The organism is Janthinobacterium sp. FW305-128 (assembly GCF_020858135.1).
Classification (GTDB): domain Bacteria; phylum Pseudomonadota; class Gammaproteobacteria; order Burkholderiales; family Burkholderiaceae_D; genus Janthinobacterium.
Genome location: NZ_JACYMK010000002.1, coordinates 57,238 through 169,569 on the forward strand (window position 1 = coordinate 57,238; position 112,332 = coordinate 169,569).

The 112,332-nt window shown below is 64.5% G+C and carries 110 protein-coding genes and 1 pseudogene (2 of these 111 cut by a window edge); 66 read left to right on the forward strand and 45 right to left on the reverse strand.

Annotated elements, in window-relative coordinates; genetic code table 11:
- The 10 genes from IGS60_RS04970 to IGS60_RS05015 all read right to left on the reverse strand — a co-directional run.
- On the reverse strand, window positions 1-253 hold the 5' end (the start) of the coding sequence (locus IGS60_RS04970; protein ID WP_230502767.1) for a type II secretion system F family protein. It extends 620 nt beyond the left edge of the window; the window shows 253 of its 873 coding nt (coding positions 1-253); the start codon lies at window positions 251-253; the stop codon falls past the left edge of the window.
- On the reverse strand, window positions 250-2,040 hold the full coding sequence (locus tag IGS60_RS04975) for an ATPase, T2SS/T4P/T4SS family (protein ID WP_230502769.1): 1,791 nt from the start codon (window positions 2,038-2,040) through the stop codon (window positions 250-252). Before IGS60_RS04975 ends, IGS60_RS04970 begins: the two co-directional genes overlap by 4 nt.
- Before the next feature lie 8 nt (window positions 2,041-2,048).
- The gene (locus tag IGS60_RS04980; protein WP_230502771.1) at window positions 2,049-3,578 is read right to left on the reverse strand and encodes a type II and III secretion system protein family protein; all 1,530 of its coding nucleotides are present in this window, start codon (window positions 3,576-3,578) and stop codon (window positions 2,049-2,051) included.
- Window positions 3,579-3,649: 71 nt separating this feature from the next.
- Window positions 3,650-4,585, reverse strand: a complete 936-nt coding sequence (cpaB, locus tag IGS60_RS04985; RefSeq protein WP_070312485.1) for a Flp pilus assembly protein CpaB — start codon at window positions 4,583-4,585, stop codon at window positions 3,650-3,652.
- 5 nt (window positions 4,586-4,590) lie between these two features.
- Window positions 4,591-4,779, reverse strand: a complete 189-nt coding sequence (locus IGS60_RS04990) for a Flp family type IVb pilin (RefSeq protein ID WP_070291499.1) — start codon at window positions 4,777-4,779, stop codon at window positions 4,591-4,593.
- A complete protein-coding gene (locus tag IGS60_RS04995; RefSeq protein WP_139143145.1) occupies window positions 4,776-5,423 on the reverse strand; it encodes a hypothetical protein in 648 nt (215 codons plus the stop codon). The genes IGS60_RS04990 and IGS60_RS04995 overlap by 4 nt, the downstream gene beginning before the upstream one ends.
- Before the next feature lie 116 nt (window positions 5,424-5,539).
- The gene (locus IGS60_RS05000) at window positions 5,540-6,361 is read right to left on the reverse strand and encodes a hypothetical protein (RefSeq protein WP_230502773.1); all 822 of its coding nucleotides are present in this window, start codon (window positions 6,359-6,361) and stop codon (window positions 5,540-5,542) included.
- Complete coding sequence (locus IGS60_RS05005; protein WP_230502775.1) at window positions 6,358-7,260, reverse strand: hypothetical protein; 903 nt, start codon at window positions 7,258-7,260, stop codon at window positions 6,358-6,360. The genes IGS60_RS05000 and IGS60_RS05005 overlap by 4 nt, the downstream gene beginning before the upstream one ends.
- Complete coding sequence (locus IGS60_RS05010; protein WP_230502777.1) at window positions 7,257-8,672, reverse strand: pilus assembly protein TadG-related protein; 1,416 nt, start codon at window positions 8,670-8,672, stop codon at window positions 7,257-7,259. Before IGS60_RS05010 ends, IGS60_RS05005 begins: the two co-directional genes overlap by 4 nt.
- Window positions 8,673-8,716: 44 nt before the next feature.
- Window positions 8,717-9,016 carry a Flp family type IVb pilin gene (locus IGS60_RS05015; protein WP_230502779.1) on the reverse strand — a complete coding sequence of 100 codons (300 nt, stop codon included), beginning with the start codon at window positions 9,014-9,016 and terminating at the stop codon, window positions 8,717-8,719.
- Window positions 9,017-9,218: 202 nt separating this feature from the next.
- On the opposite strand from IGS60_RS05015, the gene IGS60_RS05020 reads away from it, so the two are divergent.
- Window positions 9,219-9,455 carry a hypothetical protein gene (locus IGS60_RS05020; RefSeq protein ID WP_070218524.1) on the forward strand — a complete coding sequence of 79 codons (237 nt, stop codon included), beginning with the start codon at window positions 9,219-9,221 and terminating at the stop codon, window positions 9,453-9,455.
- A gap of 308 nt (window positions 9,456-9,763) precedes the next feature.
- Complete coding sequence (locus IGS60_RS05025) at window positions 9,764-11,995, forward strand: NADP-dependent isocitrate dehydrogenase (RefSeq protein WP_070218577.1); 2,232 nt, start codon at window positions 9,764-9,766, stop codon at window positions 11,993-11,995.
- 108 nt (window positions 11,996-12,103) lie between these two features.
- On the opposite strand, the gene IGS60_RS05030 is transcribed toward IGS60_RS05025, so the two are convergent.
- The 6 genes from IGS60_RS05030 to IGS60_RS05055 all read right to left on the reverse strand — a co-directional run bounded on the left by IGS60_RS05030 (window position 12,104) and on the right by IGS60_RS05055 (window position 18,023).
- The gene (locus tag IGS60_RS05030; protein WP_070218523.1) at window positions 12,104-12,547 is read right to left on the reverse strand and encodes a DUF411 domain-containing protein; all 444 of its coding nucleotides are present in this window, start codon (window positions 12,545-12,547) and stop codon (window positions 12,104-12,106) included.
- 68 nt (window positions 12,548-12,615) lie between these two features.
- The gene (locus IGS60_RS05035) at window positions 12,616-13,002 is read right to left on the reverse strand and encodes a hypothetical protein (RefSeq protein WP_230502781.1); all 387 of its coding nucleotides are present in this window, start codon (window positions 13,000-13,002) and stop codon (window positions 12,616-12,618) included.
- Window positions 13,003-13,043: 41 nt separating this feature from the next.
- Entirely contained in the window at window positions 13,044-14,384 is a 1,341-nt protein-coding gene (locus tag IGS60_RS05040; protein ID WP_306798464.1) for a diguanylate cyclase, read from the reverse strand.
- 123 nt (window positions 14,385-14,507) lie between these two features.
- Entirely contained in the window at window positions 14,508-15,626 is a 1,119-nt protein-coding gene (locus tag IGS60_RS05045; RefSeq protein ID WP_230502783.1) for a sulfotransferase, read from the reverse strand.
- Between the two features lie 33 nt (window positions 15,627-15,659).
- Entirely contained in the window at window positions 15,660-16,289 is a 630-nt protein-coding gene (cysC, locus tag IGS60_RS05050) for an adenylyl-sulfate kinase (RefSeq protein ID WP_070218576.1), read from the reverse strand.
- 24 nt (window positions 16,290-16,313) lie between these two features.
- Window positions 16,314-18,023: a methyl-accepting chemotaxis protein gene (locus IGS60_RS05055; protein ID WP_175444826.1), complete on the reverse strand. Its 1,710-nt coding sequence runs from the start codon at window positions 18,021-18,023 to the stop codon at window positions 16,314-16,316.
- A gap of 423 nt (window positions 18,024-18,446) precedes the next feature.
- On the opposite strand from IGS60_RS05055, the gene IGS60_RS05060 reads away from it, so the two are divergent.
- Complete coding sequence (locus tag IGS60_RS05060) at window positions 18,447-20,051, forward strand: hypothetical protein (RefSeq protein WP_230502785.1); 1,605 nt, start codon at window positions 18,447-18,449, stop codon at window positions 20,049-20,051.
- 100 nt (window positions 20,052-20,151) lie between these two features.
- On the opposite strand, the gene IGS60_RS05065 is transcribed toward IGS60_RS05060, so the two are convergent.
- Window positions 20,152-21,516, reverse strand: coding sequence for an amino acid permease (locus IGS60_RS05065; protein WP_070291489.1), 1,365 nt, complete (start codon window positions 21,514-21,516; stop codon window positions 20,152-20,154).
- Between the two features lie 151 nt (window positions 21,517-21,667).
- Entirely contained in the window at window positions 21,668-22,108 is a 441-nt protein-coding gene (locus tag IGS60_RS05070; protein WP_070291488.1) for a thioesterase family protein, read from the reverse strand.
- Between the two features lie 142 nt (window positions 22,109-22,250).
- Here IGS60_RS05070 and IGS60_RS05075 point away from each other — a divergent pair, with 142 nt between their 5' ends.
- The 3 genes and pseudogenes from IGS60_RS05075 to IGS60_RS05085 form a co-directional block, all read left to right on the forward strand.
- Window positions 22,251-22,979: a GntR family transcriptional regulator gene (locus IGS60_RS05075; protein WP_230502787.1), complete on the forward strand. Its 729-nt coding sequence runs from the start codon at window positions 22,251-22,253 to the stop codon at window positions 22,977-22,979.
- The gene (locus IGS60_RS05080; RefSeq protein ID WP_083287408.1) at window positions 22,954-23,721 is read left to right on the forward strand and encodes an SDR family NAD(P)-dependent oxidoreductase; all 768 of its coding nucleotides are present in this window, start codon (window positions 22,954-22,956) and stop codon (window positions 23,719-23,721) included. Before IGS60_RS05075 ends, IGS60_RS05080 begins: the two co-directional genes overlap by 26 nt.
- Before the next feature lie 17 nt (window positions 23,722-23,738).
- Window positions 23,739-23,893 (forward strand): annotated as a pseudogene (locus tag IGS60_RS05085) (aspartate racemase); the annotation flags it as partial.
- Window positions 23,894-23,999: 106 nt separating this feature from the next.
- Here the strand turns inward: IGS60_RS05085 and IGS60_RS05090 are convergent.
- Window positions 24,000-24,482 carry a heme-degrading domain-containing protein gene (locus tag IGS60_RS05090; protein WP_230502789.1) on the reverse strand — a complete coding sequence of 161 codons (483 nt, stop codon included), beginning with the start codon at window positions 24,480-24,482 and terminating at the stop codon, window positions 24,000-24,002.
- A gap of 83 nt (window positions 24,483-24,565) precedes the next feature.
- Between IGS60_RS05090 and alkB the strand changes: the two genes are divergently transcribed.
- Window positions 24,566-25,228: a DNA oxidative demethylase AlkB gene (gene alkB / locus IGS60_RS05095; RefSeq protein WP_230502791.1), complete on the forward strand. Its 663-nt coding sequence runs from the start codon at window positions 24,566-24,568 to the stop codon at window positions 25,226-25,228.
- On the opposite strand, the gene IGS60_RS05100 is transcribed toward alkB, so the two are convergent.
- Genes IGS60_RS05100 through IGS60_RS05110 form a run of 3 tightly spaced genes read right to left on the reverse strand, consistent with a single transcriptional unit; the run spans window position 25,200 to window position 26,281 of the window.
- Window positions 25,200-25,631, reverse strand: a complete 432-nt coding sequence (locus IGS60_RS05100; protein WP_230502793.1) for a hypothetical protein — start codon at window positions 25,629-25,631, stop codon at window positions 25,200-25,202. The genes alkB and IGS60_RS05100 overlap by 29 nt on opposite strands.
- 38 nt (window positions 25,632-25,669) lie before the next feature.
- Window positions 25,670-25,927: a hypothetical protein gene (locus IGS60_RS05105; protein ID WP_230502795.1), complete on the reverse strand. Its 258-nt coding sequence runs from the start codon at window positions 25,925-25,927 to the stop codon at window positions 25,670-25,672.
- Between the two features lie 21 nt (window positions 25,928-25,948).
- Window positions 25,949-26,281, reverse strand: coding sequence for a winged helix-turn-helix domain-containing protein (locus IGS60_RS05110; RefSeq protein WP_230502797.1), 333 nt, complete (start codon window positions 26,279-26,281; stop codon window positions 25,949-25,951).
- Between the two features lie 127 nt (window positions 26,282-26,408).
- On the opposite strand from IGS60_RS05110, the gene folE2 reads away from it, so the two are divergent.
- From folE2 to IGS60_RS05140, 6 genes are all read left to right on the forward strand, one after another.
- A complete protein-coding gene (folE2, locus tag IGS60_RS05115; RefSeq protein ID WP_230502799.1) occupies window positions 26,409-27,320 on the forward strand; it encodes a GTP cyclohydrolase FolE2 in 912 nt (303 codons plus the stop codon).
- Window positions 27,321-27,353: 33 nt separating this feature from the next.
- Window positions 27,354-27,521: a hypothetical protein gene (locus tag IGS60_RS05120; RefSeq protein ID WP_230502801.1), complete on the forward strand. Its 168-nt coding sequence runs from the start codon at window positions 27,354-27,356 to the stop codon at window positions 27,519-27,521.
- 86 nt (window positions 27,522-27,607) lie between these two features.
- Window positions 27,608-28,426, forward strand: a complete 819-nt coding sequence (gene blaOXA, locus IGS60_RS05125; protein WP_230502802.1) for a class D beta-lactamase — start codon at window positions 27,608-27,610, stop codon at window positions 28,424-28,426.
- Complete coding sequence (locus IGS60_RS05130; protein WP_230502805.1) at window positions 28,423-28,818, forward strand: hypothetical protein; 396 nt, start codon at window positions 28,423-28,425, stop codon at window positions 28,816-28,818. Before blaOXA ends, IGS60_RS05130 begins: the two co-directional genes overlap by 4 nt.
- A 74-nt stretch (window positions 28,819-28,892) precedes the next feature.
- Complete coding sequence (locus IGS60_RS05135) at window positions 28,893-31,343, forward strand: transglycosylase domain-containing protein (protein WP_230502806.1); 2,451 nt, start codon at window positions 28,893-28,895, stop codon at window positions 31,341-31,343.
- Window positions 31,344-31,374: 31 nt separating this feature from the next.
- Complete coding sequence (locus IGS60_RS05140) at window positions 31,375-32,913, forward strand: cryptochrome/photolyase family protein (protein WP_230502808.1); 1,539 nt, start codon at window positions 31,375-31,377, stop codon at window positions 32,911-32,913.
- A gap of 135 nt (window positions 32,914-33,048) precedes the next feature.
- Here the strand turns inward: IGS60_RS05140 and IGS60_RS05145 are convergent, their stop codons facing one another.
- Window positions 33,049-33,309, reverse strand: coding sequence for a hypothetical protein (locus tag IGS60_RS05145; RefSeq protein ID WP_070312467.1), 261 nt, complete (start codon window positions 33,307-33,309; stop codon window positions 33,049-33,051).
- Window positions 33,310-33,669: 360 nt separating this feature from the next.
- Between IGS60_RS05145 and IGS60_RS05150 the strand changes: the two genes are divergently transcribed.
- Both IGS60_RS05150 and IGS60_RS05155 read left to right on the forward strand, forming a co-directional pair.
- Window positions 33,670-34,155 (forward strand): hypothetical protein, encoded by a 486-nt coding sequence (locus IGS60_RS05150; RefSeq protein ID WP_230502810.1) that lies wholly within the window; start codon window positions 33,670-33,672, stop codon window positions 34,153-34,155.
- A gap of 74 nt (window positions 34,156-34,229) precedes the next feature.
- Complete coding sequence (locus IGS60_RS05155; RefSeq protein ID WP_230502812.1) at window positions 34,230-34,526, forward strand: hypothetical protein; 297 nt, start codon at window positions 34,230-34,232, stop codon at window positions 34,524-34,526.
- 290 nt (window positions 34,527-34,816) lie between these two features.
- On the opposite strand, the gene IGS60_RS05160 is transcribed toward IGS60_RS05155, so the two are convergent.
- The 3 genes from IGS60_RS05160 to IGS60_RS05170 all read right to left on the reverse strand — a co-directional run bounded on the left by IGS60_RS05160 (window position 34,817) and on the right by IGS60_RS05170 (window position 36,450).
- Entirely contained in the window at window positions 34,817-35,344 is a 528-nt protein-coding gene (locus IGS60_RS05160; protein WP_230502814.1) for a hypothetical protein, read from the reverse strand.
- A gap of 124 nt (window positions 35,345-35,468) precedes the next feature.
- The gene (locus IGS60_RS05165) at window positions 35,469-35,756 is read right to left on the reverse strand and encodes a putative quinol monooxygenase (RefSeq protein WP_121669654.1); all 288 of its coding nucleotides are present in this window, start codon (window positions 35,754-35,756) and stop codon (window positions 35,469-35,471) included.
- A gap of 121 nt (window positions 35,757-35,877) precedes the next feature.
- Window positions 35,878-36,450: an FMN-dependent NADH-azoreductase gene (locus IGS60_RS05170; protein ID WP_230502816.1), complete on the reverse strand. Its 573-nt coding sequence runs from the start codon at window positions 36,448-36,450 to the stop codon at window positions 35,878-35,880.
- A 162-nt stretch (window positions 36,451-36,612) separates the two neighbouring features.
- Between IGS60_RS05170 and IGS60_RS05175 the strand changes: the two genes are divergently transcribed.
- Window positions 36,613-37,008 (forward strand): helix-turn-helix domain-containing protein, encoded by a 396-nt coding sequence (locus IGS60_RS05175; RefSeq protein ID WP_070218572.1) that lies wholly within the window; start codon window positions 36,613-36,615, stop codon window positions 37,006-37,008.
- Here IGS60_RS05175 and IGS60_RS05180 read toward each other — a convergent pair.
- Both IGS60_RS05180 and IGS60_RS05185 read right to left on the reverse strand, forming a co-directional pair.
- Entirely contained in the window at window positions 37,005-37,460 is a 456-nt protein-coding gene (locus IGS60_RS05180) for a GNAT family N-acetyltransferase (protein ID WP_230502818.1), read from the reverse strand. The genes IGS60_RS05175 and IGS60_RS05180 overlap by 4 nt on opposite strands.
- A gap of 129 nt (window positions 37,461-37,589) precedes the next feature.
- Window positions 37,590-39,065: an efflux transporter outer membrane subunit gene (locus IGS60_RS05185; protein ID WP_230502820.1), complete on the reverse strand. Its 1,476-nt coding sequence runs from the start codon at window positions 39,063-39,065 to the stop codon at window positions 37,590-37,592.
- Window positions 39,066-39,159: 94 nt separating this feature from the next.
- On the opposite strand from IGS60_RS05185, the gene IGS60_RS05190 reads away from it, so the two are divergent.
- The 3 genes from IGS60_RS05190 (at window position 39,160) to IGS60_RS05200 (ending at window position 44,020) form a co-directional block, all read left to right on the forward strand.
- A complete protein-coding gene (locus IGS60_RS05190) occupies window positions 39,160-39,780 on the forward strand; it encodes a TetR/AcrR family transcriptional regulator (RefSeq protein ID WP_230502821.1) in 621 nt (206 codons plus the stop codon).
- Between the two features lie 83 nt (window positions 39,781-39,863).
- Window positions 39,864-40,970, forward strand: coding sequence for an efflux RND transporter periplasmic adaptor subunit (locus IGS60_RS05195; protein ID WP_230502823.1), 1,107 nt, complete (start codon window positions 39,864-39,866; stop codon window positions 40,968-40,970).
- On the forward strand, window positions 40,967-44,020 hold the full coding sequence (locus tag IGS60_RS05200) for an efflux RND transporter permease subunit (protein WP_230502824.1): 3,054 nt from the start codon (window positions 40,967-40,969) through the stop codon (window positions 44,018-44,020). The genes IGS60_RS05195 and IGS60_RS05200 overlap by 4 nt, the downstream gene beginning before the upstream one ends.
- A 243-nt stretch (window positions 44,021-44,263) precedes the next feature.
- On the opposite strand, the gene IGS60_RS05205 is transcribed toward IGS60_RS05200, so the two are convergent.
- Complete coding sequence (locus IGS60_RS05205; protein ID WP_230502826.1) at window positions 44,264-45,301, reverse strand: AraC family transcriptional regulator; 1,038 nt, start codon at window positions 45,299-45,301, stop codon at window positions 44,264-44,266.
- Between the two features lie 226 nt (window positions 45,302-45,527).
- Between IGS60_RS05205 and IGS60_RS05210 the strand changes: the two genes are divergently transcribed.
- Window positions 45,528-47,540, forward strand: coding sequence for a glycoside hydrolase family 3 N-terminal domain-containing protein (locus IGS60_RS05210; RefSeq protein ID WP_230502828.1), 2,013 nt, complete (start codon window positions 45,528-45,530; stop codon window positions 47,538-47,540).
- Window positions 47,541-47,553: 13 nt separating this feature from the next.
- Here the strand turns inward: IGS60_RS05210 and IGS60_RS05215 are convergent, their stop codons facing one another.
- Complete coding sequence (locus IGS60_RS05215; RefSeq protein WP_230502830.1) at window positions 47,554-48,672, reverse strand: Gfo/Idh/MocA family protein; 1,119 nt, start codon at window positions 48,670-48,672, stop codon at window positions 47,554-47,556.
- Between the two features lie 34 nt (window positions 48,673-48,706).
- Window positions 48,707-49,900 (reverse strand): phytanoyl-CoA dioxygenase family protein, encoded by a 1,194-nt coding sequence (locus IGS60_RS05220; protein WP_230502832.1) that lies wholly within the window; start codon window positions 49,898-49,900, stop codon window positions 48,707-48,709.
- A 104-nt stretch (window positions 49,901-50,004) separates the two neighbouring features.
- On the opposite strand from IGS60_RS05220, the gene IGS60_RS05225 reads away from it, so the two are divergent.
- The 10 genes from IGS60_RS05225 to IGS60_RS05270 all read left to right on the forward strand — a co-directional run bounded on the left by IGS60_RS05225 (window position 50,005) and on the right by IGS60_RS05270 (window position 61,130).
- Window positions 50,005-51,054, forward strand: a complete 1,050-nt coding sequence (locus tag IGS60_RS05225; protein ID WP_230502834.1) for a LacI family DNA-binding transcriptional regulator — start codon at window positions 50,005-50,007, stop codon at window positions 51,052-51,054.
- A 65-nt stretch (window positions 51,055-51,119) separates the two neighbouring features.
- Complete coding sequence (locus IGS60_RS05230) at window positions 51,120-52,937, forward strand: DUF885 domain-containing protein (protein WP_230502836.1); 1,818 nt, start codon at window positions 51,120-51,122, stop codon at window positions 52,935-52,937.
- 66 nt (window positions 52,938-53,003) lie between these two features.
- Window positions 53,004-53,993, forward strand: a complete 990-nt coding sequence (locus IGS60_RS05235; RefSeq protein ID WP_230502838.1) for a DMT family transporter — start codon at window positions 53,004-53,006, stop codon at window positions 53,991-53,993.
- A gap of 86 nt (window positions 53,994-54,079) precedes the next feature.
- On the forward strand, window positions 54,080-54,535 hold the full coding sequence (gene hpaR, locus IGS60_RS05240) for a homoprotocatechuate degradation operon regulator HpaR (protein ID WP_227741981.1): 456 nt from the start codon (window positions 54,080-54,082) through the stop codon (window positions 54,533-54,535).
- Between the two features lie 324 nt (window positions 54,536-54,859).
- Window positions 54,860-56,026, forward strand: coding sequence for a porin (locus tag IGS60_RS05245; RefSeq protein WP_230502840.1), 1,167 nt, complete (start codon window positions 54,860-54,862; stop codon window positions 56,024-56,026).
- 28 nt (window positions 56,027-56,054) lie between these two features.
- The gene (locus IGS60_RS05250; RefSeq protein WP_230502843.1) at window positions 56,055-56,579 is read left to right on the forward strand and encodes a sorbitol dehydrogenase family protein; all 525 of its coding nucleotides are present in this window, start codon (window positions 56,055-56,057) and stop codon (window positions 56,577-56,579) included.
- Window positions 56,580-56,588: 9 nt separating this feature from the next.
- Window positions 56,589-58,199 (forward strand): GMC family oxidoreductase, encoded by a 1,611-nt coding sequence (locus tag IGS60_RS05255; RefSeq protein ID WP_230502844.1) that lies wholly within the window; start codon window positions 56,589-56,591, stop codon window positions 58,197-58,199.
- On the forward strand, window positions 58,196-59,605 hold the full coding sequence (locus tag IGS60_RS05260) for a cytochrome c (protein WP_230502846.1): 1,410 nt from the start codon (window positions 58,196-58,198) through the stop codon (window positions 59,603-59,605). Before IGS60_RS05255 ends, IGS60_RS05260 begins: the two co-directional genes overlap by 4 nt.
- A gap of 117 nt (window positions 59,606-59,722) precedes the next feature.
- Window positions 59,723-60,175, forward strand: coding sequence for an Rrf2 family transcriptional regulator (locus IGS60_RS05265; RefSeq protein WP_230502848.1), 453 nt, complete (start codon window positions 59,723-59,725; stop codon window positions 60,173-60,175).
- Entirely contained in the window at window positions 60,162-61,130 is a 969-nt protein-coding gene (locus IGS60_RS05270; RefSeq protein WP_230502850.1) for an NAD(P)/FAD-dependent oxidoreductase, read from the forward strand. The genes IGS60_RS05265 and IGS60_RS05270 overlap by 14 nt, the downstream gene beginning before the upstream one ends.
- Here IGS60_RS05270 and IGS60_RS05275 read toward each other — a convergent pair.
- A complete protein-coding gene (locus IGS60_RS05275; protein WP_230502852.1) occupies window positions 61,058-61,819 on the reverse strand; it encodes an SDR family oxidoreductase in 762 nt (253 codons plus the stop codon). The two genes, IGS60_RS05270 and IGS60_RS05275, sit on opposite strands and share 73 nt — an antisense overlap.
- A gap of 123 nt (window positions 61,820-61,942) precedes the next feature.
- Here IGS60_RS05275 and IGS60_RS05280 point away from each other — a divergent pair, with 123 nt between their 5' ends.
- Together IGS60_RS05280 and IGS60_RS05285 are read left to right on the forward strand one after the other, a co-directional pair.
- Complete coding sequence (locus tag IGS60_RS05280) at window positions 61,943-62,866, forward strand: LysR family transcriptional regulator (protein ID WP_230502854.1); 924 nt, start codon at window positions 61,943-61,945, stop codon at window positions 62,864-62,866.
- Window positions 62,867-62,882: 16 nt separating this feature from the next.
- On the forward strand, window positions 62,883-63,635 hold the full coding sequence (locus tag IGS60_RS05285; protein WP_230502856.1) for a DUF4303 domain-containing protein: 753 nt from the start codon (window positions 62,883-62,885) through the stop codon (window positions 63,633-63,635).
- A 3-nt stretch (window positions 63,636-63,638) separates the two neighbouring features.
- On the opposite strand, the gene IGS60_RS05290 is transcribed toward IGS60_RS05285, so the two are convergent.
- From IGS60_RS05290 to IGS60_RS05320, 7 genes are all read right to left on the reverse strand, one after another.
- Window positions 63,639-64,760 carry a metallophosphoesterase gene (locus tag IGS60_RS05290; RefSeq protein ID WP_230502858.1) on the reverse strand — a complete coding sequence of 374 codons (1,122 nt, stop codon included), beginning with the start codon at window positions 64,758-64,760 and terminating at the stop codon, window positions 63,639-63,641.
- 118 nt (window positions 64,761-64,878) lie between these two features.
- Entirely contained in the window at window positions 64,879-66,396 is a 1,518-nt protein-coding gene (locus IGS60_RS05295) for a response regulator (protein WP_230502860.1), read from the reverse strand.
- A complete protein-coding gene (locus IGS60_RS05300; protein ID WP_083293461.1) occupies window positions 66,383-68,206 on the reverse strand; it encodes an ATP-binding protein in 1,824 nt (607 codons plus the stop codon). The genes IGS60_RS05295 and IGS60_RS05300 overlap by 14 nt, the downstream gene beginning before the upstream one ends.
- Window positions 68,203-69,288, reverse strand: coding sequence for an ATP-binding SpoIIE family protein phosphatase (locus IGS60_RS05305; RefSeq protein WP_227741978.1), 1,086 nt, complete (start codon window positions 69,286-69,288; stop codon window positions 68,203-68,205). The genes IGS60_RS05300 and IGS60_RS05305 overlap by 4 nt, the downstream gene beginning before the upstream one ends.
- Entirely contained in the window at window positions 69,285-69,722 is a 438-nt protein-coding gene (locus IGS60_RS05310; RefSeq protein WP_070291456.1) for an ATP-binding protein, read from the reverse strand. The genes IGS60_RS05305 and IGS60_RS05310 overlap by 4 nt, the downstream gene beginning before the upstream one ends.
- Before the next feature lie 10 nt (window positions 69,723-69,732).
- Entirely contained in the window at window positions 69,733-70,095 is a 363-nt protein-coding gene (locus tag IGS60_RS05315; protein WP_034785745.1) for an STAS domain-containing protein, read from the reverse strand.
- A gap of 7 nt (window positions 70,096-70,102) precedes the next feature.
- Window positions 70,103-70,981, reverse strand: coding sequence for an STAS domain-containing protein (locus IGS60_RS05320; RefSeq protein ID WP_070291455.1), 879 nt, complete (start codon window positions 70,979-70,981; stop codon window positions 70,103-70,105).
- Window positions 70,982-71,208: 227 nt separating this feature from the next.
- On the opposite strand from IGS60_RS05320, the gene IGS60_RS05325 reads away from it, so the two are divergent.
- The 5 genes from IGS60_RS05325 (at window position 71,209) to IGS60_RS05345 (ending at window position 75,821) form a co-directional block, all read left to right on the forward strand.
- Window positions 71,209-71,622, forward strand: a complete 414-nt coding sequence (locus IGS60_RS05325; protein ID WP_230502862.1) for a hemerythrin domain-containing protein — start codon at window positions 71,209-71,211, stop codon at window positions 71,620-71,622.
- Window positions 71,623-71,656: 34 nt separating this feature from the next.
- Window positions 71,657-72,838, forward strand: coding sequence for an NO-inducible flavohemoprotein (gene hmpA, locus IGS60_RS05330; protein WP_230502864.1), 1,182 nt, complete (start codon window positions 71,657-71,659; stop codon window positions 72,836-72,838).
- 128 nt (window positions 72,839-72,966) lie between these two features.
- On the forward strand, window positions 72,967-73,275 hold the full coding sequence (locus IGS60_RS05335; protein ID WP_230502866.1) for a DUF485 domain-containing protein: 309 nt from the start codon (window positions 72,967-72,969) through the stop codon (window positions 73,273-73,275).
- Window positions 73,272-74,954 carry a cation acetate symporter gene (locus IGS60_RS05340; protein ID WP_230502868.1) on the forward strand — a complete coding sequence of 561 codons (1,683 nt, stop codon included), beginning with the start codon at window positions 73,272-73,274 and terminating at the stop codon, window positions 74,952-74,954. Before IGS60_RS05335 ends, IGS60_RS05340 begins: the two co-directional genes overlap by 4 nt.
- Before the next feature lie 216 nt (window positions 74,955-75,170).
- Entirely contained in the window at window positions 75,171-75,821 is a 651-nt protein-coding gene (locus IGS60_RS05345; protein ID WP_139143689.1) for a hypothetical protein, read from the forward strand.
- Window positions 75,822-75,913: 92 nt separating this feature from the next.
- On the opposite strand, the gene IGS60_RS05350 is transcribed toward IGS60_RS05345, so the two are convergent.
- Window positions 75,914-76,369 carry an Rrf2 family transcriptional regulator gene (locus IGS60_RS05350; RefSeq protein WP_230502870.1) on the reverse strand — a complete coding sequence of 152 codons (456 nt, stop codon included), beginning with the start codon at window positions 76,367-76,369 and terminating at the stop codon, window positions 75,914-75,916.
- 341 nt (window positions 76,370-76,710) lie between these two features.
- On the opposite strand from IGS60_RS05350, the gene ppc reads away from it, so the two are divergent.
- The 14 genes from ppc to IGS60_RS05420 all read left to right on the forward strand — a co-directional run bounded on the left by ppc (window position 76,711) and on the right by IGS60_RS05420 (window position 90,306).
- Entirely contained in the window at window positions 76,711-79,464 is a 2,754-nt protein-coding gene (gene ppc / locus IGS60_RS05355; RefSeq protein WP_230502872.1) for a phosphoenolpyruvate carboxylase, read from the forward strand.
- A 109-nt stretch (window positions 79,465-79,573) separates the two neighbouring features.
- Window positions 79,574-80,584: a type I glyceraldehyde-3-phosphate dehydrogenase gene (gap, locus tag IGS60_RS05360; protein ID WP_121669631.1), complete on the forward strand. Its 1,011-nt coding sequence runs from the start codon at window positions 79,574-79,576 to the stop codon at window positions 80,582-80,584.
- Between the two features lie 85 nt (window positions 80,585-80,669).
- Window positions 80,670-82,130: a pyruvate kinase gene (gene pyk / locus IGS60_RS05365; RefSeq protein ID WP_230502874.1), complete on the forward strand. Its 1,461-nt coding sequence runs from the start codon at window positions 80,670-80,672 to the stop codon at window positions 82,128-82,130.
- Between the two features lie 164 nt (window positions 82,131-82,294).
- Window positions 82,295-83,092, forward strand: a complete 798-nt coding sequence (locus IGS60_RS05370; protein WP_083287220.1) for a heparin lyase I family protein — start codon at window positions 82,295-82,297, stop codon at window positions 83,090-83,092.
- A 25-nt stretch (window positions 83,093-83,117) separates the two neighbouring features.
- Window positions 83,118-84,026: a heparin lyase I family protein gene (locus IGS60_RS05375; protein WP_230502876.1), complete on the forward strand. Its 909-nt coding sequence runs from the start codon at window positions 83,118-83,120 to the stop codon at window positions 84,024-84,026.
- Window positions 84,027-84,198: 172 nt separating this feature from the next.
- A complete protein-coding gene (locus IGS60_RS05380; protein WP_230502878.1) occupies window positions 84,199-84,372 on the forward strand; it encodes a hypothetical protein in 174 nt (57 codons plus the stop codon).
- A 60-nt stretch (window positions 84,373-84,432) separates the two neighbouring features.
- Entirely contained in the window at window positions 84,433-84,915 is a 483-nt protein-coding gene (locus tag IGS60_RS05385; RefSeq protein ID WP_230502880.1) for a DUF3617 family protein, read from the forward strand.
- 135 nt (window positions 84,916-85,050) lie between these two features.
- A complete protein-coding gene (locus tag IGS60_RS05390; protein WP_368858611.1) occupies window positions 85,051-85,557 on the forward strand; it encodes a sigma-70 family RNA polymerase sigma factor in 507 nt (168 codons plus the stop codon).
- Entirely contained in the window at window positions 85,554-86,531 is a 978-nt protein-coding gene (locus IGS60_RS05395; protein ID WP_230502882.1) for a FecR family protein, read from the forward strand. The genes IGS60_RS05390 and IGS60_RS05395 overlap by 4 nt, the downstream gene beginning before the upstream one ends.
- A gap of 220 nt (window positions 86,532-86,751) precedes the next feature.
- On the forward strand, window positions 86,752-87,399 hold the full coding sequence (locus IGS60_RS05400) for an STN domain-containing protein (protein WP_230502884.1): 648 nt from the start codon (window positions 86,752-86,754) through the stop codon (window positions 87,397-87,399).
- Window positions 87,354-89,210 (forward strand): TonB-dependent siderophore receptor, encoded by a 1,857-nt coding sequence (locus IGS60_RS05405; protein ID WP_230502885.1) that lies wholly within the window; start codon window positions 87,354-87,356, stop codon window positions 89,208-89,210. Before IGS60_RS05400 ends, IGS60_RS05405 begins: the two co-directional genes overlap by 46 nt.
- Before the next feature lie 75 nt (window positions 89,211-89,285).
- Window positions 89,286-89,654, forward strand: coding sequence for a hypothetical protein (locus IGS60_RS05410; protein ID WP_070291444.1), 369 nt, complete (start codon window positions 89,286-89,288; stop codon window positions 89,652-89,654).
- Window positions 89,651-90,043, forward strand: coding sequence for a hypothetical protein (locus tag IGS60_RS05415; protein ID WP_230502887.1), 393 nt, complete (start codon window positions 89,651-89,653; stop codon window positions 90,041-90,043). The genes IGS60_RS05410 and IGS60_RS05415 overlap by 4 nt, the downstream gene beginning before the upstream one ends.
- A gap of 44 nt (window positions 90,044-90,087) precedes the next feature.
- Complete coding sequence (locus IGS60_RS05420; RefSeq protein ID WP_230502889.1) at window positions 90,088-90,306, forward strand: hypothetical protein; 219 nt, start codon at window positions 90,088-90,090, stop codon at window positions 90,304-90,306.
- Between the two features lie 105 nt (window positions 90,307-90,411).
- Here IGS60_RS05420 and IGS60_RS05425 read toward each other — a convergent pair whose 3' ends face one another.
- Window positions 90,412-90,636, reverse strand: a complete 225-nt coding sequence (locus tag IGS60_RS05425) for a hypothetical protein (RefSeq protein ID WP_139143139.1) — start codon at window positions 90,634-90,636, stop codon at window positions 90,412-90,414.
- A gap of 27 nt (window positions 90,637-90,663) precedes the next feature.
- On the opposite strand from IGS60_RS05425, the gene IGS60_RS05430 reads away from it, so the two are divergent.
- The gene (locus IGS60_RS05430) at window positions 90,664-94,371 is read left to right on the forward strand and encodes a PAS domain S-box protein (RefSeq protein ID WP_230502891.1); all 3,708 of its coding nucleotides are present in this window, start codon (window positions 90,664-90,666) and stop codon (window positions 94,369-94,371) included.
- A gap of 13 nt (window positions 94,372-94,384) precedes the next feature.
- A complete protein-coding gene (locus tag IGS60_RS05435; protein ID WP_230502893.1) occupies window positions 94,385-95,380 on the forward strand; it encodes an HD domain-containing phosphohydrolase in 996 nt (331 codons plus the stop codon).
- A gap of 11 nt (window positions 95,381-95,391) precedes the next feature.
- On the opposite strand, the gene IGS60_RS05440 is transcribed toward IGS60_RS05435, so the two are convergent.
- From IGS60_RS05440 to IGS60_RS05455, 4 genes are all read right to left on the reverse strand, one after another.
- Window positions 95,392-96,033 (reverse strand): RES family NAD+ phosphorylase, encoded by a 642-nt coding sequence (locus IGS60_RS05440; protein WP_230502895.1) that lies wholly within the window; start codon window positions 96,031-96,033, stop codon window positions 95,392-95,394.
- A 45-nt stretch (window positions 96,034-96,078) separates the two neighbouring features.
- Window positions 96,079-96,723, reverse strand: coding sequence for a hypothetical protein (locus tag IGS60_RS05445; protein WP_227741975.1), 645 nt, complete (start codon window positions 96,721-96,723; stop codon window positions 96,079-96,081).
- A gap of 108 nt (window positions 96,724-96,831) precedes the next feature.
- Entirely contained in the window at window positions 96,832-98,715 is a 1,884-nt protein-coding gene (locus IGS60_RS05450) for a triacylglycerol lipase (protein WP_230502897.1), read from the reverse strand.
- 1 nt (window position 98,716) lies between these two features.
- Window positions 98,717-99,493: a YdiY family protein gene (locus IGS60_RS05455; protein ID WP_070218454.1), complete on the reverse strand. Its 777-nt coding sequence runs from the start codon at window positions 99,491-99,493 to the stop codon at window positions 98,717-98,719.
- Between the two features lie 238 nt (window positions 99,494-99,731).
- On the opposite strand from IGS60_RS05455, the gene IGS60_RS05460 reads away from it, so the two are divergent.
- From IGS60_RS05460 to hmgA, 13 genes are all read left to right on the forward strand, one after another.
- Window positions 99,732-100,115, forward strand: coding sequence for a hypothetical protein (locus IGS60_RS05460; RefSeq protein ID WP_230502899.1), 384 nt, complete (start codon window positions 99,732-99,734; stop codon window positions 100,113-100,115).
- 97 nt (window positions 100,116-100,212) lie between these two features.
- Window positions 100,213-100,899 (forward strand): winged helix-turn-helix domain-containing protein, encoded by a 687-nt coding sequence (locus IGS60_RS05465; protein WP_230502901.1) that lies wholly within the window; start codon window positions 100,213-100,215, stop codon window positions 100,897-100,899.
- A complete protein-coding gene (locus IGS60_RS05470) occupies window positions 100,892-102,256 on the forward strand; it encodes a HAMP domain-containing sensor histidine kinase (protein WP_230502905.1) in 1,365 nt (454 codons plus the stop codon). Before IGS60_RS05465 ends, IGS60_RS05470 begins: the two co-directional genes overlap by 8 nt.
- Window positions 102,257-102,477: 221 nt before the next feature.
- Window positions 102,478-103,560, forward strand: coding sequence for an acyltransferase (locus IGS60_RS05475; RefSeq protein ID WP_230502907.1), 1,083 nt, complete (start codon window positions 102,478-102,480; stop codon window positions 103,558-103,560).
- A 178-nt stretch (window positions 103,561-103,738) separates the two neighbouring features.
- Window positions 103,739-104,641 (forward strand): DUF535 family protein, encoded by a 903-nt coding sequence (locus tag IGS60_RS05480; RefSeq protein ID WP_230502909.1) that lies wholly within the window; start codon window positions 103,739-103,741, stop codon window positions 104,639-104,641.
- Window positions 104,642-104,753: 112 nt separating this feature from the next.
- On the forward strand, window positions 104,754-105,728 hold the full coding sequence (hemB, locus tag IGS60_RS05485) for a porphobilinogen synthase (protein ID WP_035819309.1): 975 nt from the start codon (window positions 104,754-104,756) through the stop codon (window positions 105,726-105,728).
- A gap of 107 nt (window positions 105,729-105,835) precedes the next feature.
- Window positions 105,836-107,179: an MBL fold metallo-hydrolase gene (locus tag IGS60_RS05490; protein ID WP_230502911.1), complete on the forward strand. Its 1,344-nt coding sequence runs from the start codon at window positions 105,836-105,838 to the stop codon at window positions 107,177-107,179.
- A gap of 56 nt (window positions 107,180-107,235) precedes the next feature.
- Complete coding sequence (msrA, locus tag IGS60_RS05495; RefSeq protein ID WP_230502913.1) at window positions 107,236-107,745, forward strand: peptide-methionine (S)-S-oxide reductase MsrA; 510 nt, start codon at window positions 107,236-107,238, stop codon at window positions 107,743-107,745.
- An 18-nt stretch (window positions 107,746-107,763) separates the two neighbouring features.
- Window positions 107,764-108,582 carry a helix-turn-helix transcriptional regulator gene (locus tag IGS60_RS05500; protein WP_230502915.1) on the forward strand — a complete coding sequence of 273 codons (819 nt, stop codon included), beginning with the start codon at window positions 107,764-107,766 and terminating at the stop codon, window positions 108,580-108,582.
- A 175-nt stretch (window positions 108,583-108,757) separates the two neighbouring features.
- Window positions 108,758-110,110 carry an MFS transporter gene (locus IGS60_RS05505; RefSeq protein WP_230502917.1) on the forward strand — a complete coding sequence of 451 codons (1,353 nt, stop codon included), beginning with the start codon at window positions 108,758-108,760 and terminating at the stop codon, window positions 110,108-110,110.
- A gap of 12 nt (window positions 110,111-110,122) precedes the next feature.
- On the forward strand, window positions 110,123-111,802 hold the full coding sequence (locus IGS60_RS05510) for an FAD-dependent oxidoreductase (protein ID WP_230502919.1): 1,680 nt from the start codon (window positions 110,123-110,125) through the stop codon (window positions 111,800-111,802).
- Window positions 111,803-111,814: 12 nt separating this feature from the next.
- Complete coding sequence (locus IGS60_RS05515) at window positions 111,815-112,000, forward strand: hypothetical protein (protein WP_230502921.1); 186 nt, start codon at window positions 111,815-111,817, stop codon at window positions 111,998-112,000.
- A protein-coding gene (gene hmgA, locus IGS60_RS05520; RefSeq protein WP_230502923.1) for a homogentisate 1,2-dioxygenase crosses the window boundary here: on the forward strand, window positions 111,997-112,332 show its beginning. It continues 969 nt past the right edge of the window; only the first 336 of its 1,305 coding nucleotides appear in the window; the start codon lies at window positions 111,997-111,999; its stop codon lies off the right edge, out of view. The genes IGS60_RS05515 and hmgA overlap by 4 nt, the downstream gene beginning before the upstream one ends.

Sequence of the window (112,332 nt, forward strand, 5' to 3'; positions counted from 1 at the left end):
TGCCGCTGGCCAGCCCGGCGATGATGGCGCCCAGGGTCATGGTGGCCGCGTGGGCCAGGAAGATGCGCGCGGGATCGACGAACAGGAAGAATTCGCGCACCTGGAAACGCGTGCGTTCCGTGAAGTGGGCGCGGTAGCGCAGCATGGTGGCGATACCGATGTCGATCACCAGCCAGGCGAGGATGGCCGCCGCCAGGGCGGCGATGGCGGTGATGAACAGCAGCATGTGGGCGGCGTTCATGGCGCTGTTCATGTCGCCTCCCGCTGGCGGAAGATCGTCGTGTCGAGCGGCTGGCCCTGGCTGCGCAAGGCTTCGTAAAAGCCCGGCAGCAGGTCGCAGCCGCTGAAATAGCCGCGTACGGTAGCGCCTTCGCCTTCGCCTTCGCCAGCGCCGCCGTAGCCGAGGTGGACGAAATGGAACAGTTCCTGCATCTGGAACTTGCCGCTTTCCATGCCCGTGATTTCCGTGATGCTGCTGACCAGGCGCGTGCCGCAGGCAAAGCGCGTCTGCTGCACGATCAGGTGGATGGCGGAGGCGACCTGGTCGCGGATGGCGGACAGGGGCAATTCCATACCGGCCATCAAGACCATGGTTTCCAGGCGCGCCAGGGCGTCGCGCGGGCTGTTGGCGTGCAGGGTGGTCAGCGAACCGTCGTGGCCCGTGTTCATCGCCTGCAGCATGTCGAGCGCCTCGCCGCCCCGGCATTCGCCGACGACGATGCGGTCGGGGCGCATGCGCAGGGTGTTGCGCACCAGTTCGCGGATGGAAACGGCGCCCTTGCCCTCGACATTGGCGGGGCGCGCCTCCAGGCTGACCCAGTGTTCATGGTGCAGTTGCAGCTCGGCCGCGTCTTCCACCGTGATGATGCGCTCGCCCGCGGGAATGAAGTTGGACAGGATGTTGAGCAAGGTCGTCTTGCCGGAACCGGTGCCGCCCGAGACGACGATATTCTTGCGCGCCGCCACGCACACTTGCAGGAAAGCGGCCATGTCGGCGCTGAGGGCGCCCAGTTGCACGAGATTGTCCGCCGTCATCTTGTATCTGGCGAACTTGCGGATCGTCAATGCCGGGCCTTTCAGGGCCAGCGGCGCGATGATGGCATTGACGCGCGAGCCATCCTTCAGGCGCGCGTCGACCATGGGAGAGGATTCATCGATGCGCCTGCCCAGCGGCGCGACGATACGCTCGATGACGCCCAGCACGGCCCGTTCGCTGGTAAACGTCAGCGGATGCCTTTCCAGCTTGCCGTCGCGCTCGATATAAATCCGGTCGAACTGGTTGACCATGATTTCCGTGACGCCTGCATCGTCGAGCAATTCCTCCAGCGGCCCCAGGCCCACGGCTTCGTCGAGCACTTGCCTGGCCAGCAGTTCATAGTCGAGTTCCTCGGGGATCTCGGCCCGCTGCGCCCGCATGATGTCGTGGATGTAGCGCCGCGCTTCCGCGCGCAATTGCTCATCGCTCATTTTCGATACGTCGTGGCGGCGCAAATCCATGGTTTCGAGCAAGATCGCGTGCAGGCGCTGGCGCCATTCGAATTCCAGCTGCTGGCGTGCCTGCGGCGCCAGGATGATGGCAAAGTCCTCTTCCGGCGCGGCGCCGTCGCCCGCTTGCCGCTGCATGTGCTGCTGCATTTTTTCCGCCGCCAGGCGCGAGGCATGGATTTCCGCCGTGGCGCGCTGGTTGCGCGTGGCGGCGCTGCTCGAGCGCGAGTGGAAAGCGGCCGCCTGCACGGGCCGTGCCGTGCCGGCCAGTTCCTGCACCTGCAGCTTGTAGGGGCCGATGGCGATCACGTCGCCCGGCGCCAGCGGGCCATGCTGGCTGCGGATGCGCACGCCGTTGACGCTGGTGCCCGCATAAGAGCCCATGTCTTCCAGCAACACGCCGGAAGGCGTCCTGAGCAGGCGCGCGTGTTCCTTGCCGATGCGCCAGCTGTCGAGCCAGATGTCGTTGCTGGTCTTGCTGCCGACCATGCAATCGTCGGGCACGCTCATTTGCCTGGCGCTGCCGTCGGGGTGGAGGATGTCGACCTGGAACATGATGGCCTTCATTGCGCCGGCACGGACGGCGGCGCCTGGTTGAAGCGGGCCGCATCCGCGCCGGGCTGCAAGGCGTCGCTGAGGTGGGGCGGCTGGCCCAGCTGCTGCTCCAGCCGTTGCGTGGCGCTGCGCACCCGGTCCGCCAGGCCGGCGCTGCGGCTGTCGACGATGCTGGGCGTGACGAATACCACCAGCTCCGTTTCCTTGTTCTGGTAGCGCTTCGAGCGGAACAGACTGCCCAGGATGGGGATGTCGCCCAGCAGGGGCACTTTGTCGACGTCGCTGCTGCTATTGCGTTGCAGCAGTCCGGCAAGGACGATGGTTTCGCCCTGCCGCACATTGAACTCCGTACGCGTGCGCCGCGTCAGCAAGGCCGGGCCGCTGCTGGTGGACAGCGAGGCGTCGATGGAACTGACTTCCGACTCGATGACGGCGCGGATGACGCCATTGCTGCCCACCTTGGGTTCGATGTCGAGCTTGATGCCGTAGGGCTTGAACTGTACCGTCACGCCGTTGACGGAGGCGACGGAATACGGAATCTCGCCGCCGGCCAGGAAGCTGGCCTTGTAGCCGCTGCGCGTCGACAATTGGGGCTCGGCAAGGATGCTGGCAGTGCCATTTTGTTGTAGTGCAAGTAACTGCGCGTTCAGCCCCAGGTTGATGGCGCTGAGGATGGTGAGGTTCGAGGGCAGGGGCACGAAACCGCCGTTGCCGCCATTCGGCACGGTGATCGGCGGCGCATTGGCCTCGCCCGTGCGCACGTTGATCGCATAGCGGCCCGCATCGCCGCGGCTGGACGGCGCCCAGATGCCGCCGATGGCCGCGCCGCCCGTGGCGCTCCATTTCAGGCCCAGCTCGCGCAGTTCCGTGCGGGGGAACTCGACCACCTTGACGTCCATCATGACCATCTGTTCCCAGCCGATGGGGCTGGTGAAATTGACGATTTGCGGATAGCGTCTGGCCAGTTCCGCCACCTTGTCGCGGTCCGCGTCGGACAATTCATCGCCTTCGACGACGACCTTGTCGCCCACCACGCTGGCCTTCGCTTTCGGGATGGCCGACAAAAAGCTGGCGATATCGCGCGCATAGCGGCGCATGTCGAGCGGCAGCACCGTGACTTTTACGCGCTGGTAGCGGCCATCCTGGTGCCAGACGAACAGCGAGGAGTTGCCGGCGCCGTTGGCGAAAATGATGACATCCCTGTCGTCGAGCGCGTTGGCGGTGATGACCTGGCCATTGCCCACGGCAATGCGTGCCACGCCCGGCGTGGGGAAGACGCGTGATTCGCCCAGGTACAGCTCCAGTTCGGGCTCCGCTTCGGCATCGTCCTGTTTGGCGATGGGCTGGTAGCGCGCTGCCGCGCTGCTGGGATTGGCGGTCTTTGGCATGCCGCCGGCCTTGGCCGCGAGCGGCGCCTTGCCTTCGATCACGCCCTGGGACGCCGTTTGGGCGCGGGCGCAGGCCGGTGCCGCCAGGCTCGCGCCCAGCACGAGCGTTACGCAAAGGGCTGGCAGCAGGGTGAGGAAGTAGCGTTTCATGGGACTGTGTCCATACAAAGGGCGTGCGGTGGCTTGCGCGCTGGCGCAAGGCAGGCTGTCGCCGGTACGCCTCAGGGCGGCGCGGCGGCAGCGTTGATGAGCGGAATGGGCGGTGGGGCGGCCACTGGCGCCGGCGGCATCGCCACTGGCGGATCGGTACCGCTGCGATGCCCCTGCAGGCGCAGGGCGTCGGGCGGCGCCGGCATGCCGCTGCCGCCATACAGCACGGGGATGCCGCGCCGCTGCGGCAGGGGAAGGCTATCCGGCCGGGTGTCGAACAGCAACGACAGGTCATAGTCTTGCTGGCCGGGCGCGGCCTTGTCCGCCGGATTGCGCAGCAAGGCCGTCAGCTTGCCGCTTTCGCGCGCGATGATGAGGTTACGCGCTTGCGCGGGCGTGGTGTCGAGGGTGACGGTGGCAAATTGCGCGGCCTCGCCGTTTTTCGCGTCATCCACCGAGCGCTGGCCCGTGGCCATGACTTGCATGCTTTGCAACAGCGGCAGCACGACCTTCCTGCCGTTCTGGTCGATGGTCAGCATCAGGTCGATCAGGTCGCCTGGTTCCAGCATGCCGGAGATCGAATTGATTTCATCGACCACCACCGTGATGGCGCGCCGCCCCGCCGCCAGGCGCGCGGAAAAGGTGGGCACGCGCTTGCCCGCCATCTGGCTCCACATGATCATTTCGCCCGCCTTGACGGGAAACGCGATGGCGTTGCCGGCGATACGCTCGAAATCGCCCGGCTGCACGGCGCCCGAGTGGGCATATTCGACGGGAATCTTGCGCACGGCCGCGTTGTCGTTCGACAAGATCGTGTTTTGCGCCAGATCCGTCTTGGCGACGACGACGCTGAGCGTCTGATGCACATTGCGCGCCTCGATTTCGGCCACCCGGGAGCTGAGGAAGCTGCGCGTGGCGACGGCGGCGAGCAGGCCGATGGCGAGTGCGGCGCCCAGTACCACCCAGGTCTTGTTGATCTTCGAAAACGGGGGAAAGGGAATTTTCATGATGCTCAACCGGGCAGGGAAATGGCGTAGCTGAAGTCCTGGTACACGGACTTGAAGGCGGCCAGCAGTTGCCTGAGCACGCTGGTCTCGCCGCTCATGCCCACGCCCAGGGCGATGGCCAGCGCGGCGCAGACGATGGCGTACTCGACGCTGGATTGGCCCTCTTGCGGCCGGCGGCGGAAGCGGGGCCTCATCTGGCGGACTCCAGGCGCGTGATGGTGTTCAGGGCGATGGCCGTGTGGCCCTGGCTGTCGCGGTAAATCACCGCGAGCGCTTCACTGGCGGAGGTCTTGAAAAACAGCGAGGTGGCGCCGCCGGGCGCACTGGCAGCCGAGTCCGCATGCTCGAGCGTGTAGCCTTGCGCTTCGAGGGCGCGCCGCAAGTGACGGACATTGCTCTCGACGCCCATGGCGTTGCTGACAGTGAGCAACTCGGCGCGGCGCGGGCCATCCACCGAACGCGTTTGCGTCAGCAAGCGCGAGCCGGCAGGAAAGCGCGACAGCAGCCTGTCCGTGGCGCTATCGTGCGGCCCCGGCGCGGCGCCCAGGTGGCTGACGGCAAGCAGGCCGCGCGTACCGCTTCCCGCTGGCTGCAGCTGCACCGTGGCGTAAAATTCGCCCAGCGCCCGTCCCAGCACCAGCGTGCCGTCCCGCGTGTGTTCCGCCAGCGGTTGTCCCAGGCTGGCGCGGAACAGCGCCGCCACCTGGGCCGGCGTCCTGGCGGACAGCACGCCGCGCACGTGCAGCGGCAGGCCATTGACGCGCATCTCGCCACCCGTGGCAAAGGTTTCAATGCCGGCGGGAACAGCGATCACGGGCCAGGCTGTCGGCGCCGACACAGCGGCACTGCAGGGCAGCAACAGCGCCAGTGCCGTGCCTGATAGGCGCCGAAGATATTGTTTTGCTGTCATTTCTGCAATCTCCCCTGATGCGGATAAGGTGGATGGCGCAGTGCCTACCTGAGTCGGTCGGGCGGCACGACATCGCGCCAGAAGTCGAGCTGCCCCAGCTTTGGACCTTGGATGTGCCCCATTTCCACCAGGGTCACGCTGGCATTGACCACGCCCGCCGCATCGCGCAGCGCCGTGGCGGGAACCAGCAGCTTGCTGTCGAGACGGGACTGCACCTGGGCCGGTCCCCCGGCTGCCCAGCCATCGATGGCGACGCTCGTATGGCGGTGGATGGCCAGCTCGAGGCTGTCAAACGGTTTATAGGCGACGATGCCTGACGGCAACCTGGCTAGGCGCACGCTGACGTTGCCCCGGTAAATGCCGCGGCTTGGCAAGCCCAGTTCGTCCGCGGTGTGCAGGCCTGCGGAGGTGCCCGGCAAGCCGTTGAAAGGTGCGCCGTCGCTGGCGGGCGTGAAAGCGCCGGCATGGCTGGCCGCGTTGCCGGGGCCAAAACTGACGGCCACGTCGCTGTCGAAGTCCGCGATCAGGGCGATGCCGGCAGGCCCGCGCCAGAACAGGTTCTGGTGCGCGAGAAAATTACCGGCCGTATCGCCCGTCTTGATGGGGGCGTCCGCATTGCTGAAAAAGCGCCGTCGCACTTCGCCGGCCAAGGCTGTCGGCGGCTTCCAGGCACTCTGCGCATCGTTGTGCGTGATCGCCTCGAAGGTGACGTAGCGGCTGGCCATGCCGGCCTGCGTGGCGATGTCCTGGTATTTGGCGATGAGGGGCAGCAGCAGGTACAGCGGCAATAGGGCGGCGGCGAGCACGAGAAACTCCGTCAGCGCCTGACCGCGGTCGTGCCTGGGGCGAAAGCTGTGCCGTTTCATGGCCGGTTCTCCGGGCGCGTGATGCGAAAGCCGCCCTCGAGGTAGGGCGCGAAAACGGCGTTCGGCACCAGGGTATCGAGCATGGCCTGCGTGGCGCGCAGCTCGATGCCGTTGGGCGAGCTCATTTCCAAGGTCATGCCGGACATGCCTGCTTCGCCGATGGCGTCCAGCGAGGAAAAGGAGCCGCCGCGCGACACGCAGTTCTTGCCTTCCGGGTCGAGCGGATTGGGCCGGACCTCGCATTCCAGGCCGAGGATGACCTTGCGTTCGCCCATGCCCGCCTGCGGGTGCGCTTGCATGGCGGCAGCGAATGCGGCCATGGCCGGGCTGCCGGCCGCCAGGCGCACGATGTCGGCCTTTTGCGCCGCCGTCATCGGCGGCTGGCGGCGCGGCGGCGCGGCGCGCGCCTGCCCCGTGGCATCGCAATGACCGTGCGCCGTCTTTGCCAGCAAATCGACTTCGCAGGTCCCCAGGCTCGATGACAGGCTGGCCTTGCTGGTGCGCGCTTCCATCAGACTGCAATCGCGGGGATCGATGGCATAGGACAGGCCGGCGGCGTACACGATGCTGCGGTTGACGGCAGCATAGGTGTCCAGACGCATGCTGATGACATGTTCGGGCCAGGCGTGTGGCGGCTTCGAGGCGATGCCCCGTTCGCTGTTGCGCTGGACGCAAGCCTGTACTTCCGCGTGCAGGCGGGCCAGGCCGGCCGCGTCGCCGGGCTTGCCGTTCAGGTAGCCGCGCGCGCTGACCAGGTGCACCTTGACGGTGGCGTCGCGCGCCGCCAGCGCTTCGTGGACCATGGGCATTTGACGCACGGCATCTTCGGCCTGCGTGCTGGCCCTGGCCGGCAGCAGGATGCAAAGCACGAGCAACAAGGACAGGCCAAACGGCTTCATCGCGCGCCTCCCATTGCTGTGGCGGCCGCCAGATCGGCCGCCGAGGTCGGCACGAGGCGCACTTGCCAATAAGGGTTGAACAGGCTGGCCAATTCCTTCATGCCATCGTCGCGCCCGCTTGGCCGTTCGAAATACACTTGCGCGGAGGACACTGCCGCCAGCACGTCGTGGGACGGCTTGCCGTCGATGAGGGCCAGGCGGCCGCCCGGCTTGATGCCGGAGCTGCCATCGGATGTCCTGAGCTGGTCTTTCGCCCGCGTCAGGCGGATGGCGAAGGTCAGGCGCGGCTGCGGGTCCGTCGACGCGTAGGCCAGGGCCGGCACGGCGATGTCGTAAAAGGTGGGCAAACCGCTGTAATGCCAGTCGCTGCTGCTGGCCAGGGCGCTGGCGCGGGGATTGCCAGGGCGCGACTGGCCGTAAGCGGCGCCGCTGTCGTCGGGCTTGCCGTGGGCCGCCGCCTGCGTGCCGTAGCCGAGCGGCATTTCATCGTCGTCGCAGGTGGGCAGGCGAAACAGGCCGTGCGTATGCCAGGACCAGTGGTGCAGCGACGCCGTGTCCATGGCTTTCCATTCGTCGAAGTCGACGAGCTCCGTACCGCCGCGCCGGCGGAACTCCGCCTTGTTGCCCAACAGGCAAGGCAGGTGATTGGCCGAGGTCCAGGAGCGCTGCCGGACGAAGGCATCGCGCTGGGCGGCCGCGAGCGCCGCCTGCTTGAAGCGGCCCCGTTCGGCGCCCGCATACGCGCGGATGAAGCTGCTTCCCTCGAACTGCGTGAACGTATCGGTGATGGGCATGCTGTCGACATGTACGCTGCCGTCGCCCGCATAGTTGGCGTCGGCCACCTGCTGCATCAGCGTTTTACGGGCAGGCAGGATGGTGGCCGCCATGTTCGCCTGTGCCCCCTGCAGGACGGCCTTGGCCGCTTCGGAGGCCAGCACGCTGGCCTGCGCTGCTTGCTGCGCCACCTGGTCGACGGCTTGCGCGGTATTCCTGGCGGTAGGCAAGCTGAGCAGGTAGCAGACGGGGATGTAATCGATCAGCAGCAGCGCCGCCGGCACGGAGTAATAGCTGCGGCAGTTGAGGGGCGTGACGTTTTCCGTATGTTTGACGACATGGGCGGACCACGCGGCGATGCTGACGGCTTGCGCGATCATGACCTCGTTGGCCATCAGCGCGCGGTTGGTGTAGGCGTCGAAATTGAGGGCGCGCGCCTGCATGACAGCGGCGCTGTAGGCGACGGCGTCGGCCGTATTGACGAGCTTGGTTTTTTCCGCCGTGAGCTGGCCCGTATTGAAAACGAAGAGCAGGGCGGCCAGGCCGCCCATGAGAACGACGATGCCATAGATGAGCGCCTGGCCTTGCTGGCGGCGTTGCGCGAAGGGGGGCAGGCGGACTGCCTGTAGCGGTGTCATGATGATGTGGATGAGGCGCTCATTGGCTCGCTGGCGGCGTCAGCCTAGTCCTGCTTGCCGGTGGTGGCCTGGTCGCCGTACGTGGACAGGCTGTTCTTCGCCGTGTCCTTGGCGGCGGTCTCGGCCTTAGTGGCGGCCCCGCCGGCCTTGGCGATGGCGGCTGTGCCGTTCTTGCCCGACACCTCCATGGCGATGCCGGCCGTCTGGTTGCGTATGGTGGCGCCGAACAATTGATATACGCCGATGGCGGCGACGGCGATCAGGGCCACGATGACGATGTATTCCGTCATGCCCTGTCCCAATTGTTGCCGCATTGACTTGATTTTCCGCATAGCAGGTTTCATTTGAAATACCTTTCAGTTGAGAAAAGACAAACAATGGATGAATAAAAGAAGCAAGCACGCTCATCGTATGGCTGTTTTAATAAGCTGGCTTAATCGACATCAAGCCGACTGAGGATTTACGGGGAAGTGGGGCGGGATTGGCAGGCGTGCGCTGATAAAACAACAGACAATATTGCCAACTGAACGATGCACAGGAGGCGCCATGTCGGACATTATCGAACTGTTGCAATGGCCCGCCATGGCCGCTTCGCTGCTGGCGGCCTGGCTGGTGGGCTCGCGCATGGCCGCGCGGCGCCTTGCCGGGTTCTGGGTTTTCCTGTTCAGCAACGTGCTGTGGGTGTGCTGGGGCTGGCAAGACGAAGCCTGGGCCTTGATTGTGCTGAACGTTTGCCTGGCGCTGACGAATGTGCGCGGCATCGTCAAGAACGAGGGGCCGTGACGTCGCTTCCATTTGGATATTGTCAATGTGGAATGTTTTTTCGAGGCGGCATACATGCCGTGCCGCCGCCCCGCATCCATTTCAAGGCGGAAAATGGCCATTCTGGCCCGGTAGTTCCGGATATTTGCTGTCTTATATAAGATTCGTCGCCATCGGATACACAAACAGCGGCAGGACAGTCTAAAATACGCGGTGGGCAAGCACGGCGTCACCGCCGGCACACTAGCCGTCCAAAGCAAGGCTAACCGTCCTGTGTTTGGAATGAAGAAAGTTAACCACCAGGCATCACCGCATACAAGGGAATGAACATGGCAACACAAAAATCCAAAATCATCTACACGCTGACTGACGAGGCGCCGCTGCTCGCGACGTATTCCCTGCTGCCGATTATCAAAAAATTCACCGCGCCGGCTGGCGTGGACGTGGTGTCCAGCGATATTTCGGTGGCGGCACGTGTACTGGCTGAATTTCCCGAATTCCTGACGGACGCGCAAAAAGTCCCGAATACCCTGGCTGAACTGGGCAAATTGACCCAGAATCCGGACACCAACATCATCAAGCTGCCGAACATCAGCGCCTCGCAAGGTCAGTTGATCGCTTGCGTGCGCGAACTGCAAGGCCGTGGCTACAAGCTGCCCGACTATCCGGAAGATGCGAAGACAGAAGAAGAAAAAGCCTTGAAGGCCCGCTACGGCAAATGCATCGGCAGCTCGGTCAACCCGGTCCTGCGTGAAGGCAATTCCGACCGCCGCGCACCGAAAGCCGTCAAAGAGTATGCGCGCAAGCACCCGCATTCGATGGGCGAGTGGAGCCAGTCGTCGCAAACCCACGTTTCGCACATGCACCATGGCGACTTCTACCACGGCGAAAAATCGCTGACCCTGGAAAAAGCGCGCGATGTCAAGATGGAACTGGTCACGGCCTCGGGCAAGACCATCGTGCTGAAACCGAAGGTTTCCCTGCAAGCGGGCGAGATCATCGACAGCATGTTCATGAGCAAGAAAGCACTGCTGGAGTTCTACGAGAAGGAAATCGACGACGCCTTCAAGACGGGCGTGATGTTCTCGCTGCACGTCAAGGCCACCATGATGAAGGTCTCGCACCCGATCGTCTTCGGCCACTGCGTGCGCATCTTCTACAAGGACGCGTTCGCCAAGCACGCCGAACTGTTCGACAAGCTGGGCGTGAATGTCAACAATGGCATGAGCAACCTGTACGACAAGATCGACACGTTGCCAGCGTCGCAAAAGGATGAAATCCTCAAGGACCTGCACGCCTGCCACGCGCATCGTCCGGAACTGGCCATGGTCGATTCGGCCAAGGGCATCACCAACTTCCATTCGCCGAACGACATCATCGTCGACGCGTCGATGCCGGCCATGATCCGTATCGGCGGCAAGATGTGGGGTGCCGACGGCCGTCCGAAAGACGTCAAGGCAGTCATGCCGGAATCGACTTTCGCACGCATTTACCAGGAAATGATCGGCTTCTGCAAATGGCATGGCAACTTCGATCCGAAGACCATGGGCACCGTGCCGAACGTGGGCCTGATGGCGCAGCAAGCGGAAGAATACGGTTCGCACGACAAGACGTTTGAAGTGCCTGAAGGCGGCACCGCCAACATCACCGACCTGGAAACGGGCGAAGTGCTGCTGACGCAAACGGTGGAAGAGGGCGATATCTGGCGCATGTGCCAGGTCAAGGACGCGCCGATCCGCGACTGGGTCAAGCTGGCCGTCACGCGCGCGCGCAACTCGGGCATGCCTGCCGTGTTCTGGCTCGATTCCTACCGTCCGCACGAGAACGAAGTCATCAAGAAGGTCCAGGTTTACCTGAAGGAGCACGACACCAAGGGCCTGGACATCCAGATCATGTCGCAGACGCGCGCCATGCGCTACACGCTGGAACGCGCCTTCCGCGGCCTGGACACCATCTCGGTGACCGGCAACATCCTGCGCGACTACCTGACCGATCTGTTCCCGATCCTGGAACTGGGCACGTCCGCCAAGATGCTGTCGATCGTGCCATTGATGGCCGGTGGCGGCATGTACGAAACGGGCGCCGGCGGTTCGGCACCGAAACACGTCAAGCAGCTGGTGGAAGAAAACCATCTGCGCTGGGATTCGCTGGGCGAGTTCCTGGCGCTGGCCGTGTCGCTGGAAGACATGGGCATCAAGACGGGCAATGCGAAAGCCAAGATCCTGGCGAAAACCCTCGATGAAGCCACCGGCAAACTGTTGGACAACAACAAGTCGCCATCGCCACGCACCGGCGAGCTGGACAACCGCGGTAGCCATTTCTACCTGGCCATGTACTGGGCGCAAGCCCTGGCAGCGCAGAAGGATGATGCGGAACTGGCGGCGCACTTCGCGCCAGTGGCAAAAGCCCTGGCGGACAACGAAGAAAAGATCGTTGCCGAGCTGAAAGCAGTCCAAGGCAAGGAAACGGATATCGGCGGTTACTACCTGCCGGATCCCGCGAAGACGGAAGCGGTCATGCGTCCTAGCGCCAGCCTGAATGCCGTGCTCGACACCATCTGATGCAGTCCTGACAGGCAGTAAGTTCTTTACTGCCTGACAAAAAAAACGCCGCCGGAAGCGATTCCGGCGGCGTTTTTCATTTTCCCTGCATCTTACTGGCCCTGCATCTTACTGGTAGTGCTTGTAAACACTGGTGCTGCCATTGCTCTTGACCAGCAAGACGTCGTATGCATCCTTGCGCGGCCCTTCCATGCCTGGCGAGCCCATCGGCATTGCCGGCACGGCCAGGCCTTTCGCCTTGGGTTTTTCGCGCAGCAGCTGCTTGATGTCGCTGGCCGGCACATGGCCTTCGATGGCGTAGCCGTTGACGAGGCCCGTGTGGCAGGAGCCGAGCGCGTCGGGAATGCCGGCCAGCTTGCGGTATTGCGCCGGCATCTCGACGTTTTTCGCGCGCACCGTGAAACCGTTCGCTTCCAGGTGCTTGATCCATTCGGAACAGCAGCCGCACGAGGCGCTCTTGTAGACTTCAATGACGGGCAGGGCCGCCATGGCGAACGTGGGCAAGCCCAGCATGGCGGCGAAGGCGCCGCGCAGTATGTAATGTTTGATCATGTGCTGCTTTCAGACGAATAAAGTCTATCGTGGCCACCGCGGTGGCCTGCTTCGGACGAGCTTGAAATTTATGCGGAAAGCGGCCGCGGCGGCCGGCGCGGGCCGTCGGGAATGAATCCCGGCAGCAAGGTATCCGTTGCAGCGGCGACGCGTTGCGCACCCGTGCCGGCGGCGGCAGGCAGGGAGAGGCCGGGCGGCATCAAGGCGCCCAGGCAAAAGCTGGCACAGGCGCCGCACGCGGCATGCTTGGCAGGGGTCTTGTTTTCTTCCGGCATGCCGGCGTTGTCCGTGATGGCGGATGACTGCACGGCGTGATGCTGGCAAGCCGCTGCCATCGCGGTGGCAGGCGATGCCGCAAGCGGCGCGCACGCCCGCATGGCGCCCGCGGCGGCCGCCTGCAGCGGCACCGCCGCGATCAGCAGCAGGATCAGCCATGTTTTGAAGAGTCTTAGCATCGCCGGAAAGTATAGCATGCGGGTACTGTCGCCAGGGCAGGCTAGCGCGAGGCGGCGGCAAGCATCTTCGATGCATACATGGCCCGGTCCGCATGGCGCAACAGCAGTTGCATGGTATCGCCGTCTTCCGGATAGTGGGCCACGCCGATGCTGACGGTGATCCGCAATTGCTGTCCGTTACCCAGGTGCAGCGGCGCGGCCAGGGCCGCGTGGATCTTTTGCTCGATCAGGCTGACATCGGCCGGTGTGACATTGCTTTCCAGGAGCACGACGAATTCATCGCCGCCCATCCTGGCCAAGGTGTCGGTTTCGCGCATGCAATCGCGCAGGCGGCTCGCCACCGTTTGCAGCAGCAGGTCGCCACAGGCATGGCCGTGGTCATCGTTGACGCGTTTGAAGTTGTTCAAGTCCAGGAACAGCAGCGACAGCCGGCCTTCCTGGCGGTGTGCGCGGGCGAACGCCGTGTGCAGGCGGTCGTGGAACAGGCGGCGGTTCGGCAAACGGGTCAGTTCATCGTGCATGGCCATGAACTGCATTTGCGTCTGCAACTGCCGGCGCTCGATGGCGGTCGCTAGTTGCTTTGCGACAAATTGCAGCAAATCCTGGTCTTGCGCCGTGCCGATGACGGCATCCTGGCCGCCTTGCAAGGCCAGCGCGCCGATGCTGCCCAGCGAGGAATACAGGGGCACGGCAAGCCAGCACGAGGACAGGGCGCCAGCCGCCGTTTGCAGCGCCGGCGGCAGGCCGGCCAGTTGTCCCGCCTGCAGCAGCAAGGGACGGCCGCTGCGCAGGACTTCGTCGCACAGCAGGCTGGCCAGGGACGGCGTCGGCTGCGGCGCGCTGTCGCCGGCATGGCAGGTCATCAAAGGCTGTGCGCCGTGTTCGTCCTGCAGCAGCAAGGTCAGGCTGCGCGCAGGCAAGTGCTCGCCGATGATGTGCTGTATGCGGTACAGCAAGGCGGGCAAGTCCTGCGTCGCCTGCATGGCTTCGGAAATGGCGTACAGCGCTGCCTGCTTCGCCTGCGCCTGTTTCAGCAAGGTGATGTCGCGCGCCACGGCCACGCGCAGCTGGTCGGCGGCGGACCAGCGGGCCGACCACATGATGTGGGCCAGGCTGCCATCCTTGCGCAGGTAGCGGTTTTCAAAGTGCGTCTGCGCATGCCCATCCATGATGGCGCGCGCGGCGGCCAGGGTGCGCGCGCGGTCGGCGGGGGCGACCATGTCGAGCATGAGCTTGCCGATCATTTCCTGCTGCGTGTAGCCGAAGATGCGTTCGCAGGCGGCGCTGACGAACACGAAGCGCCCGTCCACGTCAACCATGCACACGGCGTCAAGCAGCAAATCGGTGAAACTGGCGACCGGCGCGCTAATCATATGTTTCATATGCCCACCATTCTAGTGGACATTGCCGATCGATATTGAAATTGTTGTTTTTAGGGATAAGTGACTGGGCAGCGCGACTTGCCCGGCGCAGGAGGGCAGCGTGGAACTGGCGATGGCCAGACTTTAATCACTGACGACAAACGCGCCCTGGTCGAGTTGATCCAGCGTGACGATGCTGCTGCTGCCCTGCGCGCCGCTGGCCTGGCTGAGCCGTGCATGCAGCTGGGTCAGATAGTCGGCGCGGCAGCGGCGCAGCACGTAATCGCGGAAGTTATCCTGTTCCAAGGCGTGCCAGGCGCGTTCGCGTCCTTGCGCCGAGCGCTTGCCGGCCAGCTCGATCAGCGCCGGCGTGATGTTGGCGTCGCCGCGGCTCAGGCGCGCGTAGCCGTAGCGGTCCATATACGGGCCGGTGAGCGTTTCGATGAGGTTGATGTCATCGTCCGATAGTTGCTGCCTGAATTTGTCGATGTTGGTCGCGATCGGTGCATGGCAGTTGGCCGACCAGAGCGATGACAACTGCGCGATTTGCCGCGCCTCCGCCGACGCGGCCACGTCCAGCATTTGCGGCAGGAAGGCGATGCCGAGAAAATCACATACCGTTTCGAGCGTCTCTTGTTGCCGCGACAGGAAATCTTCATAGCGTATCGTCAGCACGCGCTGCGGATAGCGTTGCACCACATGGTCGGCTGCCGCATGGGCGGCCAGCCAGGTCCTGGCATTGAGCAGCGTGTCGAAATCGTGGATGATGGCGCGGTTCATCGACGCCACTTGCGCGCGCGGATCGCGCACCACGTTCAGGAACAGCATGTCGGGATATAGCCGCACGATGTCGTCGGCGTAGTGCACGCTGTCGAGCGACTTGTCCATCACCACCTGCGCCTGGCGGCGTTCGCCCGCGCGCAGCAGCAGCTCCCACGCCACGCGGTGGATGCTGCGCGGCTGGCCGCGCAGCGTCTCGAACACTTCCACCGGATCGAAGACGACCCCCTGCCACTTGACCATGCTGGCCGCCGCCAGGCCCACCACATCGACCACCAGGCGAAAGTAGGCGCGGTCATCGCGCAAGTCGCCGTACAGGGGCAGCAGCGGCATCATGTCAACCAGGTGCAGTGGATACGGCGAATAAAACTGCGGCGACAGGTTCAGGCGCAGGCGCAGGGCATGGCTGCCGCAGCGGCGCAAGGGGATCATCATGACGGGGCGCGGGCGCGCGCCTTGGCCGGGATGGTGGCTGCTGATCATCTCATCATTCCTCGAAAAGGTGGCCGCGCGGCATCAGATGAAGTGCGGGCACAGTTGCTGGAACAGCCGCTCGCAGGCCTGTTCCAGCGACAGCACGCCCGTGTCCAGCATAAGCGCCGGCGCCAGCGGTGCCTCGTAGGGCGCGGAGACGCCCGTAAATGCAGGGATCAGTCCGGCTCGCGCTTTTTTGTACAGTCCCTTGGGGTCGCGTTCCTCGCATAGCGCGCTCGGCGTGCTGATATAGGCTTCGATAAAATTGTCGCTGCCGATGATCTGGCGCGCCATCTCGCGGTCGCTGCGCAGCGGCGAGATGAAGGCGCAGATGACCATCATGCCGGCATCGTTCATCAGCCTGGCCACGACGGCGCTGCGGCGGATGTTTTCCTGGCGGTCGCGGGGAGAGAAACCCAGGTCTCCATTCAGGTGGTGCCGCATATTGTCGCCGTCGAGCACGCAGCTCAGGTGACCCTCGGCCAGCAGCCGCCTTTCCAGCGCGTACGCCAGCGTCGACTTGCCTGCGCCGCTCAGGCCGGTCAGCCACAGCGTCGCGCCTTGCTGACCGGCCAGCAGGCCCCGTTGTTCCTTGCCGATATGGCTTGCATGCGGGAAGATGTGCGTCGCTACCACTTCGCCCGCAGCGGCGATCTGTTCCAGTTTACCCACGTGTGCCACTCCCCCGTTGCCGGCTCAAAACTGTTCCCACTCGATTTCGCTGGGCTTGGCGACGGCCGGACGAGCCGGCTTTGCCGTGGCGGGCGCGCGCCGTACTGCCGGCGGCGGTGGCTGACGGCTGACCAGGCGCAGTCCCGCATCGCGGCCGCCGGCGATGTTGCCCACGCGGAAGACGCTGACGACATCGTTCAGGCTGTTGACCTGTTCCTGCATCGCTTGCGCTGCGGCGGCGGCTTCTTCGACCAGTGCCGCATTTTGCTGCGTCACATTGTCCATTTGCGTCACGGCCATATTGATTTGCTCGATGCCAGCGGATTGTTCCTGGCTGGCGGACATCATTTCAGACATGATGCCGGTGACGCGCTTGACGCTGGCGACCACCTCGTGCATGGTCGATCCTGCCTGTTCGACCAGCCGGTTGCCGGCCTGGACCTTGTCGACCGAGTCGCCGATCAGGTCCTTGATTTCCTTGGCTGCGGCGGCCGAGCGCTGCGCCAGATTGCGCACCTCGGTGGCCACCACGGCAAAGCCGCGCCCCTGTTCCCCGGCACGGGCCGCCTCGACCGCCGCGTTCAGCGCCAGGATATTCGTCTGGAAGGCGATGCCGTCGATGACGGCGATGATGTCGACGATCTTGCGCGCCGAGACATCGATGGCCGCCATGGTGTCGACCACCTGCGCCACCACGGCGCCGCCCTTGGTGGCGACATTGGAGGCCGATTCGACCAGCCCGTTGGCCTGGCGTGCATGGTCGGTGTTGATGCGCACGGTGCTGGTTAGTTCTTCCATGGATGAAGCGGTTTGCTCCAGCGTACTGGCCTGCTGTTCCGTGCGCGAAGACAAGTCCAGGTTGCCCATGGCGATCTGGCCTGCCGCCGTGGCGATGGTCTCGGTGCTGGCGTGAACTTGCTGGACGATCTGCGCCAGGCTGTCGCGCATCGATTGCATGGCGTGCAGCAGGCTGTGCGTGTCGCCGGGGCGGGTATGAATGGGCACGGCCAGGTTGCCGCTGGCAATCTGCCCGGCGATCGCCGCCGCTTCGTCGGGCTCGCAACCGAGTTGGCGCGTCACGCTGCGCGTGATCAGCACGGCGGCCAGCAGGCTGGTGATGAGGGCCAGCGAGCCTATGCTCAGCATCACCAGGCGCGCCTGGCTGTAGGCCGCCTCGGCCATGCTGGAAGCCTCGTTATTCTGCTTTTCCTCGACGGCGATCAAGGTGCGCAGCAATTCCCACCAGCGCTTTTGCACGGGGCGGAATTCATAGCGCAGCAGTTTGTAGGCATCGTCCTGCTTGTGCTCCAGCGCCAGCGCGGCGGCCCGCTGAATGAAGGGCGCCGCCAGGTCGCTTTGTGTGCGGATCTGTTCGAGCAGGCTTTTTTCTTCGCTCGAGGTGCCTTCCAGCTTGGCGAACATTTCCCCCAGCTTTTGCTGGGCAGCGGCGTATTTTTTTTCCTGCTCCGCGATGCGCGCGACCTCGATCTGGATCTCCTTCTCCTCCTTCAGCAAAATCAGATTGCGCAGCGCCAGCGCCCGCTCGGTCACTGTCAAGTCCATAGTCTGGGCCAGCCTGGTTTCGACGTTGTTGACCTTGGTCGCTTCATCCATGCGGTCCTGGATTTGTCGCATGCTGGTCAGCCCCAGCGCGATGACCAGCAACAGGAACAGGGCGACCAGGCCAAAGCCCATGCCGAGCCGCTTGGCGATGGTTAAGTGCATAAATTTCATATTGCCTCCTTAAGGCCGTGCTTGCGGTTCCGAATAAGCATATGCAGCTTTATCACGAAGCACTCAGCGATCATATTGATTGCGGGCCGGCGAAATATCACACTTAGTCACTTTCATCATTTGAGCAACAGTAGAAATTTACTTGTGGCAACTGTTCAAATTGAGTTAGATGGCGAACACCTGCGAACGCTGGCATGGCGGCGGAGCATGATTTGTATCAAGAATGAAAAATTTTCATGCTCCCTTGCGCTCATGATTTCACATTTCACGTCGTTATAGCAGTGTCTGCTTAGCGCTTGAGATGCGACCCATCCCATGCTCTGAGAAAACATGGCAGTACTCGACGGCTACCAGTTATCAAAAAATGAAAGTTATGCATACTTTACCTAACCACCCATCTTCGTTTAGCAAGGCATAAGACCCATGACCTCCGTCTCCTCGATCCCGAGCTGGAATCCAAGTCCCTCACGCACGCTCAATGCCGCTGCCACCAAGGCGGATGCCGCGCCGTCTCCGGCGCCGAGCCCGTCCTCCATTGTTGACATCGGGGCGACGCAAGCCGTCGCGCAGCTGCTGCCTTCGCCGACGATATGGGAAAGCGCGACCCGCAACAAGGTGAGCGACGCGATGACAAAGAGCTTCTCTTCGCATGCGTTTGGCGGCCGCTTCAGCGGCCTGGGCGCGGCCATGCTGGGGCAGGCCAAGCTGGGCAACTACAATTTCTCGCAGGCGATGCGGCAGCCGCCGCCGAGCACCACGCCGAATGTCTATGCGGCGTCCGGCATCGCGCCGGGCAGCCTGCATGGCAATGGCGAAGACAAGGTTACCCTCAGCATCACGACCAAAAGCGGCGTGGAAGTCAAGCTGTCGCTCGACAGCCAGGGCGACGGCCTGGCCGTGAGCATGACAACCAGTGGCGACCTCAGCGACGCTGAAGCCAGCGCCCTGGGCGACCTGGCGAAGGGTTTTCAGGACGCCATCGATGGCATGGGACGGGATACGCCGAAAATCAAGCTGGAAGGCTTGATGCAGTTCGACCAGCAGTTGCTGGCGTCGGTGAAACTGCATGCGGAAGTCAAGGTGCGCGGCGAGATAGAGGGCGTGCAAACCCTGGATTTCCAGGCCGATGGCGCGCAGCGCCAGGTCAGCTTCAGCGGCGTGGCCGGCTCCCTGGACCTGAAGGTCGACGCCAGCCAACTCAATACCCTGGGCAGCAAGGAGCGGCAAGCCAAGGCGCTGGGCAGTTACATGAAGCAGTTCGACCAGGCGGCGTCGCGCGGCCATGGCGACGCGGGCCTGATGGCCATGCTCAAGGATAGCTTCACAGCCCTGCACAGCAATACCGCCGCGCCGCAAGCGGCCACGGACACGCCCGCGACGGGCAAGTGGCGCCTGGCGGCCGAGGACAAGTCCATCCTGACGGGGCTGGCCGATTTCAGCGCCTCCGTATCGCAAGCCGTGAAATTCAGCAATCCCATGCGCAGTTCGGAAAAGGATGGCTTCAATTATGAAGTGTCGCAAAAGACGCTGCAGGCCGGCGCCAGCCAGGACGAGCGGTCAATCAGGCAGCAGCAGCAATCGAAGCTCAGTGCCAGCTTCCATGAGACCCTCGTCCCCGGCGTGCCGCTGCGCCTGACGACCAGCACGGAATCGCAGAACTATACGTATCACCAGATCGAGGATACGGCCAGCAGCGACGCGCAGGTGGCCTACAAGGATGGCAAGATGGTGAAGGCGAGCTTGCGGCAGGAGGGCAATCAGTCCGAGCATGTCATGAAATATTTCTTGGGCAAGCTGGAATCGGACAAGACCATACCAGGCAATTATTCTGTGCTGCGCGATTTGCTGCCCGTGCTGGGGCCGTACCGGACGGACGAGCTGGGCATGACGCCCGAGAAGAAGGCGGAGCAGCGCCAGCAGGCGATGCTGACCCTGAGCGACGAGGTGCTGCTGCAATCGTATGCGGGCCAGACCATCGGCCTGTGGCGCGCCGACGTGCTGCCGGAAGAGGGCGGGGCCGCCGCTTAACAACAGACGGCGAGACCGCGTTGAATGCAAAAAGCCCGCCTTCCTGCGAAGACGGGCTTTTTGTTTGCTTGTTGCTTGGCTTGATGCGGTGTAAAACAGCCTATGCCTTGGCCTTGTTTTGCTTGATCCAGTAGCCGACGCCCAGCGCGGCCAGCCACACGGGAATCAGGTAGACGGAGATGCGCAGGCCCGGCGTCAGGTACATGATCACCAGGATGCCGGCCAGGAACACCAGGCACAGGTAGTTGGTGAACGGGTAGCCCAGGCTCTGGAACAGGGTCGTCTTGCCCTCGGCCTTCTTTTGCGCGCGGAAACGCAAATGGATCCAGCTGATCATGGCCCAGTTGATGATCAGCGCCGACACGACAAGGCCCATCAGCACTTCGAACGCTTCGCCCGGCATGAAGTAATTGACCACCACGCAGGCGCCCGTCGCCAGCGCGGACACGCCCAGCGCCACCAGCGGCACGCCGCGGCGGTTCAGGTGCAGCAGCGCGCGCGGCGCATTGCCTTGCTTGGCCAGGCCGAACAGCATGCGCGTGTTGCAGTACACGCCGCTGTTGTAGACGGAGAGTGCCGCCGTCAGCACCACCACGTTCAGGGCCGTGGCCACCAGGTTGCTGTCGAGCGCATGGAAGATCAGGACAAAAGGGCTGCCGCCGGTGACGACGTTTTGCCACGGGTACAGCGACAGCAGGATGCCGAGCGCGCCGATGTAAAAGATCAGGATACGGTAGATGGCCTGGTTGGTGGCGCGCGGAATCGTCGTGCTCGGATCATCCGCCTCGGCCGCCGTGATGCCTACCAGCTCCAGGCCGCCGAACGAGAACATGATGACGGCCATGGCCATCACCAGCCCCTGCCAGCCATTCGGGAAAAAGCCGCCGTGCTGCCACAGGTTGGCCACGGACGCCTGCGGCCCCGCGTCGCCGGAAGCGAGCAGATACGCGCCGAAGACGATCATGCCGATGATGGCGACCACCTTGATGATGGCGAACCAGAATTCCATCTCGCCAAACGCTTTGACATTGAGCAAACTGATGGCGTTGATGGCGCAAAAGAAGATCAGTGCCGAGACCCAGGTCGGCACGCCGGGCCACCAGTACTGCACGTAGATGCCGACGGCCGTCAGCTCGGCCATGCTGACGAGCACATACAGTACCCAGTAATTCCAGCCCGACAGGAAGCCGGGCAGGTGGCCGCAGTATTTGTCGGCGAAATAGCTGAAGGAGCCGGCGACGGGTTCGTCGACCACCATCTCGCCCAGCTGGCGCATGATCAAAAAGGCGATGACGCCGGCAATGCCATAGCCGAGCAGCACGGAAGGGCCGGCCATCTTGATTGTTTGCGCGATGCCCAGAAACAGGCCGGTGCCGATGGCGCCGCCCAGGGCGATGAGCTGGATGTGGCGGCTTTTCAGGCCGCGCTTGAGCTCTTGTGGTTCGGTATTCCCGACTGCCGTCATATGTTTTATCCTGTTTTTACGGGGCTGAGGTCGCTGATTCTAAAGCATGCACGGGCAAAGCAGGAGCGAAATGCATGTTGCACTGCGAAGGCGCAAGAAACGCCCCGCATCTTCGCCGAACGGCGCGCAAAACGGCGGCCCGGGCGACGCTTTACGCGGCAGCCGCGACGATGGCCGGTTCGTACACGGCCAGGAACTCTGGCGGCAGGCGGCGCGCGCGGCCGCTGCTCAATTCGATGCAGATCAAGTCCCAGCGTCCGCGCACGACGGTGGCGCCGTCGCTGTCGCGGATCAGCTGGAAGCGCCGTTCCATGCTGGAGCGCCCATCGCTGGCGCACAGCCAGGTGGCCAGGGTCAGCGCTTCGCCGGCCCGCGTCGGCAGCAGGTAGTCGTATTCGCCGCGGCGGATCGCCATGGCCCGGTCCAGGCGCCGGTAATCGTCGAGGTCCAGCCCCAGTGTGGCCGAGTGGTGCCAGGCGATATGCTCGCACCAGCGCACGTAGACGGCGTTGTTGGTGTGCTGCAAGCCGTCGATGTCGCCCGGTTCGGGCGTGACGGGCAGGGTGTGGGCGTGCGGATAATCCCAGTTCAAGAGCGCTCCTTTCGATGCGGTGGCGGCTGATTGTACGTGCTTGCGGTGTTTCCTTGTTTCCTGTCCGCAGCGCACGTCTGGAAAACACTGTTTTTCACATTGATGTATGATGCATCATAATTTTAAAAGATCAAAAACACGCATGAATCAGCAATTGGACACTCTGCAGCACGTCAACCTGGGCAAGTCCGTGTACGCGATGCTGCGCGACGCGCTGGCGGCCGGGCGTTTCCAGCCGAATGACCGCCTGCGCATCCGCGAGCTGGCGCTGCAGCTCGGTACCAGCGTCACGCCCGTGCGCGACGCGATGCTGCAGCTGGTGCAGGAAGAGGCGCTGGTGCTGCGCTCGCCGCGCGATTTCCGCGTGCCCGTGCTCAGCGTGGCGCGCTACCTGGAAATCCGCGCGCTGCGGCTGGAACTGGAAGGGCTGGGCGCGTTCGAGGCGGCGCAGCGCATCGACGACGCCACCCTGGCCGACCTGGAGCGCCTGCTGCAGGCGAACGAAGAGGCGATTGCGCGGCACGACTTGCCGGCGGCCCTGCAATGCAACCAGGCGTTTCACCTGGGCCTGGCGCAGGCGGCCGGCATGCCGACGTTAAAACGCTTCGTCGACCACCTGTGGATGCAGACGGCGCCCCTGATCGCCGCCGGCTACGCCAGCTTTTCGCCCGACATGCGCGTCGGCCACCACCACGCCATCATCGCCGCGCTGCGCCAGCGCGACGGGGCGGCTGCGCGGCGCGCCATCGAACAGGACATTCTCGACGGCGGCACGCAGATGCTGGCGTATGTGATGCGCCAGGAGCGCATCCACGCCGGCGCAACACAACTAGACAAGGAAGCACATGACGCAGAACACGCACAAGACTGAACAGAAGATTGAACAGAAAACGGCCATCGTCACGGGCGCCAGCCGAGGTATCGGCCACGCCGTGGCAGAGCGCTTCCGCAGCCTGGGCTGGCGCGTGATCACCGTGTCGCGCAGCCCGATTCCGGGCGGCTGCCCGCGCAGCCAGGAGCACAACACGCATGTGTGCATGGATCTGTCGGACCTGAGCCAGATCGGGCAGATGGTCGACACCCTGCGCCCCATGCTGGGCGACTCGAAATTGCACGCGCTGGTGAACAACGCGGGCGTGTCGCCGAAGGGGCCGGGCGGTTCGCGCGTCAATTCGCTGACCACCGACATGCAGACCTGGCAGGAAATGTACAACACGAATTTCTTTGCGCCGCTGGCCCTGACGCGTGGCTTTGCGCAGGAACTGTCGAACGCGCACGGCGCCGTCGTGAACCTGTGCTCGATCGCCGGCTACCGCGTGCACCCGTTCGCCGGCTCCGCCTACGCCAGCTCGAAGGCGGCGCTGGCGTCGCTGACGCGTGAGATGGCCAACGACATGGCGCCGCTGAACGTGCGCGTGAATGCCATCGCGCCGGGCGAGATCGACACGGCGATTCTGTCGCCGGGCACCTCGCACATCGTCGACACGCAAATCCCCCTGCGCCGCCTGGGCACGACGGCCGAAGTGGCGGATCTGGTGGAGTTCCTGTGCAGCGAGCGCGCCTCGTACATCACGGGCGCGGAAATTCCCATCGACGGCGGCCAGCGCATTTAACTGACAGGGAAGATCGCATCACACGACATATCGGCATCGTCGGCTGCTCGGCCGAAGGCGCGGCCCTGTGCTACCGCACGATTTGCGAAGAGGGCGCGCATGCGCTGGGAGCGTTGAACATCCGGAAGTGACGCTGCATACGCCGCCGCTGGCGCGCTATGTGGCTTGCCTGAACGGGGGGCGACCTGGCCGGCGTGGCAGAGCTGATGCTGGCATCGGCGCTCGATTCCACGCGCTTGCTGGCGCGCGCCGCCTTGCGCCGGGCGCTGGACGCCTGACTATTTATTCAGCTGCGTGTCCAATTGCGCCTGCAGGGCGGCCACCACCAGCGCGTGATCGTCCGCCTGCGCCAGGCCGGACACGGTGACCGTGCCGACCAGTCCCACGCCGCGTATCAGCAGGGGAAACGCGCCGCCGTGGCCCGCGTACTCGATGTCATCGAGGTACTTCACGTCTTCGAAGGTGCTGCCCCGGCTTTTATACGAGATGCCCATGTAGTAGGAGCTGCGGCAAAAGCGCTGCACCGTGTTGTTTTTGCGGCGTATCCAGTCCGCCTGGTCCGCCGTGGCGCCCGTCATGGCGTGGTGGAACAGGACCTGGCCGTTGCGCGTGATGTTGACGGTGACGGCCTTGCCCCGCTTGCGCACTTCCTCGACGATCCACAGGCCCACGGCCAGCGCCGCATCGTTGTCGAAGCGTTCGAATTGCAGGGATTCTTCCTGCTGCGCCAGGGTGTGCAGCAAATCGGCGTAATGATCCATCGTGGAGGCGGGTGGTAGTGGCTGGAAGCGCTACTGTAGCGCACCGTGGGGGCTTTTTGTGTAATGCGGCTAAAATAGGCGGCATGAACCTGTCCCTGTTTGCAGATGAAGACGACGTCCCGGCCGGACCGGTGCCGCTGGTGCCCGGATCGTCCGCGTCGGTCCTGCTGCGCCGTTTTGCGTTGCCGTATCTGCCCGAGCTGCTGCCGGCGCTGGACGCCATCGTGCTGGCCGCGCCCCTGCGCCACATGGCCACGCCGGGCGGTTTGCGCATGTCCGTGGCCATGAGCAATTGCGGCCCCCTGGGCTGGGTCACGGATGGGCGCGGCTACCGCTACGCGCGGCTCGATCCCGCCAGCGGTGTACCCTGGCCGCCCATGCCGCCCGTGTTCCTGTGCCTGGCGCAGCAAGCGGCGCTGGCGGCCGGCTATCCGGGCTTCACGCCCGACGCCTGCCTGGTCAACCGCTATGCGCCCGGTGCGCGCATGGCCCTGCACCAGGACCGCGACGAATGCGATTTCAACGCGCCCATCGTTTCCGTCTCGCTCGGTTTGCCCGCCACCTTTTTGTTCGGCGGCGCCGAGCGCAGCGACAAGGCGGCCCGCATCGCGCTGCTGCACGGCGACGTGGTCGTGTGGGGCGGCGCCGACCGCCTGCGCTTCCACGGCGTGGCGCCGCTGAAGGAGGGCGAACACGCGCTGCTGGGCGCGCAGCGCATCAATTTGACGTTTCGCAAGGCTGCCTGAGCTGGCGCCACGGCGTGGCCGGCTTGACGATGTAGTGCGCATGCACATGGCGCCACGGAATGGCCAGGTAGACCAGCACCACGAACGCGCATTCAAACGCGGTTGCCGCGGTGGCGGGATCGATCTGGCCGCTCAGCCATTGCGGCAGCGGCACGAGCAGCAGCCAGATGGTCTTCCACAGCGCCTCCCACAGCAGCAGGGGCAGCATCTGCAGCGGATAGCGCAAGCCCAGCAAACATAGCAGCGAAAACGCGGCCAGCATGCAGTTGACGGTGCCCCGCGCCAGTTCCCACGGCGCGTGCGGCGTGACGATGCCGGGCCACAGCACGCTGCCCAGCCCCAGGACAACCAGCAGATACATGGCGCGCAGCGCATACAGACGGGCGGTCGATACGGTATTCATGGTGCGGTCTCCTGGTCGTGGGGTGGCTATGAAAGGGTTTACTCGACTTCTTTGAGTATCGTTTCCAGGCTGCCCAGGCGCGCCTGGATCTGCGCCACGGAAGCGTTCAGCGCGGCCAGCGAAACGGCCGTTTCCGCTTGCGCGGCGGCCATGGACTTGGCCAGCTCCTGGTAGGCGCCGTCCTGCGCCAGCCGGGCGCGCGCCTGCACGATGCCGGACGTATATTTGAGGGCGAAGATGATGACGGCGGCCGTGCAGGGGAAGAAGAAGGCGGCGAAAAAGACATTTTCAGACATGATGACCTCTACAGTTCAGGATTAATCGGCGTTGGGGGTGAGCGAGGACGCCGCGGCGGCGATGCTGGCCGGCGTCAGCAGCAATTCAAATGGGCTGGCTTCGAAGTAATTAAGGGCCTTGCCGTCATGCGACAGTTCCAGCTGGCTGGTGACGAGGCCCGCGTGTTCCAGCTTTTGCAGGTGCAAATGCAACAGGGGCCGGCTGATGCCCAGGTCGCGCGCCAGCTGGCTGATGTAGTTGCGCCCGCCGCTGGCCAGGGCTGCGATGATGCGCAGCCGGTGCGGATTGTCGAGCGCCGCCAGCATGGTCAGCAAGCGCTCGCCGGTGGGATGGGGTGTATTTGTATCTGTCATGTGTCAACATTATCTGACATGTGTTAGTGAGTCAAGATAAAACATTCGCCGTTTTAATGCAAGATACTTGCAAATACGGCGCATTTTCTCCATGATATGCAACTTTTTTGCATATGGAGCCTTGACCATGAAGCGCGATTCCCTTTCTTCGCCCCTGCCCGACGTGGCGGCCGGCCCCCATCTGGGCCACCCTTTGCCATTGGAATGGGTCGGCATGCAGGGCATCGCCTTGCCGCTGTGGCTGGAAGAGGGCGGGCAGGCGCAGCAAGTGCATGCGTGGGCCGACGTGCATGTCGATCTGCCCGCTCCGCGCATCAAGGGCATCCACATGTCGCGCCTGTATTTGCTGCTCGATGCCTTTGCCGCCGCGCAGCCGCTCGATGCGGGCGCCCTGGCCGCCGTGTTGCGGCGCATGGTGGACAGTCACGCCGACTGCGGCAGCACGCAGGCGCGCATCGCGCTGGCGTTTCCCGTGCTGCGGCGCCAGCCGGCGCTGTTGACGGCGGGACTGGCAGGCTGGAAATCGTATCCTGTGCGCCTGCAAGCGAGCTGCTCCCCGCAGGGCTTTGCCCTGTCCCTGACGGTGGAGATCGGCTACTCGTCGACCTGTCCCTGTTCGGCGGCGCTGGCGCGGCAACTGCTGGCCGACGCCTTTGCGGCGCGGTTCGGCAATGGCGGCATCGACGGCGCGGCCGCGCACGCCTGGCTGCGGGAGCATGCGAGCCTGGCCACGCCGCACAGCCAGCGCAGCACGGCGACGGTCACCGTGCCCTTGACGGAACAGGCGGAGCTGGATCTGTTTCCCCTGATCGACCGGGTGGAAGTGGCGCTGGCGACACCCTTGCAGACGGCCGTGAAGCGGGCGGACGAGCAGGCGTTCGCGCGCCTGAATGGTGCTAATCTGATGTATGTGGAAGACGCGGCCCGCCGCGTGCAGGCGGCGCTGGCGCCACATTATGCGCAGGCGCGTGTTACCGTACGGCATATGGAAAGCCTGCATCCGCACGATGCCGTGGCGCAGGCGGGCCAGCTTGCCTGAGCTTTTCACTCAACCACCGTGGAGGAAGACCGCATGCCGGAGAACATCACGCAGGACCCTGGCGAAGACAGCCTGGAAGAGGAACTGGAGCGCGAGCGGCGCGAGCATGCGCTGATCGACGAGGAAAAACTGGGCATGGACGAGCTGGAAGAGGAACATTTGAAGCGGGAACGTCAGCCGGGCGTGCCGGCGGGGCGCTAGCGCGCATGCACTGCATCAGCGCTGGCATCGCGCCGCGCCGCCCGGTACAATTTCGCTTTGTCATTCTCCCTCAGCCCCGGAGGCCCATGAAATATCGCGCATTGTTCCAGTTTATCCTTGGCCTGACAGGCGCCGTCCTGGCCGGCTCGCAAGCCCATTCCGCCACCATCTGCACCGCCATGGCCGACGCCAAGACAGGCGCCGTCCTGCTGCAGGAGGGCAATTGCATCGACCGCGTTACGCCCGCGTCCACGTTCAAGATCGCGCTCAGCCTGATGGGCTATGACGCCGGCTTCCTCAAGGACGAGCACAAGCCCAGCCTGCCATTTCGCCAGGGCTATGTGGACTGGGGCGGCGAAGCGTGGCGCCAGGATACGGACCCGTCGCGCTGGATGCAGTATTCCGTGGTCTGGTATTCGCAGCAGATCACACAGGCGCTGGGCGCCGAGCGCTTCCAGAAATATGCCAAGGCATTGCGCTATGGCAATGCGGATGTGTCGGGCGACCCGGGCAAGGACAACAGCCTGGAGCGCTCGTGGATCAGCTCTTCGCTGAAAATCTCTCCGCTGGAACAGCTGGGCTTCTTGCGCAAGCTGGTCAACGATCAATTGCCCGTCACCAAGCAGGCCATGGAGCAGACGCGACGCCTGACGCGCCTGGCGGACGTGGGCGGCTGGCAAGTGCATGGCAAGACGGGCGCCGCCTTCCCGCGCAAGCCTGACGGCAGCTTCGACGAAGCGCATGGCTACGGCTGGTTCGTGGGATGGGCCAGCAAGGGCGGGCGCAGCATCGTGTTCGCGCGCCTGGTGCAGGATGAGCAGAAGGGCTTGCCATCGGCGGGCTTGCGTACGCGCGAAGCCATGCTGAAAGAATTGCCGGCCCTGCTGGAGCAGGCGCAGAAGTGACGGCCAGCATCGTCGTCGCCACCTTCATCGCCACCGAGGGCGAGTACCTGGAAGCCGTCATCGAGGTGGGCGGCCAGCGCCTGCACGTGATGGACGAGTTCGGCGGCGGGCAACTGGCCGCCGGCACGCAAGTCCAGCTCGAACTGTGGCCCATGGCCAGCGAAATCGACGACTGGGATTCCATTTTCCGCGCCAATTCTGGCCGGGAAAAGCGCCTGGTACGCCTCGATGGCTGGCGCTACCTGGCGCTCGGCGTCGTCACCCAGGTCGATCCCGTCGTCTGCGACTGCGGCCTGCTGCAGGTCGAAGACGCTTTCCATACGCGCGACGAACGCTGCGTGGGCGCGTATGTGGGCGTCACGCTGGCGCGCCTCGATGCTTGCTTGGCGTAAATTCCGGCCCGCTTTGTTGCCCGCCCTATATACTTGCTGAAACGGATTTCCCGGCATCAGACAAGGTTACAAGCATGGCATCAGGCATGGAGCAGTTTCAGGAAAAAGCACGGCAGGCGTTCATACGCGCGCGCGCGCAGGCAGTGCGCGTGGCGGGAGTGGTGTGGACAAAAGCGGTGGCGCTGTACCGGCGCGGCCACGCGCACTTGATGACCTTGCCGCCCGTGCGGCGCGCGCTGGTGCTGGCCTTATGGTCGTTTTTGGCCCTGCTGGCGCTGGTGATCCTGTACATGCTGTTGCTGATCCCCCTGACGCCGAGCATCCACGACTTGCGCCAGGCGCGCGCGGCCGCGCCGACCACCATGGTCAGCGCCGATGGCAAGGAACTGGCCCGCTTCGACCAGGGCTTGCAGGAGCGGGTCACGTTAAAGCAGATTTCGCCGAACGTGATCAGTGCGCTGATCTCGACGGAAGACCACCGTTTCTACGAACACCACGGCATCGACTTCACGCGCACGGCCGGCGCCATTCTGCATACGGCAGGGGGCAACCCGCAAGGCGGTTCCACCATCACGCAGCAGCTGGCGCGCAATATGTTTCCCGAGGAAATCGGCCGCTCGCGCAACCTGAACCGCAAGCTCAAGGAATTGATCACAGCCCTGAAAATCGAGGCCACCTACAGCAAGACGGAAATCCTGGAAGCCTACCTGAACACGGTTCCCTTCCTGTACAACACCTACGGCATCGAAATGGCGGCCCGCACGTATTTCGACAAACCCGCCGCGCGCCTCGACATCCTGGAAAGCGCCACCCTGGTCGGCATGCTCAAGGGGACGAATTACTACAATCCCGTCGGCAATCCCGAACGCTCCCTGCAGCGGCGCAACGTGGTGCTGGGCCAGATGCGCAAGCACGACGTCATCGACGAGGCGCGCTACAAGCAGCTGATCAAGCGTCCGCTGCGCCTGCATTTCGAGCGCCAGAGCGAGCGGGCGCAGTCGGACAGCCATTTCACGGCCTATGTGCGCAAGTGGCTGATCGACTGGGCCGACGAGAACGACTACAACCTGGAACTCGATGCGCTGGTGGTGCACACCACGCTCGACTACGACTTGCAGCAGGCGGCCGAGCGCGCCGTCGAGCGCCAGGCGAATGCCTTGCAGGCGATCGCCGACGTGGAATGGAGCCGCGCCGGCGTGCCGTCGTCCACGTCGACGGGCATGTACGCGGGCATGCAGGGCGGCAGCGTGCCCTTCGATTATTTCTGGAAATCGCATCCGGCGCTGCTGGACGCCTTCGTGCGCGAGTCGGGCGACTACCGCAAGCTGACGGCGGCCGGCGGCACGCCCGAAGCGGCGCTGGCGCAGCTGAAGGGCGACCGCGCCTTCATGGCGGCCCTGCGCAAGTCGAAGACGCGGCTGGAAGCGGGCTTTGCGGCCATGGACCCGGCCACGGGCGCCGTGCGCGCCTGGGTGGGCAGCCGCGACTTTGCACGCGAACAGTTCGACCACGTGTCGCAGGCGGCGCGCCAGCCCGGTTCCACCTTCAAACCCATCGTGTATGGCGCGGCGCTGGAAAAGGGACTGAGCCCTGAGCACGTCTACCGCGATGCCGTGATGGACATCAAGGCGGCCGACGGCACCAAATGGCGCCCGACGGACATGAGCGGCACGACGGGGCGCGACATGACCATGCGCGACGGTCTCGTGTACTCGAAAAACACGATCACGGCGCAGGTGATGCAGGACGTGGGCTTGCCGCCGATCATCAAACTGGCGCGCGCGCTCGGCATCCGCGACAGCAAGCTGGAAAAAGTGCCATCCTTGGCGCTGGGTACCAGTCCCGTCACTTTATTGGAAATGGTCAACGCTTACGCCAGCATCGCGGCCCAGGGCGAGGCCCGTCTGCCGTTCGTCGTCACGCACATCACGGACCGCGAAGGCAAGGTCATCGCCCGCTTCGGCGAAGACAAGCCCAAGCGCGCCATGCAGGCCGAATCGGCCGCCACCCTGACGGACATGATGCGCGGCGTGATCGACCGGGGCACGGGCACGGCCATCCGCAGCCGCTTCGGCATCCGCTCCGACGTGGCCGGCAAGAGCGGCACCACGCAAAACAATGCGGACGGCTGGTTCATCCTGATGCACCCGGAACTCGTCGGCGGCGCCTGGGTGGGTTTCAACGACGCGCGCGTCACCATGCGCAGCAATTACTGGGGCCAGGGCGGCCACAACGCCGTGCTGGTGGTGGGCGACTTCTTCAAGACGGCGCTCGACACGGGCAAGATCGCGCGCGACGCCATCTTCCCCGGCGGCAAGCCGCCACCACCGCTGCGCCACGTGGAACCCGTCGAGGAACCGCAGGATGAACCGGTGGAAGAGCCGGGCGATCTGTTGCAGGAAGGCGCGCCGCCCGCGCCGCTGGCCGTGCCGGCGGAAGAGGGCGGGCAGGAAGCGCATGGCAAGGCGGTGCCGGAACCGGCTCCCGCGCCCGTCCCGGCGCCGCAGCCAATGCCGCAAGGCTAGCGGCCACGATGTTATTTGATACAGGACAATAATGACAGCGAAGCCCACCTTGCGCCTGATCCTTGGTGACCAGCTCAATACGCAGCACCGCTGGTTTACCGACGTCGACGACGCCACCATCTACGTCTTGATGGAAGTGCGGCAAGAAACCGATTATGTGCTGCATCACGCGCAGAAAATCCTGGCCATCTTCGCTGCCATGCGCGACTTTGCGCGCCAGCTGCGCGAGGATGGCCACGCCGTGCATTACATCGCCATCGGCGACGCGGAAAGCAGGCGCTCGATACCGGAGAATATCGAAGCGCTGATTCGCCACTATGACGCCGGCGCCGTCGAGTACCAGGCGCCCGACGAGTGGCGCCTCGACCAGCAGCTGTATGAGGCCGGGCGACGCTCGGCCATCCCGTGGTTGATGGTCGACAGCGAGCATTTCTATACGGCCCGCAACGAGGCGGCCGATATTTTCGCCGGGCGCAAGCAATGGCTGATGGAGTTTTTCTACCGCCAGATGCGCAGCGCGCATCAGGTGTTGATGGAAGACGCGAAAAAACCCGTCGGCGGCCAGTGGAATTTCGATCACGATAACCGCAAGCCCTGGCGCGGCACGCCCGCCGAGCCGCAAGACCCGCGCACCGTGCATGACCATACCCGTCTATGGGAAAGCATCGTCGCCGCCGGCGTGAAGAGCTTCGGCGCGCCCCGTGCGGACCGGCTGGCGTGGGCGCTGAACCGGGATGAGGCGCTGCAGCAGCTCGATGCCTTCATCGAGCGGGCCTTGCCGCATTTTGGCGATTTCCAGGATGCCATGAGCAGCAAGGCCTGGCGCTTGTTCCACTCCCTGCTGTCGTTCGCGCTGAACGTGAAAATGCTGAACCCGCGCGAAGTCGTCGGCAGGGCGCAGGCCGCCTATCACGCCGGCCACGCTCCCCTGGCCGCTGTCGAGGGCTTCATCCGCCAGATCCTGGGCTGGCGCGAATATGTGCGCGGCGTCTACTGGGCGCAGATGCCCGGTTATGCGGAAAAGAATTTCTTTGGCCATGCGCGTGCGCTGCCCTCCTGGTTCTGGGACGGCAAGACGAAGATGCATTGTTTGTCGCAGGCGATCACGCAGTCGCTGGAACAGGCGCACGCGCATCACATCCAGCGCCTGATGGTAATCGGCAACTTCGCGCTGCTGGCCGGCCTCGATCCCGCCAAGGTCCACGGCTGGTACCTGGGCATTTACATCGATGCCTTCGAATGGGTGGAACTGCCCAATACCGTCGGCATGAGCCAGTTCGCCGACGGCGGCCTGCTGGCCACCAAGCCGTATGTCTCCAGCGCCGCGTATATCGACCGCATGGGCGATTATTGCAAGGGATGCCATTACGACAAGAAGGCGCGCATCGGCGAGCGCGCCTGCCCCTTCAATGCCCTGTACTGGGATTTTTTCCACCGCAACGCGGCCACGCTGGAGCACAATCCCCGCATCGGCATGGCGTATCGCCAGCTGGAAAAAATGGACGAGGAAACAGTCGCCGCTTTCCGGCAGCAGGCGGCCACGATGCTGGCCAGGCTCGATTCCTTGTAACGCAGGGCAATGTGGTCTGTTTCCCACGGTGGATGTGCAACCGGACGATGGAGCCGGGACTCAGGATTTCCTCATGTTATGGGAAACGGTAGCGGGCAAGGCCCGAAAAACTGCCGAGCGGTGGCGGCAGGCTGCCTACCATTTTGGTTGACGTGACCAGCGCAGCACTGTGGCAAGCCTGATTCTCACCGTATAGTCTTCTCCCGTTTCATGCTCCAGCCACAGGACGCCGTCTTCGATGCTGACCCAGGCATCGACTATTCGCGTGTCGAACGGCATCGCCGTATCTTTGATATCAATCTTCACTCTTCCAGACTTCACATTGAGCGACCTCAACACTCGCGTCGTTCGTTGCGTAAACTCGATGACGTATGAAGTGCTTGTCTTTTTTGTCATTGGAAATGCTCACCCAAAATGCTTTGAAATTTTTTTAAATATTACTACATAAAAAATTTCCATCGCGCACGAAGGCGAATGCAACAAAGAAGACGGCATTATAAAAATTTCCCCGAAAGAAATATTTATTATTTTTAATAAATTAAAGTTCAACCATGGAGCGGCGTTATTTTTGCACATCGCAGAAACAGTTTCAGGTTAATTGTTTCTCGATGGATATATTTTTATATGTTTTGCAATATTTATTATCTTGTATTTCTTATATTGATATAAATCAATGTTTTCTGTGTATTAATTTGAGGAGGTATTCTTGCTGTTAGGATATGGCTCAACTCTGGCTTCGGCGAGTGATGCATGCTCATGGGAAATGAAAGTTATTTTTGGAAAATTTTTTGTGCGGGTGCCGAAGAGATATTTGAGGTGCCGTATAGCAGATGGCGTATCCGCATACGATATTTTCCGCGCCAATATATTCATCGTGAGAAATATATTGATGGTATGGTTCAGATTGTTAATGGCCGTGAATGGTATAAAACCCATTATTGCAATGCCGGCAGAATTAAATCAGGTTCTGATGGTTTAATTGGCGGCGTAGATTGTGCAATTGATGTGTTGAATATTTTTCATGAAGAAGAGATTTTCGGCGCAATGGAAAATGTAATGAACATCGTTCTTTTTATCGCCAATTTCCTGCCTTCCCTGGGAAAGGCATTATTGTTGCGTGAGGATGAAGGTATGGGCGATGGCGAAATTGCGATAAAGATGGCATACCGAATGGGAACAGTGCGAAGCCGTATGCACAGAGTAAGGGCGGAGATACGCAAGAGACCGGAAGAGTATCAATAAAGGCGGCCTGCCGAATTGCGGTAGCCCGAAGCGGGAGCATGCGGTGCTTGTCCCTCTACTTGACATGAATTGACATGGTGACTAAAAATTACATCGGCGGCCCCGTGCAGGTGGAGCCGGATCATCCCAGGCGGATCGATGCATTGACAGCACAAAAAATTGATGTGGCAATTATTTTTCAGGAAATGCTTGGCACTGCCGTGGCAGCAAAATACCTGCATACAAATGGCGTGCCGCTATCTGTCGCACTGCGCGTATTGGTCTGCGAGCGCAGAAAAGATCCATCGCCGCCCAAAATGATCGGACTCGAAAAAGGGCCTGCCCATCATCCCCCGTCGAGGTTGAGCGAGATAGGCGCCGAATCGGATTGACAGCACGGGAATAAGCTGCTGTGCCGGTTCATCGCTGGAACAGACTCCTGCTTGCATGGCGTGCGGCCGCCGCTTTCCACGGGCGACCAGCCGATATTGAAACGCCGCATCAGTGCCAGATGGTGCACATTGAGCACCTTGGGCAGCGGAGAGTCCAAGGTGGACAGGATGCGCTGGCCGTACGGCGCGGGGCAGGTTGTTGTCTGCCGCGCGCGCAAGCACGGGCGAGCACAGCAGGACGCCGGCGACGCGCAGCAGCTGGCGTCGCAGGGGCTGGCTCAGCCGTTGCATCACGGCGCCGTCAAGTCCTGGCGCTGGAATTCGATGCGGTTTTCCTGGTAGGTCCACTTGGTGTAGGGGCCGAACACGCGCCGGTTTTCCTTGCTGTCGGCATTCGATTGCTCGCGCTTCATGCGCCGCACGAGGGCGGTATCGACCAGCGGTTCGGTCGTCGTGCCGAACACTTCGTGGCGCACGCTTTGCTTGGCGTCGGCGCCACGCGAAATGATGGTGAGCTTGCGCGTGGCGGGATCGAAGTACAGGCGCATGGCAAACGTGTTCATGTCCTGCAGGTACAGGCCGTCGTCGCGCTGCTGGGCGTAGAAATAATCGCCGCAGACGGCCTTCGGCTCGCGTTTCCACTCGCAGGACAGGACGATCAGCAGGTGATGCTCATCGAGTTGCTTGACCGAGATGCGTCCCTTGGAATAGCCCCAGTTACTGGGTGGCACGGTCTTCGACGAGAGCAGATTGTATTCGCCCACCAGCTTGGTCAGGGGAAGGGGAGCTTGCGCGAAGGCGCCGGCGCAGAGAGTCAAGGCGGCTGCCGCTGTGGCGCCGCGTAGGCAGGAAAATGGAATCATGATGGCCATAAAGAAAAGTTGCCATATTATAGATGGTAACTTGCCAAGATGGCCGCGCGCTTGCGCAGCGCGCCGCTTGTTACTTCAGCTTGCTCAATTCCGCCACGTCGATCTTGACGACCTTGCCCTCGGTGGCGGCCACGAGTGCATGGAAGTGGGGCATCGCGTAGTGCGCCGTCAGGGCCGCGTTGTTCGTCCATTCTTCCAGCATGATGAAGCGCGTGGGAATCTTGTTGTCGAGGTGCAGTTCGTAGCGCAGGCAGCCGCTTTCCGCGCGGCTCGGCGGCACGACGGCTTCCAGGGCGGCGCGCACGGCGTCGATATGTTGAGGTTGGGCATCGATGGTGGCGACGACGGTCAGGGTCATGGTGGTCCTTGTAAAGTGGTGGGGCGGATGCAGCTTAGCGCATCTTGCCCTTTCTTGTCCGCCATGCCCAGTCTGGCTGCGCCGAAACAGTTTCCGCCGCAGCCAGAGAATCAAGCTGAACCTACGCCGCCTGCAGCGCGCCGATCTGCTCGAAGGCCGCCGTCATGGCCTGCATCCTGGCCGCGTCGCTGACCTTGACGCCTTCGGCGCGCACGATCTCGATCTGCTGGATGCCGAGAAAGCCGAGGAAGGCGCGCAGATGGCTTTCCTGGTGTTCCAGGGCGGCCATCGGCGTGTCGGCGCCGTAGTAGCCGCCGCGCGTCGAGGCGATGATCACGCGCTTGGTTCCCAGCAAGCCTTCCGGGCCATTGGCGCCGTACTGGAAGGTCTTGCCGGGCACGGCCAGCGCGTCGAGCCACGATTTGAGCTGGCTGGGGATGGCGAAGTTGTACATGGGCGCGCCGATGACGATGACGTCGGCGGCCAGTACTTGCTCCAGCGCGGCGGCAAGGATTTCGCCTTCGGCGGCACCGGGTGCGGCCGTAAATTGCGGCAGGGGCTGGGTGGCCAGGTCGCGGTAGTGGACGGTGGCGCCGGGCGCGGCCGCTTGCAGGCGGGCCACGATGGCGGCGCTCAGTTGGCGGCTGACGGAATGCTCGCCAAGGACGCTGGAATCGATATGCAGGATGTTCATGGTTGCCTTCTTGGATGGTATGATCGGGTGGTATGTTTTTGTAACCGGGTTAAATATAGTGACTATCAAATGAACGCACAAGAAGGCACTTTTTCCACACTGGGGCACACGGATGTGACTATGGGCGCGGTGGCCGCGCGCGGGGCCGAGCTGGAAAAGCGCATGCGCGACCATGGCGGCCATGCGGGCGTGGCGGACTCGTGCCGCCCGATCACGGATATTCTGACCCGCGTGGGCGACAAATGGAGCGTGATGGTGGTGATGTTGCTGGGCAATGGCACCAAGCGCTTCAACGAGATGCGCCGCCTGATCGGCGGCATTTCGCAGCGCATGCTGACTTTGACCCTGCGCGGCCTGGAGCGCGACGGTCTTGTCACGCGCACCGTGTTTCCCACCGTGCCGCCGCGCGTCGACTATGCGCTGACGGACCTGGGGCGTTCGCTATTGATTCCCATCAGCGCGCTGGGCGCCTGGGCCTACGGCCACCGCGACGCCATCGATGCGGCACGGCTGGCGTTCGATGCCAGGGCCGATGCGGGCGCGACGTCAGGCAGCTAGCTTAGTTCGATCACTGCCAGCATGTCATTGCCATCCGCATCCATGCCTTTTTCCACGAAACCCATGCTGGCATAGAACTGTTTCGCGTTGGTATTACCGGGCTTGTAGCAGATTTCGATGCTGCGCGCATCCGGGCGGGCGCGGATTTCCGCCAGCGCCAGGGCGAGGGCGGCGCGGCCATGGCCTTGCCCCTGGCGCCGGTGGTCGATCATGAAGCGCCAGATCTGGTAGTGGCCGGGCGGGTCGTCGGCGTCGGGCGAGACGAACATCAGGAAGCCGATCACTTCCTCGTCGCCATACACGGCGCGCGTATGCAGGATGGCGGGATGGAAACTCGCTTGCGCGATGGAATAGTCGTTGCTGGCCAGATAGTCGCGCTGCTGCGGCAACAGGGGCAAGTCGCTGACGAGGTCGAAATTGTCGACGGTGACGGGGCGCAGGCTGATAAGCATAGTGGACGGCAATGAAGGGCAAGGCCTGGCAGTATGGGGAGGAATTGCTCAATTGGCAATGCTGTTCCACCACCTGCATCAAACGGCGGTGGAACACCGAGGGCACGGCGGCTGTGGCTCGGGCCGCCATCACATTGACCTGGCGGCGACCGCCTCGGCCCCGGCCTGCGGCACCTGCCAGCCGCCGCCCAGCGCCCGGTAGGCGGCGACTGCCGCGCGCGCCGACGCCGTTTGCGCCTGCGCGCGCGCGTCCCTTGCACGCAGCAGCCTCGTATCGGCCTGCAGTACATCAAGCTGGCTGGTGACGCCTTTCTCGTAGGCTGCCAGCGAAGCGGCGCGGGCGCGCTCAAGCGCCTCTACGCCATGCGCCTGTAGAGTGGCCTGTTCTTCATGGCGCAGCAGAGCCGAACAGGCGTTTTCCACGTCTTCGGCAGCATGCAGCGCGGCGAGCCGGTAGGCCGCCAGCAGCTCGGCTTCCTGGCCACGCGAAGCCTCGATCTGCGCATCGATGCGGCCGAAATCGAACAGGCGCCAGCGCAGGCCCAGCATGCCGGCGGCCTGGCCGGAGCCGCTGCTGAACAGGGCGCCGCCGGCCGTGGCGCTGCCAAACAAGGCGCCAAAATTGAATTTCGGGTAGTACTCGGCAACGGCCGCGCCGGTGCGCGCGCTGGCGGCGGCCAGGCGCCGCTCGGCGGCGGTCAGGTCGGGCCGGCGCCGCAGCAGTTCGCCTGGCGAGCCGCCGGCCGTGATACGCGGCGCGCGCGCCATCACGCCGGCGGCGGCCATTTCATCGCCGTAGGTGCCGGGTGCCGCGCCCAGCATCACGTCGAGCGCATGCAGCGCCACCTCGCGCGCCGTGTCCAGGCCGGGCACGGCGGCGCGCGCCTGCGCCAGCGATGCTTCGGCCTGCCGCAGGGCCGGCTCGTTCGCCAATCCCTTGTCGTATAGCAGCGTGGCGAGTTCCAGCAGCGCCGCGTCGGTGTCGACCTGCCGGCGTGCGAGGTCGAGCCGCGCCTGCAGGCCTTGGATGGACAGGTAAAGGTCCGCCGTTTGCGCCGCCACGGCCAGGCGCGTTGCGGCCCATCCAGCCTCGCTGGCCTCGTAATCGGCGCGCGCCGCTTCACGTTCGCGGCGCAGGCCGCCGAACAGGTCGAGTTCCCACGACGCCTGCAGGTTCAATTCCCGCGCGCTGCCGGCGCGGTCATAGCCTGGCGTGGCGTTCAAGACCTTGCCCAGCGGCGTTTGCACCGACTGGTAGGCGCGCGCCGCCTGACCGCCAATGCTGGCCGACGGCAGCAGCGCGGCGTCTGCCGCCCCGGTGGCGGCGCGCGCCTGCCTGACCCTGGCCTGCGCCTGCTCCAGGTCGAGGTTTTGCGCCAGCGCCACCGTTACCAGACGGGTCAGGCGCGGATCGCCGAACGCTGTCCACCACTGCCGCAGTTCGGCGGCGTCCGCGTCCTGGCGCGCGCCGAGCGCCGCCTGGTGCAGATACTGCGCCGCTAGCGGCGCTTCGGGCCGGCGGTAGTCCAGGCCAGCAGTGCAGCCGGTGGCGGCCAGGCCGGCGGCGATCAGCAGAAAGGGGAGGCGCAGGCGTGGCAGTGGCATGGTGGTCTTCCAGTTCAAAAAAGAAATAATGTGTGACTATAATACATATTGGTCACTTATTGTGCATTCCGTCGCGGCGCGTTAAGCTGTCGCCATGAATTCCATCACACCCGACACACCAAGCCCTGCGCGCGGCCCGGCCGGCCACGACGTGCGCGACCAGATCGTTGCCGCCGCCACCGATTACTTCAGCCGCTACGGCTATGAAAAGACGACGGTCTCCGACCTGGCCAGGGCGATCGGCTTTTCCAAGGCCTATATCTATAAATTCTTCGAATCCAAGCAAGCCATCGGCGAGCATATCTGCGCCAGCTGCCTGCGCCAGATCGAAACCGAGGTGAGAAGCGCGGTGGCGGCGGCCGGCCAGCCGCCGGAGCAGCTGCGGCGCATGTTCCGGACCAGCGTCGAGGCCAGCTTGCGGCTGTTTTTCCAGGACCGCAAGCTGTACGACATCGCCGCCTCGGCCGCCACCGGGCGCTGGCCTGCCGTGCAAGCCTACGAGCTGGCCATGGGCGCCTTGCTGCAGGATATCTTGCAGCAGGGACGCAAGACGGGCGACTTTGAACGCAAGACGCCGCTCGACGAAACGGTCAGCGCGATCTATCTGGTGATGCGCCCCTACGTCAATCCCTTGCTGCTGCAGCACAGCGTCGACAGCAGCGAAACGGCGGTGCTGCAACTGTCCAGCCTGGTTTTGCGCAGCCTGTCGCCATAGCCTCCTCCTTAAATTGTGACCATTGACTTATTTGGTCACTAGTACCAGAATGAGAACCCTGATCACTCATTCATGGGATTCTTATGCGCTGGCGCCGCCTCGCTTCATCTGTAGTCATCTCCACCTTGCCCCTGGCCTTGAGCGCCTGCGCCGACAAGGCGCAGGCCGATCCGCGCACCGCCACGCCGCTGGTGCGCGCCGTCACGGTGCAGGGCGCCGAAGCGGGCACGCGCAGCTTTACGGGCGTGGTCGCGCCGCGCGTGCAAAGCGACCTCGGTTTCCGCGTGGCCGGCAAGGTGCGCGAACGGCTGGTCGACGCCGGCCAGGCCGTGCGCCGTGGCCAGCCATTGTTGCGCCTCGACGCCGACGACCTGCAACTGCTGGCGCAGGCGCGGCAAGAGTCCGTCACGGCCGACCGCGCCCGCGCGCGCCAGGCGGCGGACGAGGAGGCGCGCTACCGCGACTTGCGCGGCACCGGCGCCATCTCGGCATCCAATTACGACCAGGTGAAGGCGGCGGCTGACGCGGCCGGCGCCCAATTGAAAGCGTCCGAAGCCCTGGCCGGGGTGGCGCGCAATGCGCTGCAGTACGCGGTGCTGCTGGCCGACGCCGACGGTGTCGTGATGGACACCTTGGCCGAACCGGGCCAGGTGGTCGCGGCCGGGCAGGTGGTGGTGCGCCTGGCCCATGACGGCCGGCGCGAAGCGGCGATCCAGCTGCCGGAAACCGTGCGCCCCGCGCTCGGCTCCAAGGCCCAGGCCACCCTGTTCGGCAGGCCGGGTGCCAGCGTGCCGGCCACCTTGCGCCAGCTGGCGCAGACGGCGGACCGGCAAACGCGTACTTTCGAGGCGCGCTATGTGCTCGACGCGGCGCTCTCAAGTGCGCCGCTGGGCGCCACCGTCACCCTGCGCCTGCCCGGCGCGCATGCCGCCAGCGGCACTGTGCAAGTGCCGCTGGCGGCCCTGCACGATGCGGGCAAGGGGCAGGGCGTGTGGGTGATCGCCGGTACGCCGGCGCAAGTGACCTGGCGGCCGGTGAAGGTGCAGGGGCTGCACGATGACGGCGCCGACGTCAGCGGCCTGAAGGCGGGCGAACGCATCGTCGCGCTGGGCGCCCATCTGCTGCACCAGGGAGAGCGGGTCAGGGTCGAACCGGTGCCAGTGGCCGCCGGCGCGGGAGCGCATCCATGAGCGCGGCGGGCTTCAACCTGTCGGCGCTGGCCGTGCGCGAGCGTTCCGTCACCCTGTTCCTGATCTGCCTCATTTCGCTGGCCGGCCTGCTGTCGTTCTTCAAGCTGGGGCGCGCGGAAGACCCGGCCTTCACGGTCAAGGTGATGACCATCGTCACCGCCTGGCCCGGCGCCAGCGCGCGCGAAATGCAGGACCAGGTGGCCGACAAGATCGAAAAGCGCCTGCAGGAGCTGCGCTGGTACGAGCGCGCCGAAACCTATACCAGGCCGGGCCTGGCTTTCACGATCCTGACACTGCTCGACAGCACGCCGCCCGGGCAGGTGCAGGCCGAGTTCTACCAGGCGCGCAAGAAGGCCGGCGACGAGGCGGCCAATTTGCCGGCCGGCGTGATCGGCCCCATGATCAATGACGAATACGCGGACGTCACCTTTGCCCTGTATGCGCTGAAAGCCAAAGGCGAGCCGCAGCGCCTGCTGGTGCGCGAGGCGGAAACCTTGCGCCAGCGGCTGCTGCACGTGCCGGGCGTCAAAAAGGTCAATATCATCGGCGAACAGGCCGAACGCATCTACGTGGAGTTTTCGCAGGAACGCCTGGCCACCCTGGGCGTGCGGGCGCAGGACGTGTTCGCGGCACTGCACGGCCAGAATGCCCTCACGCCGGCCGGCTCGGTCGAAACGCGCGGGCCGCAGGTGTCCATCCGCCTCGACGGCGCGCTCGACGCGCTGCAAAAGATCCGCGATACGCCCGTGGTGGTGCAGGGGCGCACCTTGGCCCTGTCCGATATCGCCACCGTGCGCCGTGGCCAGGAAGACCCGGCCAGTTTCCTGGTGCGCAATGGCGGCGAGCCGGCGCTGCTGCTGGGCGTGGTCATGCGCGACGGCTGGAACGGGCTGGACCTGGGCAAGGCGCTGGACGGGGAAGTGACTGCCATCGGTGCCGCCATGCCGCTGGGCATGAGCCTGGCCAAGGTTACCGACCAGGCTGTCAATATCAGCGCGGCCGTCGACGAATTCATGCTCAAGTTCCTCGCCGCGCTGCTGGTGGTGATGCTGGTGTGCTTTATCAGCATGGGCTGGCGCGTCGGCATCGTGGTGGCCGCCGCCGTGCCGCTGACCCTGGCCGTGGTGTTCATCGTGATGGCCGCGACAGGCAAGAATTTCGACCGCATCACCCTCGGTTCCCTGATCCTGGGCCTCGGCCTGCTGGTGGACGACGCCATCATCGCCATCGAAATGATGGTCGTGAAAATGGAGGAGGGCTACAGCCGCATCGCCGCCTCCGCCTACGCCTGGAGCCATACGGCCGCACCCATGCTGGCCGGCACCCTGGTGACGGCCGTCGGCTTCATGCCCAACGGCTTTGCCCGCTCCAGCGCCGGCGAATACACGAGCAATATGTTCTGGATCGTCGGCATCGCGCTGATCGCGTCGTGGGTGGTGGCGGTGGTGTTTACGCCCTACCTGGGCGTGAAGCTGCTGCCCGAGCTGAAAAAGGTCGCCGGTGGCCATGATGCGCTGTACGACACGCCGCGTTACCACCGCTTTCGCCGGCTGCTGGGGCGCGTGATCGCCCGCAAATGGCTGGTGTTCTGCACCGTGATCGGCCTGTTCGTGCTGGCTGTGCTGGGCATGGCCGTCGTCAAGAAACAGTTCTTCCCGATCTCGGACCGCCCTGAAGTGCTGATCGAAGTGCAACTGCCCTACGGCAGCGCGATCGGACAGACCAGCGGCGCGGCGGCGAAAGTGGAAGCCTGGCTGGCGCGCCAGCCCGAAGCGAAGATCGTCACGGCCTATGTGGGCCAGGGCGCACCGCGCTTTTACCTGGCTATGGGGCCGGAATTGCCCGATCCTTCGTTTGCCAAGATCGTCGTGCGCACCGACAGCCAGCAGGCGCGCGACAGCCTCAAGCAGCGCTTGCGCGAGGCCGTTGCCGCCGGCCTGGCGCCGGAGGCGCGCGTGCGCGTCACGCAACTGGTGTTCGGCCCGTACTCGCCGTTTCCCGTCGCCTACCGGGTCAGCGGCCCCGATCCCGAGGTGTTGCGCGGCATCGCCGACGAGGTGCGGCGCGTGATGCAGGCCAGCCCGATGATGCGTACCGTCAATACCGATTGGGGCACGCGCACGCCCACCCTGCATTTCAGCCTGCAGCAGGACCGCTTGCAGGCGATGGGCCTGACGTCGGCCGCCGTGGCGCAGCAGCTGCAGTTCCTGCTCAGCGGCGTGCCCGTCACCGCCGTGCGCGAAGATATCCGCACGGTGCAGGTGGTGGCGCGCGCGGCAGGCGACGTGCGGCTGGACCCGGCGCGCATCGCCGACCTGACCCTGGCCGGCGCGAATGGCGAACGCATCGCGCTGTCGCAGGTGGGCAGCGTTGAGGTGCGCTCGGAAGAACCCGTGATGCGCCGGCGCGACCGCCAGCCGACGATTACCGTGCGCGGCGACATCGCCGACGGCATGCAGCCGCCCGACGTCTCGGGCGCCATCACGGCGCAGCTGCAAGCCGTCATCGACAAGCTGCCGGCCGGCTACCGCATCGAGCAGGCCGGCTCCATCGAGGAATCGGCCAAGGCAACGCAAGCGATGCTGCCGCTGTTCCCCATCATGCTGGCGCTGACCCTGCTGATGATCATCCTGCAGGTGCGCTCGATCTCGGCGATGGTGATGGTGTTCCTGACCAGCCCGTTGGGCCTGATCGGCGTCGTGCCCACCTTGCTGCTGTTCCAGCAGCCGTTCGGCATCAATGCGCTGGTCGGCCTGATCGCGCTGTCGGGCATTTTGATGCGCAATACCCTGATCCTGATCGGCCAGATCCACCAGAACGAGGCGACCGGCCTGGCGCCGTTCGACGCCGTGGTCGAGGCGACCGTGCAGCGCGCGCGTCCCGTGATCCTCACGGCGCTGGCGGCCATCCTGGCCTTTATTCCGCTGACCCATTCGGTATTCTGGGGCACCTTGGCCTATACCCTGATCGGCGGCACGTTTGCCGGCACGGTGCTGACCCTGGTGTTCCTGCCGGCCATGTATGCGATCTGGTTCAGGATACGGCCGTAGGCAAGGGTGGTGTAGATTGAGAACAGCGGGCCGGAGACGCGGGCCTGAGAAAATGCCGATGGCGGCGTTGCGGCTTCCTTGCCGTACTGGCGTACTGTCTGCGTCGCCGCGCCTGGCCCTCGACATTTTTCAGGTCCGCTTGGCCCGGGGCGCCTGTCTTTCTGACTTGGGCCGTTTCGTGGCTTGCCGGTTTGCTTGTTTGCTTGTTGCTTGTTGCTTGCTACTTGTTGCTTGTCTCTTTCTCTAGGTTCCGGCGGCATCCTGCCGGTAGCGCGCCGGCGGCAGTTCGAACTGGGTCTTGAAGAAGCGGGTAAATGCGCTTTGCGAGGAAAAACCCAGGCGCTCGCTGATTTCCACCACGCTCAGGCTCGTTTCGCGCAGCAAACGGCGCGATTCGCGGCTTTTCGCGCGCAATTCCAGCGCGCGGAATGAGGTCTGTTCCTGCTGCAGCTGGCGCTGCAAGGTCCAGCGGTTCATCGCCAGACCGTCGCACAGGGCCGGCAGCAATGCGGTGCCGTCGGCGTCCCCGGCGTCTTGCCGGCCCAGCAAATCGATGATCGCCTGCTCCACGCGGGCCGAAAACAGCTGCGCTCCCTGCAATTGCTGCAATTGCCCCTGCGCGTAGCACAGCGCGTGCGGCGCCAGCATGGCGTTGAACTGGGCGAAGGGACGGTCCAGCGCAGGCGCGTCGAACGTCAGGGTGTTGCGCGCCTGGCCGAAGGTGACGGCGGCGCCGAAGCACTCGGCAATGGCCGGCGCGAACCACGGCGCCTTGCCCTGGAAACCGGCATGGAAGGCGGTGGGCGCGCCATCGTCGTAGGCGCGCGCCACCAGCGACAGCATGCGGAAATTGGCCAGCGCCTGCATGGCGCCGCCCGCCGGGCAGAACTCGGACAGGTATTCGATCTCGATGCGCGTGCCATTTTCACTCATCAGCATGAAGTCGAATTCGCCGATCAGGCCCCGCAAGTGCAGCAGCTCGTGCAGCGCGCTGCGCAGGGTGGGGCGATTGAAGCAGACGTGGGCGATGCCCGAGTAATGCGCGAACCAGTGCGTCACGTCGAGATCGAGCAGACCGCGGTGCTGCGGCAGCTGCTGGGCGTAGGCCGTCATGCGGCGGTGCCGCTCGGCGTTGATGCGGCCGCCCGGCTCGTTCAGCTGCGCCGGCGTGATGCCCGTCTGGCGAAAAAAGTCGGCGGGATCGTGGCCATCGGCCTGCATGGCGCGCGCGCATTGCTGCGCGATGCGGTTCGAGACCGTGCGCGTGTCGGGTTTGTGCAAGGCTGTCTCCTGCTTATTCAGCGTATTCCGCTTGTTGTAGTAATTTTTCACAAATATTAGCACTTTGTAGGAGATTGTTGGTTGTTGTGCCATCTAACCAAAAATTGTTCTCGCGGGTATAAAACGCGTGCTGCGCGGTCAAGAAACTCACGCATTCTCACGCTATATTGTTTTCGGCCGGCCTTGCTGCCGCGCCTTGATACCTACAAAAACAGTCTTGGAGATAATGATGAATTGCACTTTGAAACCGATGGCCCGCGTGGTCGCCGGCTGCGTCGCCACGCTTGCCCTGGCCGCTTGCGGCAACAACCACACCGGCAGCGAGGGATACACGCAGCCCGTGTTCGGCGCCACCACCTACACCCAGTTGAAAGTCGACGGCTATACCTTCAAGGACATGAACCGCAACGGCAAGATCGACCCGTACGAAGACTGGCGCCTGCCGGCCGAGGCGCGCGCGGACGACCTGCTGTCGCGCATGAGCCTCGACGAAAAAGCGGGCCTGATGATGCACGGCACGGCGCCCACTGTGGCCGACCCCACCGGCATCGGCCAGGGCGGCGCCTACGATTTGACGGCGCTGCAAGACCTGATCGTCAAGCAGTACATCAACACCTTCATCACCCGCATGGCGGGCGACACGGCCAATATGGCGGCCCAGTACAACAAGGTGCAGGCGCTGAGCGAAACCTCGCGCCACGGCATTCCCGTCTCCATCAGCACGGACCCGCGCCACCATTTCCAGTACACGGTGGGCGCCAGCGCCGGTACCAAGGGTTTCTCGCAGTGGCCGGAAACCCTGGGCCTGGCCGCCATCGGCGACGATGCGCTGGTGCGCCGCTTCGGCGACATCGCGCGCCAGGAATACCTGGCCGTCGGCATCACGCAAGCGCTGTCGCCGCAGGCGGACCTGGCCACCGAGCCGCGCTGGTCGCGCATCAACGGCACCTTCGGCGAAGACGCGGACCTGGCCAAGCGCATGGTGCAGCACTATATCGAAGGTTTCCAGGATGGCAATACGGGATTGCATGACGGCAGCGTGGTGGCCGTCGTCAAGCACTGGGTCGGCTATGGCGCCACGAAAGAGGGCTTCGACGGCCACAATTACTATGGCCGCTACATGACCTACCCGGGCAACAACTTCGCTTACCACGTCAAGCCGTTCGAAGGGGCGTTCACGGCCAAGGCGGCCTCCGTCATGCCGACCTACGCCCTGCCGGACGGCAATATCACCATCGACGGCATCACCCTGGAACAAGTGGCGGCCGGCTTCAGCAAGACCATGCTGACGGATCTGCTGCGCGGCAAATACGGTTTCGAGGGCGTGATCCTGTCCGATTGGGGCATCACCTCCGACTGCGACGCCAACTGCCGCAACGGCACGGCGCCTGGCGTCGCGCCTTCCTTCATCGGTTTCGGCACGCCGTGGGGCATGGAAGACGCCACCAAGGCCGAGCGCTACGTGAAGGCCGTAACGGCGGGGATGGACCAGTTCGGCGGCGTGACGGAAGCGCCTTATCTGACGCAAGCGGTGCAACGGGGCCAGCTGACGGAAGCGCGCATCGACACGTCGGCGCGGCGCATCCTGATCCAGAAATTCAAGCAGGGCCTGTTCGAGCATCCGTTCGTCGATGCGGCCAAGGCGGCCGCCACCGTGGGCAAGGCGGACTTCATCGAAGCGGGCCTGGAAGCCCAGCGCCGCTCGCTGGTCTTGCTGGAAAACAAGGACAAGGTCTTGCCGCTGGCCGCCACCGTCAAGAAGGTCTACCTGTACGGCATCGATGCGGCCGTGGCGCAGCAGTATGGCTACACGGTGGTCGCCACGCCGCAGGAAGCGGACGTGGCCCTGCTGCGCGTGGCCGCGCCGTATGAAACCCTGCACCCGAACTACATCTTCGGCAGCATGCAGCACGAGGGCCGCCTCGATTACGTCGATGGCAACGCCGACTATGAAGCGATCAAGAATGCGGCCAAGTATGCGCCGAAGACGGTCGTCACCGTGTACCTGGACCGCCCGGCCATCCTAGGCAACGTGCAGGACAAGGCCAGCGCCATCCTCGCCAACTTCGGCGTGAGCGACGGCGCGCTGTTCGATGTCCTGACGGGCAAGGCCAAGCCGCAGGGCAAGCTGCCGTTCGAGCTGCCGTCGTCGATGGCCGAAGTGCAGGTGCAGAAATCGGACGTGCCGTATGACACGGCCCATCCGCTGTACAAGTTCGGCTACGGGCTGGCTTACTAAACCGTCCCTGTTGTCAACGCACGAAAATCCAGCTGCGCTCCCGTGCGGAGCGCAGCGCGGCATCGATCAGCCGGTCGACTTCGTAGCCGTCGCGGAAGGTGGGCCAGACGGGCGCGCCGCTGGCGATAGCCTGCAGAAAATCGCGCGCTTCGATGACGATCTGCTCGTTGTACCCGGTGCCGTGCCCCGCGCCCTGGCTGAACGCCAGGTAGTCGGGGTGGGCAGGCCCCATCAGCAGGCGCTGGAAACCCTGGCGCTGCGCGGGACGGCCGGCGTCGTACAGCCATAGTGCATTCTGGTCTTCCTGATCGAAGGCGATCGCGCCTTTGGTCCCCGTGATGCGGTAGGTGTAGCCCATTTTGCGGCCGGCCGCCACGCGGCTGAAGGTGAGGGCGCCGAGCGCGCCGTTGGCAAAGCGCAGCATCACATTGCCCTGGTCGTCGTTTTCCACCGCTTCCATGCCGTGCGGGCCTTGGCGCTGCGCGTGCACGGTATTCATGTCGGCCACCAGCGCGTCGACGGGACCGCCCAGGCGCAGGGCCAGGTTGAGCAGGTGCGAGCCCACGTCGGCCAGCGCGCCGGCGCGCGTTGCCGTCGCTTCGCGCGTGCGCCACGAAGCGGGCGCGCGCGGGTCGTGCAGGTAGTCTTCCACGTGTTCGGCGGCGACGTGGATGATCTCGCCGATCTCTCCCGATTCGATGATCTGCCGCGCCAGCTGGCTGGCGGGCGTGCGGATGTAGTTATAGCCGACCATATTGGCCACGCCCGCGCTTTCCGCCGCCTGCGCCAGTTGCAGCGATTCGGCGGCCGTCATGCCCAGCGGCTTTTCGCAGAATACGGGTTTGCCCAGGGCCAGCGCCGCCAGCACGATGTCCTTGTGCGTGGCCGGCGGCGTGGCGACGATGACGGCGTCGATGGCGGGATCATTGACCAGCGCGCGCCAGTCGCCCGTGGAGCGCTGCCACCCCAGTTCCTGCGCGCTGTGGGCGGCGCCTTCGCTGCTGCTGGTGGCGATGCATTCGCACACGGGATTCAGGGCCGTGTGAAAAATGCTGCGCACAGCTTTATAGGCGATGGTGTGGGCCTTGCCCATGTAGCCGGCGCCGATCAGGCCGATGTGGATGTCTTGCATATGCGGGTACTCCGTTCGTGTCGCGGTGAGGGATTCAGGCTTGCTGGCGCCAGGCGTGGCTGTCCAGCGCGTCGATAAAGCGCGCAGCGGGCCAGTCCTGCGCCAGCGCTTCGTGCATGATCTGCTGCTGCGTGGGCGGCGCCATGCCGGCGATGGGCTGGTCGCGATCAAGGTTGCAGGGGAAGGCATAGCCTTCGGCGCAGGCGGCAATCGCGTGGCTGATGCCAATGTCATCCAGGACTCCCTGCGCGCGCAGCGCCTGCAGGGCCGGATACAGTGCGGCGCTCATGGCGCGGCGGTCCAGCGCTTCCATGGCGCGCCCGAACGGCGACGACACTTGCAGCAGGTTGGCCATGCGGCGGATGTCGGGCGAGCGGTTATGCCCGGCCGCGTGGAACAGGGCGGGGTTGAAGAACACGGCATCGCCTTTGGACAGGGGCAGCTGCACGCAATGCCGGGCGAAATAGTCGCGGAACGGCTGCTGCTGCCAGGCGAGAAAGCCGGCCCGGTAGCGCTGCGACCCGGGCAGGTACAGGGTGGGGCCCGATACCAGCGGCATGTCGCAATGGGCGACGGCGCCCTGCAAGGTCAAGAGAGCCGACATCTGGTGCACGGGCGCGGGATAGGCGGCGCAGCTGGCCGCGCTCTGGAAGCCCAGGTGATAGTCGCGGTGCGGCGCCTGGGCCGCTCCGCCCGGGTTGACGACGTTCACTTGCGCCGTCATCTGGTAGGCGGGACCGAGCCAGGCCTCGGCGATCCACGCGAAGACGGGGTTGGCGTAATAGCGCGCGAATGCCTCGGGTGCCCGCAGACACAGTTTTTGCTGGGCGTTCCAGATGCGGTCATTCGCGCCAGCCTTGGCGAAATGGTCGCCGGCCGCCTGGCCGCTCGCATGCTGTTCGGCGATCAGCGCGCGAAACACGCCGCTGACCTGTTCCAGCGTGTCCATGTCGGCGACGGCGCGTTGCAGCACGATGACGCCCGGACCATCCATCAGCGCCCGGCCCCATTCGGCCTGCAGCGCGCGCAGCGACACCGCACTGGCGGCCAGCACGCGCACCCGGTCGCAGTCGTAGACGAGAATGTTTTCTTTCACCGCGGCGGCGTGGGGATAGTCGGCCAGCGCCGTGCATAGGCTGACGGTGGCGATGAAATCCTGCAGGTCGCAGTTTTCTGATGCCAGCCAGAAGGGGCTGGGCGGCGCTGCGGCGGCGTCTGTGGTGGGCATGCGGTGTCTCCGTTGTTTAAGTTGTAGAATCAGTATAGGGATGAAAATGCGCATTTTTCATCAAGAAATCCATCAAAAAACCATCAATCTGAATCGGATATGGCATGACGCATCCTTTCCCCGTCAAGGTCGTGGCGCTGCAGGCCGGCGTCAGCGTGGCCACGGTCGACCGCGTGATCAAGCAGCGCGGGGGCGTACATGCGAATACCGTGCGCCGCGTGATGCAGGCGCTCGATGAACTGGCGCGGCAAAGCACGCAGGTGGGCCTGGCCGGCAGAAAATTCATGCTCGATGTGCTGATGGTGGCGCCGCGCCGCTTCACGGACGCCGTGCGGGCCGCGCTGGAGGTCGAATTGCCGTCGCTGCATCCGGCCGTGCTGCGTTCGCGCTTTCACCTGCATGAAACCCTGGAGGTGGACGGCATCGTCGACCTGCTGGAGCGCATCCGCAAGAACGGCAGCCACGGCGTGCTGCTGAAAGCACCGGACTTGCCAGCGGTGGCGGAAGCGGTGAACCGGCTGGCGGCGGCCGGCATCCCCGTCGTGACCCTGGTGACGGACTTGCCAGGCTCCGCGCGCCGCAGCTACGTGGGCATGGATAACCGCGCGGCGGGCGAGACGGCCGCCTGCCTGGTCGGCCAGTGGCTGGGCGCGGGCAGGCGTCCAAGGAAACAGCAGGTGCTGGTAACCTTGAGCAGCAACCGTTTTCATGGCGAGGAAGAGCGCGAGATCGGCTTTCGCCGCGCGCTGCGCGAACGTCACCGCCATTTATCCATCGTCGAAGTGAGCGAGGGCCACGGCATCGACGGGGCCACGGGGGCGCTGGTGCGTCTAGCCCTGGCAGATCATCCGGGCATCGCCGCCGTCTATTCGATCGGCGGCGGCAATGCCGCCATCGTGCAGGCCTTTGCGCGAGCGGGCCGACCCTGCCAGGTCTTCATCGGTCATGATCTCGACGCGGACAACGTGGCGCTGCTCAAGTCGGGCGCCATCCAGGCCGTGCTGCACCACGACCTGGGCCAGGACATGCGCCGTGCATGCCAGGAAATCCTGCGGGCACAGGGCGCGCTGCCGGCCCTGGCGCAATCGCCGTCACTGTCCGCCATCCAGATCGTCACGCCGTGGAACCTGCCCGTCCTGAACGGGGTGAATTGACAGGCCTGCGAGGCTGGCCGATACTCGCCGCTTCGCTCATCGCTCACCTTTGAAGGAATCCCCCGATGTCCGTCACTCCGCAATTGTGCAAGACCGTGCTCGCCGCCGCGCTTGCAGCCGCGCTGGCCATGCCCGCCATGGCGGCCGACCCCGCCGTTTCCGCAGCGGCTTCCGCGTCGTCCGCCTGGGTCGAGGCCAGCAACCGCAACGCGGCCATCGTGCTGGCGGCGCAGGCGCAGTTCTCGCCCGAAGACGCGTCCGACAGGGGCCTGGCCCAGTACGACGGCATGGCCGCCGACCTGGGGCCGGACATCATCGGGCGCCAGGTCGCGGCCATGCGGAAGGCGCGCGCGCAGTTGCAGCAGAAGCTGGAACTGGAACGCGACGAACGCATACGCCAGGACCTGGAAATTCTGATCGGCGCCGTCGATCAGGAAATCGCCGGCACCGAGCTGGAAGCCAGATACACCCTGCCATGGGTCGATGTGCCGCAGATGGTCTTTGGCAGCATGCAAAGCCTGCTGCAGGAGCAGCGCCCGGCCGCGCGCCGCGCCAAGGCGCTTGAGCGCCTGCGGCGCTATGTGGGCCAGTTTCCGGGCAGCACGCCGATCACGCAGCAGGCGAAGGCGCGCTTCACGGAGAAAATCGGCACGCCTGGCCTGGCCGGTCCCGTGCGCCTGCAGGTGGCGCAGTCGCTGGAAAACGTGCCCACGTATATCGCCGGCATCCGCAAGCTGTTCGCCGACATGAAGATCGCAGGTGCCGAACCCGCGCTGGCCGCCATGGAGCAGCAGCTGAACGAATATGCGGCATGGGAAAAGCAGGTGGTGCTGCCATTGGCGCGCACGGATTTCCGCATGGCGCCCGAGCTGTACGCGTTTCGCCTGAAGCAGGTGGGCATCGACATCGAGCCGCGCGCGCTGGTGGAACGGGCGCAGGTGGCTTACCTGGAAACGCGCGCCGCCATGCAGGCGCTGGCGCCCGTGGTGGCGGCCAGGCTGGCCTTGAAGGGCGTCGACGGTAGCGACTACCGCCAGGTGCTGCGCGCGCTGAAGAGCGATTCCATCCCCAATGCGCAGCTCGAAGCGCACTACAAGGGCGTCAATACCCAGCTCGAGGAACGCATCGCCCGGCAGCGCGTGGTCGATATCCCTGCGCGCGCCATGACCATGCGCCTGGCGTCCGCCGCCGAATCGGCGGCCCAGCCGGCGCCGCATATGCGTCCGCCTCCGCTGATCGGCAATACGGGAGAGCACGGCCAGTTCGTCCTCCCCGTCAGCAATCCGGCCGCCAGCGGCAAGGGCGAAGCGTATGACGATTTCAATTTCGCGGGCGCGGCCTGGACCCTGAGCGCGCACGAGGGCCGTCCCGGCCACGAGCTGCAGTTCAGCGCCATGGTGGAGCGGGGCGTGTCGCAGGCGCGCAGCCTGTATGCGTTCAACAGCGTCAACGTGGAAGGCTGGGCGCTGTACGCGGAAGCGGAGATGATCCCGTACGAGCCGGCCGAGGGCCAGTTCATCGCGCTGCAGTTCCGCATGCTGCGCGCGGCGCGCGCCATGCTCGACCCGATGCTGAACCTGGGACAAGTCACGCGTGAAGAGGCGGGGCGCATCCTGACCGACGAAGTGATGCTGTCGAAACCGATGGCGCGCCAGGAGCTGGACCGCTACACCTTCAACATGCCGGGCCAGGCGGGCAGCTATTTCTACGGCTATACGCGCATCCTGCAGCTGCGCGCGGAAACGGAGCTGGCGCTGGGAGACCGATTCGACCGCCTGGCCTTCAACAACTTCCTGCTGGGACAGGGCTTGCTGCCGCCGGACTTGCTGGCCAAGGCCGTGCGCGAACACTTCATCCCCGGGCAGAGAAAAGCGAAGGGCTGACGGCGGGCGACTCGCACCGCATACCCTATACTGGCGTCCTTGAATTAATGACGTGAGCGTGGCTGCATGTGGCGTGGGATCGTATCTGGTTTGCTGGCCGGCGCCTTCTGGGGCGCCGTTTTCATTGTGCCCGTCTTGCTGCCGGACTTTTCTCCGGCCGAGCTGATGATGGGCCGCTACATCTGCTATGGCGCGCTGGCGGCGGGCCTGATGCTGCCGCGCCTCTTGCCCCTGCTGCGCCGGCTGCGGCGCGGCGATTGGCTGGCCATGCTGCGCCAGGCGCTGGCGGGCAATGTCGTGTATTACCTGCTGCTGGCGTATGGCGTCAAGCTGGCCGGCGTGGCGCCCACGTCGCTGATCATCGGTTTGCTGCCCCTGAGCGTGACGCTGTTCGGCCACAAGGACCACGGCGCGCCGCCCTTGCGCCGCCTGGCCTTGCCGCTGCTGGTGGTGGCCGCAGGCATCGCCTGCATCAATGTCGATATCTTCAGCCAGGCAGGCGGCGCGGGCGCGGATGGCGCCAGCCTGGCGCACAAGCTGGCCGGCGTGTTGTGCGCCATCGGCGCGCTCGCGTGCTGGACCTGGTATGCGCTCGACAATGCCCGTTTCCTCAAGCGCCATGCGCATGTCAGCGCCGCGGAGTGGGCCATGCTGTATGGCCTGGCCAGCGGCGTCATCGCGCTGGTCGTGGGCGCCGTGATGCTGGCGCTGCAGCCCACGGGTATCGCCGATGGCGGTCCGGCGCGCGACTGGCCCCGCTTCTGGTTTGTGTGCCTGCTGCTGGCGCTGGGCGCTTCCGTGATCGGCAACTACCTGTGGAACCTGGCGTCGCGCCGGGTGCCCGTCACCCTGTCGGGCCAGCTGATCCTGTCGGAGACCCTGTTCGCGCTGCTGTACGGCTTCGTCTACGCGCAGCGCATGCCGCGCCCGCTGGAGTGGGCAGCCATGCTCTTGCTGACGGCGGGCGTGCTGTGGTCCGTGCAGCGGCATGCGCACGAGGAGGTAGAGGGGCGGGCAGAGGGGCGGGGAGACGGGCGTGGGGCAGGGCGGACGTAGCGAAAAATACATCGTTGTCAGTCCGCCGTTTGCCCTGGGCCGGCCGTATAATGACGCTCATTTGCCGGTCACCCAGGGAGTTCCGCTTGCAGCTACCGATCCGTTATCCGAACATGCCGCAACTGCTGCTGAAGGCGCGCGACAGCCTGCTCCAGCATTTCCGCCCCATCCTCAATCACTTCGGCGTGACGGAGCAGCAGTGGCGCATCATGCGTGCACTGAACGAAAGCCCCACCCTGGAACCGCGCGAACTGTGCGAAATCTGCCAGATTTCCAGTCCCAGCATGAGCGGCATCCTGGCGCGCATGGAAGAGATCGGCCTGATTGGACGCAGCAAGTTCGAAGGCGACCAGCGCCGCCGCAAGGTGCATCTGTCGGAAGCGGGCGCCAGCCTGCTGCTGCAGATGGGTAAGCTGATCGACCTGCAATACGCGCACCTGGAAGAAGCGTACGGCAAGCAGGTATTCGAAGACATGCGCCGCGCGCTGGAAGCCTTCATTGCCCTAGAAACCCTGCCGGTCGCGCCCGCCATCCTGCGCTGAACCCCGAACTTCTCCTTGCCTGAGCATCATCGGGCGCGTGTTTTTCGACACGCGCCGCCGCTGCTTTTCCCATGCCTGTTCCGCGCATTGCCGCACCTTGCCGGGCGCGCGCCTGCGCGCCTTCCGGTTTTGCTATAAGACTCATCAATGTTTTGCTATAAGACTATGCCTTACAGTCAATCACTTACATATGAGTAAATAAGCGTATAATTTGCCGCACTTGATCCAGATCAAGAAGAGCAGCGGATGCCCCATTGTTGATGGGGCGGCAACGGGGCGCCACGCCCGTATTTCGCCAGATAAAACAGGAAAGTCAGGAAAAAAATGAACCATACATGCATGCGCGCTGCGGCGCTGGCCATCTCCACGCTCATCGGCGCAAACGTTTGCGCCCAAAGCAATGTCACCATCTATGGCGTGGTCGACGCGGCCACCGCGTACGCGAGCAACCAGGGCGGCAAGTCGAATACCTATATGCGCAGCGGTAACTTGTCCGCCAGCAAGATCGGTTTCCAGGGCGTGGAAGACCTGGGCGGCGACCTGAAGGCGCTGTTCCTGCTGGAGAACGGCTTTGAAAGCGATACGGGTGCGCAAAGTTCGGCCAGCGCCCTGTTCAACCGCCAGGCTTACGTGGGCCTGCAATCGCACGCCTACGGCAGCCTGACGGCCGGGCGCCAGTACACGCCGTACTACCTGCTCGTGGGTTCCCTGGCGTCGAGCAACGTCTTGACGGGCGCCACCGGCGCACACCCGGGCGATATCGACGGCCTCGATACGACCGTGCGCATCAGCAATTCCGTCACCTACAGCATGCCAGCGTGGCGCGGCTTGCAGGCCAGCGCGCAATACGGCTTCGGCGAAGTGGCCGACGGCAATGCCGTGGGCAGCAGCTTCAGCGCCGCCGTCAAGTACAGCACCTCGCCGGCGGAATTTGCGCTTGGCTACCTGAAACTGAAAAATGGCCAAAACGGTACTGGCTGGAGCGACAAGGCCTCGGCCAGCTTTGGCATCTCCGCCATCAACCAGGGCTACGCCTCGGCCGACAGCATCGAATTCATCGCCGCCAGCGCCCGCTACACGATGGGCAAGTGGATGGTGGGCGCCAACGCCAGCAACGTGCAATACCAGGCGGGCAGCCATTCCACGTTCCGCGACACGGCCATCTTCAACACGGCCGGCCTGATCGCCAGCTACCAGTGGACGCCGCAGTGGTTCCTGAGCGCCGGCTACAGCGACACCTACGCCAGCCGCGCCAACGGCGTGTCGGACCGCGCGCGCTACCGCCAGCTGTCGTTCGAACAGAATTACGCGCTGTCCAAGCGCACGGCGATCTACCTGATCGAAGCGCGCCAGCTGGCGCGCGGCCAGACCCTGGGCCAGAACGGCGCCATCGTCGACGCCGTCGCCTCGGTCGGCGATTCGCAAAACGGCACGCCGTCGTCGAACGGCGGCCAGACGGTGGTGATGGTCGGTCTCAAGCATTCTTTCTGAACGGTTGCTGAACTCACGGGAGCTTCAATTGGACGCTACACACAACAAGGAGGGCCGCGGCCCCCTGAATCCCGGCCGCCGCATGGTGCTGGCCGGCTTGCTGTCGGCTTCGGCCGCGGCGCTGATTCCCTGGGCGCTGGCCGAACCGGTCGCCAGTGCGGAGCAGGGCGCCTTCCTCGGCGTGTCGGCCATGCTGGTGGGGCGCCAGGTGCTCGATCCCGTGCTGGCTAAACGCCTGTATGAGGCGCTGGTGGCGCAGGACGCTGCCTTCCCCGCGAATGTGCGCGCGCTGCTGGCCCTGATCAATGCGCAGGGCTTGCAGGCGGCCGGCCTGCAGGAAGCGCTCGATGCGCTCGACCCGGCACTGTCGCCGCTGGCGGCCCTGCCGCGCCAGATCGCCAGCGCCTGGTACCTGGGCATCGTCGGCACGGGCGAGGCGGCCGTCTGCGTTGCCTACGAGCAGGCGCTGAACGCGGCCGTCGTGGCCGACGTCCTCAAGCCTCCCACGTATTCCTACGGCGCCTACGGCAGCTGGGCCAGAAAACCCATTTAAGGAGCCATCATGGCTGAAGCACTCTCCGCCGATTACCTCGTGATCGGCTCCGGCATCATCGGTTCGCTGGCCGCGCGCAAACTGGCGCTGGCCGGCGCCTCGGTGCTGATCCTCGAAGCGGGCCCGCGCGTGTCGCGCGGCGAAATCGTCGCCCGTTTCCGCAACACGACGCGCCGCAGCGACTGGATGTCGCCGTATCCGTCCGTCGCCACGGCGCCGCACCCGATCTACCAGCCGAAGGATAACGGCTACCTGGTGCAGGCGGGCCCGTATCCGTACCCGGCCGAATACATCCGCCAGTTCGGCGGCACCTCGTGGCACTGGGCCGCGCAGGCGTGGCGCAACGTGCCGAACGACTTCCGCATCCATACCCTGTACGGCGTGGGCGTCGACTGGCCCCTCAGCTACGAAGACCTGGAGCCGTTCTACCAGGAAGCGGAAGAGATCATGGGCGTCTCGGGTGCCGAGAACACGGGTTCGCCGCGCAAGCAGCCATTCCCGATGGATCCCGTGACGGAGCCGTACGCCATGCGCCGCATCCGCGAACGCCTCGATCCGTCGTTCAAGGTGGTGGGCAACACGGTGGCGCGCAACAGCGTCAGCTACGATGGCCGCCCGGCCTGCTGCGGCAACAACAGCTGCCAGCCGATCTGCCCCATCGACGCGCAATACCACGGCGGCATCGCCGCGCAGCAGGCGGAAGACGCGGGCGTGAAGATCGTCTGCAACGCCAATGTCTACAAGCTGGAACACGATGCGCAGGGCCGCATCACGGCCGCCCTGTACTACGACGTGGATAAAAAAAGTCACCGGGTCACGGCCAGGACCTTCATCCTGGCCGCCAACGGCATCGAAAGCCCCCGCTTGCTGCTCGTTTCCGCCACGGACAAGTACCCGAACGGCCTGGCCAACAGCAGCGACATGGTGGGCCGCAACCTGATGGACCACCCGAGCACCTCGATCACCTTCGACGCCGATGAAGACCTGTGGCTGGGCCGGGGCCCGCAAAGTCCCAATTCCATCAACACCATGCGCGACGGCGACTTCCGCAGCGAACATTCGCCATACCGCCTCGATTTCACGAACATTTCGCGCGTCGATGGCGCGACCAGGGAGTTGATCGGCAAGGGCGTGTTTGGCGCGGAATTCGAACAGCAGCTGCGTTTCCGCTCGGCGCGCGAAATGAGCCTGAAAAACGTGCTGGAAGTGCTGCCGAACCCGGAAAACCGCATCGCCCTCAGCAGCGAGAAGGATGCCATGGGCATCCCCAAGCCGCAGGCGCATTATGCGATCGACGACTACACGAAACGGGGCCACGAGCGCTCGAAGCAGGATTTCGAGCAGATCGCCAAACTGATGGGCGGCACCAATCTGCGCCACAGCAAGGAAGGCGTGTTCGCCAACAACCAGCACATCTGCGGCACCCTGTCGATGGGTTCCGATCCGGCCAAGGCCGTGTGCGACCAGTGGGGCCGCACGTTTGATCATGCCAACCTGTTCCTGTGCAGCACCGGCGTGCTGCCCACGTCCGGCACCTGCAATTCGACGGAAAACGGCCTGGCCGTGGCACTGCGCACCGTCAAGCATATCCTCGACGAACAACAGGGAGGAACAGCATGATGGCGACCTTCAGAACGGCGGCCGGCGCCGCCTTGCTGGCACTGGCCTTGCCCGTGCTGGCGGCGAACGCCCCTGGCGCCGACGTGCAGGCCATCGAACGTGGCCGCTACCTGGCGACGGCGGGCGACTGCATCGCCTGCCACAGCGTCCCTGGCGGCAAGCCGATGGCGGGCGGCCTGTCCCTGGCCACGCCGCTAGGGGCCATCGTCGCCACCAACATCACGCCATCGACAACGCACGGCATCGGCAACTACACGCTCAAGCAGTTTTCCGACGCCGTGCGCCATGGCGTGCGGGCCGACGGCGCGCACCTGTACCCGGCCATGCCCTACACGGCCTACGCCAGGGTGACGGATGACGACACGGCCGCCCTGTACGCCTACTTCATGCATGGCGTGGCGGCGGTGGACACGGCGCCAGCGCAAAAGACGGACTTGCCGTTCCCGTTCAACATCCGCCTGTCGCTGGCGGGCTGGAATTGGCTCTTCCTCGACAAGAAGCCGTTCGTGGCCGATCCAGCCAAGAGCATGGAGTGGAACCGTGGCGCCTACCTGGCGCAAGGGCTGGCCCACTGCAGCACCTGCCACACGCCGCGCAACGCGCTGATGGCCGAGCAGCTGTCGAAGGAGCTGGGGGGCTTTGATCTGGGTACCTGGTTTGCGCCGAACATCACCTCGGACGCCAACAGCGGCATCGGCAGCTGGAGCCAGCAAGACCTGGTCGACTACCTGCGCACGGGCCGCGCCGCGCACCGGGGGCAGGCAGCCGGACCGATGGCCGAAGCCATCGACCATAGCCTGAAGCACCTGAGCGACGCGGACCTGAGCGCCATCGCGCACTACATCAAGAGCGTGCCCGCCATCCGCGACAAGGCGGATACGAAACCGGTGACGCAATGGGGCCAGGCGGGCGACGAGCTCAATGCGATCCGCGGCGTGGCGCTGCCGCAAAACCTGAACAGGATGTCGGGTGCGCAGCTGTACGATGCACAGTGCGCCAGCTGCCACCAGGCGAAGGGCGAGGGCAGTTTCGACGGCAGCTTGCCGCCCTTGTTCCACAACTCGGTGACGGGCCGCAGCAACAGCAACAATCTGGTGATGGCGATCCTCGATGGTGTGGAGCGGCAGGATGGCAAGGGTAATCATATTGCGGGACACCTGATGCCAGCCTTCCGCCAGACCCTGTCGGATGAGCAGATCGTCACCCTCGGCAATTACGTGCAAAAGATGTACGGCAATCCTGACGTGAAGGTGACGGCGGAGCAGGTGACGACCCTGCGCAACGGCGGTCCTGCCTCGAACCTGATCGGCCTGGCCCGCGCCGGCATCATCGTCGGCGTGCTGGTGCTGCTGGCCTTGCTGCTGTGGTGGCGGGGACGGCGTCGCAAGGAAACATCAGCAGCTTAAAAAATCACCCTGAAGCAAAGGCTGGGGTCAGACCCGACAGGGTCTGACCCCTTTTTCTTGCGCAGATTTTTTGCAACTCGTTTGCATATGTGGAACTTATGTACTATCATGAGTTACATGAGACGCGACAGCAAACTATCATCGATCCTCCATGTGCTGCTGCACATGGCCCACGCGGGACGCCCGATGACGTCCGAGGAACTCGCCGGGTGCCTGGACACCAACCCCGTGCTGGTGCGGCGCGTGATGGCCGGCTTGCGCGAGCGCGGCTACGTGGCCTCGGGCAAGGGGCATGGCGGCGGCTGGCGCATCGTCTGCGACCTGCACAGGGTGACCCTGCAAGACATCTACGTGGCCGTCGGTTCGCCCACCATCTTCGCCATGGGCAACCGCGTCGACCAGCCGGGCTGCCTGGTGGAGCAGGTGGTCAACCAGTCGCTGGCCGGCGCCTTCGATGAAGCCGAGGCGCTGCTGATCCGGCGCTTCGGCGCCGTCACCCTGGCCGACCTGGCCGAACGTTTCAGCCAACAATATGCCATCCACCGAGGAGCACCCCATGCACATCTTTGACGCCATCATCGTCGGCGGCAGCTACGCCGGCCTGTCCGCCGCCACGCAACTGGCGCGCGCCCGCCGCCGCGTGCTGGTGATCGACGGCGGCCAGCGCCGCAACCGCTACGCCAGCCATTCCCACGGTTTCCTGACCCAGGACGGCAGCGGGACGGCCGCCATCGCCGCCGAGGGCAAGGCGCAGCTGCTGGCGTATGCCACCGTGTCCTGGCTGGACGGCACGGCCGTGCAGGCGGCGGCCAGCCCCAATGGCGATGGCTTCGACGTGATCCTGGCGGACGGCAATGTCGTTCACGGCCGCCGCCTGGTGCTGGCCACCGGCGTGATCGACGAGCTGCCGCCCGTCGATGGCTTGTCCGAGCGCTGGGGCGCCAGCGTCTTTCACTGCCCCTATTGCCACGGCTATGAACTGGAGCAGGGCACCATCGGCGTGCTGGCCACGGGGCCCCTGTCGATGCACCATGCGCTGATGCTGCCCGACTGGGGCACGGTCACTTTTTTCCTGAATGGCGCGTTCGAACCCGATGCGGCGCAGCTGGCGCAACTCGAGGCGCGCGGCGTGACGGTGGTGCGCACGCCCGTGGCGCGGCTCGACGGCGTGGCCGACGTGGTCATGGCCGACGGCAGTCGCCATGCGATGGCCGGCCTGTTCGTGGCCACCCGCACCCGCCTGGCCAGTGCCCTGGCTGTGACGCTGGGCTGCGCGCTGGAAGAGGGCGCCATGGGTCCGTTCGTGCGCACCGACGAGCAAAAGGCCAGCAGCGTGCCCGGCGTCTTTTGCTGCGGTGACGCGGGCCGCATGGCCGGCAGCGTGGCGTTCGCGGTGGCCGACGGCGCCATGGCGGGCGTGGCGGCGCACCGTTCGCTGATGTTCGGGCTGGATCAGGCGGCAAAACCGCCGTCGATCTTCAGCCCGGCGCCCGTGACGAACGCCGCTTCGTCGCTGGCCAGGTAAGCCACCATGCCGGCGATTTCATCGGCCGTGCCGTGGCGGGGCAGGGCCATCAGGCCGTGCATCAGGTCGGCGAAGTCGCCCGTGGGCGGGTTCATGTCGGTCGCGACGGGGCCTGGTTCCACGTTGTTGATGGTGATGCCGCGCGGTCCCAGGTCGCGCGACAGGCCTTGCGTCAGGCCGCTCAGCGCCGATTTGCTCATGGCGTAGGCGGCCGCGCCGCCGAACGGCATGCGGTGCGCATTCGTGCTGCCGATATTGATGATGCGCCCGCCCGTCTGCATGTGCGCCACGGCCGCCTTGATGGCCACGAACACGGCGCGCACGTTGACGGCAATCGTCTTGTCGAAGTCGGCCAGCGAAAAATCATCGATGGCGCCGGGCAGGAATACGCCCGCGTTGTTGACGAGGATGTCGACACGCCCAAATTGCGCAGCCACCTGGTCGATGGCGGCCGTCAGGGCCGCGGCATCAGCCGCATCGGCCTGCACGCCCAGCGCCTTGCCGCCGGCCGCTTCCACCTTGGCCGCCAGCGCCTGCGCTTCGGCGGCCGAGCTTTGATAGGTGAAGACGACATGGGCGCCCTGGCTGGCCATGCGGCGCACGATGGCCGCGCCGATGCCGCGCGAGCCGCCCGTCACAAAGGCGATCTTGTTCAGCAGTGACTGGGTATGGTTGCTTTGGGTTTGCATGATGGGCTTTCTGTGTGAGGAGTCGAGGAATTCAGTATCTAGGTTTCATTCCTGGCGCGCTAGCCATGAATCGCTACAATCACTTTCAACTAAAACGATCAAGTGAGCGGGTAGAATAGGCGCATGGATGCCCTCAATCACTTGCAATCGTTTGTGCTGTCTGCCGAACTGGGCAGTTTTTCGGCGGCCGCGCGCCGCCTGGGGCTGACGCCGGCGGCCGTCAGCAAGAACGTGGCGCGGCTGGAAGCGAGCCTGGGACTGCGCCTGTTCCAGCGCAGCACGCGCCGCCTGACCCTGACGGAAGGGGGCGAACGCTTCCTGCAGCAGATAGCCGGCGCCCTGTCCACCTTGCGCGAGGCGATCGCCGGCGTGGCCGAAGAGGGCGGCCAGCCGGCCGGTATCCTGAAAATCAGCATGGCGCCGTCGTTCGGGCGCAGCTATGTGGTGCCCTTGCTGGGCGACTTCATCGCGCGCTACCCGGGCGTCATTCCCGACTGCCATTTCGACAACCGGCAAGTGGACTTGATCGGCGAGGGCTTTGATGTCGCCATCGGCGGCGGCATCGAGCTGACTCCCGGCGTGGTGGCGCGCGAACTGGGTCACGCCCTCGTCGTCGCCACGGCGTCGCCCGCCTTCATGCGGGGGAAACGCATGCCCGCCCATCCTTCGGATCTGGCGCAACTCGACGGCGTGGCGCGCCGCTCGGCCGGCAGCGGCAGATTGCGCAGCTGGATATTGCGCGATGGAGCGGGCGGCGAAGGCGTGGCCGAATGCCGGCCGCGCGCCATCTTCGACGATCCGGAAGCGATGGCGCAGGCAGCCCTCATGGGTGTCGGCGTGGCGCTGCTGCCCATGCCGCACGCGCTGGCCCACTTGCGCAGCGGCGCGTTGATCCGCCTGCTGCCCGGCTGGCATGCCGATTCCGGCCCCCTGTCCGTGTACTATGCGAGCAAGAAGCTGCTGCCCGCGAAGACGCGCGTCTTCGTCGATTTTTTGCTGGAGCAGTTCCGCCAGCGCGATTTCGCCGCGCAGATGCGGCCCGATTAAACAAAGAAAAATTCTCATGCCTGATAACTACAGTCTGTTTTACACCTTTGACGGCGATCAACCCTTGCATTTCCGCGAAGCGCGCGTTTTCGGTACGACCGTCTGGACGGCCGCCGGCGCGGCCATGACCTGGGGTGCGGAGACGCGCCAGGACTACGCCAGCGAAGCCGAGGCGCACGCCGCCTACGTAGCCCGTTGCCAGGCGGCGCTGGCCGACGGCTATATCTTGGCGCGCGCCATGGTCATCGACCCGGCCGTCTTCGATTTCGCGCTGCTGCAAACCCTGGTGGCGCAGGCCGCGCGCCTGGCTTTCGACTGCGTGCGCCGTGCGCATCCGGAGCAGCACATCGACGCGTTCGCGCTGGTGAGCGACGACAGCGCCATGACCATCGGTCCCATGGCGAACAGCCGCGAAGCGCTGGCCGCCTCGGAATACGGCGAAGAGATGCTGTGGAACCCGGCCGAATGGGCGTTTGACGAGGGCGGCGCCTACTTCGACAGCGCCTACCGCTTGCTGCTGCAGGTGCACCGTGGCTTGCCGTTCGACGTCGCATTCGCCACCTTCCGCACCGGCGTGTTCGACGCCTGCATCGCGGCGCTGGCGCAGCTTGACGCCGAAGGGGTATTCGGCACGGGCGCGCAGCGCAATCAAACCGTGCTGCTGTTCGAGGTCAGCGACAGCGAGCCGGTGGAAGGCGCGCTGGCGCGTTTGAATCCGCCGGCCGTGGTGGCGCGTTTCGAGGCGTGGATGGCCAGCTGGGCCGACTAGGTTCTACGCCGCCACCAGCCGCAACAGCGTAATCTCCGCCGGCGCGCCGATGCGCTTGGGCGGACCCCAGTATCCCGTGCCGCGGCTGACATAAATCCACAGGCAGCCTTGCCGGTGCAGGCCCGCCACGTAAGGCTGCTGCAGCGGCACGAACAGATTCCATGGCCAGAACTGGCCCCCGTGGGTGTGGCCCGACAATTGCAGGTCGTAGCCGGCCGCTTCCGCCTCGGGCGCGCTGCGCGGCTGGTGCGCCAGCAGGATGCGGGGGATATCGGCCGGTGCGCCGGCGATGGCGCCCTGCGGGTCGCTGCGTTGATCCGGATCGAAGGCGCCGGCATTGAAATCGGTGACGCCGGCCAGCGCCAGGCGCGCGCCGTCGTGCTCGAGCACCGTGTGCTCGTTCATCAGCACGCGCAAGCCCAGGCGGCGAAATTCCGCCACCCATGGCGCGGCGCCCGAATAGTATTCGTGGTTGCCCGTGACGAGAAAGACGCCGTGGCGCGCCCGAAGCTCGCCCAGCGGCGCCGTATGGCTGGCCAGTTGCGCCACCGTGCCGTCGACCACGTCGCCCGTGATGGCGATGACGTCCGCTTGCAGGCCGTTGGCGCGCGCGACGATGGCGTCCACGTAGGCGCGCTTGATGGTGGCGCCCACGTGGATGTCGCTCAGCTGCACGATGTTAAAACCTTGCAGGGCGGCCGGCAGGCCGGTAATCGGCACCGTCACTTCGCGCACGCGCGCCACACGGCGGGCGTTGATGAAACCAAGGACGGTGGCCAGCAGCGCCAGGGCGAGCGCCGCCACGGCGGACGCCTGGGCATGCGGGCGGGTGGCGGGAACCAGCATCAGCAGTTCGCGCAGCATGGTGAGCACGAATAGCGAAGAAAAAAAGCCCATGCACAGCGAGCCGGCCCAGCTCAAACGGTCGGCCAGGCGCGCATCGTTGGTGACGGCGCGGGCGAAGATGGTCATCGGCATCAGCATGGTCGAGGCCAGCAATACAACGCCGCCCAGCAGCCAGCCGGCCAGGCCGACGGGCAGCGCTGGCAGCAGCAGCCAGCCCAGCAGGGCGTGCAGGGCGCCCAGTATCATGGTGATGCGCAGCAGCGGCGTGCGGGTTTTCATGTGATCGTTCCAATGGTGGGGTGCCCGGCGCGGCGGATGCGATGCGGCGCCATCGCCGGCCGCCGATTATAGCCGACGCTTCGGCAACCGGCAGCCGGCCCCCCCGCTCATGCTGCGCTCATGGCGTGATATGCAGCCCCAGCATGGCCAGCTTGCCGAAATCGACAGGCTTGGCGAAGTGCTCGTTGAACCCGGCCTGCAGTGCCGCCTGGCGGTCGTGTTCCTGGCCGTAGCCGGTCAGCGCCACGAGCTGGAATTGCTGCGGTATCGGCAGCTGGCGCAATTTGCCGGCCACGTCGTAGCCGCTCATGTCGGGCAGGCCGATGTCGAGAAAGACGATGTCGGGCTTGAATTCCAGGGTGCGCTCGGTCGCTTGCGCGCCCGTGTAAGCCGTGCGCACCGTGTGGCCGTACATCTCCAGCAGTTCGGCCAGGGTGTCGGCCGCATCGCTGTTGTCGTCGACCACGAGGATGCGCTGGCTGCCGCCGCTGGCCGCTTCGGGCGCCGGCGCGGCGGCCGGCATGGGCACGTTGGCGTCGAGGGGCAGCATCACTTCGAAGGTGCTGCCCAGTCCCACGCCGGGGCTGTGCACGCTGACCTGGCCGCCGTGCAAGGTCACCAGGTTGCGCACCAGCGACAGGCCGATGCCCAGGCCGTCCTGCACCCGGTCGGGCGAATGGCCGCTCTGCTCGAACAGGCCGAAGATGCTGTCGATGCTGGCGGCGGCGATGCCGATGCCGTTGTCGCTCAGGCGGATGCGCACATTGTCGCCTTCGCGCGCGGCGGAAATGGCGATGCGTCCGCCCGGCGCCGTGAACTTGGCCGCGTTGAGCAGCAAGTTGGCGACGATCTGCGACAGGCGCACGGCGTCGCCGCAGACCCACAGTTCTTCCTTGGGCAGATGCACGTCGAGCGCATGGCCGCGCGCCTCGATGCTGTGCGAACTCGTTTCCAGCGCGCTGCGGATGACGCTGAGCAGGCTCACGCTTTCCCATTGCAGCGAGATCTTGCCCTGCGAAATGCGCGACACGTCGAGCAGGTCGTCCACCAGGCGCACCAGGTGGTCCGTATGGCGGCCGATGGTGCGGCGCGCATTGTCCTGCACGGCCGGCACGACGGGGTCGAGCTTGCACAACAGGGCCAGCGCCGTGCGGATGGGGCCCAGCGGATTGCGCAATTCGTGGGCCAGGGTGGCCAGGAATTCATCCTTGCGGCGGTCCACGTCGCGCAGCGCGCGCTCGACCCGGCCCAGGCGCAGCAGCGCCTTGACGTTGGCGATCAGTTCATCGGCCTCGATCGGCTCGACCAGGTAATTGTCGGCGCCGCCATCGAGGGCGCGGATCTTGTCGGCCGTGCCGATGCAGGAGGCCGACGTCTGCAGCACCAGGATGGTGTTCGTCTCGGCGCCGCCCTTCAGTTGGCGGCACACTTCCAGGCCGTTGATGTCGGGCAGCTTGACGTCGAGCAGGATCAGGTTAGGGCGGTCCTGGCGGGCGCGCAGCAGTGCGTCGCCGCCGTTCGAGGCTTCGATGACCTTGAAGCCGGCGCGTTTGAGGATGCGCGATTTGGCGTAGCGTGCGCCATCGCTGTCATCGACGTTCAGGATCAGAGCATCGCTGTTGTTATCCGGTAGCATGCGCATTGTCCCAGGTGGTTGTGCCTTGCGGCGGAACCGGCTCTTGCCGGTGGTGTTGGTTGCCGATCAGCGCGCGCAGGGTCGCCAGCAATTGCTGGCGCGACAGCGGCTTGACGTAATAGGCGTCGGCGCCCAGGGCCAGGCCCTTGCGCACGTCGTCGATCTCGGTGGCGACGATGACGGGCACCTGGCGCCGCAGCGGGTCGTTTTTCAGCTCGGCCAGCCAGTGCCAGGCCGTTTCGCCGTGCAGCAGGATGTCGAGGATGACGGCGGCGGGGCGCTGCTGTTCCCAGCGTTCCTGCGCCTCGCGCACGCTGCGCGCGGGGACGACGCGAAATTCGCTGCCGGCCAAGAATTTTTCATACAGCAGGCGCACGGGCGGATTGTCTTCCACCACCAGCACGCCGATGCGCTGGTCGTTGCCGTTGTCGTTGGCCGGCGCGCTGGGCGGCAGGCTGCCTTCGGGCGCATGGTAGCTGGTGGGCAGGACCACGGAAAACAGCGAACCGTGGCCCGGCGTGCTGTCCACGGACACCGTGCCATTGAGCAGGGTGGCCAGGTTGCGGCACAGGGGCAGGCCCAGGCCCGTGCCCTTGACCTTGCGCTGCATGTGGTTTTCCACCTGGCTGAATTCCTCGAAGATCAGCTGCACGTCTTCGGCATCGATGCCCAGGCCCGTGTCGGAGACGGAAAAGCGGATGGCGTCCTGCTCCGGCAAGGGCGTGGCGCTGACGACGATGGCACCCGCCTCCGTGAACTTGAGCGCGTTGGAGATGAAGTTGCGCAGGATTTGCGACAGCTTGCCTTCATCCGTATGGATCTGCAGCGCCGGGTCGGGGTCGATGAAGGTGAGCGTGAGCGTATCGGACACCAGCAGCGGGCGCAGCATGCCGCGCAGGGCGCTGAACAGGTCGGCCACCTGGAAGCTGTTGGCGTGCACGTCGACCTTGCCCGCCTCGATCTTGGCCAGGTCCAGCAGGTCGTTCACCAGGTCGCTCAGGCTGACGGCGCTTTGCAGGATGAACAGCACCTGCTTTTCCTGTTCCTCCGACAGTTCGCCGTCGATGCGATCGAGCAGCAGCTTGGACAGGGCGCGGATGGAGCTGAGCGGCGTGCGGAATTCATGGCTCATGTTCGACAGGAAGCGCGACTTCATCTGGTCGGCGCGGCGCAGGTGGTCGGCTTTTTCATCGAGTTCAGCGAACAGCGCCACCACGCCCCGGTTGGTGTCTTCCAGTTCGCGCGTCAGCTGCAGCAAATCGTCCTGGCGCGTCTTCAGTTCGGCCAGGGTGCTCAGCAGTTCGCGGTTCTGCTGCTGCACCTCGGACAGCGTGATATCCGACGGCAGCGCCTGCAGGCTGCCGGACAGCGCGCCGATGCTTTGCCCGTCGAGCAGGGGCGCGTCGCGCGGGAACAGCTTGTGCAGCGTGATTTGCGTGCCGTCGCCGGGCGCGCTGTGGATATGGCAGCGGTCCATCAGGCGCTGCGCGCCCAGGATGCCCAGGCCCATGCCCGTGGGCGAGCGGTAGGTGCCGGCCAGTATCCGGTCGAGCTGCGCGATGCCGGGACCCTGGTCCTCGATGCGGATGCTGAGCACCTGCGGCGCCGTCTGGCCATCGATGGCGAAATGCACCTTGCCGCTGCCCGCGTAGTTGTAGACGTTGCGCGCCAGTTCCGACACGGCCGTGGCGATGCGCACCTGGTCCTGCACGCCGAAGCCGCACAGGGCGGCGATCTGCCGCGCGCGCTGGCGCGCCCCCACCACATCGAGTTCGCTGCCGATATGGGCTGTCAATATGCGTTGTGTCATGCCCCACCTGTCCTTTCTGCCGTTACAGCCTGATGTTCCTCATGTTCGCGCAGCACCACCACCGTGACGTCGTCGCGCCCGCGCGAAAAATCGCGGTACAGCACGGCGGCGATCAGGCTGGGGTGGCATTGCGCCAGGCCCGGATACTGTTCCAGGTCCCAGCGCGTGTGCAAGCCGTCCGAGTGCATGATGAGGGTCGTGCCCAGCTGCCACGGATAGCAGAATTCCTGCACCTTGCGCAGATTGCTGCCGACGATGCCGTTATGCGACAGCAGATGCCGGCGCTGCTGCGCGTCGAAGGCGCAGGCGGCGATGTTGCCCACGCCGGCATAGCGCAATTCGCGGCGCGCGCTGTCGATATGCGCCACCGCCAACGCCGCGCCGCGCGTGGTGCGCAGCGCGCCGTGGGCCAGTTCGATGAAGGGGGCGGGCAGGGGCGGCAGGCCGGGCGTGTCGTGTTCCAGCAGGGCGCTGGCGCGTTCCGACGCGCGCGCCGCCAGCGGGCCGTGGCCCAGGCCATCGGCCACCATCAGGCTCAGTTCATGGCCTTCGCACACGACGTTCCACGCGTCGCCGCACACTTGTTCCGAGGCCAGCGGCAGGCACACGGCGCCGATGCGCCAGTTCGGATGGGCGGGAATGGCGCTGCTGGCGTTGGGTCCCCATACCACCATCATCAGCACCGTGCCCTTGCCGGGCCCCGTGTACAGGTCGAATTCCTGGCTCAGGCGGCGTATCGCGCCCAGCCCCACGCCGTAGGTGCCCGTGGTGGAATGGCCATCCTGCATGTGCTGGCGCACATTGGCCATGCCGGGGCCGTTGTCGATGGCCAGCACTTCGATGCCGCTGGTGCCGCCGCGCAGCACTTTGCGCAGCAGGATCTCGCCGCGCTGCGCGTGCTTGACGATATTGGTGGCCGCCTCGCTGATGATGATGGCCAGCTGGCCCGTGCGCACGTCGTCGAAGCCGATGCGGCGCGCCAACTCGTTGCCGGCGCGGCGGGCCGCGGCGATCTCGCTCGGTTCGCCGATGGGAAAACTTCTTTGCCTGAGAATGTCAGGCTGTGGTTCCTGGTGGTTCAAAACAGCTTCCATTTCGCGATGGTGACGGTGGTGCCCGCGCCGGGCGCCGTGTCGATGTGAAATGCGTCGGCCAGGCGCTTGGCGCCGCCCAGCCCCAGTCCCAGCCCGCCGCCGCTGGTATAGCCATCGGTCAGCGCCAGGGGAATATCGTCAATGCCCGGTCCCGCGTCGACGAAGCGCAGTTCCAGGCCCTGGCGCGCGCCATCGCTGACGCGCGCGATGCGCGCCTCGCCGCCGCCGCCGTAGCGCAGGGTGTTGCGCGCCAGTTCGCTGGCCGCCGTGATGATCTTGGTCTGTTCGATCAGGCCAAAACCCATGGCGACCATGCTGTCGCGCACCTGCTTGCGCAAGCGCACGACGTCTTCGTCGTTATGCAGGGGCAGGATCTGTTGCGCCCCCGGCTGCGCCCGCTCCTGTGCCTGCGCGCCTAGCATGGCGCCCCCGTCATGCGCATGCGCCGCCCCGTTCCAGCAGCTTGATGCCCAGCTCCACGTTGAGCGCCGTGCTCACGCCTTCCAGGGTCAGCCCCAGTTCCACCAGGGTGATGGCGACGGCCGGCTGCATGCCGACGACGACGGTGCGCGCGTCGAGGATTTTCGCCATCGCCGCCGTATTGCTGATCATGCGGCCGATGAAGGAGTCGACGATGTCGAGCGCGGAAATGTCGATCAGCACGCCCGTGGCGCGGTCCGTCACGATGCGGGTGGTCAGGTCGTCCTGCAGGGTCATCGCCAGGCGGTCATGCATGTCCACCTGTATCGTCACCAGCAACAGCCGGCCCATGCGTAAAATGGGGATTCTTTCCATAGGCGCCTCAGTGTTGTTGCTGCTGGTAGGTGATGCTGGAACCCGTGCGTTTCAGGGCCACGACGAAGGCGTCGGCCAGGGTGGCCTTGGTCATCACGTCTTCCAGGTTGACGCCCAGGTGCACGATGGTTTGCGCGATCTGGGGGCGGATGCCGCTGATGATGCAGTCGGCGCCCATCAGGCGCGCGGCGGCGATGGTCTTCAGCAGGTGCTGCGCCACCAGGGTGTCGACGGTGGGCACGCCCGTGATGTCGATGATGGCGATCAGGGCGCCCGTATCGACGATCTTTTGCAGCAGGCTTTCCATTACCACCTGCGTGCGGGCGCTGTCGAGGGTGCCGATCAGGGGCAGGGCCAGCACGTTTTGCCACAGCTGCACCACGGGCGTGGATAACTCCAGCAATTCCTGCTGCTGGCGCAATATCACCTGTTCGCGCGCCTTCTGGTAGACGGCGATGGTCAGCAGGCCCAGCTCGTCGAACAATTTGCTGGTGCTGACGATGGCGTCGCCCAGCTGCTCCGGCTGCGCCGTGATTGCCTTGCGCAGGTAGGCGAACAGCGGTTCCTTGAGGGCGAACATGAAGCTGGCCGTGTCGATCGGCGAATAGCCCTGGCGCACGCGCGACTGCGATATTTCGGCCAGCAGCTGGCGCGTGTCGTCCCAGGCGCCGCCCTCGATGTCGAACGAGTCGCCGCTATCCAGCGCGCCCGCCAGCAGCGGCAGGAATTGCGATGCCTGCTGGCGCAGCTCGTTTTCGGCGATCTTGTCGCGCCGCACCAGGCGGGCGATCAGGCCGGCCATCCAGCCGTCCAGCAGTTCCGTGTGGTGTTCGTTGATGATGCCGGCCAGTTGTTGCGCCTGGCCCATGCCCGTCTTGATGTTCATGCTGATCCTTCGCTGAGTGGAGGGTGCGGCACGGCCGCAAACGGGCACGCGCTGTGATGAATAAATTATAGGCAGACATGGCCATGGCTTGTGTTCTGTGCCGCACATAGTGGCGCATGTCGATGTACATTCCTATGGGAAACATTTGCGACTTTTAAAGATGCATGTAATTTGCATGTTTAAGTGAATTCCGCTACACTGGCAGCACTCAACAAGAGAATCACGCCATGAATATCGACAAATTCAAACAGCAGCACATGGCCATCCTGGCCGCCATCGATGACTTGCGCCGGCTGGCGCGCGGCGGTGTCGCCGCGCAGGCGCAGGCCATCGCCGAACAGATCGTCGCCATGAGCGGCTTGATCAAGCTGCACCTGGCCGTCGAGCAGCGCTACCTGTATCCGGCCGCGCAGGCGTCCGGCGTGGCCACGGTGGCCCAGCTGGGGCGCCAGTACGAACACGAGATGCACGGCATCGCCGGCGCCTACCTCGATTTCGCCGGCCGCTGGAATACGCCCGTGCGCCTGGCAGCCGAACCGGACGCCTTCCGCAGCGAAGCCAATACCGTGTTGCACGCGCTGTTCCAGCGCATGCGCCGCGAAGACCACGATCTTTATCCCGCCATCGAATCACTGGCCTGAAAACCGCCTGCTCATCTATCTAAAGGAATTCCACATGCTGACCCAAGAACAACGCGCCATCATCACGGCCACCGTCCCCATCCTCGAGCAGGGCGGCGAAGCGCTGACCCGTCATTTCTACAAGAACCTGTTCCGCGACCATCCCGAAGTGCTGCCGTACTTTAACCAGGCGCACCAGCACAGCGGCGACCAGCAGCGCGCGCTGGCCAATGGCGTGCTGATGTATGCCAAACATATCGATCAGCTTGCCGCGCTGGGCGACCTGGTGGCCACCATCGTCAACAAGCACGTGGCCCTGCAGATCCGCGCCGAGCACTATCCGCTGGTGGGCGCCAGCCTGCTGCAGGCGATCCGTGAAGTGTTGGGCGAAGAGGTGGCCAGCGACGCCGTCATCGACGCCTGGGGTGCGGCCTACGGCCAGCTGGCCGACATCCTGGCCGGCGAGGAAGGGCGCATCTACAAGGCGCAAGCGGCCGCGCCGGGCGGCTGGAGCGGCGCGCGCGACTTTACCGTGCGCAGCAAGACGGTGGAAAGCGGCGAGATTACATCCTTCCTGCTGGCGCCCGCCGATGGCCAGCCCGTGCTCGACTTTGCGCCAGGTCAATACATCGGCGTGCTGGTCGACGTCGATGGCGTGCCCATGCGCCGCCAGTACTCGTTGTCCGCCGCCAGCAATGGCCAGACCTACCGCATCAGCATCAAGCGGGAAGAGGGCGGCAAGGTGTCGAATTTCTTCCATGACCACGTGCAGGCGGGCGACACGGTGCAGCTGACGCCGCCCTCGGGCGACTTCGTCCTGACCGAGAGCGACAAGCCGCTGGTGCTGATCAGCGGCGGCGTGGGCATCACGCCGACCCTGGCCATGCTGACGGCGGCCCTGCGCGGCAAGCGTCCCGTGCACTTCATCCACGCGGCGCGCCACCACGGCGTGCATGCGTTCCGCGCGCAGATCGACGAACTGGCCGCGCAGCATCCGCAGCTCAAGCGTTACTACTGCTACGCGGAACACGCCGGCGAACAAGATGCGCCCGATGCCGTCGGCTTGCTGAATAAAGAGCAGTTGAATCACTGGCTGCCCGCCTCGCGCGACGTCGATGCGTATTTCCTGGGGCCGCAGCCGTTCATGCGGGCCGTCAAGCAATACTTGCGCGAACTGGGCGTGCCGGAACGGCAGACGCACCATGAATTCTTCGGACCGGCAGCCGCCTTGAACTGATTTCTACTGCCGTGTGTTGCCCCTGCGAGAAAAAAACGCCGCCGTAAGGGGCGGGTAAGCCTCGCGCCGTATCGTGAATGCAAGCTCGACAAGAAAAGAGCAGTTTTTTACATAACGGAGGCAACACCATGCATGACGATCTGGTACAAAAACTCAAGAGCGACCCCAATTATCATCGGCTGGTCAAGGTGCGCTCGCGCTTCGGCTGGGCCCTGACGGGCCTGATGATGCTGGTGTACTACGGCTACATCCTGCTCATCGCGTTCGACAAGGAATTTCTTGCTGCCAAAACGGGCACGGGCGTGATGACCTGGGGCATGCCGATCGGTCTGTTCGTCATCGTGTTTACCGTGGTGATCACGGGCATCTACGTGCGCCGTGCCAACAAGCAATTCGACGACCTGACCAGCGCCATCCAGGCACGGGTGCAGGCATGAGCGCCGCCAAGCATGCGCTGCGCGGCGTGGCCGGCCTGAGCGCGCTGGCCTTGCTGGGGGCCAGCAATGCCGCGTTAGCGGCCGGCGCCGACCTCGGCCAGGCAGTCAAGCAGCCGACCAACTGGACGGCCATCATCATGTTCGCCGTCTTCGTCATCTTTACCCTGTTCGTCACCAAGTGGGCGGCCAAGAAGACCAAGTCGGCTTCCGATTTCTACACGGCCGGCGGCGGCATCACGGGCTTCCAGAATGGCCTGGCCATCGCGGGCGACTATATGTCGGCCGCATCGTTTCTCGGCATTTCCGCCGCCGTCTTTTTGAACGGCTACGATGGCCTGATCTACGCCATCGGTTTTCTCGTCGGCTGGCCCGTCATCACCTTTTTGATGGCCGAGCGCCTGCGCAACCTGGGCCGCTACACTTTTGCCGACGTGGCCGCCTACCGCTTCAAGCAGGCGCCGATCCGCATTTTCTCGGCCTCCGGCACCCTCGTCGTCGTGGCCTTTTACCTGATCGCGCAGATGGTGGGCGCGGGCCAGCTGATCAAGCTGCTGTTCGGCCTCGAATACTGGATCGCCGTCGTCCTGGTCGGTACCTTGATGATGATCTACGTGCTGTTCGGCGGCATGACGGCTACCACCTGGGTACAGATCATCAAGGCCGTGATGCTGCTGGGCGGCGCCACCTTCATGGCCGTGGCCGTGCTGGCGCAATTCAACTTCAGCCCGGAAGCGCTGTTCGCCAAGTCGGTGGACGTGCATGCCACCAAGGAAGCGATCATGGGTCCCGGTTCCTTCATCAAGGACCCGATCTCGGCCATCTCGTTCGGCATGGCGTTGATGTTCGGCACGGCCGGCCTGCCGCACATCCTGATGCGTTTCTTCACCGTGCCAAGCGCCAAGGAAGCGCGCAAGTCCGTGTTCTGGGCCACCACCTGGATCGCCTATTTCTACATTCTGACCTTCATCATCGGCTTTGGCGCCATCGTGCTGGTCAGCACCAATCCCGAGTTCAAGGATGCGGCCGGAAAATTGCTGGGCGGTAACAACATGGCGGCCGTGCACCTGGCCAAGGCCGTGGGCGGCAACGTCTTCCTGGGCTTCATGTCGGCGGTCGCGTTCGCCACCATCCTGGCCGTCGTGGCCGGCCTGACCCTGTCGGGCGCGTCGGCCGTGTCGCACGACCTGTATGCCACCGTCATCAAGAAGGGCAAAGCCACGGGCGCCAACGAATTGAAGGTGTCGCGCGTAACGACGATCGTGCTGGGCATCATCGCCGTGGTGCTGGGCATCGCCTTTGAAAAGCAGAACATCGCCTTCATGGTCTCGCTGGCCTTCGCCATTGCCGCTTCGGCCAACTTCCCCGTCCTGTTCATGTCGGTGCTGTGGAAAGACTGCACCACGCGGGGCGCCACCATCGGCGGCTTCCTGGGCTTGATCACGGCCGTGGCGCTGACGGTGGTGTCGAAGTCCGTGTGGGTCGACGTGCTCGGCCATGGCGAAGCGCTGTTCCCGTACGCTTCACCAGCGCTGTTCTCGATGACGGCGGGCTTCGTCGGTATCTGGCTGTTCTCGGTGCTCGACAAGAGCCCCCGCGCGCGCATCGACCGCGCCGGCTACGAAGCGCAGCAAATGCGTTCGGAAACGGGCATCGGCGCGGCAGGCGCCAGCGCGCATTGATGTAAAGAAGTGTTGTTGAAGAAAACAATCACGCCCGGTTCGCCGGGCGTGATTGTTTTGCGCGCCTGCAATTCATTTCTGTGCATCTTGCAGTCGGGCGCTTTGCTCATGAATTGAGAAAGGTCAGTAAGGATTGAGGCTGTTTGACCTATAAAGAGAGTACTTCCGGTGAGCGGTGCCCGCGAAGTAAGAGGCTGTGACCATGAGCGGCTATCTATGTCTTTGGCGCAAAGTGTGGACGTACGTCTGGAAGGGGATGTCATGAATGCATCAGGGACTCATTCTTCTCACTGGTTGCCTTCCATAATGATTGCATTGATCGGCTTGGCTTCAGCATTAGGCAGCAGTTACATCCAAACGCAAAGGGTGGCTACGGAAACAGCGCAAAAAGTTATCGGTAATAATCTCATTCCGATAGGCGCGGTCATCGGCTCGATGCTGCCGCCTGCCGAGTTTTACCGTCAGGCAGGGCTTGATTCCACCTATGTTCCTGAAAAATACACGTGGGTTCTCGCGGATGGGCGGGATGTGACGCGTTCGGTGTACGAAAAAATTTCCAGCGGAAAGCGCACGGTCCCCGATCTGCGTGGTTTGTTCTTGCGCGGAATAAATGAAGGTGCAAGGAATGATCCAGACGGCGAACGCATGGCCGGTAGCGTGCAGCCGGATTCCTTTGCCGCGCATAATCATGTTGCCGCTCTTCCCAGGATAGCCGAAAGGATCGAAGCTGCCGCTTATGGGGGGATCGCTGCCAGGGTAGTGGCAGCGTCTGAGAACGGATCGACAGCGGTTTCCGTTGAAAACAAGGGTGGCCCGGAAACCCGGCCTCGCAATGCCGCTGTGTATTGGTATATCCGCATCAATTAGCCGGCAGTCAGGGCAGTGTTTTCTGCCATTTCTTCAGCCCACGTTTCGCATGCTACTTCCCGGCGCGGCAGTTGCGCAACATTGGTATGGCCTTACTTTGCCACGTGCAGGGGAATCACGCCCGCCGCCAGCGCTGGCGCGCCCGGCGTCGCTTCGAGTATCGATGCCAGGGTTACCGTGTCGAGCACGGCCAGGAAGGCGGCCGTGGCCTGGCCCAGCTTGGCTTTCAGCAGGCAATCGGGCGTCAGCGGGCAGGTATTGTTTTCCTTGTTAAAACATTCCGCCATAAAAAAGTCATTTTCCGTTTCGCGTACCACGGTGCCGATATTGATCTCGGCCGGGTCGCGCGCCAGGCGCAGGCCGCCATTCCTCCCACGCACGGTTTCCACGATACCAGACAGGCCCAGCTGGTGCACCACCTTCATCAGGTGATTCTTGGAAATCGCATGCAGGTCGGCGATGTCCTGGATGGTCACGAGGCGGTCGCGGTGCACGCCCAGGTACATCAGGGTGCGCAGGGTGTAGTCAGTGTAGGCAGTCAGTCGCATGGGCATCGTTCATAAGATGTCGATTACATCCTTGTTTCATCCGCAGCATACAGGAGAGCGCCGGCCCTGTGTGTTGCGCCGTCGCTTTTGATCCTCGAAAGACAAAAGTTGATTGCCTTTCGCTTAAATGCGTAGTAAATTTTCATATTGTTGCCCTGGTAAATAGCTTGCAGGCCCTTGTTGGCCCTTTGAGCATGGATTTTATTGATGAAAATCAAGAGGATGGTGAAGCAATAAGGTAAATTTACTACAAAAATCGGATGATGGGCGTTTCCCGGCCGGGAAGCGCGTACTACGCAATCTGTGCGGTGCCGCCGTGGCCGCCCCAGGAAATACATACCATGCAAATGAATGAAGTGAAAGACGAGCTGCTGAGCAGCGATATCCGCCAGCTGGGCCGTCTGCTGGGCGACGCCATCCGCAACCACCTGGGCGACCCCGCCTTCGAGCGCATCGAACATGTGCGCCAGCTGGCCATTCGTTTCCGCCGCGATAATGATGAAGCGGCGCGCGCGCAGCTGTCGGACGCGCTGCAAGCGCTGTCGCAGGAAGAAACCACACAATTGACGCGCGCTTTCAGCTATTTCTCGCTGTTGGCCAACATTGCGGAAGACCAGCATCACATCCGCCGCACGCGCGCCCATTTGATCGCCGGTTCGCCGCCGCGTCAGGGTAGCCTCAGCCATGCCGTCGGCAATGTGTTTGACGCGGGCAAGGCCGATGCGCTGGAAACGTTCTTTGAAGATGCGTTTGTCAGCCCCGTGTTCACGGCGCACCCGACGGAAGTGCAGCGCAAGAGCATCCAGAATTGTCAGATGGCCATCGCGCGCCTGTTGAGCGAGCGCGACCGCGTGCAAATGACGCCGGAAGAAGCGGAGCAGAACGAAGAAGCGCTGGGCCGCGGCATCGTGACCCTGTGGCAAACGCGCCTGTTGCGCACGAGCAAGCTGTCCGTCATGGATGAAGTAGCCAACGGCCTGTCGTTCTACGACCACACGATCTTGCGCGAATTGCCGAAACTGTATTCGTCGCTGGAAACCATGCTGGCCCAGCGCGATGCCCGCTGGGAAGATGCGGAATTGCCCAATTTCATGAAAGTGGGCAGCTGGATAGGCGGCGACCGCGACGGCAATCCCTTCGTCACGGCCGACATCCTGCGCAGCACCCTGCAGACGCAAGCCGACAAGGTGCTCGACTTTTACCTCGGTGAATTGCGCAAGCTCGCTTCGCAACTGTCGCTGGCACAAATCCTGAACGCCTGCAGCGAGCCGCTGCGCGCGCTGGCTGAGCGCTCGGCCGATGCGTCGCCGCACCGTGTCGACGAGCCGTACCGCCGCGCCCTGCACGGCATCCATGCGCGCCTCGATGCGACGCGCGTGGTGCTCTCTGGCAAGGGCAAGCAGGTGGACGGCGTGCAGCCTTACGCTGCCGCCGCCGAACTGCTGGCCGACCTGGACGTGGTCCAGCATTCGCTCGTCAGCAATGGCTTGCGCTCGCTGGCGCGGGGCCGGCTGCGCCAGCTGCGCCGTGCCGTCAAGGTGTTCGGCTTTTCGCTGGCGCCGCTCGATTTGCGCCAGAATTCCGACGTGCACGAGCGCGTCGTGGGCGAACTGTTCGCCGGCGCCCAGCCGGGCCTCGTCTACCTGGACCTCGATGAAGAGCAGCGCATCAGCTTGCTGCTGGCCGAGCTGGAATCGCCACGCCTGCTGACGTCGCCGTATGCGCAGTACTCGGAAGAAACGACGTCCGAACTCGATATCTTCCGCGCCGTGCGCGCAGCCCACGTCAAATATGGCAAGGAATCGGTGCCGAACTGCATCATCTCGAAGGCGGCCAGCGTGTCGGACTTGCTGGAAGTGGCCTTGTTGCTGAAGGAAGTGGGTCTGCTGCGCCAGGACAGCCGCGAAGTGGACGTCAACATCATTCCCCTGTTCGAAACCATCGACGACTTGCGCGCCGGCCCCGCCATCATGGCGCGCGCCTTCGGCTTGCCGTTCTACCGGGGTTTGCTGGCGTCGCGCGCGGACCAGCAGGAAGTCATGCTCGGCTATTCCGACAGCAACAAGGACGGCGGCTTCTTGACCTCCGGCTGGGAACTCTACAAGGCCGAGATCGAGCTGGTGACCGTGTTCAAGCAATACCGGATCAAGCTGCGTTTGTTCCACGGCCGCGGCGGTTCCGTGGGCCGCGGCGGCGGACCCAGCTACGAAGCCATCCTGGCCCAGCCGGCCGGCGCCGTGCAGGGCCAGATCCGGCTGACGGAGCAGGGCGAAGTCATCACGGCCAAGTATGCGAACCCCGAAGTAGGGCGCCGCAACCTGGAAGTGCTGGTGGCCGCCACCATCCAGTCGACCCTGCTGCCGCAGGCGCAGCTGCAGCCGAAGGCTTCGGCTGGCGCGGGCCACCTGGCCGCCATGGAAGAGCTGTCCGGCACGGCCCTGAACGCCTACCGCGACCTCGTCTACGGCACGGACGGCTTCGAACAGTATTTCTGGGAATCCACGGTGATTGCGGAAATTGCCGCCCTGAACATCGGCAGCCGTCCCGCCTCGCGCAAGAAATCGACCTCGATCGAGGATTTGCGCGCCATCCCCTGGGTCTTGAGCTGGGCGCAATGCCGCTTGATGCTGCCGGGCTGGTTCGGTTTCGGTTCCGCAGTGCAAGCCTACCTGGCCGCCCATCCCGCCGACGGGGCGGACGTGCTGCGCGGCATGTACACGGACTGGCCCTTCTTCACTTCCCTGCTGTCGAACATGGATATGGTGTTGGCCAAGAGCGACATCGCCATCGCCGGCAAGTATGCGGAACTCGTGAAGGATAAAACCTTGCGCGAGGCCATCTTTACGCGCATCCGCACCGAATACGCGGCCACACTGGACGCCTTGAAGCTGATCACGGGCCAGGAAGAGTTGCAGCAAGCCAACCCGCTGATGCAGCGCTCGATACGCAACCGTTTCCCGTATATCGACCCGCTCAATCACGTGCAGGTGGAGCTGCTGAAACGTTTCCGCGAAGGTAAGCAGGATGCGGCGGCCCGCACGGGGATTCATTTGTCGATCAATGGGATTGCGGCGGGGTTGCGCAACAGCGGTTAACTTTTAGGGCAAAGTTGCCGAAATTCCGGGGTCAGACCCGCCGGGTCTGACCCCGGCTTTGCACTTGGGTTGGCTTTACGAACTCAGTAGAAAACAACAAGGAGACAGCATGACCATCAAAGTTGCCATCAATGGCTATGGCCGCATCGGCCGCAACGTTTTGCGCGCGTTTTATGAAGGCGGCAAGCAGCAGGATATCGAGATCGTCGCCATCAACGACCTGGGCGATGCCAAGTCGAATGCGCATTTGACGCGCTACGACACGGTGCACGGCAAGTTTCCCGGCGTCGTCACCATAGATGGCGAGAACATGCTCGTCAATGGCGACCGCATCCGCGTGTTCGCGCAGCGCGATCCGGCCCTGATTCCATGGGGAGAGTTGGGCGTGGACGTCGTGCTTGAATGCACGGGTTTCTTCACGACCAAGGAAAAAGCCTCGGCCCACCTGAAGGGCGGGGCAAAGAAAGTCATCATTTCCGCGCCGGGCGGCAAGGATGTGGACGCCACCATCGTGTTCGGCGTCAACCAGCATGTCTTGAAGGCATCGGACACAGTGATTTCGAATGCTTCGTGCACGACGAATTGCCTCGCGCCATTGGTCAAACCCCTCAACGACGCCATCGGCATCGAATCGGGCCTGATGACCACCGTGCACGCCTACACGAACGACCAGGTACTCTCCGACGTGATGCATGAAGACCTGCGCCGCGCCCGTTCGGCCACGCATTCGATGATCCCCACCAAGACGGGCGCGGCGGCCGCTGTCGGCCTGGTGCTGCCGGAACTCAATGGCAAGCTCGATGGTTTCGCCGTGCGCGTGCCGACCATCAACGTCTCCTTGGTCGACCTGTCCTTCATCGCCAAGCGCGATACGACGGTGGAAGAGGTGAATGCCTTGCTGAAAACGGCGTCGGAAGGCGCCCTGAAAGGCATCCTGACCTACCAGACGGAACCGCTCGTTTCCATCGACTTCAACCACAACCCGGCCTCGTCGAACTTCGATTCAACCTTGACCAAGGTCTCGGGCCGCCTCGTGAAAGTGTCGTCGTGGTACGACAACGAGTGGGGTTTCTCGAACCGCATGCTCGACACCACGGTCGCCCTGATGGCGGCCAAGTAAGAAGAACCAGCGCTGATCCAGCGCACCAGGACGGCCGGCCCACAAGGCCGGCCCTTGTAGCAACTCATATAGAAAGCAGCACACCATGACCATGCAAGTACGGCAACGCGCCACCAAGATCGTTTCCACCATCGGCCCCGCTTCGAACGATATCGATACCCTCGTCCGCATGTTCAAGGCCGGCGTCGACGTCGTGCGCCTGAACTTCTCGCATGGCAAGGCGCAAGACCATATCGACCGCGCCCGCATGGTGCGCGAAGCGGCAGCCCTGTGCGGCCGCGAAGTGGCCATCATGGCCGACTTGCAAGGCCCGAAAATCCGCGTCGGCAAGTTTGAAGAAGGCAAGATTTTCCTGGAAAACGGCGCTTCCTTCATCCTCGACGCGAAATGGGGCGAAAACGGCGAACTGGGCAACATCGAGCGCTGCGGCCTCGACTACAAGGAATTGCCGCGCGACTTGCGCACCGCCGACGTATTGTTGCTCAACGATGGCCTCATCGTCCTGACGGTCGACAAGGTTGTCGGCAGCGAAATCCATACGACGGTGAAAATCGGCGGCGAATTGTCGAACAACAAGGGCATCAACCGCCAGGGCGGCGGCTTGTCCGCGCCAGCCCTGACGGCGAAAGACATGGAAGACGTGAAAACGGCGATGAGCTTCCAGGCCGATTACGTGGCCGTCTCGTTCCCGAAAAACGCCACGGACATGGTCATGGCGCGCCAGCTGGCCAATATCGCCGGCGAAGCGTGGGACCACAAGCCGATGATGATCGCCAAGATCGAACGGGCGGAAGCCATTCCCGCGCTGCAAGAAATCCTCGACGCCTCCGACGGCATCATGGTGGCGCGCGGGGACCTGGCCGTGGAAGTGGGCAATGCGGCCGTGCCGGCCTTGCAAAAGCGCATGATCAAGATGGCGCGCGCGTCGAACAAGCTGGCCATCACGGCCACGCAGATGATGGAATCGATGATCGTCAACGCCGTGCCGACCCGCGCGGAAGTGTCCGACGTGGCCAACGCCGTGCTCGATGGCACGGATGCCGTCATGACGTCGGCGGAAACGGCCTCGGGCCGCTACCCGATCGAAACGGTGGAAGCGATGGCCGCCATCTGCCTGGACGCGGAAAAGTGGGATACCTGCAAGCTCGATGCCGATTTCCTCAACGCCACGTTCTCGCGCATCGACCAGTCGATCGCCTACGGCGCGCTGTTTACAGCCCACCACCTGCGCGTGAAAGCGATCGCCACCCTGACGGAATCGGGCTCCACAGCCCTGTGGATGAGCCGTTGCAACATCGATATTCCCATCGTCGCCCTGACCCCGAGTGTGGGCACGCGCCGCAAGCTGGCCCTGTACCGCAACGTCAGCACCCTGGAACTGACGTCCGGCACGGACCGCGACAAGGTTTTGCAGCAGGCGGAAGATTTGCTGGTGGAACATAAAGTCGTGACCAAGGGAGACACCGTCGTGCTGACCTGGGGCGAGCCGATGGGCAAGGTCGGCGGCACGAACGCGTTGAAGATCATGAAGATCGGTCAGCACTAAATCGTCCACTGGTGCCGGTGCCCGCCTGGCGGACCCGGCCTCATCCTGCTTTGCCCCGTATATCCAGCAATTATAAAAAATATATTTATTAATTGTAAAAATTAATAGATTTAAATACAATTACATGCATCGTGTTTTTGATAGCCCATCCATAAAGGCTTTGCATGCAGTTATTTCGTCTTGCCGCCATCTCCTTGTTGACCGTTGCGGGCTTGCCGGTGCATGCCGGGGCGGCCGTCTTTCCTGCCACCCCGGCGGCGGACATCGCACAGCATTTCACTGATTACTATGGCGTGCGCCAGCATGCGCAGCAGCGTGTCCAGGTGACGACGGCGACGCTGGGCGGCGTTACGCGGCCCGTGGTGCGCGCTGACTGGTACAGCACGGACGCCACGCCGCACAGCGATGCCTACCTGTTGAACGAACAGCATCCCGTGCAATCGCCCCGGCGCTGGTATGCCATGAGCATCTTCCTGCCGGTCGACTGGATTGCCACCAGCGTGCCCGTCACCGTGGCCCAGGTCGACAACGGCAGCGGGGCAGGTGCATTGGCGCCGCCGCTTGCACTGCAGATACGTGGCGACCAGCTGACGCTGAACATGAATTTCAATCATCGGACTAGCGATATCACGCCCGCCAATTCTGCGCGCCGCACGGTGCTGGCTGGGCCGGCAACTCTGGGCAGCTGGCATTGCATGGTGGTGCGTGCTGACTGGTCTGCGGTGGCCGGCACCGGTGAATTGCGGGTGTACATGAATGGCAGTGCGAAGGAAACTTTCTTTGCCCGCTTAAGCCACAACAGCTATGCGGGCGCGCTGCACGTGCCGCGCGTGGGCTTGAGCGTACCCGAGGGGGCGGCACCCGGCCATCGCGTGATGTATGCCGACTTTATATGGGTGGGCGATGCCGCCGCATCACTCAATGACTTGACGCAAAAGACGCCTTGCCATGCAGCGCCTTGAGCAATCCCTGAAGCAAAGGTTTCCCATGCGCTCATTTATCGCCACCGCCATGCTGGCATTGCTGGCCGCCACGCCGCTGCACGCGCAGGTCGTCAACAGCATCGGCGGACCCGTGACCACCATGGCGCCGACCAGCTTGCCCAGGCCAGCCAGTTTTGACAATGTGACGACACGCTATTTCAGCTGGCTGTATGGCATTAGCGCCGGCAATCCTGCTGGCCTGGAATTGGTGGGCGATCCCGCCGTGACGCAAGGCGTCGAGATGCGCAAGGTATTTCGCATGACGGTCAATGCCAGCGATCCCGACGATTATGGCAAGCGCACAGAGGTAACGCCATCGTATGAGCGCATGCCCCAGGGGCGCCGTTGGTATGCGGGCGGCGTGTATTTTCCCGCCGACTGGGACTTGACGGGCAAGGATGGCTGGATCGTCGTCTTCCAGGTGCACAGCTCCAGGGGCATCGTCGTGACGTCGCCACCGTTCTCGATCGTCGCCAACGGCCCCGACCTGCTGCTGGAGACGCGGGCCAATCACCGCGACACCTACACGCTGAAGGACGGTGTGATGGTGCCCGATGCGACCCCGAACAACACGATGCATCAACGGTTGGTGCTGGGGAAAATTGAACGTGAGAAATGGTATTGCGTGGTACTCGATGCGGATTGGCAGCATGCCTCAGGCACGGGCGCATCGCGCCTGTGGCTCAATGGCAAGTTGGTGTATGAGGGAAGCAATTTCCCGACCCACTATATGAATGTGGACTTGCCGTTGCGCGGCAATTATCCGAAGACGGGCGCCTACCTGGGCGGATTTCAGGACACGCTGCACGGCAAGCGTGTCCTGTACACGGATTTCATCCATCTGGGCGGCGCCGCCAGTACCTATGCGCAAATGGCCGGTCAGACGCCATGCCCCGTGCCGCCGGCAACGTAGTCAAGGCGACAGCTTCACCACTGTCGTCAGTGCTATGAGCCTCAGTCTTAAGAATTGCTGAAAAAAACGTGCTCAGCGGCGCATTGCCTTGCAGACGCCCAATCTGCCATTGCGATGCCCGCGTTTCCGTGTCAGCATGGTTCTCCTGCCTTGCAAGGCGCATCTGGAGTGCATGATGACTGCATACTTGCCTGCCTTGATCTGGTCGCTGTCGGCTTTCGTTTGCCTCTTCATTGCCAAGCGCCGCTCCTTGAAAACTACGGCTGTCAGGGCCATCCTGGTGGTGCTCCTGGGGCCGTTTGCCATTCCCTTCGTATTGGCCGCCAGGCCCGGGATGCACGGCTAAGCGTGCGGCCTGCGAGCGTTCCTCTTTGCTATATTTAAACTTTTAGCGAATGGAATGCCCATGAAACGCAGCGCGTCCCTGTTCCTGACGATGATCCTTCCCCTGTGCGCAGCCGCGTCCGCCTCGGCGGCGGAACCGGCGCAGCGCTTGCAGCGTGCCACGGGGCTGTGGAAGGTGACGCCCGCCACCTCGCCGTTTTCCTGGGAAATTTGCGTTGATCAGCAACGCGACCGCCTGATCGACGACGACTTGTGGAGCGATTTCGAGCAGGAATGCCAGATCGCGTCGCAAAGCCGCCAGGGCGACAGCTATACTTTCCAGTCCAGCTGTCCTGGCGCCAGGCTGGCGGGCAGTTTCAAGGGCGACCTGGCCAAGGCGTATACCCTGACCGCCGATACCACTATCGAACTGAACGGCAAGACCGAGGTGCAACGCACGGAACTGGCGGGCGTATTCCTCGGTGCCTGTCCCGCCGGGTTGGCGCCGGGCGCGAAGAAAATGCGCGGCGGCATGGTCATGAAGAGCTTGTATCTTAGCCGCTAAGGGCCGGTAACCGCGCTGAAACAACGGTTTCCAGCGATAGGCAGGCGCCGGCATTGACGCCGGAGGCCAGGATTTGTGATAATGAGAATTATTATCAATTAGTCGCGCCTTGCCTTGCGCGCATTGGGGTCCCGAGTGAACATTGCGCAGTCCAGCGAGTCGATTGCAGGCATCTACAGCAGCCACCACGGCTGGCTGATGCGCTGGCTGCGCGCCAAGCTGCAGTGCGCCGACCATGCGGCCGACCTGGCGCACGATACCTTCGTGCGCCTGCTGACGGCGCCGCCCGAGAGCCGGCAAAGCCTGCGCGAACCGCGCGCCTATCTCACCACCGTGGCGCAGCGCCTGCTGATCGACCATTACCGGCGCCTGTCGCTGGAGCAGGCGTGGCTGGAAACCCTGGCGCAGCAGCCCGATCTGCTGATGCAGTCGCCGGAAGAGCGTTTGCTGGTATTGGAAGCCTTGCAGCGCATCGATGCCATGCTCGATGGTTTGCCGCCGCTGGTGCGCGACGCCTTCCTGCTGGCGCATGTCGATGGCCTCGCCTATGCAGAAATCGCCCGGCGCCTGGGCGTGAGCGAGCGCAGCATCAAGCGCTATATGGTGCAGGCGTTCGAGCGCTGCATCCTCTTGATCCTGTGAACGCCAGCACGTCTGCCATCGACCCGCGCGCCGCCCGCGCGGCGGCGCAATGGCTGGTGCGCTTGCACGGGGGGCCTTTGAACGTTGACGAACAGCAAGCCTTCCAGGCCTGGCGCACCAGCGATCCCGCGCACGAAGCGGCCTGGAAAAGGGCCGAGCTCGTGTGCGGCACCCTGGCCAGCGTGCCGCCGGCGCTGCGCCAGGCGGCGGACGGGGCGCCGCAGTCGCCACAGCGGCGTGCCGTGCTCTACGGCCTGGCCGGGCTGATCGTCGCCGGACCGGCGTTGTGGCTGGCCAGCCAGTCGGCGCCGTGGCAGGCGTGGCGCGCGGCCATCCGCACGGCCAGGGGCGAGATCCGCCACATGACATTACCCGATGGCACGCAACTGGTACTCAATACGGACACGGCCATCGACGTGCGCTTTGACGGCGCGGCGCGGCTGGTGGTCTTGCATGCCGGGGAAATACACGTCGCCACGGCGCACGACGGGGCCGTGCCGGCGCGCCCGTTCCTCGTGCGCAGCAGTAATGGCGTCGTGCGCGCGCTCGGTACGCACTTCAGCGTGCGCCACGGCGGCAGCGTGCTGGCGCCGCGCACGCAGGTGAGCGTCAGCGAGGGCGCCGTCGAGATCCGGCCAAGGGAAGCTTCCGACGCCTTGCGCAGGGTCGATGCGGGCCGGCAGGGCAGTTTTGACGACGCGGCCGTTTCCGCCTTGACGCCGCTGGCGCCGCATGCGGACGCCTGGCTGCGGGGCGTGCTGATCGCCGAGCGCATGCCGCTGGGCGAGGTGCTCGAACAGGTAGCCCGCTACCGCTATGGCGTGCTGCGCTGCGATCCGGCGCTCGCCGCCATGCCCGTGGACGGCATCTTCCAGTTGCACGACCCGGACAACATCCTGCTCTTGCTGCAGCGCGCCTTGCCGATCCGGCTGGCGCGCCGCACGCGCTACTGGATCAGTGTCGAGGCGGCTTGAGCTTGTCGGCTTAGCGTGGCCTTGCCACGCTAAGCCGACCTACGCCTGTCGGGTATGGTAGGTCGGCTTAGCCCGCAGGGCGTAAGCCGACGTGCTCCAATTTACTTCTTGCCTGTCCCTTTTTGCAGATTGCTTCGTCATACAAGGTAGAGAACGAACAATCCGAACCATCGAAAGGGTTTACATGGCTTTGCAGCACCGCACGTTGACAGCAGCACGCATGACGCTCCATCCCACCACCGGCGCCGTGCGCGCCGCGCTGGTCTTGTTTCTCGCCGTGGGCGGCGCCGGCGCCACTTTGCCGCACTTGGCGCTGGCGGCCGAGGCCAGCCAGGCAGCCAGCACACGCGACTACAGCATTCCCGCCGGCAGCCTGCGCGATGCGCTGGCCTCGTTTGCCATCGCCGCCGGCGTGAACCTGTCCACGCAGGGCGTGGCGCTCGACGGCCTGGCGACGCCGGGCTTGCAGGGCCGTTATGGCGTCGCGGCCGGCTTGCAAACGTTGCTGCAAGGCAACGGCCTGGACGTGGTGGACGGCGGCAGCGGCAATTACCTGTTGCGCAAGATCAATACCAGCACGGCCGATGGCGGCCTGGCCAGCATGCCGGCCGTGGTCGTCAGCGCCGAGGCGGACCGCGCCACGGAAGGCACGGGTTTATATACGGCGCGCGCCATGTCGACGGCCACGGGCCTGAACCTGTCGCAACGGCACACGCCGCAAACGGTCAGCGTGATTGCGCGCCAGCAGATGGAAGATTTCGATTTGACCACCTTGCAGGACGTCGCGCGCGCCACGCCTGGCATTATGGCAAGACCCAGGGCGTGTCCGACCAGGAAACCACGTATTTTGCCCGCGGTTTTGCCTTGAGCCACGTCAATGTCGATGGCTTGCCGCTCGATGTCACGGGTTTCAATGAACGCAACGTCTCGGCCGACATGCTGATGTACGACCGGGTGGAAGTGGTGCGCGGCGCCACGGGTTTGATGGAAGGGGCGGGCGCGCCGTCGGGCAGCATCAACATGATACGCAAACGCCCCACGGCCACGCCCCTGCTGAACGCGTCCGCTCACCTGGGCAGCTGGAAGGACCGGCAATTGACGGTGGACGCCGGCAATGCCTTGAACGCCTCGGGCAGCGTGCGCGGGAGGGTGGCGGCCAGCTGGCGCGACAGCGACAGTTTCGTCGACGTGGTCAACAACAGCAATGGCACCGTGTATGCGATCGTCGAAGCGGACCTGACGCCGTCCACCACAGCCGGCATCGGCTTTTCGCGCCAGCACAGCCGCACCGATGGCGTGTTTGTCGGCTTGCCGACGTTTGCCGACGGCCGCCACATGGACTTGCCGCGCTCGACCTTCCTGAACAATGCCGACTCGTTCCAGAAACGCGATAACAACGTCGTCTTCGCCGACCTGGAAACCAGGCTGGAGAAGGGCTGGCGCAGCCGCTTTGCCATCACGCGCATCGATGCCTCGTCCAGCACGCGGAACACCACCAACAGCCGCATCGATGGCGAAATATACAAGCTGAGCCAGTCGGAAACGGGCTGGAAGTACAACACGGAACAGGTGGTGGCTGACTGGCGCCTGAGCGGCCCCGTCACCTGGTTCGGCCGCCAGCACGACCTCATCGTGGGCGCCAGCTACCGCCACGACGATTCGGATGCGGGCCAGAGCTGGGAGGGCGCCGGCACGCGCGTGATCGACATCCGCCAGTGGAATCCCCATGCCTATCGCATGAACGGCGCGCCGTTCGAGCCGTACAACTGGGGCCGCAAGACGGATGAGAAGGGAATTTATGCGGCCGGCAACTTCAGCCTGGCCGATCCGCTGCGCCTGGTGCTGGGCGGGCGCTTCGGCTGGTATGCGCAGGACGTGACGGGCTGGTATGCCAGCAACCCCACGTGGCGGCGCGGCCTGACGGAAAACGCGAAGTTTACGCCGTATGCGGGCCTCGTCTACGACCTGGACCAGCATCACTCCGTGTACGCGAGCGGCACGCAGATCTTCGAGCCGCAAAGCTCGTTGGACGTGCGCGGCAATACTTTGCCGCCGTTGAGCGGCACCAACCTGGAAGTGGGCGTCAAGGGCGAGTACTTCGGCGGCCGCCTCAATGCCGGCGGCGCCCTGTTCCGCATCAAGCAGAATAACCGCGCGATGGCCGATGAAGTCAATTGCCCCACGGGCGGTGCCATCTATTGCGCCCGCGCGGCCGGACAGGTGCAGAGCGAAGGCGTCGATCTGCAATTGTCGGGCTCGCCATTGCCGGGCTGGCAGATCGCCGGCGGCTACACCTATGTGCTGGCCAAATACACGAAAGACAGCGTGGCGGCGAACATCGGCCAGCGCATCGCCACGGATGAGCCGAAGCAATTGTTCAAGCTGTACACGACTGTGCAGCTGCGCGGCAGCCTGGCGCGCTGGAATCTGGGCGGCTCCGTGTACGCGCAGGACAAGATCTACCGCCGCGACACGGGCTACCTGACGCAACAGGGCGGCTACGCCATCGTCGGCTTGACGGCCGGCTACCGCCTGAGCGAGCAGGTGCAGCTGCGCATCAGCGTCGACAACGTGCTGGACCGCCGCTACTACCAGGGCCTCGGCTATGCGTGGTCGGGTGGGCTGGAACGCTACGGCGCGCCGCGCAGCGTGCTGCTGTCCCTGAACTACAAGCTGTAGGGGGGACGTCAGCGGAGCGCGCCCGGCCGGGCGCCTCTGCTACACTGCCGCCGTCTTCACTTTTACACGGTTCCCATGTCCGCCACGCCTGTCCTCACGCCCCTGAAAAGCGCTTTCCAGCAATCGCGCGCCGAGAATAACATCGAGCTGATCCTGCCCGAACTGCTGGCCGCGCAATTGCACGTCGTGATCGGCGGGCAAAGCGAGCAGATCGACCTGTTCCTCGTGCCGTCGCCGAATCCCGAGCGCCAGTGCGTGACGGTGGCGGAAGACCCGGCCTTCCTGGCCGGCATCAATTTTCCCAAGATTCCCGTCACGGGCGCGCAGCTGATCGCGTCGATTCCTCCCGAGATCGAGATCGTCATCCTGCACGGCGATGGTGCCAACTACCTGACGCGCGAACAGCTGGCGTGGTTCCGCGGCATGCTGGCGCCGACCGCTTGAGCGCAGCGCCGTCTCGCAAGCTCAAAGGGGCACGCGCCGAATGGATACGCTTTGCGCCGGCCGACGATGCAAGTTCCCAGGCAGCGATGATGGCCAATCTGCGTCCCGTGCTGTGGCGCAGCGTGCTGCTGGGCGGCTGCGCCCTGATCCTCGCCTTTGTCCTGCAAGCCGTCTGGCGCGACGTGCCATACGCGGGCGATGCGGTGCTGCTGCTCCTGCCGGCGCTGGCCGCCTGGACCGTCGGTCTGGTCCTGCTGCCGGATCGCCATCTGTCCTTTGATGTCGAAATCAACGACGCCGGCCTGTTGCTGCGCCGGGTGGCGCGGCGTTTGCCCGGTCATGAGAAGGCGCTGCAGCTGGGACTGCGCAGATACGCGCGCTCGAGGTAGTCGCCTACGCGGGCGCGGTAACCGTCTACCGGGGCGGGCCACCGATGGCGCGCCTGGAGTTGCTGCTGCACACGACCCTCGACGACTGCCCGCTGATTCGCGTGATTGGCATGGATCTGCCCGTGCCGCAGCGCTGGTCCTTGCGGCAGATCAAGGACGAGTTGAGCCGCCGTTGCAAGCTGGCCGGTATTCCTGTCGCCGTGCGGGCCGGTCCCACCTATCAGGAATCTGCCGCGATACGCGCGCAGTGGCCGACAGGCTGAGCGGCCGGAAATTGTCGCATCAGGGCTGCGGAATATTTGTCTTTTGGCAACTATATTGCTGAAGTCCTATGAATATGTTCGCAAAGCAACTATACTCATCATTCTTTAAGAAATCATCGTCACGCTGGCGGCCAGATATCCGCGCCAGAGTTCGTACGCATTCCGCTTTTTCCCTCTGTAAAAAGCACCTTTCCCCCGCGCGGCAGGCGCGGGCGTGATGACCGAGCCTTGCCCTGGTCGACTGCTGCCGTTGTCATTTTCGCTGTGTTGCCGCTTTACTAAAAAGCCCGGCGCCGGCGCGCGGTGCGCCGTCATGTTTTGCGACGTCACGTTTCACTCTATTCGGTTCACGACAGTATGCTGAGTTCCATCTTTGCCGTATCGAACGATACCTTGCCGTACATCTATGGCACGCACAATGCCTGGCTGGTGTTGTTTTCTATCGGCATCGCCATTTTTGCCTCGTTCATGGCCTTGCAGATCGCCGGCATGGCGCGCAGCAGCGAGCGCGGCTTCCAGCGCCAGACGGCCATCATCACGGGTGCCATCGCGCTCGGCGGTGGCATCTGGTCGATGCACTTCATCGGCATGCTGGCCTTTGATATCTGCACGCGCGTGTCCTTCGCGCCCGGCCTGACCCTGCTGTCGATGCTTCCAGGCATGGCCGCTTCGTGGGTGGCGCTGCACCTGCTGGCGCGTCCGAGCATCAACTGGCGGCAATTGGTGGTCGGCGGCGTGCTCGTCGGAGTTGGGATCGGCTCCATGCATTACAGCGGCATGGCCGCCATGCAGACGTCGCTGGCCCTGCGCTACGAACCCTGGCTGTTTGTGCTCTCGCTGCTGGTGGCCGTCACCATGGCCATGCTGGCGCTGTGGGTGCGCTTCGGCCTGAACGCCATGCGCCAGCGCCTCAGTCCGCTTACATCCTTGCTGGTCAGCAGCGTGGTGATGGGCCTGGCCATTTCTGGCATGCACTACACGGGCATGCTGGCGGCGCGCTTTTCGGGCACGCCCACGGCAGGCGAGAACACGATCACGGTGCAAGCCTCGTTCGTCGCCCTGGCCGTGGCCCTGATTACCGTCACGCTGACCGTCTTTGTGGCCGCGGCGAATGGCTTGCTGCGCTACCGCCAGCTGCTGCGCCACGCCAGCGCCAGCGAATCGCGCCTGCGCGCCATCGTCGACACGGCGGCCGATGGCCTGATCACCATCGATGGCCAGGGCAAGGTGCGCTCCTTCAATCCCGCCGCGGAAAGCCTGTTCGGCTGGCGCGAAGCGGAGATCGTCGGGCGCGACGCCAGCGTGCTGCTGCAACCGGCCGATGCGGCCGAATACGAGGGCTATCTGCGCGACTATCTGGAAACGGGCGCTTCGCGCATCCTCGACAGCGGACGCGAACTCGATGGCTGCCACAAGGACGGCGCGGTGCTGCCCATGCGCGTGGCGATCGGCAAGATCGATACGCCGGGCCAGCCTCTGTTCGTGGCGTTTGTCACGGACATGCGCTCGTCGCGCAGCATGGAGCAGGCGCTCAAGGACAGCGAGCGCCAGTACCGTACCCTGATCCGCAATATCCCGGGCGTGTCCTTCCACTGCAGCTTCGCGCCCGAATGGAAGATGATTTTCATCAGCGACGCCGTCTTCAACCTGACGGGCTGGACGCCGCAGGACTTCATCGAAGGGCGGGTCAGGCTGTTCGACCTCGTGCATCCGGACGACCGCCAGCGCGTCAACGACACCTGCGTGCAGGCGGCCGGCGAACAGCGCGACTTCGAGAACGTCTACCGCCTGATCCACCGCGACGGGCGCGAGCGCTGGGTGCGCGAGAGCAGCGGCCCCGTGCTCGACAACGACGGCGTGGTGCGCTGGATCGACGGCGTCATCCTCGACATCACGGAAAGCGAATTGCGCAACGCCGAATACGAAGGCAAGGTGACGGCCATCTCGCGCGCGACGGCCGTGGCGGAATTCGACCTGCAGGGGCGCATCCTGGCGGTCAATCAGAACTTCCTCGACCTGGTCGGCTACCAGCTCGACGACGTGCTGGGTCTGCACCACAGCATCTTCTGCGAACCCGCCCACGTGATCTCGCCCGACTACATCGCGTTCTGGCAGCACCTGGCGGGCGGCGAATTCAATACGGGCGAGTACAAGCGCATCGGCAAGGATGGCCGCGAAGTGTGGATACAGGCGTCGTACAATCCGATCTTCAACACGGACGGCAAGCCGTTCAAGGTGGTCAAGCTGGCCACCGACGTGAGCGAGCGGCGCGCCATGCAGGAAAACCTGCGCGCGGCGAAAGACCGCGCCGAGCTGGCCGCCGAATCGAAGACCAGCTTCCTGGCCAATATGAGCCATGAAATCCGCACGCCGATGAACGCCATCATCGGCTTTACGGAAGTGCTGCTGGGGACGGCCCTGGACAGCCTGCAGCGCCGCCACCTGGGCACCGTGCGCCAGTCGGCCCGTTCGCTGCTCGAGCTGCTCAACGACATCCTCGACACGGCCAAGCTGGAAAAAGGCGCCACCGAGCTGGAACTGGTGGACTTCTCGCTGCCCGACCTGGTCGACCACGTGGCCGCCTCCCTGCGCGTCACGGCGCACGCGCGCGACCTGGTGCTGCATGTCGACGTCGATCCCGGCATGGGCCAGTTCTTCCTCGGCGACGCGCGCCGGGTGCAGCAGGTGCTGACGAATCTGATCGGCAACGCCGTCAAGTTCACGGAAGTGGGCCATGTGCGCGTGGCCGTCGGCATGCAGGGCGAGCAAGTGCATATCGCCGTGCACGACACGGGCATCGGCATTCCAGCCGACCGCCTGGACAAGATATTCGCCCCATTCACGCAAGCCGATTCCTCGATGAGCCGCCGCTTTGGCGGCACGGGCCTGGGCACGACGATTTCGCTGCAGCTGGTCGAACTGATGAAAGGCACCATCACGGTGGAAAGCACCCTGGGCGTGGGCAGCGTGTTCCACGTGCTGCTGCCGCTGGCGCCGGGCAAGGCCGTGGCGCGCCGCAGCGAGCAGCCCGTGGCGGCCTTGCCGCCGCTGCGCATCCTGGCGGCAGACGACGTGCCGCAGAACGTGGAGCTGCTCTTGATCAGCCTGGGCGCGGCGGGCCACCAGGTGATCGCCGCCAGCGATGGCGAGAGCGCCGTGCGCGAGTTCAGCAAGGGCAGCTTCGACATCGTCCTGATGGACGTGCAGATGCCGCGCATGGATGGACTGGAAGCGACGCGCCTGATCCGCGTGTACGAGCGCGAGCAGGGCCTGAAGGCGACGCCCATCATCGCCCTGACGGCCAGCGTGCTGGAACAGGACCGCCGCGCCGCGCAGACGGCGGGCATGAACGGCTTTGCCTCGAAGCCGCTGGAAATGCACAAGCTGACGGCGGAAATCGCGCGCCTGCTCGATATCGCCGTGGCCATGCCGCCGCCGGCCGCCGGCGCGGCGGCGCGTGCGGCCGCCGGCCAGGTCGACTGGCAGCGCGGCATCGCCCTGTGGGGCGGCCGCGAAGCCTTGCAGCGGGCGATCGGCCGCTTCGTGCAGGCCAATGGCGACTGCGCCGCCATGCTGGCGGCGGAACTGGAACGCGGCGGCGGCAGCGTGGCCGGCCACCTGCTGCACCGTATCAAGGGCGCGGCGGGCAATCTGTGCCTGGTGCAGGTCGAAAGCCTGCTGGGACGCATCGAACAAGCGATCGCGCGCCAGTTGCCGGCCACCGAATTGCTGGTGCAGCTGGCCGCCGCCTTCATGGCGCTGGCCGGTGAACTGGAAGAGGTAAATATGCCGGCCGTGGCCATGGACGCGACGCCCGCCGGCGCGCCCCTCGATGCGCCAGCTGCCGGCGCCTTGCTGCGGCAAGCTATCGCCAGCCTGGAGGGCGGGCAGCTCGACGACGCCCTGATGGCGCAGATCGCCGCCATCCTGGCGCCGCATGGCCAGCAGCCGCGCCTGCAGGCGCTGGCCAGCGCCATCGACGACTTTGAATTTGCGCGCGCCGTGGGCGTGCTGCGTCAGCTGCTGGCGTGGCTCGAGGCTCCTGCGCCTGCCGACCTTTCCTGATACTGGACTGACGATGACCTTACAAGAAGACAAACCGATCCTGCTGCTCGTCGACGACGAAGCGACGAATCTGCAGGTGCTGCGCCAGATCCTGCAGGACGATTACCGCCTGCTGTACGCCAAGGATGGCGAGAAGGCGCTGGAACTGGCGCAGAACAACCCCGTCGAACTGATCCTGCTCGACATCATGATGCCGGCCATGACGGGCTATGAAGTATGCCGCCAGCTGAAAGCCATGCCGGTTACTGCCGCGATTCCCGTCATTTTCGTCACCGCCCTGTGCGACGTGAAGGACGAGGCGGACGGCTTCGACGCGGGCGCCGTCGACTACATCACCAAGCCCGTCAGCCCGCCCATCGTGCGCGCCCGCGTGCGCACGCACTTGTCGCTGGTGGACGCCGAGGAATTGCGCCGCTCGCGCCTGCAGGTGATCCAGACCTTGGGCCAGGCGGCCGAATACAAGGATAACGAGACGGGCATGCACGTCATCCGCATGAGCTATTACGCGCGCCAGCTGGCACTGGCGGCCGGCTACAGCGCGGCCAGGGCGGAAGATTTATTGAATGCGGCACCGATGCACGACGTGGGCAAGATCGGCATCCCCGACGCCATCCTGCAAAAGCCGGGCAAGCTCGATGCGGAAGAATGGAAAGTCATGCGCCGCCACGCGGAAATCGGCGCGGCCATCATCGGCGAGCACGCGGGCGGTCTTTTAAAAATGGCGCGCACCATCGCCCTGACGCACCACGAGAAATGGGATGGCAGCGGCTATCCGCAAGGCCTCAAAGGCGAAGAAATCCCCCATGAAGGCCGGATCGTCGCCATCGCCGACGTCTTCGACGCGCTCACCAGCGAGCGCCCCTACAAGCGCGCCTGGACGATCGAAGAGGCCATCGCCACCATGCAGCGCGACAGCGGCACGCATTTCGATCCCGCGCTGCTGGCGCTGTTCATCGAACAGTTGCCGGCCATGCTGGAGATCAAGGACAAGTGGCGCGAGCCGGCGTAGGGAGCATCTGCTCAGGGCGGATCCACGCGCAGGCGGTCGGCCAGCAAGCGCGCATATGCTTCAGTGCTGCCGAATTGCACATGGGCACATGCCATGCTTGTGCCCAAGGCTGCCATGTGGCGAGAGGATATCGCATAGGCAAGTTTGCCGGGTTGTCGCCGCGATGGATACACGAAACCATGAATCGCGCCTGCCTCCTGCGCAATGATCTGATCCAGCTGCCAGCCCAGCCATTGGCACCAGCCGTGGTCGGGACTGCGCAATTGATCGTAGATACCCAGGCGGCTGGCGGCCAGTCCTGTCAGGTCGAGCAATTGCAGCGGGGCGCTGAACGACAGCGTGGCGATCAGGGCCAGTTCCGCACCATGCGCGATATAAAAGGTGCCCGGACGCGTCACGTCGTTCTGGCAAAGCTGGGCTTCCCAGGCAGCCGTATAGGCATCGTCCGCAAGATACGCCCAGTGATAGGGGAAGCCGGCCGCATCTGCCAGTTCGGCGGGCGGGCCGAAGCGGTAGGTGCGCTGGACTTTCAATGGCCAGATCGATGCCATGTTCCACGCCGCGCGCACCACGGCCTGGCTTGCTGGATGGGTGATGATATGACTCAATAATTCAGCGCGCAGCAATGCCAGCGCCGGCAGGCGCGTGATCATTTCTGGCGGGACAAGCGTATCTTTCAGTTGTAGCGTCATGCGAGGCTAGCCTACGATATCGGCCATGCCCCTATGCTGCCACTTCGCCGCCGCCAGCACCTTGCGCAATCTCTCGCTGGCGGGCAGATCCAGCAGCGCCTGCTGACTGGGATGCACTTCGGCCCGCGTTTCGAACGATTTGCCTGCAAGCAGCTCTGCCGGCGACAGTTCGTTGAGTTCGTCTGCGCTGCTGACCCAGAAGGCATGAATGTCACTGCCGGGCTGGCCGGCGAGAATGGCGAGCACGGGTGCGATCAGTTCCGGCACGGGCTGGACAAATTGCCACGCCGGAAACTCCTTGCCGATACTGCGCCCCTTGGGTGTCACGCAATAAAACCGCTGGCTTTCCACTGCGCGATACAGCGACGCCTGCGACAGTTCCACCCATCCTTGCCCAATGACATCGGATACCTTGAGTTTTGACACGGGAAGTTGCAGCGGTATCGATGGCGGGGTGGCGCGCAGAGAGGCGCGCGCCGCATCGAGCGCGCGCGTGGCCAGGTCGATCAGGCGCTCGCGCTCGGGACCTTGCGCCAATAGGTCGAGCTGTGCGCTCACCAATTGCGAGAATTGTTCCACTACCCGCAGGTCGTTGTCGGTCCATTCCCGGCGCGCGGGCGCCAGAGTGTCGTGATGCAGATGCGCTGTCATGTTCGCTCCTCGGGTATATGCGCCAGGCGTCTTACACACAAGATTATCATGTTTCGCAACTTTATCAAGCGAAAAGCGCATCTTTTCTGCATCAGGCAACGCTGTATGTCAGGGCAAGCTGTCCGGCAACCGCAAGATCCGCCGTATCTCCAGAATCGCCTGCGGACTTTCCTGCACGCTGTGCCACGAGGGGATGACTTTTTCCGACAGGGCGCCGTCGAGGTGGGCGCTGGCGTAGGGCACCACGCCGTCGCTCGATTCGGCCAGCGGCAGGTCCGGCGTGTCGTTGCCCATGATGGAGTAGTAGCGCACTTTCGGGCTGATGGGCAAGTCGGCCACCAGGCGCACGAACGGGTCCTTGTCGCTGAGGTTATCGATGCTGTTGGGGATGCGCAGCGGCTCGCTGCTGCCCGTGTCGAGCTGCGCCAGGCTGCCGGCCGCGTCGGACAGCTGGTCGAGCATGGTGATGGGCAAGGTGACGAGATTGGCGATCCAGCGCGCCACCTTGTGGTTGGCGAACGAGGTGCCGCGGTGCGGTGCGGCGATGAAGATGGCGCGGTTGACCTGCGGCATGGCCGTGAAATTGAGGTAGGGCGCCAGTCCGGCGCGCACTTTTTCCGCCTTCTTGCCCTTCAAATTGTATTCTTCCGTGATGGCGTCGAGCAGGGTGTTGCTGGCGTCGGACACCATCAGGCGCGCGAGCACGCCGCCCATGCTGTGGCCGATCAAGACCATCTCGTTCGCGGCATCCGCCTTGCCAGCCGGGTCGAACTGCGCCAGCGTCGCGGTCAGCGCCTTGCGGATGGCGGCGTTATTGGCGGCCAGCGGCGCATTGCTCGGGTAGTACACCTGCCAGATCTGGTAGCGGCGGCGCAGTTGTTCGTCGCCCATCAGTTCATTCGCCACGTTGATCCACGCTTCCGGGCTGCTGGCCAGGCCGTGCAGCATGACGATGGTGCGCTTGTTCGGGTCGTAGGGCTGCATCAGGTGCACCTGCGGGCGCGAAATGCCGTCGGCGCGGCCGAACAGGGTGCGCAGCGCCTGCACGCCGAAGCCGGAGCGGGCCAGCCACAGGCCATAGCCGGCCGTGAAGTTGGCTGCCACGGGCAGTTCCTGGCCTGCCATGCGCGTCGATTCGCTGCGCGTCGGGTCGACCAGCATCACCAGCAGCTGCTGCGTGGCCAGGACTTCCTGCAGGCTGTTGCCGTCGAAGCGGATCAGCGCCGTGACGACGGGGAAGCGGGTTTCCTGGTACGGCACATAGTCGCCTGTCGACGCCGGGGGCTTGGGCATGACGGCCACCAGGTCGGCGCCGAAGCCGTCGCGCCGGTACACATTGCGCAGGCCGGAAAACGTCAGCGAGGTGGCCGGCAGCAGTTCTTCCGGCAGGGTGCCGTCTGCGGGCAGCCGCAGGGCAGACAGTTCGCTGTCGATCTGCCAGCCGGCGACGCGGATCACATGGCCGTCCGGGCGGTATTCGCCGCGGTGGCGGAACAGGTTGCCGACGGCCTTTTGCACGGCGTAGTTATAGTAGTCGCGGATCTGCGTCTGGCGTTCCTCGAAGGCGCGCTGGCCCGGCGTGCGCGTCGTGTAGAACAGGTAGGCGTAGGCATAGCGGGCCGATTCCAGCCACGCGGCCAGCAGCTCGGCGCTGGGGTGGCCGCCCTGTTTTTCTTCGACCAGGGCGCTTTCCAGCCACAATTCGGAGAGGGTTGCCAGGCGCTGTTCGTCGCTGAGCAGCTCGGAGCGGGCCAGGTCGGCGCGACAGCTGCCCGTATTGGCTTCGCAGGCGGCGATGTCGCTGCCGATGATGCGCAGCACTTCGCTGGCCGATGCGCTGAGTTTGCCCGTGGTGAGGATGTCGCCGCGCCGCTGCTGCAGGTAGTCGGCCGGCGAAATGGCGCTGACGGTGACGGCGGCGCAGCCGCTCAGCAGCGCCGCGGCACAGAGCAGGGCGCCCAGGCGCAAGCGCCGCATCAGCGTGGCCGGCATCTCAGAACGAGTAGACCAGGGTCAGCGAGGTTTGCGTATCCGTGTTCTTCTTGTCGTCGGGTACGCGGGTATCGTTGCGGGCGCTGAAGGCGGCCTTCATCTGCATGGTGCCGTTGATTTTCGTGCTGAGGGCCGTTTCGGCGATCGAGTGGGTGTTCGAGGTGCCCCGTTCCACGCTGACCGTCTGCGTAAACATGGCCGACTGGCTGATCTTCCACTTCATGGCGGCCGCGCCGCGCACCGTCAGGCCGTGTTCCGATTCGCCCGCGTCATTGGTGCCGCTGAAATAGCCAGGACCGAATTCCACATCGACGCTCTTGTCGCTGGACTGGTACCAGCGCGAGCCGTGACCGACGGCCAGGGTCGAGTACTTGGTGTAGGCGCCGAACTTGTCGTTCACGTGCGAGGCCAGCACGAACAGTTTTTCATGGTCGGCCATCAGCTTGTAGGCGGCCTTGGCGGAGGCGGAAAAGCGTTCGGCCGAGCGTTCGCGGATCTTTTGTCCTTCGTCGTTCGTCGTTTCGTCTTCCTTGAAGTAGCCGCTGAAGATGTACTGGTTGCTCCAGTCGTCGAGTTCCTGGCGCGCGTCGATCTTGCCCGTGACGGAGGTGCCGACCGTGTTGCCCGAGGTGGTGATGGCGCCCAGTTCGGCGGAAGTGCTCCAGCTGCCGATGGGGATTTCATCGAACAGCATGCTTTGTTTGGTGTCTGCTGCGGCGGCGTTGCCGCAAGTGATGGCCATGGCCAGCGCCAGTGCGAGAGAGTGGGTCGATTTCATGGCTGTATTGGTCTGTGGCGCGCGCCAGGCGCGCCTGATGTTCGTTAGTGGCAGTGGTGGCGATGCTGGCCGCGGCAAGCCGGGAAGCGCCGATAAAACATGCGCGCGCGGGCGCGGCCAAACATTGTCGAGGCTGTATTGTACCCGACCCCGTCAACGTTCGCCGCACGCCCCGGCGCGCACGAATGCTGCTATATTGATGGAAATATTGCAAACCTGGCATGTGTGGATGATGACGATGAAAATAGCTTGCAAGCTTGTCACCGCGGTCTGGCTGTGCGCGGCGGTGCAGGCCGGGGCCCAGGCGCTGGAGACGACGCCGGGAGCGGGAGCGGCACCGCCACTGACGCAATCGATGATACGCGACGCCGTGCGCGCCGTACTGGCGGAAGAGGCGCAGGCGCGCGACGCGCTGCCGCAGCCGGCCATGCAGCAGGTGACGATACGCGCCGACCGGAAATACGAGCAGTTCGCCGCCGCCTTCGCCGAGGCGAAGGTGCCCGACTGCCTGCACGCCGACGGCTTGAAGCGCCAGCCCACCAGCATCGGCCCGATCGGCATCGGCGGCGTGTATGCCTTGCCCTTCGTGGCGATCGCCAAGCTGCGCGGCAAATGTAACTAGCCGGCCGCCGCCTGGCGGCGCACGCCGGGGCTGGCAAGTGGCGCGCGCCTGGCGTATGCTGCGCGTATTTGCTGCCTGATCTTACAAGGAATTCCCCGTGCGCTGCCTGGTCATCGAAGACGAAGCCGAAACTTCCCGTTACATTTGTGCCGGCCTGCGCGAAGCGGGCCACGACGTCACCTCCTGTGACAATGGCATCGACGGCATGCGCCTGGCCTGCGGCGAGGACTGGGATGCGCTGGTGCTCGACCGCCTGCTGCCCGGCGAAATCGACGGCCTGGCCATCGTCGCGCGCCTGCGCGGCATGGGCCGCAACACGCCCGTGCTGGTGCTGTCGGCCCTGTCCAGCGTCGACGAGCGCGTGCGCGGCTTGCGCAGCGGCGGCGACGATTACCTGTCGAAACCGTTCGCCATCGCCGAACTGCTGGCGCGCATCGAGGCGCTGCTGCGCCGCGCCGCGCCCGTGCCCGAATCGACGCAGCTGCAGGTGGCCGACCTGGTGCTCGACATGCGTACCATGCGCGTGACGCGCGCCAACCGGCAAATCGCCCTGCAGCCGCGCGAATTTCGCCTGCTCGAATACCTGATGCGCCACCAGGGGCAGTCCGTCACGCGCGCCATGCTGCTCGAAGCCGTGTGGGACTACCATTTCGACCCGCAGACCAACGTCATCGACGTGCAGGTGAGCCGTTTGCGCACCAAGGTGGACAAGGAGTTTTCTCCGCCGCTGATCCACACGGTGCGCGGCGTCGGCTACACCCTGGGTGTGCTCGACAGTGCGTAAGCTGCACCGCTCGATCGCGGCCAGGCTGGCGCTCGGCTATGGCGTGCTGGTGGTCGTGTCGATCAGCATCGTCTGCGCCGTGTTCTATTTCGGCACCATCGGCGTGCTCGATCGCAGCGTGGACCGCAAGCTGACCCTGCTCTCGGAGCGCCTCGCCGCGCTGTACGAGCAGGGCGGCAGCAGCCGCACGACGGCGGAAATCGCCCATCTGCTCACCGACCGCACCGACAGCGACACGGAAATCTTCTTGCTGGTCGATGCCGATGGCCGCCGCGTGGCGGGCAATCTGTCGTCCTGGCCCGACCTGGGCAGCCCCGTGGGCCGCCTGCTGCACCGCGACGTCACGCGCGAAGGGCGCCGGGTGCCCGCGCGCATGCTGATCCGCGACCTGACGGGCGGCGCGCGCCTGTTCGTCGGACGCGACATGGAGGAGGGCAAGTCGATCCGCACGCTGGTGCTGCGCTCGCTGGCCTATGGCGGCGGGGTGGCCATCGTGCTGGTGGTGGCGGGCGCCTGGCTGTTCCGCCGCCAGCTCGAGGCGCGCATCGGGCAGATCCGCCGCACGGCGGGGGAAATCGAGGCGGGCGACCTGAGCCGGCGCATTCCCGTGTCCAGCGAGGATGAATTCGGCTTGCTGAGCCGCGACATCAACCGCATGCTCGACCGCATCGAACACCTGATGGAAGGCGTGCGCCACGTATCGAACGCCATTGCGCACGACTTGCGCACGCCGCTGGGACGCATCCGCAACAAGCTCGATGGCGCCTTGCGCCAGCAGCAGGGCGTGGCCGGCTTTGAGAGCGCGGCCCAGGCGGCCATCGACGACATCGACGACCTGACGCGCGTGTTCGACAAGCTGCTGCAGATCGCGGCGGCCGAATCGGGCATGCGTCCCGAGAATTTCGATGACATCGACCTGCATCAGATCGGCGCCGACATCGTGGAAATGTACGAGGCCACGGCCGACGAGCAGGGTGTGCTGCTGGTGCAGATGTATGGCGAGGGCGTGCCGGCGCGGGGCGACCGCAACCTGCTGGGCAGCGCGCTGGCCAGCCTGGTCGACAACGCCATCAAGTATGCGGGGCCGGGCGCCACGGTGGAAGTGTCGGCTGGCAGCGATGAGCAGGGCAGCTGGCTGGCCGTGCGCGACAACGGCCCCGGCGTGCCGGCGGAGGAGTTGCCGAAGCTGACGCAGCGTTTTTACCGGCTCGACAAGAGCCGCCATTTGCCTGGCAACGGCCTGGGACTGTCCATCGTGGCCGCCATCGCGGCCCTGCATGGCGGCAGCCTGGAGATCGAGGATGCGGCGCCGGGATTGCGGCTGCGCTTCAGGCTTGCCGGTTTTATTGCCCGCTAACCCCGCCTTGTTGTCCGCCGTTTTTTTTTGACGGCATAACTGTTATCATATTTACTTTTTAATAAAACATTATGATATAATTTTGCTACTGTTAGTGGCGTAGCCCTTTGGCGGCAGATCCTGCCCGTCTTCGTGCGGCTGCATTAAGTGATCGCCATATCTGCCTGGTCCTCATTGCTGGCGCGGTGTGCCAGTTCGACAGATGGATATCGGGAGTAAGCATGACTGGTGCTGGCATGAAGAATGGCCATTTCAGTGGCCGTATCGTTTCCCTCGATGGCTTGCGTGGCTTGGCCGCGATGCTGGTCGCCGTGTATCATTTGCCGGTCATATTTGGTTTCACGATCACGCACGCTTACCTGGCGGTCGACTTCTTTTTCATCCTCTCCGGCTGGGTCATGGCACATAGCTATGAAAAGCGCATCTGCCTTGGCATGCCTTTCAGGGACTTTCTGTATAACCGCTTTGCCAGACTGTATCCGCTGTACGCCGTCGCGTTACTGGCAGCCCTCGCCGTCACCCTGATGAAGAGCCGCATCGGTACCGGGTCGGCAAACATCGCATGCTTCGTGCCCAATGCGCTGATGCTGCCATGCCTGCAGGATGATGGGCCTACCTTTCCCTTGAACGGACCAAGCTGGTCGATTTTCGTCGAGGTGACCATCAATCTGATCTGGTTCTTTGCCATCCGCATGGGCATGCATACTTTGCGCTGGAAGCTCGCCGTGCACCTTTGCTCGGCATTGCTACTGTGGGGATTCGCTGTCTGGATGAACCGCTATCTGGCCGGCTATGAGTCGGATGACGTCCACGAAGGCTTGCTGCGTGGCCTGCTGGGCTTTGCAGGTGGTTTGCTGTTGTTCCATTGCCGGATGCATGCCTTGATACTGGCCTATTTTGCAGCCCTGGCGCTTGGCGTGTTTGCCGTCTTTTATGCGGTGGGTGATACCGCCGATGTAATACCGCTGGGCCTCTTCGTGATGGGCGTGCTGCCCATGACGGTATGGCTCGCCGCCAGGCAGCGGCCGGCGATACTCGAAGGCCGGGCAGCAGCCTTCCTGGGCGACTGCTCCTATGCCATCTACCTGCTGCATGTGCCGCTGGCCATGATGCTGCAAAAGCCGCTGCGCCTGATGTTTCCGGGGACGGGCATATCGGCCTACATGATGAAAGCGGCGATCTTCACCGCCATCCTGCTCTTTGTCAGCAGCATGAGCTATCGCTTGCTGGAAGTGCCGGCACGGCGCTGGCTGCTGCAGCGGCTCAAGCGCGACCTCAGGCCGGTAACCGGCTCCATACAATAATGTGCTTGCGCGCCAGGCGCCAGGTCGACATTACCAACTTGTAACCCCCTTCGTTTTCGCCTCCCCCTATCATCCGCTCTACCCGGCGTAGAGCGGCTGCGTGCGCGCAGCCGCCTGTCCCGGGCTGCCCGCGACCTGTCGCGGCTTGCCTGTCCAGACCCGTCGTAGAGCCGTTCGCATGCATACTTTTACCGCCGCCGGCGACAACACCGCGCCGCAGCAGGCGCCACTGCGCCAGCATGGCCACCGCCTCAAGGCCGCCTTGGGCGCCCTGGTGTTTCCGCTGCAGCGCGCGCGCTGGCAAGCCTTTGTCGCAGGCACGCCTGGCCTGGCGGCGCTGGCGCACGCCCATCCCAGCCTGCTGTACAAGATTTACCGCCCCTACGCCAGCCGCCAGTTTGGCTGCGCGGCCAGGGTCGACCTGCTGCGCGGGCATTACCGCTTCCTGTGGCAGGCGGGCGCGCGGCCGCTGGTGGAATACGCGGCGCGCCGCGCGCTGGTGCTGGCCGCCATCGAGGGCAAGGATGGCGCCATCTACCGCCTGCAGCTGACGGCCATCCACGACAGCCACCGCGAGGGGGACCTGTGCCTGCGCCTGACGCGCGACGGCGTGTCGCTGTACCTGGCCAGTTTCCTGTTCCGTCCACAGCCCGGCGGCGCCGTCATCCAGCTGGGCGCCTTGCAGGGCTTGCGCTCGCAGGCGGGCGCGCAGGCGGTGAAGGACGCCACGCGGGCGCTGCACGGCTGCCGGCCGAAGAACCTGATGGTGGCCGCCTTGCGCGACCTGGGCGACTTTTTCGGTTGCGGCCACCTGGACCTGGTCAGCAACGCCAACCGCATCGCGCTGAACTGGCGCCGGCGCCGCCACATCTCGTGCGATTACGACCTGGCGTGGCGCGAACTGCATGCGCTGCCTGCCGGCGACGGCAATTACCGCCTGCCATGCGGCCCTTGCCGGATGCCGGACCTGGAGCTGGTGCCGTCGAAAAAACGCGCCGATGCGCGCCGCCGCGGCGCCATGCTGGTGCAGCTGGCGGCGGACATGCGCTGGCAAGTGGCGGCCCTGTTGCAGCCGCAATGACGGCGCAGGGCGGTCTTTTTTGACCTGCGCGGCTTTTTTGCCGGGCAGCCCGGCGCAAGCGGCGCGATCGGCGTATACTTATCGGCGTTGTTAACCTGAAGCCAGTCACCCCATGCCAGCACAATTCCCCACTTCGCGCATGCGCCGCCTGCGCGCGACCCCGCAACTGCGCGAGCTGTTCCGCGAAACCGAGATCAATCCGCGCGATCTGGTCCTGCCGATCTTCGTCGACGAAGGCAGCAGCGATTTCATCGACATCAAGTCCATGCCCGGCGTGCGCCGCATTCCCGAGGCGAAGCTGGCGCAGGAAGTCGAGCGCTACGCGCGCGCCGGCCTGCGCTCCGTCATGACCTTCGGCATTTCGCACCACAAGGACAGCCACGGCACGGACACCCTGAACCCGGACGGCCTGGTGGCGCGCATGTCGCGCATCATCAAGGACGCCGTGCCGGAAATGGTGGTCATGTCCGACACCTGCTTCTGCGAATACACGGACCACGGCCATTGCGGCATCCTGCATGGCGACACGGTCGACAATGACAGCACGGTGCTGAACCTGGGCAAGCAGGCCGTCATCGCGGCCCAGGCGGGCGCCGACATCATCGCCCCTTCGGCCGCCATGGATGGCCAGGTAGCGGCGATCCGCAGCGCGTTAGATGCGGCCGGCTTCCACGACACGCCCGTGATGGCGTATTCGACCAAGTTCGCCTCCGGCCTGTACGGCCCGTTCCGAGATGCGGCCGGCAGCACCCTGAAGGGCGACCGCAAGACCTACCAGATGGACCCGATGAACCGCCGCGAAGCGGTGCGCGAGTCCTTAATCGACGAAGCCGAAGGCGCGGACGCGCTGATGGTGAAACCTGCCGGCGCCTACCTGGACATCATCCGCGACCTGCGCGAAGTGACGCGCCTGCCGATCGGCGCCTACCAGGTCAGCGGCGAATACGCGATGATCAAGTTCGCCGCCCAGGCGGGCGCCATCGACGAGCGCCGCGTGGTGCAGGAAACCCTGGGCGCCATCAAGCGCGCGGGCGCGGACATGATCTTTACGTACTTTGCGATGGATGTGCTGAATAATCCGTATTGAGCATTCCCGGCGTTTTTCTCACCCCGAAAGCAAAATCCGGGGTCAGACCCGGCGGGTCTGACCCCAGCATTTACGCTGCAGGGGCTCTCTCTGCATTCCTCACGCCCATGCCCCTGAAAATCTCCCGCATCCTGCACGCCGGCTATGTCTTCGAATGCGAAGGCACGGCCATCGCCTTCGATCCCATCGTTGAAAACCCCTTCAGCCGCAACTGCCACGCGTTTCCGTCCGTGCGCTTCGATCTCGACGCCGTGCGCCGGCTGCGCTGGGACGCCGTCTTCATTTCGCACTTCCATGACGACCACTGCTCGCTCGACAGCCTCGATGCGCTCGACCGCGCCACGCCCATCTATCTGTACTGCGTCTTCGACGAACTGTTCGCGATGCTGCGCGCGCTCGGCTTTACGCAAGTGCAGCGCCTGCACATCGACGTGGCCGTGCGCGTGGGCGCCATCGAGGTGATCCCGCGCCGGGCGCTGGACGACGACGTCGATTCGCTGTTCCAGGTGCGCGCGGCGGGTTTGAACGTATTAAACGTCGTCGACTCGTGGATCGGCCCCGAGACGCTGGCGCAGCTGGCCGCGTTCGCGCCGTGGGACATGGTGCTGTGGCCATTCCAGACCATGCGCGAGATCGCCGTCATCGCGCCGTCGCTGGCAGCGCGAGGCCCGGTCGAACTTCCCGACGACTGGGTGCCGCAGCTGCGCGCGCTGGCGCCCCGTTACCTCGTGCCCAGCTCCTGCCAGTTCGTGCAGGAAGACTGGTCCTGGTACAACCACGCGATGTTCCCCGTTACCTACCGCCGCTTTGCCGATGAAATCGGCGCCGCGCTGCCCGAGGCGCACATCTTCCGCCTCGATCCGTCGACGGCCGTGCTGCTCGACGCGCACGGAGTGAGCAGCGCCGAACCCTTGCCCTGGGTGCTCCCGGTCGGACCGCAGGACGTGGATTTCGATTACCGTCCCGACGCGCCGCCGCCCGCCACGGCGGACATCGCCCGCCGTTTCGCACCCTTGAGTGCCGCCGACACGGCGCTGGTGCTCGATTTTTGCCAGGGTGGCTTGCTCGAGCGCTACCGCGACATGGAGCTGCCCGAGGACAGCTACTTCCAGCAACCGCGTTTGTGGCGATTGTCGCTGTATGGCCATGACGGCGTAGCCACCGTCGTGCATTACCGCACGCATGGCGACTTGATCGACCTGGTGCCGGAGACGAACGAAGCGCCCGGCTGGACCACCGAGGTGCCGCTGGTGAAATGCCATGCGGCGCTGGTGCTCGGTGAATCGCTGACGTCGATGTACATGCGCATCAATGACGGTCCTTTCGATGCCGGGGCGCGGGCCGCACTGGCGGAGGCCGACGTCGTCGACGATCCCCTGATACGCTGCCTGTTCAATGACGCCATCGGCGCCTACCAGGCGGCGCAGCTCAAGCGCTTGCTGGCCCGCTGAAGAAAGTCGCGCGACAGAGTAAGATAGCTGCTTCTGACGAGAACGGGAAAGACACCATGGCACAAGACAACGAAACCGCGATCCTGGCCGGCGGCTGCTTCTGGGGCGTGCAAGATTTGCTGCGCCGCTATCCGGGCGTGATCGCCACGCGCGTGGGCTACAGCGGCGGCGACGTCGCCAACGCCACCTACCGCAACCACGGCACGCATGCGGAAGCGATCGAGATCATCTTCGATCCGAGCACCATCAGCTACCGCAAGATCCTGGAATTTTTCTTCCAGATCCACGATCCCAGCACGCCGGACCGCCAGGGCAACGACCGCGGCACCAGCTACCGTTCGGCCATCTTCTACATGAACGACGAGCAAAAGCGCGTGGCCGAAGACACGATCCGCGACGTCGACGCCTCCGGCCTGTGGCCCGGCAAGGTGGTGACGGAAGTGGCGCCGGCCGGCCCGTTCTGGGAAGCGGAACCCGAGCACCAGGATTATCTGCAGCGCTTGCCGCACGGCTACACCTGCCACTACATCCGGCCGGACTGGGTCTTGCCGCAGCGTCAACAATAAGCGTCACGGGAGACGGCCATGCGCTATTGGCAGGTGGAGCGGCGGCAGGCGGAAGGGCAGCTGGATCTGGGGCGCGCCCTCGATCTGGTGGCCGCCATCGGCCATGCCGACGTGAATGCCGTCGCCGGGGCCATCCTGAAGACGGTCAGCACGGCCGCGCCCATTTCCCAGTGCACGATCTTTGCCTATGAATTCGGCAACCGGCCCCGCACGGTGGCCGTGGCCGACCGGCGCGGCGGACGTTTCCTGCAGGATATCGCGGACAGCTACGCGCGCCATTACTATGCGCTCGACGGCAACCAGCGCGTGATCGCGCCCGCGCCCGGGCGGAAAATCGATCCCGCCATCGTGCTGCACCAGCAAGCGAGCGACGAGATCGACCATCCCGGCTACCGCGCCACCTGCTATCAAAAACCGAATGTCTCGGATCGGCTGTCCTTGCTGGTGCAGCCGGCCGGCGATATCTGGTTGTCCGTCAATTTTTACCGCGACAGCAGCCAGGGCCAGTTCCAGCCTGGCGAAATCGCCGCCATCGAAACCCTGTCGCCGCTGTTCGCCCATGCGGCCAAGTACCACTACAGCCTGAACGGCCAGCCCGCGCAGGGTGTCGCGCCCATGATGCTGGCAAGGTTGCGCCAGCATTGTCCCGCCTTGAGCAAGCGCGAACTGGATGTGCTGCGCTGCATGCTCGAAGGCTTCACGGCCGTGGAAATCGCCGAGACCATGGGCCTGCAGCCATCGAGCGTCATCACCTACCAGAAGCGCGCCTATAAACGCCTGGGCATTTCCAGCCAGCGCCAGTTGTTTGCCCTGTGCATGGCGCCAGCGCCTGTCTAGTCCCTTGGATGTAGGGAGGGCTCCGACTTTTTGACTGTGTTCGCCGCGAAATGTCCCCAAAATGGGGACAGGGTTCGCGGCGCGCGTCTGCATACTGTGTTTCAAGCCGGGATCACCCGGCCGCTCTCACCCAATAAAATCAACAAGGGGAGGGCGACACCTTATGGAGACAAGCATGACCATCGCCCAAGGGGCCACCCCCGCCATCGCCGCCACCCCGGCGCCCGTCCTCGACGCGGCCAGCGTGCAACTGGAACAGCAGGTGATGCGCAAGGTATCGCGCCATCTGCTGGGTTTTCTGTTCCTGCTGTTCGTGTTTTCCTTTCTTGACCGCATCAACATCGGCTTTGCCGGCCTGACCATGATGCAAGACCTGGGCGTGTCCGGCACCCAGTTCGGCTTTGCCACCACCCTGTTTTACATCGCCTACATCGCTTGCAGCATCCCCAGCAATATCGTGCTGGCGCGCATCGGCGCGCGTAAATGGATAGGCAGCATGATGATCGCCTGGGGCCTGGCCTCGACGGCGACCCTGTTCGCCAGCGGCCCGGCCAGCCTGTATGCGCTGCGCTTTTTAGTGGGCGTGACGGAGGCGGGCTTTCTGCCCGGCATGCTGCTCTACCTCACGTACTGGTTTCCCAGCGCCTACCGGGCGCGCGCCAATGCGCTGTTCATGATCGCCATGCCCGTCACGGCCGCCATCGGTTCGGCCCTGTCCGGTCTGATCCTGGGACTGGACGGCCACTGGGGCTTGAAGGGCTGGCAATGGCTGTTCTTGCTCGAAGGCATGCCTTCCGTGCTGCTGGGCCTGGCCGTCTACGGCTACCTCGACGACGCGCCCAACAAGGCAAACTGGCTGGGCAAGCTGGAACAGCAGGTGCTGGCGCGCATGCTGGCCGCCGAGCACAAGCCTGATGCGCCCCGGCAAAAAGTCTCCGTGCTGGCGGAAATGCTGTCGCCCACCGTGCTGAAATTCGGCATCGCCTACTTTTGTCTGGTGAACACCCTGGCCATGGTGGCCGTGTGGACGCCGCTGATCGTGAAAAGTTTCAATAGCGGCGCCAGCAACACCCAGATCGGGCTGCTGGCGGCGATACCGCAGGTCTGCACCGTCATCGGCATGATTCTGTGGGGCCGCCGCTCGGACCGGCTGCAGGAGCGCCGCTGGCATATCGTCTGGCCCATGCTGCTGTCGGCCGCCGGTTGGCTCTTGACGGCCTATTCTGGCAATCCCGTGCTGCAGTTGCTGGGCGTGTGCATGGCTTCGACGGGTGCCTACACGGCCATGTCGGTCTTCTGGACCACGCCGGACCGGGCCCTGAGCCTGGGCGCGCGCGCCATCGGCATCGCCGTCATCAATGCCACGGGCAATATCGGCTCGGCCCTCAATCCCGTCGTCGTGGGCTGGCTGAAGGATTTCACGCACAGCTTTGCCACGGGCTTGCTGTATGCGAGCGTGCTGCTGGTGGCCGGGGCTGCCATCGTGCTGACCCTGCCGATTGCGCGCGGCGGCAAAACACATTCTTGAGAGGACACCATCATGCGCGACACGTTTCACCCTTATCCCCATGTGCCGAAAGTGTATCCGCCCGGCAAGCCTGCGGGCGCCGGCACGCAGCACGTCCCGGTCCTGATCGTCGGCGGCGGCCCCGTGGGCCTGGCCACGGCCCTGGGCCTGGCGCGCCACGGCGTGCGCTCGGTGCTGATCGAGGCGGACGATGGCGTTTGCACGGGCAGCCGCGCCATCTGCATCTCGCGGCGCAGCCTGGAAATCATCGACCGCCTCGGTGCGCTCGACGGTTTTATCAGCAAAGGCTTGCCGTGGGCGGGCGGCCGCAGTTTTTACCGCGACGAGGAAGTGCTGCACTTTACGATGCCGCAAGACGCGAACCAGAAATTGCCGCCGATGGTTAACCTGGCGCAATACCATATCGAGCAATTCCTGCTCGATGCGGCCGAACGCCAGCCGGAGCTAATCGATATCCGCTGGCAAACGCGCGTCACTGGCGTGCAGCAGCGCGCCGATGGCGCCACGGTCACGCTGGCCACGCCCGATGACACCTACACCATCGACGCGGACTGGCTGGTGGCGGCCGATGGCGGGCGCAGCGCCGTGCGCGAGGCGCTGGGCTTGAAATTGCAGGGCACCAGCTATGAAGGCCGCTATGTGATCGTCGACATCCATTTGAAAAGCGAGCGCCCCACGGAGCGCCTCGCGTATTTCGACCCGCCGTCGAACCCCGGCTCGACCGTGCTGGTGCACAAGCAGCCAGACGATATCTGGCGCATCGATTACCAGCTACGCGACGATGAGGATGCGCAGGCGGCGGTGCTGCTGGAAAACGTGGCACCCCGCGTCGACAGCCTGCTGGCCATGATGGGGGAGACACAGCCATGGCACCCCGTGTGGATCACCATTTATAAAGCCAACGCCTTGACCCTGGACAAATACCGGCACGGCGCCGTGTTGTTCGCGGGCGACGCCGCCCACCTGGTGCCGATCTTCGGCGTGCGCGGGGCCAATTCCGGCATCGACGACGCCGACAATCTGGCCTGGAAACTCGCCTATGTCGTCAAGGGGCAGGCGCCTGATAGCTTGCTCGACAGCTATTCGAATGAACGTGCGTACGCCGCCCATGAAAACCTGCGTCACGGCACGAAAAGCACGGAATTCATGGCGCCGCCCACGTTCGCCTTCGAACTGATGCGCACGGCAGTGCTGGGCCTGGCGGGCAAGCACGCACACGTGCGCTCGCTGATCAACCCGCGCCAGACCAGCGCCATCGCGTATGCGCAATCGGCCTTGAATGCGCCTGAGCTGGACGTGTTCGCGGCCGGTCCCGCGCCCGGCACGGTCTTGCCCGAGTGCCCGCTGGCGCTGCCGCACAACGGCGGCCAAAAAGCGCGGTATATTACCGATTTGCTCAAACGCGCGGATGGCCATTTCACGGGCCTGTATTTCAGCGAGGATGGCGCCGTGCCCGCGGAACTGCTGGCGCTGGGCGACAGCTTGCCGCTGACGACCGTGGCGATTGCCTGCAGCGGGGAGCAAGGGGGCGCCTGCGACCACACGGCACAGGTATGCTCGCTGTTCGACGCGCAGCCAGGCACGTTTTATCTCGTGCGCCCGGATGGACACGTGCTGGGGCGCTGGCGCCAGGTGAGGGTGGGGCAGGTGGTGGCAGCGCTGGCAGCGGCCGGCATCGCCCAATCAAAGTAACAAGGAGATCATATGACCGACATCGAACTGGACAATCTTTACACCGAGCTGTGCCACACCATGGGCGGCCTGGGCGAACAGCGCTCGCCGCTGTTCCTGGCCCGCTTCGCCTTGCTGGCCATGGGCGCCATCGGCCAGGCCGACGTGGTGCAAGGCTTGCTGCGCGACGCGGCCGACGGCCTGGCGGTGCGCGCATGATAGGCGCCGGCTACCAAAGCGGCTTCGGCAACGAATTTGCCACGGAAGCCGTGCCCGGCGCCTTGCCGCAGGGACAGAATTCGCCACAGCAGGCGCCGCTGGGCCTGTATGCGGAGCAGTTGTCGGGCACGGCGTTTACGGCGCCGCGCGCGCAGAACCGGCGTTCCTGGCTGTACCGCATCCGCCCGGCCAGCCAGCATCCGCCATTCACGCCGCTGGCGAACACGCGCATCGTCAGCGATTTCCACGCCATGCCGCCGACGCCGCCGAACCAGCTGCGCTGGGACCCGCTGCCGCTGCCCGACAGCGCCACGCCGGTCGATTTCATCGAT

Excerpts from the sequence above, each read along its gene's own strand:
- IGS60_RS05165 (WP_121669654.1), bottom strand. The coding sequence starts at position 35,756 with ATGACCCTGACCGTCGTCGCCACCATCGATGCCCAACCTCAACATATC.
- IGS60_RS05455 (WP_070218454.1), bottom strand. The coding sequence starts at position 99,493 with ATGAAATCGACCCACTCTCTCGCACTGGCGCTGGCCATGGCCATCACT.
- IGS60_RS05215 (WP_230502830.1), bottom strand. The coding sequence starts at position 48,672 with ATGCAAGACATCCACATCGGCCTGATCGGCGCCGGCTACATGGGCAAG.
- IGS60_RS05195 (WP_230502823.1), top strand. The coding sequence starts at position 39,864 with ATGCGCTGGCGCCGCCTCGCTTCATCTGTAGTCATCTCCACCTTGCCC.
- IGS60_RS05135 (WP_230502806.1), top strand. The coding sequence starts at position 28,893 with ATGGCATCAGGCATGGAGCAGTTTCAGGAAAAAGCACGGCAGGCGTTC.
- IGS60_RS05295 (WP_230502860.1), bottom strand. The coding sequence starts at position 66,396 with ATGCTACCGGATAACAACAGCGATGCTCTGATCCTGAACGTCGATGAC.
- IGS60_RS05335 (WP_230502866.1), top strand. The coding sequence starts at position 72,967 with ATGCATGACGATCTGGTACAAAAACTCAAGAGCGACCCCAATTATCAT.
- IGS60_RS05285 (WP_230502856.1), top strand. The coding sequence starts at position 62,883 with ATGCCTGATAACTACAGTCTGTTTTACACCTTTGACGGCGATCAACCC.
- IGS60_RS05120 (WP_230502801.1), top strand. The coding sequence starts at position 27,354 with ATGCCGGAGAACATCACGCAGGACCCTGGCGAAGACAGCCTGGAAGAG.
- IGS60_RS05080 (WP_083287408.1), top strand. The coding sequence starts at position 22,954 with ATGACGCAGAACACGCACAAGACTGAACAGAAGATTGAACAGAAAACG.
- IGS60_RS05500 (WP_230502915.1), top strand. The coding sequence starts at position 107,764 with ATGCGCTATTGGCAGGTGGAGCGGCGGCAGGCGGAAGGGCAGCTGGAT.
- IGS60_RS05270 (WP_230502850.1), top strand. The coding sequence starts at position 60,162 with ATGCACATCTTTGACGCCATCATCGTCGGCGGCAGCTACGCCGGCCTG.
- hmpA (WP_230502864.1), top strand. The coding sequence starts at position 71,657 with ATGCTGACCCAAGAACAACGCGCCATCATCACGGCCACCGTCCCCATC.
- IGS60_RS05155 (WP_230502812.1), top strand. The coding sequence starts at position 34,230 with ATGGTGACTAAAAATTACATCGGCGGCCCCGTGCAGGTGGAGCCGGAT.
- IGS60_RS05225 (WP_230502834.1), top strand. The coding sequence starts at position 50,005 with ATGACGCATCCTTTCCCCGTCAAGGTCGTGGCGCTGCAGGCCGGCGTC.
- IGS60_RS05480 (WP_230502909.1), top strand. The coding sequence starts at position 103,739 with ATGCATACTTTTACCGCCGCCGGCGACAACACCGCGCCGCAGCAGGCG.
- IGS60_RS05265 (WP_230502848.1), top strand. The coding sequence starts at position 59,723 with ATGAGACGCGACAGCAAACTATCATCGATCCTCCATGTGCTGCTGCAC.
- alkB (WP_230502791.1), top strand. The coding sequence starts at position 24,566 with ATGAACCTGTCCCTGTTTGCAGATGAAGACGACGTCCCGGCCGGACCG.
- IGS60_RS05315 (WP_034785745.1), bottom strand. The coding sequence starts at position 70,095 with ATGGAAAGAATCCCCATTTTACGCATGGGCCGGCTGTTGCTGGTGACG.
- IGS60_RS05065 (WP_070291489.1), bottom strand. The coding sequence starts at position 21,516 with ATGACGGCAGTCGGGAATACCGAACCACAAGAGCTCAAGCGCGGCCTG.
- IGS60_RS05400 (WP_230502884.1), top strand. The coding sequence starts at position 86,752 with ATGACGCTCCATCCCACCACCGGCGCCGTGCGCGCCGCGCTGGTCTTG.
- IGS60_RS05150 (WP_230502810.1), top strand. The coding sequence starts at position 33,670 with ATGGGAAATGAAAGTTATTTTTGGAAAATTTTTTGTGCGGGTGCCGAA.
- IGS60_RS05110 (WP_230502797.1), bottom strand. The coding sequence starts at position 26,281 with ATGACAGATACAAATACACCCCATCCCACCGGCGAGCGCTTGCTGACC.
- IGS60_RS05025 (WP_070218577.1), top strand. The coding sequence starts at position 9,764 with ATGGCAACACAAAAATCCAAAATCATCTACACGCTGACTGACGAGGCG.
- IGS60_RS05445 (WP_227741975.1), bottom strand. The coding sequence starts at position 96,723 with ATGACAGCGCATCTGCATCACGACACTCTGGCGCCCGCGCGCCGGGAA.
- IGS60_RS05235 (WP_230502838.1), top strand. The coding sequence starts at position 53,004 with ATGTGGCGTGGGATCGTATCTGGTTTGCTGGCCGGCGCCTTCTGGGGC.
- IGS60_RS05010 (WP_230502777.1), bottom strand. The coding sequence starts at position 8,672 with ATGACACCGCTACAGGCAGTCCGCCTGCCCCCCTTCGCGCAACGCCGC.
- IGS60_RS05170 (WP_230502816.1), bottom strand. The coding sequence starts at position 36,450 with ATGAACATCCTGCATATCGATTCCAGCGTCCTTGGCGAGCATTCCGTC.
- IGS60_RS05410 (WP_070291444.1), top strand. The coding sequence starts at position 89,286 with ATGTCCGCCACGCCTGTCCTCACGCCCCTGAAAAGCGCTTTCCAGCAA.
- IGS60_RS05200 (WP_230502824.1), top strand. The coding sequence starts at position 40,967 with ATGAGCGCGGCGGGCTTCAACCTGTCGGCGCTGGCCGTGCGCGAGCGT.
- IGS60_RS05325 (WP_230502862.1), top strand. The coding sequence starts at position 71,209 with ATGAATATCGACAAATTCAAACAGCAGCACATGGCCATCCTGGCCGCC.
- IGS60_RS05185 (WP_230502820.1), bottom strand. The coding sequence starts at position 39,065 with ATGCCACTGCCACGCCTGCGCCTCCCCTTTCTGCTGATCGCCGCCGGC.
- hemB (WP_035819309.1), top strand. The coding sequence starts at position 104,754 with ATGCCAGCACAATTCCCCACTTCGCGCATGCGCCGCCTGCGCGCGACC.
- IGS60_RS05230 (WP_230502836.1), top strand. The coding sequence starts at position 51,120 with ATGTCCGTCACTCCGCAATTGTGCAAGACCGTGCTCGCCGCCGCGCTT.
- IGS60_RS05045 (WP_230502783.1), bottom strand. The coding sequence starts at position 15,626 with ATGATCAGCAGCCACCATCCCGGCCAAGGCGCGCGCCCGCGCCCCGTC.
- IGS60_RS05310 (WP_070291456.1), bottom strand. The coding sequence starts at position 69,722 with ATGCTAGGCGCGCAGGCACAGGAGCGGGCGCAGCCGGGGGCGCAACAG.
- IGS60_RS05140 (WP_230502808.1), top strand. The coding sequence starts at position 31,375 with ATGACAGCGAAGCCCACCTTGCGCCTGATCCTTGGTGACCAGCTCAAT.
- pyk (WP_230502874.1), top strand. The coding sequence starts at position 80,670 with ATGACCATGCAAGTACGGCAACGCGCCACCAAGATCGTTTCCACCATC.
- IGS60_RS04990 (WP_070291499.1), bottom strand. The coding sequence starts at position 4,779 with ATGAGGCCCCGCTTCCGCCGCCGGCCGCAAGAGGGCCAATCCAGCGTC.
- IGS60_RS05260 (WP_230502846.1), top strand. The coding sequence starts at position 58,196 with ATGATGGCGACCTTCAGAACGGCGGCCGGCGCCGCCTTGCTGGCACTG.
- IGS60_RS05345 (WP_139143689.1), top strand. The coding sequence starts at position 75,171 with ATGTCTTTGGCGCAAAGTGTGGACGTACGTCTGGAAGGGGATGTCATG.
- IGS60_RS05475 (WP_230502907.1), top strand. The coding sequence starts at position 102,478 with ATGACTGGTGCTGGCATGAAGAATGGCCATTTCAGTGGCCGTATCGTT.
- msrA (WP_230502913.1), top strand. The coding sequence starts at position 107,236 with ATGGCACAAGACAACGAAACCGCGATCCTGGCCGGCGGCTGCTTCTGG.
- IGS60_RS05175 (WP_070218572.1), top strand. The coding sequence starts at position 36,613 with ATGCGCGACCATGGCGGCCATGCGGGCGTGGCGGACTCGTGCCGCCCG.
- IGS60_RS04980 (WP_230502771.1), bottom strand. The coding sequence starts at position 3,578 with ATGAAACGCTACTTCCTCACCCTGCTGCCAGCCCTTTGCGTAACGCTC.
- IGS60_RS05245 (WP_230502840.1), top strand. The coding sequence starts at position 54,860 with ATGAACCATACATGCATGCGCGCTGCGGCGCTGGCCATCTCCACGCTC.
- IGS60_RS05075 (WP_230502787.1), top strand. The coding sequence starts at position 22,251 with ATGAATCAGCAATTGGACACTCTGCAGCACGTCAACCTGGGCAAGTCC.
- IGS60_RS05055 (WP_175444826.1), bottom strand. The coding sequence starts at position 18,023 with ATGAAATTTATGCACTTAACCATCGCCAAGCGGCTCGGCATGGGCTTT.
- IGS60_RS04975 (WP_230502769.1), bottom strand. The coding sequence starts at position 2,040 with ATGTTCCAGGTCGACATCCTCCACCCCGACGGCAGCGCCAGGCAAATG.
- IGS60_RS05435 (WP_230502893.1), top strand. The coding sequence starts at position 94,385 with ATGACCTTACAAGAAGACAAACCGATCCTGCTGCTCGTCGACGACGAA.
- IGS60_RS05220 (WP_230502832.1), bottom strand. The coding sequence starts at position 49,900 with ATGCCCACCACAGACGCCGCCGCAGCGCCGCCCAGCCCCTTCTGGCTG.
- blaOXA (WP_230502802.1), top strand. The coding sequence starts at position 27,608 with ATGAAATATCGCGCATTGTTCCAGTTTATCCTTGGCCTGACAGGCGCC.
- IGS60_RS05090 (WP_230502789.1), bottom strand. The coding sequence starts at position 24,482 with ATGGATCATTACGCCGATTTGCTGCACACCCTGGCGCAGCAGGAAGAA.
- folE2 (WP_230502799.1), top strand. The coding sequence starts at position 26,409 with ATGAAGCGCGATTCCCTTTCTTCGCCCCTGCCCGACGTGGCGGCCGGC.
- gap (WP_121669631.1), top strand. The coding sequence starts at position 79,574 with ATGACCATCAAAGTTGCCATCAATGGCTATGGCCGCATCGGCCGCAAC.
- IGS60_RS05350 (WP_230502870.1), bottom strand. The coding sequence starts at position 76,369 with ATGCGACTGACTGCCTACACTGACTACACCCTGCGCACCCTGATGTAC.
- IGS60_RS05015 (WP_230502779.1), bottom strand. The coding sequence starts at position 9,016 with ATGAAACCTGCTATGCGGAAAATCAAGTCAATGCGGCAACAATTGGGA.
- IGS60_RS05450 (WP_230502897.1), bottom strand. The coding sequence starts at position 98,715 with ATGCCGGCCACGCTGATGCGGCGCTTGCGCCTGGGCGCCCTGCTCTGT.
- IGS60_RS05030 (WP_070218523.1), bottom strand. The coding sequence starts at position 12,547 with ATGATCAAACATTACATACTGCGCGGCGCCTTCGCCGCCATGCTGGGC.
- IGS60_RS05380 (WP_230502878.1), top strand. The coding sequence starts at position 84,199 with ATGATGACTGCATACTTGCCTGCCTTGATCTGGTCGCTGTCGGCTTTC.
- IGS60_RS05180 (WP_230502818.1), bottom strand. The coding sequence starts at position 37,460 with ATGCTTATCAGCCTGCGCCCCGTCACCGTCGACAATTTCGACCTCGTC.
- cpaB (WP_070312485.1), bottom strand. The coding sequence starts at position 4,585 with ATGAAAATTCCCTTTCCCCCGTTTTCGAAGATCAACAAGACCTGGGTG.
- IGS60_RS05190 (WP_230502821.1), top strand. The coding sequence starts at position 39,160 with ATGAATTCCATCACACCCGACACACCAAGCCCTGCGCGCGGCCCGGCC.
- IGS60_RS05430 (WP_230502891.1), top strand. The coding sequence starts at position 90,664 with ATGCTGAGTTCCATCTTTGCCGTATCGAACGATACCTTGCCGTACATC.
- IGS60_RS05375 (WP_230502876.1), top strand. The coding sequence starts at position 83,118 with ATGCGCTCATTTATCGCCACCGCCATGCTGGCATTGCTGGCCGCCACG.
- IGS60_RS05340 (WP_230502868.1), top strand. The coding sequence starts at position 73,272 with ATGAGCGCCGCCAAGCATGCGCTGCGCGGCGTGGCCGGCCTGAGCGCG.
- IGS60_RS05000 (WP_230502773.1), bottom strand. The coding sequence starts at position 6,361 with ATGAAACGGCACAGCTTTCGCCCCAGGCACGACCGCGGTCAGGCGCTG.
- ppc (WP_230502872.1), top strand. The coding sequence starts at position 76,711 with ATGCAAATGAATGAAGTGAAAGACGAGCTGCTGAGCAGCGATATCCGC.
- IGS60_RS05385 (WP_230502880.1), top strand. The coding sequence starts at position 84,433 with ATGAAACGCAGCGCGTCCCTGTTCCTGACGATGATCCTTCCCCTGTGC.
- IGS60_RS05105 (WP_230502795.1), bottom strand. The coding sequence starts at position 25,927 with ATGTCTGAAAATGTCTTTTTCGCCGCCTTCTTCTTCCCCTGCACGGCC.
- IGS60_RS05210 (WP_230502828.1), top strand. The coding sequence starts at position 45,528 with ATGATGAATTGCACTTTGAAACCGATGGCCCGCGTGGTCGCCGGCTGC.
- IGS60_RS05005 (WP_230502775.1), bottom strand. The coding sequence starts at position 7,260 with ATGAAGCCGTTTGGCCTGTCCTTGTTGCTCGTGCTTTGCATCCTGCTG.
- IGS60_RS05460 (WP_230502899.1), top strand. The coding sequence starts at position 99,732 with ATGAAAATAGCTTGCAAGCTTGTCACCGCGGTCTGGCTGTGCGCGGCG.
- IGS60_RS05505 (WP_230502917.1), top strand. The coding sequence starts at position 108,758 with ATGACCATCGCCCAAGGGGCCACCCCCGCCATCGCCGCCACCCCGGCG.
- IGS60_RS05440 (WP_230502895.1), bottom strand. The coding sequence starts at position 96,033 with ATGATCACGCGCCTGCCGGCGCTGGCATTGCTGCGCGCTGAATTATTG.
- IGS60_RS05515 (WP_230502921.1), top strand. The coding sequence starts at position 111,815 with ATGACCGACATCGAACTGGACAATCTTTACACCGAGCTGTGCCACACC.
- IGS60_RS05280 (WP_230502854.1), top strand. The coding sequence starts at position 61,943 with ATGGATGCCCTCAATCACTTGCAATCGTTTGTGCTGTCTGCCGAACTG.
- IGS60_RS05420 (WP_230502889.1), top strand. The coding sequence starts at position 90,088 with ATGGCGCGCCTGGAGTTGCTGCTGCACACGACCCTCGACGACTGCCCG.
- IGS60_RS05100 (WP_230502793.1), bottom strand. The coding sequence starts at position 25,631 with ATGAATACCGTATCGACCGCCCGTCTGTATGCGCTGCGCGCCATGTAT.
- IGS60_RS05035 (WP_230502781.1), bottom strand. The coding sequence starts at position 13,002 with ATGCTAAGACTCTTCAAAACATGGCTGATCCTGCTGCTGATCGCGGCG.
- IGS60_RS05490 (WP_230502911.1), top strand. The coding sequence starts at position 105,836 with ATGCCCCTGAAAATCTCCCGCATCCTGCACGCCGGCTATGTCTTCGAA.
- IGS60_RS05300 (WP_083293461.1), bottom strand. The coding sequence starts at position 68,206 with ATGACACAACGCATATTGACAGCCCATATCGGCAGCGAACTCGATGTG.
- IGS60_RS05320 (WP_070291455.1), bottom strand. The coding sequence starts at position 70,981 with ATGAACATCAAGACGGGCATGGGCCAGGCGCAACAACTGGCCGGCATC.
- IGS60_RS05020 (WP_070218524.1), top strand. The coding sequence starts at position 9,219 with ATGTCGGACATTATCGAACTGTTGCAATGGCCCGCCATGGCCGCTTCG.
- IGS60_RS05510 (WP_230502919.1), top strand. The coding sequence starts at position 110,123 with ATGCGCGACACGTTTCACCCTTATCCCCATGTGCCGAAAGTGTATCCG.
- IGS60_RS05370 (WP_083287220.1), top strand. The coding sequence starts at position 82,295 with ATGCAGTTATTTCGTCTTGCCGCCATCTCCTTGTTGACCGTTGCGGGC.
- IGS60_RS05060 (WP_230502785.1), top strand. The coding sequence starts at position 18,447 with ATGACCTCCGTCTCCTCGATCCCGAGCTGGAATCCAAGTCCCTCACGC.
- IGS60_RS05275 (WP_230502852.1), bottom strand. The coding sequence starts at position 61,819 with ATGCAAACCCAAAGCAACCATACCCAGTCACTGCTGAACAAGATCGCC.
- IGS60_RS05040 (WP_306798464.1), bottom strand. The coding sequence starts at position 14,384 with ATGAAACATATGATTAGCGCGCCGGTCGCCAGTTTCACCGATTTGCTG.
- IGS60_RS05255 (WP_230502844.1), top strand. The coding sequence starts at position 56,589 with ATGGCTGAAGCACTCTCCGCCGATTACCTCGTGATCGGCTCCGGCATC.
- IGS60_RS05145 (WP_070312467.1), bottom strand. The coding sequence starts at position 33,309 with ATGACAAAAAAGACAAGCACTTCATACGTCATCGAGTTTACGCAACGA.
- IGS60_RS05290 (WP_230502858.1), bottom strand. The coding sequence starts at position 64,760 with ATGAAAACCCGCACGCCGCTGCTGCGCATCACCATGATACTGGGCGCC.